Here is a 115,343-nt window from a genome sequence, read left to right on the forward strand (position 1 = left end):
CCGCGACGCCGGCATCGCCGTGCTGCCGTGGAGCCCGCTGGCCCGCGGCCGGCTGACCCGCGCCTGGGACGAAACCAGCGAGCGTACCCAGACCGACGACTACGGCAAGACCTTGTACCAGGCGCGCACGGCTGACGCCGACCGCCAGGTAGTGGAAGCGGTAGCGCAGATCGCGGCCGAGCGCGGGGTACCCAAGGCGCAGGTGGCACTGGCGTGGGTGCGCCAGGCGCCGGGCGTCACCGCGCCATTGGTGGGAGCTTCCAAGCCGTCGCACCTGACCGACGCGGTGGCGGCATTGGAGCTGGATCTGACCGATGAGGAAGTACAACGCCTGCAGGCGCCCTACATTCCCCATGAGGTGGTCGGTTTCGAGTGAAACTGCGGCGTGCTGTCAGTGCAGGTCAGCTGGCAGCTCGCCGCCATTTTCAGCGATCTTGCGCAGCACTTCCTTGTGCAGCCAGATGTTCATGCTGGCCGAATCCTCGGTCGAACCGCTGTATTTCAGTTCCTTGGCCAGCTCCTGGCGCTTGGTCAGGCCGCTGTCGAGGCCGAGCAGCTTGAGCAGGTCGACAATCGAGGTGCGCCAGTTCAGTTTCTCGGGGTTATTGCTGGCCAGGCCGTCAAGCTTGGCGGCGACATCGACGCTGCTGACGGCCTGCGTAGCGCTGCTGGCTGGAGCCCCGGCGCTCGGCGCATCGGCGGTGGGCGTTGTCGGCGCGGGGGCTGGCTGGGCGGACGCATCGGTGTGGGGGCCGATGCCGAGTTTCTCCAGAATGGCTGAAAACAGGCTCATGGTTGTGCTCCGTTGAATGGCAGTGAGGACCAGGTCGGTCCTAAGGGATGACCCTGCCAGGGCCCGAGCGTTCAGGTTGTGTGCTGACTGATTGGCAACATCCTGGGGCCGCTTGCCACTTCCTTTACGCCGCCGCTGGCACATCCTGATAAGATGCTGGCCCTTAGCTGGCTATCGAAGTTGATCCAACGCATGTCTCTTTCCCTGTCCCTCCCGCAGATCCGCAGCAACGTGCTGGCCGGGCTGACCTCCTCGTTCGCCCTGGTGCCCGAATGCATCGCCTTCGCCCTGGTGGCCCAGCTCAACCCGCTGATGGGGCTGTACGGTGCCTTCATCATCTGCACCCTGACCGCTCTGTTCGGCGGCCGCCCGGCGATGATCTCCGGCGCTGCGGGCTCCATGGCGGTGGTCATCGTCGCCCTGGTGGTGCAGCACGGCGTGCAGTACCTGCTGGCGACCACGGTGCTGGGCGGGCTGATCATGCTGCTCTTCGGCCTGCTGCGCCTGGGCAAGCTGGTGCGCATGGTGCCGCACCCGGTGATGCTCGGCTTCGTCAACGGCCTGGCGATCATCATTGCCTGGTCGCAGCTGGAGCACTTCCACGACGCCCAGGGCGCCTGGCTGCGCGGCTCGGCCTTGTGGGTCATGCTCGGCCTGGTGCTGCTGACCATGCTGATCGTCTACGTCCTGCCGCGCCTGACCCGCGCGGTGCCGGCGGCGCTGGTAGCGATCGTCGGCGTCAGCCTGCTGGTGGCCTGGCTCGACCTGCCCACGCGCACCCTGGCCGACATGGCGGCCATCGCCGGCAACCTGCCGACCCTGCACCTGCCCCAGGTGCCGCTGACCCTGCAAACCCTGCAGATCATCCTGCCCTACGCCGCCTTGATGGCCATGGTCGGCCTGCTGGAAACCCTGTTGACCTTCAACCTCACCGACGAAATCACCGAGACCCGTGGCCAGCCCAACCGCGAGTGCATGGCGCTGGGTGCGGCGAATATCCTGTCGGGGTTGTTCGGCGGCATGGGCGGCTGCGCCATGATCGGCCAGACCGTGATCAATCTCAGCTCCGGCGGGCGCGGACGGCTGTCCGGGGTGGTCAGCGGGGTGATGATCCTGCTGTTCATTCTGTTCCTGTCGCCCATGATCGAGCGCATTCCGCTGGCGGCGCTGGCCGGGGTGATGTTCGTGGTCGCCCAGCAGACCTTTGCCTGGGGATCCTTGCGGGTGCTGGGCAAGGTGCCGCTGACCGACGCCCTGGTGATTGTCGCCGTGACCCTGGTCACCGTGTGCACCGACCTGGCCACGGCGGTGCTGTGTGGCATCGTCATCGCCGCGCTGGCCTTTGCCTGGCAGCATGCCCTGGACCTGCGTAGCGACAGCGCCACCGACCCTGACGGGGTCAAGACCTACAGCCCCCACGGCACACTGTTCTTCGCCTCGACCACGCGCTTTCAGGCGCTGTTCGATGCCCAGCAGGACCCCGCGCAGGTGGTGGTCGATTGCCGCGCCCTGCACGTGATGGACCATTCGGCGATTGCCGCGCTGGAGACCCTGAGCGAGCGCTATCAGAAGGCCGGCAAGCGTCTGGAGTTGGTCGGCCTGTCCGCGCGCAACCGGGCGTTGCTGGAGAAGGCCGCCACGCGGATTCCGTTCCAATAAAGTCTCCCAATAGACTCATTCCACAGGCTCATGGCCGTTCGTCGGGCCATGGGCACTGCCTGAGCGCCCCAACACACCAATATCAGGTAACGACCCATCCATTGGAGACGTACCATGATCAAGCACAAACTGACGGTATTGGCCCTGTCGGGCCTGCTGGCAGCGACCTCGCTGGCGAGCTTCGCCGGCACTGCCGCCCCTGACAGCATGCAACCTGGCACCAAGGGTGAAATGAGCAACGCCAACAGCGGCTCCACCGTGAACGGCACCAGTTCCAGCGCCACTGGTGGCGGCAACATGGGCACCGGCGCCGGCAGCACCACCAGCGGCAGCAGCATCAGCGGCTCCAGTGGCAGCGGTGCAGGCGGCAGCGGCACCGGTGGCGGCGCGGGTGGCAGCGGCGGCGCAGCGGGTGGTGGCGGTTCAGGTGGTGGTGGCAAATAAGCCATAGCCTGACTTATAAAAGCCCGGGGGCTTTGCCCCCTCCCACGATCAATGTGAGAGGGGGCAAAGTCCCCGAGTTTTTGCTTTGTGCGGCCTAATCCTCGAAAGCCCCCACCACTTCCCTGCCCCCCACAAAAAAACTGTCAGCCACAATGCGCAATGGCTGCAGGTCGACATCGCTTGCCCCATCCCTGACCAACCGCTGGAAGTGCCGATACACCGCCGCATACTCCCCTTCCGGAGCCACCGGCTGGGCCACGCCATCGACACTGAGCAGCGCCCCGCCTTGCTCCAGGCGCAGCACGTCGCCCTGGGCCTTGATCTCGATCTGCCAGAGTTCTTCCTGGCCATGGTCCCAGTCGAACTCGGCGCGCACGTTCAAGCCGTTGCTGTCGGTCATCTGCACATCGGCCGCAATCGGCGCCTGGCGGTTGGCAGGGAAACGCAGCGCGGCGGCCTCGACGAACAGGCTCTCGGGCAACAGGTAACTCAGGATCGACAGCGCATTGATGCCCGGGTCGAATACCCCGAGCCCCCCCGGCTGCCAGATCCACTGCTGTCCGGGGTGCCATTTGCGCACGTCTTCCTTCCAGTCGACCTTGACGCTGTCCAGTTCGCGCTCGGCCAGCCAGTCGCGGGCCGCTTCCACCCCGGGGGCGAAGCGCGAGTGCCAGGCGAACAGGCAACTGACGCCCTGCTCACGTGCCTGCTCGACCAGCGCCATGGCCTCGCCCAAAGTAGCGCAAGGCGGTTTCTCGACCAGCACATGCTTGCCTGCAATCAGCGCCTGGCTGACCTGGGCGTAACGGCCCTGCGGGGGCGTGCAGAACGCCACGGCATCCAGTGTCGGCCCCTGCTCGAGCATCTCGGCCAGCGAGCGGAAATTTTCCACCCCAGGGCAAGGCTCGCCCAAGGTGGCCACGGCCAGCAGCTCGAACGCCGAATTGGCACGGATCGCCGGCACATGTTGGTCTTGCGCGATCTTCCCGTAACCTACCAGTCCCAGACGAATCGGACGCATGCTGAACTCCTGTGCTTGTCATTTTTGTAGGGCTCTAGGATTTGCACAGGCTTTATAGCAGCAATCGGCCGATCAGTTGTGGGCGCTGTTCACTTGGCGAACAGCTGGCTCATGTCCTTGAAGGCCTTGAACTCCAGCGCGTTGCCGCAGGGGTCATAGAGAAACATGGTGGCCTGCTCGCCGACCTGGCCCTTGAAGCGGATATAGGGTTCGATGACAAAGCGCGTGCCCAGCCGTTGCAGGCGCTCGGCCAGCGCCTCCCACTGCTCCCAGTGCAGGATGATGCCGAAGTGCGGCACGGGTACGTCATGACCGTCCACCGCATTGGTGCCAGCGTGGGCCTGGGAGTCGGTCTGCGGATGCTCGTGAATCACCAACTGGTGCCCGTAGAAATCGAAATCCACCCAGTGCTCGCTGGAGCGGCCTTCGGGCAGGTTGAACACCTCGCCGTAGAAGCGCCGGGCAGCGGCCAAGTCGTGAACAGGGATAGCGAGGTGAAAGGGCGAAAGGCTCATAGGAGGTCCAGTGCGGGTTGGGTAAGGGTGGCGCAGATATTGAGCCAAGGTATCTTTTGCGTAAAACGGATATATTTTCGCCCGAGCAATAAAATTATTCATTGATTGGCGACCCCATGATCCGTGAAATGAAAACCCTGTTGAGCGTGGCCCAGCTGGGCACCTTTGTCGCTGCCGGCAACCGCGTCGGCTTGACCCAGTCGGCGGTCAGCGCGCAGATGCGCAGCCTGGAGCAAGCCGTGGGCACGCCACTGTTCGAACGCACCGGACGCACCGCCACCCTCAACGCGGCCGGCCAGCGCGCGGTGCGCATGGCGACCGAGATCCTGCAGATCTACGAGCGCCTGTGTACCCCCGAGCAACCGGACGGCTACCACGGCAGCCTGACCCTGGGCGCCATCGCCAGCGCCCAGACCGGCATGCTGCCTGCAGCCCTGGTGCACCTGCGCGAAACCGCGCCGCAGGTGCAGACCAAACTGGTGCCGGGAGTGTCTTTGAACCTGCTCAGTGCGGTGGACGCGGGCGAACTGGACCTGGCGATCATGATCCGCCCGCCGTTTGCCGTGCCCAAGGAGCTGCGCGTCGAGCTGCTGGCCCAGGAGCCCTTCGTGCTGATCTGCCCGCTCGACCTGCCCGGCGACGACCCCCTGCAACTGCTGCGCGACCAGCCGCTGGTGCGCTACGACCGCCACTCTTTCGGCGGCCGGCTGGTCAGCAACTTTTTGCGCGAACAGCGCATCGAAGCCCGCGCCGGGCTGGAGCTCGATGAACTGGATGCGATCGTGCGCATGGTAGCTGCGGGCCTGGGCGTTTCACTGATCCCCCGCGCCGGCTTGTGGTTGCAGCAGCCGGCGCGGGTGCGGGTGCTGGAACTGGGGCCACTGACCTTTCATCGCGAGCTGGTGCTGGTGCTGCGCCATGCCCAGCACCGGCAGCCCTTGATCCAGCTGTTCCGCCAGTGCCTGGGCGGCACCGGCGAGACCGCCGATCAGATCGGCGGCGACGCGCTGACCACCCGCAGGCACAGCCCCTCGTAGGGATCCAAGCTGATGGTGAAATGGCCGTCCTCGGTGAGGTCGCCCTCGACCCGCTCGTTGATGATATCGACCACCGGGCCCGGCGCGATGCCGGGCAGGTTGAGGGTCTCCACCAGCGCCTCGTTGCCGAAGTTCAGCGCGGTGATCTGCGTGCCTTTGCCGGCAGGAAGCTCGTGCACCATGATCAGCAGCGCCGGGTGTTCGACGTCGGGAATCAGGATCTGCCGGCTGGCGGCGATGTCGTAGGCGCGGCGCACGGCAAGGATCTTCTTCAGCTGGCTGGCGAAGGAGTCGCTGCGTTGCAGCTGGCTGACCAGGCTGCCGTATAGGCTCTTGGGCCTGGGCATGCCGCCGGCCGAGTGCTCGGCCTCGGGGTCGAGCTCGGCCAGGTCGTAGGCACCACGGTGAATCCAGCGGGTATCGCCGTCGCCCATCAGATGCGCGACCTGCTCGGCCGGCAGCGTCAGCGCCCCCACCAGGTCCCAGCCGGACAAGGCGAACACCCCCGGCTGCATGGCGTTGTACATCACCAGCAGCAAGTGGATGTGCTGGATTTGCTTGATGTCGGCCTCGGTGATCGCCTCCAGGTCGCGAATGCCCAGGGCCGCCGTGATGATGCTGGCGGTGGTGCAGGAGACGCCGTTGGTGACGAACTTGAGGTTGTACGGGGCGTGCTCGCCGGCCAGGCGCTCGTACATCTCCTCGCGGATGTGCTCGCGCAGGATGTTGCCGGGGAAGGTCTGGCCCTTGTACAGGTACTGGTCGTGGGCGTGCAGGGTCCAGAAGTGCACCAGCTCCAGGGTCAGCTCGTCATGGTTCTGCAGGGCATGAATCAACGAAGCCGGGTCGATGCCAAAGGTGTGCACCTGGCGCAGCATCATGCGCAGGAACTCGGTGCGCCCGGTGAGCAAGGCGTGCTGGTAGGCCGGCCGGGTGATGAAGTCGTAGGACAGGTCGGCGCCGCCATGGGACATCGAGGCGATGTCGTCGATGGTCAGGTTCAGTTCCTGGAAGCTGAAGCCGCCGGCCTTGCGGATCGCGCCGCCGAGCAGCTGATTGCCGACAACCGACAGCGGGTGGCTCTCCGACCACGCCGGGCCCTCGGCACGTCGTTCGACGCCGAGAAAGCCGTTGGCGTCCAGGCGCAGGATGCGCGCGCCCATGATGTCGATCGAATGCAGGGCGTCGCCGATGATCATCTGCTGGGCGTTGAAGGTCGGGTCGAGCCAGTTCAATGACGGCTGACCTTCCTTGAAGTAGTGCAGGTAGACCCAGCGGCGCAGCTTGCCGTCGACCCCTTCGATGACCGGGGTCACGCTCCAGTCGGTCTCCTTGACGCCGGGCTCGAAGAAGATCACCCGCTGCAGCTGGCCGACGATGTAGTGCTTGTCCTTGAGCTGGTCGACCACCTCGGGCGGCAGGTTGCGCGCGTCGCGGCCTTCAGCGACCTCAGGCAACAGCGGCCAGTCCTCTTCCTTGATCTCGACCATGTGGAACAGCCCGGGGTAATCCTCGTAGCCGAGCTCGGCCAGGCGGAAGTCCGCGCCCTTGCCGGTGTGCGACGGAATCGCGTCGTCGATCACCACGGCGTTGTGCGCCGCAGCGATGCGCGACAGGTTGAGCATCTCGGTTTCGCTGCCCAGGTCCGGGTCGATATCGAAGCTCATGCGGTCGAAGTTACCGTCCACGCTGGGCGTGCGTTCACGCCCGCGCAGCCCACCGGACAACTTGAGCGGGCCGTTGTGGATGCCCTGGATGCCCACTTCCGACAGCGCGTGCCACAGCGTCTCATCCCCCAGTGCCTGCAACACCGACTCGCCGGGGCGAGTGACGATGGAGGCCGGATAGGCAGTGAACCACACCGAGGCAATCGCCGAAGCGTCCCGTGGGCGCGACTGCGCATAGGGCCGCTGCCACAAGCGCGCCTGCCCGGCATAGAGCTTGGCGCGCTGCTTGGCAGCGTTGAGCATCGACTGGTCGACCAGCCATTGAATGTATTCCTTGTCCGGTTTCGCCATGATCGTCAAACACCCCTTGGCTTATAGTCTGAGGTTAAGAGTGCGACGAGCGGCGTTCGTTGCATCGAAACCGAACCCCTCCCCGGCCAGACGCTGTCAAACGTGGGAGCGGGCATAGCCCGCGATTTTTCAGCGGCGCCGCCAACTCTAGAGGACTTTCATGAAAATCGGCCTGATCTCCGACACCCACGGCCTCCTGCGGCCCGAGGCACTCGACGCCCTGCGCGGCTGTGACCATCTGGTGCATGCCGGCGACATTGGCAAGCCGCACATCCTCGAGGCCCTGCGCGAGCTGGCGCCGCTGACCGTGGTGCGCGGCAACAACGACCCGCAGGAGCACTGGCCGGGCGTTGCCGTCGAGCAGCACCTCAGGCTTGGCGAGATGGGTCTGTACGTCACCCATGAGCTGGCCGACGTGCCCGAAATCCTGCCACCGGGCACCGACGTCGTCATCACCGGCCATTCCCACAAACCGCTCGAACAACGGCGCCACGGCGTGCTCTTCGTCAACCCCGGCAGCGCCGGCCCGCGCCGCTTCAAGTTGCCGATCAGCGTGGCACTGCTGCACGTCGAGGGCCGCCAGCTGCGCGTGGAGTTCGTTCATCTGCTCTGAGCAAGCTTCATGGAACCCTGCCGCCCCCGTGCGGACCAATCTAGAGACCCCCGGCCTGCCCCCTGCCACTTTGCCTGAACGCCACCGGCTGCCAGGCATAGCCCAGAGCCCCGACCCGTCAGCGTCCGCAGAGACGCACGATGCAACCGTCCTGATGGAGATCCCGCTCGTGTCGAAAAAACCCGAAGACCCGTCCACACTGATTCCCAATATCGCCCTGTCGCGCCGTTCGATGCTGCAAGCCATCGGTGTCGGCGGCACTGCCGCTGCCCTGGGCGGCGGAATGGCCAGCGCCGCCCTGGCGGCCAGCGCGGCCGAGGCGCCTGTCGAGGTCGAACCCGGCGCGCAATCGGTGCGCCTGAAGATCAACGGCAAGCCCATGACCCTGCAGGTCGACCCGCGCACCACCCTGCTCGATGCCCTGCGCGAGCGGGTGCAGCTGACCGGCACCAAGAAAGGCTGCGACCATGGCCAGTGCGGCGCCTGCACCGTGCACGTCAATGGCCGACGGGTCAATTCCTGCCTGAGTTTCGCGTTGATGCACGAAGGCGACGAGATCACCACCATCGAGGGCCTTGGCAACCCGGCCAACCTGCACCCGATGCAGGCCGCCTTCGTCGAGCATGACGCCTACCAATGCGGCTATTGCACCTCCGGGCAGATCATGTCCGCCGTGGCCCTGGCCAAGGAACCTTGCGGCGGCAGCGACGCCGAGGTCAAGGAGGCCATGAGCGGCAATATCTGCCGCTGCGGTGCCTACTCGAACATCCTTGCCGCCATCCAGCAGACCCGCAAAGCCTGACGGCACGCCCTGGAGCCAGCTCATGCAGACCTTTACCTTCAACCGCGCCAGCAATGTCGAACAGGCCGCCCGTTTCGCCGCCGCCGCCAACACCGCCCAGCAGGGTGCCGACGTGCGCTTCATCGCCGGCGGCACCACCCTTACCGACCTGATGAAACTGGGGGTCGAAGCCCCGGCCCGCCTGGTGGACATCAATCACCTGCCGCTGGCCGACATTGGCCCTGCGGCCGACGGCGGCCTGAAAGTCGGCGCCCTGGTGCGCAACAGCGACATGGCCCACAACGCGCGCCTGGCGCAGGACTACCCAGTGCTGTCGCAGGCGCTGCTGTCCGGCGCCTCGGCGCAGTTGCGCAACATGGCCACCACGGGCGGCAACCTGCTGCAGCGCACCCGCTGCACCTACTTTCGCGACAATGTCAGTGCCTGCAACAAGCGCCAACCAGGTTCCGGCTGCGCGGCCCTGGAAGGTGTCCATCGCACCTTGGCGATTCTCGGCACCAGCGAGCACTGCATCGCCACCAATCCATCGGACATGAACGTCGCCCTCACCGCGCTGGACGCCACTGTGCACATCCATGGCAAGAACGGGGCGCGGGCAGTACCGATCACCCAGTTCTACCTGCTGCCGGGCGACACCCCGGACAAAGAGAACGTGCTGCAGCCCGGTGACCTGATCACCCACATCACCCTGCCGCCACCACTGCCCGGCAGTCGTTCGGCCTACCTCAAGCTGCGCGATCGCGCTTCCTATGAATTCGCCCTGGCTTCGGCCGCCGTGGTGTTGCAGATCGACAATGGCCAGATCCGAGCCGCACGTGTGGCGCTCGGAGGCGTCGGCACCAAGCCCTGGCGCTCGGTGGAGGCCGAACAGGTGCTGACCGGCGCGCCGGCCACCCCGGCCACCTGGAAAGCCGCGGCGCAAGCGGCGCTGCAACACGCCCAGCCGCATCCCGAGAACGCCTTCAAGGTCGAACTGGCCAAGCGTTGCCTGACCCACGCGTTGACCTCGGTCGCGCAACTCGCCTGATCACTGCCGGGAGCATCCACCATGGCGCAATCCACAGCAGCCCAGTCCAAGCCGACCCCCGACAATGTCATCGGTTTCGGTTACCCGCGCATCGACGGCCCGAAAAAGGTCAGCGGCGCGGCGCTCTACACCTCCGATCACAACTTTCCCAACCTGGCCTATGCGGTACCGGTCACTGCGACCATTGCCACAGGGCACATCACTGCGCTGGACGCCAGCCAGGCCGAGCGCATTCCCGGTGTGGTCGCCGTGTACCATGCGGGCAACTTCGACAAGCAGCTGTTCCGCAAGAGCGGCGGCGGCAAGACCGATGAAGGCCGCCCGCCCCTGAGCGATGATCGCATCACCTACTACGGCCAGTATGTCGCCGTGGTGGTGGCCAACACCTATGAACAGGCGCTGGCCGGCGCCGCTGCAGTGAAGGTCAGTTACGCCGCCGACAAGCCCAACGTCGACCTGCTGCTCAGCGCCGAGGAGCCGCAGAAAGTCGACACCGAGCGCGGAGACGTCGACAAGGCGTTCGCCGCCGCGCGGGTCAAGGTCGACCAGACCTACACCACCCCGCCCCACGCGCATAATCCGATCGAGCTGCACGCCACGGTGGCGCTGTGGAACGGCCGTGAGTTCACCCTCTACGAGACCTCGCAGGCGATCATGAACCATCGGCTGGTCAGCGCGCAGATGCTTGGCGTGGCCCCGGAGCAGGTGCGGGTCATCACCGAGTTTCTCGGTTCCGGCTTTGGCGGCAAGCTGTGGCCCTGGACCCACTCGCTGCTGGCCGCCGCCAGCGCCCGCGAGCTCAACCGCCCGGTCAAGCTGGTGGTCGACCGGCAGATGATGTTCCAGACCGTCGGCCACCGCACCAACACCCAGCAGCGTATCCGCCTGGGCAGCGACGCTGGCGGCAAGCTCAGCTGCGTGCAACAGGATTACCTGTTCCACAACGCGCGGCTGGACACCTACAAGGAAAACTGCGGCGAGGCCACGGGCTTTCTCTACAGCACACCGAACCTGCGCGCGGCCTGGTCCTTCGCCCGCCGCGACATTGCCCCGCCGACTTCAATGCGCGGGCCCGGTGCGGTGCCGGGGCTGTATGCGCTGGAATCGGCGATGAACGAACTGGCGGTCAGCCTGGACATGGACCCGCTGCAACTGCGCCTGGTCAATCAGCCGGATCACGACGAAAGCACCAACCAGCCGTTTTCTTCACGGCACCTGACCGAGTGCCTGAATGCCGGCGCTGCGCGCTTTGGCTGGGCGCGCCGCGACAAGCGTCCTGGCTCGATGCGCAACGAAGCCGGCGATATCGTCGGCTGGGGGATGGCCTGTTGTTCATGGCAGGCCAAGGCGCTGCCTGCCGAAGCCGCGGTGCAGCTGACCAATGACGGCCGTGCGCGCGTGTCCTCCGGGACCCAGGACATCGGCACCGGCACCTACACGGTGGTGGCGCAGATGGTTGCGCAGCTGACCGGCCTGCCGCTGGAGCGGATCGATGTGGTGCTTGGCGACAGCAACCTGCCGCCGGGGCCGATGTCCGGCGGCTCGATGGCCACCGGCTCCTTGGTGCCTGCGGTACAGCAAGCCACCCGGGCGGCCATGGATCAGGCCGTGCAGGCCGCCGCCCAGCATCACCCAGCGTTCGCCGGCAAGCAGGCCGATGACCTGCAATTCACGGCCATGCGCATCCACCTCAAAGACTCACCGGCCGACAGCGGCGTGGCGGTTGGCGACCTGCTGCAAGCGGCGCGGATCAATCACGTCAGCGGCCAGGGCAAGGCCGAGGGCAGCGCCGAGGCGGCGAAAAAGGTCTCGCTGCATTCCTACGGCGCGCATTTCGTCGAGGTGGTGTGGCAGCCGGAAATGGCCCGCCTGCGGGTCAACCGCGTGGTCACCGTGATCGATGCCGGCAAGGTCATCAACGCCCGCACCGGGCGCAACCAGATCGAGGGCGCGATCATCATGGGCGTCGGCATGGCGCTGTTCGAGGCCATCGAGTACGACAGCCGCAGCGGCGCGCCGGTCAACAGCAACCTGGCCGACTACATCGTCACCACCCACGCCGATGCACCCAGCGTGGACATCACCTTCCTCGATTATCCGGACATGGCGCTGAACCCGCTGGGTGCGCGGGGGATCGGCGAAATCGGCCTGGCCGGGGTAGCTGCGGCGATCACCGATGCGGTACGGCATGCCACAGGGGTGACGATTCGCAAGCTGCCGGTCAGGATCGAGGATTTGCTGGAGGCTTGAAGGAGCGGTATTGGACATCGCGCGGGGCGCGAGCAAGATCAAACCGGCCTGGCGGCCTCTCGGGGGCTCTGCCTCCTCCCACATGAGCCGCGCCTGGCTTGGCAACGACTGACCGTGCAAGATCGTGGGAGGGGGCGAAGACCCCGATCTTCTGATCTAGGCCAAACCGCCCTGGCGGCCTCTCGGGGGCTCTGCCCCGTCCCACATGAGCCGCGCCTGGCTTGGCAACGACTGACCGTGCGCGATTGTGGGAGGGGGCGAAGACCCCGATCTTTTGATCTAGGCCAAACCGCCTTGCGGCCTCTCGGGGGCTCTGCCCCCTCCCACATGAGCCGCGCCTGGCTTGGCAACGAGTGACCGTGCTAGATCGTGGGAGGGGGCGAAGACTCCGATCTTTTGATCTAGGCCAAACCGCCCTTGCGGCCTCTCGGGGGCTCTGCCCCTCCCACATGAGCCGCGCCTGGCTTGGCAACGACTGACTGTGCAAGATCGTGGGAGGGGGCGAAGACCCCGATCTGTTGATCTAGGCCAAACTGGACTGCCGCAAATCCAATGTGGGAGGGGGCGCAGACCCCGATCTTTTGATCTAGGCCAAACCGGCCTTGCGGCCTCTCGGGGGCTCTGCCCCCTCCCACATGAGGCGCGCCTGGCTTGGCAACGACTGACCGTGCAAGATCGTGGGAGGGGGCGCAGACCCCGAGAGGCCGCCAGGCCGGTCTTGAGATTCAATCACCCATCAATGCAATTAAAGTCCGAAGTCGAGGCCACGGTCTTGCCCTGCTGGTTCACCAGTTTCGCCGAGAAGTCTTCGCCCAGGCTGCTCTCCACCAGGCGGTAGTGATGCCCGGCCTTGAAGCCGCTGTACTTGATGTCGGCAGTGCAGGTTTCAGCGGCGTTCGGGCCGCCGTCGTCATAGGCGGTCACGGCCAGGTCATGGCCGCCCGGCTTGACTTCGAAATAGCGACCGTCCTCGACCTTCTTGCCATCCACCGCCTCGGCCAGCACCACGCTCTGAACATCGTCACGCAGGCCGATCCAGGCCTCGCTGGGGTCCGCCTTGGGCACGGGACCGGCACAGGCGGACAACAGGCAGACAGCGCCGAGCAGGGGCAGCAGCAGGAATGATCTGGATTGCATGGGGGCAGTACCTCATCAAGGGTGCAGTAACCGTCGGCACACGCCGTCCGGATTCGTCGAAAGAAACAGTCATCAGCCCGGCATGCAGTCCATCGGACCGGCATGGGCCAGGACCCTGCCCTGGCCGTCCTGCAAGGTCGCGCTGAGGCTGTTGCCCAGGTTGCTCTCGACCACGCGGTAGTGCTGGCCGGCCTTGAAGCCTTGATAGCTGATATCGGCCTGGCAGGTCTGGGTGTCGTCGTTGGTGCGCTCGTCGTAGACCATCACCTCAAGGTCATGCCGGCCCGGCTTGACCTCGAAGAAGCGCCCATCGTTGATGTTCTTGCCATCGACGCGCTCGGCCAGCACCACATCCTGATTGTCGTCGCGCAGGCCGATCCAGGCCTCGCTCGGATCAGCCTTGGGCATGGGCCCGGCGCAGGCCGACAGCAGACAGACACCCGCCAGCAGCGGGGCCAGAAGAAGGGTTGTGGATTTCATGACGCTCACCTCGAACAATTGAATGGCCTGCGCAGGGAGCCCTCCCCCGAGGCATGCAACAAGGTTGCGCCGCCACCTCCACGCGTACCAATGAAGCCACATGAAGGAAAGGTAACCTTCGCGCTAAAACTTCTTTCACCTGGCCGAAAGGCCCGTGTTAGGCGCGTTTGGCAAGACTGCCCAGCATCCGCAACTCCTGTCCGTACACCCCCTACTGGAGAACACTGCATGCTCGGGCTGGTAAAGACCGCATTGCTCAAGCCGTACACGTTCATCGTGCTGGCGATATTCATCTGCATCGTCGGCCCCATGGCGGCGGTGAAGACCCCCACCGACGTCTTTCCCAATATCGGCATACCCGTCGTCGCCGTGGTCTGGCAGTACGCCGGTCTGTCGCCCAACGACATGGCCGGGCGGGTGATCTACACCTACGAGCGCTCGCTGAGCACTACGGTCAACGACATCGAACACATCGAGTCGCAGTCGCTGCCGGGCATGGGCATCGTCAAGATCTTCTTCCAGCCGGGCGTCGACATCCGCACCGCCAACGCCCAGGTGACGGCGCTGTCGCAGACCGTGCTCAAGCAGATGCCACCGGGCATCACGCCGCCGCTGATCCTCAACTACAGCGCCTCGACGGTGCCGATCCTGCAGATGGCGTTCTCCAGCCCGACCCTGTCGGAAGCGAAGATCCGCGACCTGGTGACCAACAATATCCGCCTGCCACTGACCTCGGTGGCCGGCCTGTCGTTGCCCACGCCCATGGGCGGCAAGCAGCGCCAGATCACCCTGGACCTCGACCCGCAGGCGCTGGCCGCCAAGGGCCTGTCGGCCCAGGACGTCGGCAACGCGCTGGCCGCCCAGGACCAGATCATTCCGGTGGGCACCGCCAAGCTGGGCACCGACGAATACACCATCCTGCTCAACAACAGCCCCGAGGTGGTCGACCAGCTCAACAACCTGCCGATCAAGACGGTCAACGGCGCGGTGATCACCATCGGCCAGGTTGCCCACGTGCGCGACGGCTCGCCACCCCAGACCAACATCGTGCGAGTCGACGGCCGCCGCGCAGTGATGATGCCGGCGATGAAGAACGGCAACCTGTCGACCATCGACATCGTCAACAACGTGCGCAACCTGTTCCCGCGCATCGACGAAACCCTGCCGCCGAGCCTGAAGACCTCGTTCCTCGGCGACGCCTCGGTGTTCGTCAAGGAGTCGGTGGGCAGCGTCGCCCGTGAGGGCATCATCGCCGCGTTGCTGACCAGCGTGATGATCCTGCTGTTTCTCGGCAGCTGGCGCTCGACCCTCATCATCGCCGCATCGATCCCGTTGGCGGTGCTCAGCGCGATCACCCTGCTCTCGCTGACCGGCCAGACCCTCAACGTCATGACCCTCGGCGGCCTGGCGCTGGCCGTGGGGATCCTGGTCGACGACGCCACGGTGACCATCGAGAACATCAACTGGCACCTGGAGCAAGGCAAGCAGGTCAAGGAGGCGATCCTCGACGGCGCCAGGCAGATCGTCGGCCCGGCGTTCGTCTCCCTGCTGTGCATCTGCATCGTGTTCGTGCCGATGTTCATGCTCGACGGCATTGCCGGCTACCTGTTCCGGCCCATGGCCTTGGCGGTGATTTTCGCCATGGCCAGCTCGTTCCTGTTGTCGCGGACGCTGGTGCCGACCCTGGCAATGTTCCTGCTCAAGCCGCATGTGGTCGAAGGCGGCCCGGGCACTCACCCGGAAAACCCGCTGCTCAACCATCACCAGGGCGACCAGCACCGGCCCAAACATAACGCCGTGGCGCGCGGCCTGATCCGCTTTCAACGCGGTTTCGAAGGCAAGTTCGACGCAGTTCGCGACGTCTATCACGGCTTGCTGACCCTGGCCCTGGCGCACCGCAAACGCTTTCTGATCGGCTTTCTCGCCTGCGTCATCGCCTCGTTCGCGCTGGTGCCGAGCCTGGGCGAAGACTTCTTCCCGGACACCGATTCCGGCGCCATGTCGATCCACGTGCGCCTGCCGCTGGGCACGCGCATCGAGGAGAGCGCGGCAGCGTTCGACCGCATCGAGTCGCGCATTCGCGAGATCGTCCCGCCCAACGAGCTGGACACCGTGATCGACAACATCGGCATCCCCCTGAGCGGGATCGACATGGCCTACAGCGCCAGCGGTACCGTCGGCCCGGAGGACGGCGACATCCAGGTCGCGCTCAAGGCCGACCACGCGCCGACCGCCGACTACGTCAAGCGCCTGCGCGAAGTGCTGCCGCAGTCCTTCCCCGGCACCACCTTCGCCTTCCTGCCGGCCGACATCAGCACGCAGATCCTCAACTTCGGCGCGCCGGCGCCCCTCGACGTCAAGGTCTCCGGCCCCAACGATGCCGCCAACCGCGCCTATGTCGCCGAACTGATGCGCCGCCTGCAGCACGTCGCCGGCGTGGCCGACCTGCGCCTGCAACAGCCGCCGGGCTACCCGACCCTGCGCGTCGACGTCGACCGCGAACGCGCGGCCGGCCTGGGCATCACCGAACGCGACGTGACCAACAGCATGGTCGCTTCGCTGGCGGGGAGCTCGCAGGTAGCCCCGACCTTCTGGCTCAACCCGGCCAACGGCGTGAGCTACAACATCGTCGCCGCCACCCCGCAGTACCGTCTGGACAGCCTGCCGGAACTCGAAGCATTGCCCGTCACCGGCAGCGACGGCCAGTCCGAAGTACTCGGCGGTATCGCCACCTTCCATCGCGTGCAGACCCCCGCCGTGGTCAGCCACTACAACATCACCCCGACCCTGGACATCTATGCCGCCGTGCAAGGCCGCGACCTCGGCTCGGTGGCCAAGGACATCCAGAAAGCCATCGACGACACCGCCAGCCTGCGGCCCAAAGGCGCGCTGATCAGCCTGCACGGGCAGATCGACGCCCTGCACGAAGCCTTCAGCGGCCTGTCGTTCGGCCTGCTTGGCGCGGTGGTGTTGATCTACCTGCTGATCGTGGTCAACTTCCAGTCCTGGCTCGACCCGTTCGTGATCATCACCGCCCTGCCGGCGGCGCTGGCCGGGATCGTCTGGATGCTGTTCCTGTCCGGCACCTCGCTGTCGGTGCCGGCGCTTACCGGCGCGATCCTGTGCATGGGCGTGGCGACCGCCAACTCGATCCTGGTGGTGAGCTTCTGCCGCGAGCGCCTGGCCGAGCACGGCGACGCCCTGCGCTCGGCGCTGGAGGCCGGCTACACGCGCTTTCGCCCGGTGTGCATGACCGCCCTGGCGATGATCATCGGCATGCTGCCACTGGCCATCTCCCATGAACAGAACGCGCCGCTGGGCCGCGCGGTGATCGGCGGGTTGATCCTCGCCACCACCGCCACCCTGTTGTTCGTGCCCGTGGTCTTCAGCCTCGTGCACGGCCGCAAGCAAGCAAGCACCTCCGCTCACTCCCTGGAAGAAAACCATGTCCTCTGAAACCCTCCCCACCGGGCAACGCCCTGTGTCGCGCAAGCGCCTCATGCTGCTGGGCGTCAGCGGGCTCACCCTGGCCGCGGTACTGGTCGCCACCGGCCTAACGGTGCGCAGCCGCGAAGCCCACGCCGTGGCGCACTGGACCGAAGCCCAGGCCACGCCGATCGTCAGCGTGTTCCAGCCCAGCACCGATTCCAAAGCCGGCATCCTCACCCTGCCTGCGCACTTGCAGGCCTGGAGCGAGGCGGCGATCAACGCCCGGGTCAGCGGCTACCTCAAAGACTGGAAGACCGACATCGGCACCCACGTCGACGCCGGCCAGGTGCTGGCCGAGATCGACAGCCCCGACCTTGACCAGCAATTGGCCCAGGCCCATGCCCGGCTGGTGCAGCAGCAAGCCGACGCGCGCCTGGCCGAAACCAGCGCCACGCGCTGGCAGAACCTGCTCAACGGCCACTCGGTGTCGCGCCAGGAGGTCGACGAAAAGATGGCCAACGCCGCCGCCGCGCGCGCCACCGTCGAGGCCGCCCAGGCCGACTACGGCCGGCTGCTCGACCTGAGCCACTACAAGACCCTGCGCGCGCCGTTCGCCGGCACGGTGACGGCGCGCAACACCGACGTCGGCCAGTTGATCAAGGCCGACAGCGGCTCGGCCACCGAGCTGTTCACCGTTGCCGACACTCACCAGCTGCGCCTGTACGTGCCGGTGCCGCAGAACTACGCCAGCGTCATCCACCCCGGCATGAGCGTGCAGCTGACGGTGCCCGAACACCCGGGCAAACACTACGAGGGCAAGCTGGCGGGCAACTCCACCGCGATCGACGGCCGCTCCGGCACCCTGCTCGCCCAGTTCATCGTCGAGAACCCCAACGACACCCTGATGCCCGGCGACTATGCCGAAGCGACCCTGTCGATTCCGGCGGGTGCCCAGGGCGTGAGCATTCCTTCCAGCGCCTTGATCTTCCGCGCCCAGGGCACCCAGGTGGCGGTGATCGACGCCCAGAAGCACGTGCACCTGCGCGACATTCACATCGGCATGGACCTGGGCGCGACCCTGTTCATCGACCAGGGCCTCAAGGTCAGCGACCAGGTGATCGACAACCCGCCCGACGCGTTGCGCGAAGGCGACCCGGTGAAACTGGCCCAAGCAGGAGACGCGCATGCGCCTAAAGCCTGATCGCCCGGTATTGGCTCGCCTGGCCCTGCCCGCCACCTTGAGCCTGCTGTTGCTCGGCCTGCAAGGCTGCTCCCTGGCGCCTACCTACAAGACGCCGCCTATCGCCCTGCCCGACCACTTCAACCAGGGCGGCCCGTGGCAGGCCGCAGCGCCTGCGGACAAATTGCCGCAGAACTGGTGGACGCTCTACCACGACCCGCGCCTGAACGCGCTGCAACAGCGCCTGAGCAAGGCCAACCCGGACCTCGCCGCAGCGCTGGCGCACTACGACGCGGCGCAGGCCTATGCCAGCCAATTGCATGGCAACGAGCTGCCGCTGCTCACCGCCAGCGGCAACAGCGTGCGCCAGCGCCAGTCGGACAACCGCCCGCTGCGCGGCGACACCCAGCCGTCGGTGTACAACAGCAACACGGTGGGGCTGAACCTTGACTTCGACCTCGACCTGTGGGGCCGTCTGCGCAACCAGTCGGCCGCCGGCGACGCCCAGGCACAAGCGTCGGGCGACGACCTGGAAGTCGCCCGCCTGAGCCTGCAGAAGCAATTGACCGGGCTGTATCTGCAATTGAACGGCCTGGACGCTCAACAGCGCATCCTGAAAAACTCGCTGGACGCCTACACCCAGGCCCTGAACCTGACCCGCGACCGTTACCAGGGGCAGATCTCCAGCGAACTGGATCTGACCCGCGCACAAAGCCAACTGGCCCAGGCCCAGGCGCAGCTGGACGATGTCAGTGCCCAGCGCCACCTGACCGAGCACGCCATCGGCGAGCTGGTCGGCGAGCCGGCCTCGACCTTCCGCCTCGCCGTGCTCGACCAGCCGCTCGAAGTGCCCAGCGTGCCCGCCGAACTGCCGAGCACCCTACTGCAACGCCGCCCGGACATCGCCGCCGCCGAACGCAGGGTGTTCGCCGCCAACGCCAACATCGGCGTGGCGCGCGCGGCGTTCTACCCGGATTTCAGCCTCAGCGGCATGCTCGGGGGCCAGACCGAGGGCGCCGGCAACCTGCTGTCGGCCGGCAACCGGCTGTGGGCCATCGGCCCGCTGATCAACCTGCCGATCTTCACCGGCGGCCGCCTGGAAGGCGCAAGGCATCAGGCCCTGGCCGAATTCGACGAAGCCAGCGCGCATTACCGCGGCCAGGTGTTGAAAGCGGTGCGCGAGGTCGAGGACAACCTCTCGCAACTGCGTGACCTGGAACGCGAAGCGGCCGACCAACAGGCGGCCGTGGATGCCGCCACGCAAAGCCAGACCCTGGCGATGAACAGCTATCAGGCCGGGGCGGTGAATTATCTGGATGTGGTCACGGCGCAAACCGCCGCCTTGCAGGCCCAGCGCCTGCTGCAGGACGTGCAGACCCGCCGCCTGCAAGCCAGCGCCGGCTTGGTGGTGGCCTTGGGTGGGGGTTGGTCGCAGGGCTGAGTGCCGCAAGCCGCTTGGAGACCGCACGGCCGCTTCGATCTGTGCTGCATGTCAAAAGCTCGGCCGCTGCGCACCCACCCACAGGGGGCCTAGATATCGCTGTCCCAGATCACCGTCACGTCGCCGGTATATTGCGTACCGGCCTGGCCAGCCATCTGCGTGACGCCATTGCGGTCGACCTCGAAGTGCAGGCGTGCGCGGCCGTTGTCGACGTAGTGGTTGCTGGCGACCAGCAGCGGTGTGCCCTCGTCGAGCAGGTGCTCGTTGATGGCGCCGCCCGAACTGGTCAGCCCGGCAGGCAAGGTGACTCGGGTGGCCACTGGCACCTGGTTGCCGGCCGGGTTGGCAACTGCACACTGCCCGGCGATCGAATACTCGCAACGCAGCTGCATCTTGAAGTTGCCCGACGACCAGATCTCGAAATCCTGGTAGGCCGTAAGCTTGTCCGGGATCCGGCCACTGTTCAGCCAGCGCTGCCAGCCTCCGGCGGGGTTGAGCGACAGGCGCTCGGCACCGGGAGGGAAGCGGATATTGAGGATGTGGTTGACCTTCAATTCGAACCTGAAGGTCAGCGTGTCGTCATTGACTTGCAACCGGTTTCCGAAGTCGATATCGCCCCCTGGGCCGACTGTATAGGTGGCACTGCCTCTGTAAGTACCATTGGACATCGCCAGAGGGTTGGGGGTGACCAATTCATAAGCGATGTTCAAGTCAGTAAAGCGAATGTTCGGGATGTTGTGCCGTGGTACTTTCCCGCAGGCCGTACCCGTGCTGTTGCGCCAGAAAAACGTGTAATGACGCGCACTGTTATGACCGACTGCTGCATGACCATGGCTACATCCAGGCGCAGGATTGACCCAGTCCGAACCGACCCACAGTTCCATGTGGGCTCGCATGAAATCTGGGTTTCCAGTGATCGTTTGGACTGTAGGGTTGAGGTTATAGGTCGCACCAAAATGAGTGATCGTGAATCCCAGCTGTGCGACCGCACCATCATCTGCAATTACATCAACCGTCCTCGGCTCATTCGAGATCCTGATCATGGCGCCGTCTGCGATGGGTGCACCGATGCCCAACGTGCCCCATTCGGTGTTGATAGGTACGATAAGGCTGAAAAGATCGTTTAGACAGAACTGAGGATAAATCGCGCAATATCCGGTCGATGGCGTCCTGTTAACGAAGCGATTTGCGCTTGGGTTCGTTGCGTCCGGGGTAAATTCAGCCCGAATATCCATCTCCGCCGCACTCACCGTCGACCCCACGCAGCACAACGCCGCTGCCAGGCTTGCAGACTTCAGAATGCTCATGACTTGACCACCATCGCCCGCTTCTTCCCGCCTTCCACCAGATCGAACGTGACTGCCCTGCCGGCCTTGTCGAACACGAACGCCTTGCCCGGCCGCAGGATGTGCTTGCGCGTGGGTTCGCAATCGCTCGCGGCGCTGGCGGCGCAGTTCTTGAACTCGTCAAGCTCGATAGTGGCGTTACCCGCATTGAGCACACGATAGTCCTTGGGCCCATCGGCAATCTGCGTATCGAAGCGCACCTCCTTGGGCTGCACGAAGAACACCGCGCCATAGCCGGTCATCACGTTCACGCCGGCCGACATCGACTGGGCGTAGGCGGCGCGGTCCTCTTCGGAGACGGCGAACTGGTCTTCCCGCTCCGGCACCACCGGGGTGAACCGCACGCGGTAGTAACGCTCGCGGTCGCGGTTGCCGATGTACAGCAGGCGCGTGGCCTGCATGCCCTGGCTGGGGACGATCAGCCGCGCCGGGCTGGCGATCAGCCCCTGGCGCACGGCCGCGCCGGCGCCGTTGTTGTCCAGCGGGCTTTCGGTGGGCGTGCCGTCCTCGGCGAAGGTGATCTCATGAATGTTGACTCGCACGAATGCTGTGCTCTCGCCGGTGTTGTGCACGCGCTTGAGGTAGCTGCTCTTGTTGCCTTCCAGGTAGTCGTAGAAGGTGCCGATATTGATGCTCGGGCCGGCGTGGGCGCTGGCGGCGCAGGCGCCGAGGAGCAAGCCGAGAAGTAATCTGTTCATGTGCGTTCTCTGAAAAATCCAATTGGGCTCAGCTGCGAGCCAGTTGTCCCGTCGTGGCGCCGTCGACGCAGCGCAGGTCGCCGGCCATGAGCAAGTCGCCTTCGGTCTCGAGACTGTTGAGGTCAAGAGCGAACTGGCACAGCACCTGGTCGTTGCGCAGCACCTCCAGGGTGGGTGTGCTGGCGCTGAGTTCCATGGAGAAGAACCCGTCCACCTCGGTCACCCCGCGGCTGGCGTGGTTGATGACGTGGTGGCCCTTGAGGGGCAGGCCTTGCTCATCCAGCAGACGACCGAGCACGGTCACGGTCTTCATCACCCGCACCTGCTGGTAAGCCACCCCGCCCTTGTTGAGGTGGTAGCGCGCCCGCGCCGGCTGGATGCTCGCCGCCGGTGCATGGGTGCCCTGGAAGTCGAACTGCACACTGGCATCGCGGTAGGCGCTGATCGGCAGGACGTTGCGTCCGGGGCGCAGTACGCCGCCCATACCGCTGAAATCGTCGGCGCGCAGCTCGAGGCCGTCGATGTCCGACTCGACGTCGATGATCAGCCCGGCTTCCTTGCCGACGTGCTGGCCGGTGAACGCCAGGGCGCCGGCGCCCACCACCAGGTGATTGTTCAGGTTGAGGTTGCCGGTCAACGCATTGTTGTAGGAGGAGCGCTGCACCATCAGCTCGCCGTTGCCCAGCGGCGCCTCGAAACGCGCCGACCCGGTCATGCCGACGCCGTAGGTGTCGGCCTGCAAGCCCGCGCTGAGCGACTTGACCGGGCCGGCCTCGACATCCTGGTGGTAGCCAAGGCTGGCATTGCGGTCGTTGCTGCCGTCACGCGAGGTCCGCGAGCCGACACTGGCGGTGAACCGTTGGCGCGGCTCGCCCAGCGCCATATTCAAGCTCAGGTCGACCCCGCGATTGCGCTCAAGGCCGCTGCTGACCGTCGCCGGGCGATCGAACACGGACAGACGCCAGCTCGAGTCCTTGCCCAGCAGCCAGGCGCTGCGCATGTAGCCCAGGTCCATGCCCATGCCCTGCACCTGGCCTTCGCTGTGGGACAGCCGCGCGCTCAGGCTGTCGTTGCCACCGAGGCGGTGGTAGACGCCCAGCGCGCTCTGGCTGACATTGCCGTTGTAGGGGTTGCGCTGGCGCACGCGCAGGCCACCGGGCAGGGTCTCCCAGGTGTGGCGGTTGTCCAGCCAGCTGCGGTTGTGACTCAGGTACAGGTTGCCCGAGCCATAGTCGTGGCGCGCCTGCAGGTCCATGCCCATGCCGCGGCCCTGGGCCTGGTAGAGGGTGCCATAGACGTTCGAACGCTCGCCCACGCCCAGGTCCAGCGAGCCGCCGAGCTGGTTCTGCTCGCGCACCTGGCGCGCCGAGAGACCGACGACCGCCCGCGGGTGCAGCAGGTAGTTGACCGCGCCACCCAGCGTGCTGCCGCCGTCGGCCTGGTTGTCCCAGTTGCTCAACAGCTTGCTCTCACGGCCGGCGAAGACGTTGTAGCGCCAGCGCTGGTCCGGGTTGCGCCAATTGCTGGGTTTGTATACAAGCGCTTGGGTGCGCGAGGTTTCGCTGCCGTCTTCCATCAGGCGCACGTCGATATCGTAGATGCCGCCCGGCAGTGGCCGTGTGTCGAGGGCCTGCAGACCCGGCTCGACCTGCTGGCTGTTGATCAGCGAGCCGTTGCGATAGATCTCCACGGTCGCCGCGCGGTTGGCCGTCACGTAGATGGGGTACACCGCCGATTTGGCACCGTCCTTGGTCAGGCTGTCGGAACTGCCCAGCATCAGCCCCAGCGCGGTGTCGGGGCTGTCACCAAAGAGTCGCGGCTGGCGGCTCAAGCCGAGCGAACCCGGAGTGAAATAACCCAGGCGCAGGAAATGCTCCTGCCATTCGCGCTGGGTGTGCAGCTCGTGCACCGAATGCCGCAGCCGATCGTCATCACCGCCCAGCTGGCTCAACTCGCCTTGGAACGTCTGGGTCCAGTTGCCGAGGCTGGCAATTGCCTCCAGGCCCCAGCGGCCGGCAAGGTCCTGCTGCTGGCCGCCGGACAGGTTAAGTTGATTCTGCAGCATCAACCCGGTACTGCCGTTTTCCGGCAGCGCGTGGTAGGTACTGGCGACGCGGCCGCGCTCTATGGTGCTGGTAAGCAGCGCGAGCTCGGAATTGGCCAGGCTGTAATGCGCGGCCACCAGCTCCCCGCACTGCTCCTGGCAGGGCCCAAGCCCTACACCGGCCTGCAGCAGGGCTTTCCAGGTATCGCGCTCCTGCTCGGTGTAGGCGCTTTGGTAGGTGTCGGTGAAATCGAGCAGGGTCACCCGCTCATCGCGCGACAGCACCACCATGGCTTCACCCAGTACCTGACCATCGAGCATGACGCGCACGGCCAGGGGTACGTCGAAGAAGTGTTCCTGGAACTCCCTGGGCAAGCCTTCGGCCTGCAGCAACAGGCTGACCGGCGCACGGGCGTGCGCCGTTTCCACGCTCATGGCCAGCACCAGGCTGATCGCGACGGGCAACGGGGCATACTTGAACATGATCATCACCGGATAGAATTGAATAGCAGACAACAGCGCACTTCGGCGCAACATTGCGTTGACCGAAGTGCGTTGATACTTAGGCAACTGCTGGGGCCGCAGTACGAATGGGTGACTCAAGCAACGCAGCGGCAATCCCGAACGCCGTTATGGAGTTCCAGCATCGAATGAGACAGTAACATTACCGCTGTAAGTACCCGCCGTGTAGGCGCCGGTCTTCCCGGCGGCAATGACCAGCTGGAACTCCCGTGCAGTTGCCGATGTTGGAACGACAACGTTCTGGGCGACGGTCGTCAATGTGATACCGTTGAAGCTCACGGCGAGCGGGATGCTGTTGGACCCGGACATCAATGTGGGGGTATTGGTGTAGAGGAGTTGTGCGCTGACCGGAGCGGCGCTGTTGATGACGGAGAACGCCTTGCGCACGGGGGTCAAGGTGTCAGAGGCGATGTTGTAGCTGAGCACCTGAGGATCGTTGATCCAGTCACCTTCCCGAGGCACGACCGCGAAGGTCTGCGTCGGCACGGTGGCGGTCAGTTTGATAGTGTGCTCTTGCGGGGTTGCCATGACAGGCAAACTGACAACAGCGGTAGTGATGGCGACAGCGCCGAGGTATTTTTTCAACAAGCCATTCATCGATGCATTCTCTGGTGTAAGTCGGACAACTGATGCATTCGTTCCCCGCCAGGGCGAGTCAAGAACACCCGCAAAATGATGCCCGATGCGACGGATCCGAAATACCTAGAAAATGCCTAAAAACAAACTTGTCGAGAGCTTAATCATATGACTATTACCGCTTTGCAACCCGTGCCAGCCCAAGGGATTCTTGATACATCTTGCAAAGTTACTGCTGTTGAGAATTAAGACACGGCCTATTTGAGGGTAAAGTCGCGCTGACTTGCTGTCATGGCGGAAATAGCGCAAATGATGTCTTGCGAACACATTAAAAACTGGGGGCCGTGCCGCCTCCCGCACTTTTGACCTGGGCCAATTGTGGAAGGGGTCTGAGCCGCTACGCCCCTCACCGACCGGGTTCCAGCATCGGCTCCTCATACTCTGGCGAACCATCCGGGTCGGGGGGGGCTGGCGCGGGCCTACTGGGAGGCTCGATGTCGGGGAAGATCGGCGGAATCTCGAAAAGTGGCAGGGGGTCAGCTGTCAGCCCCATGCCACGCCATAACTGCCCATATCGGATGGCCGCAAAGCGTTGCTCCTCCAGATTTTTGCGTAGTTGTTCCTCGACTTGCCAATGTGCGCGGTTCTCCATGACCCCCCACAGGGCATTAACCTGTGCGCCCATCATGGAAGAGTCCGGGTTTGGCAAGCCCGCAAGCTCTAAGCGCAATCTCTCTGCGGCCTTGCGCAGCATCAAGTATTCCATTGCCGTACTGCCTACAGCTTTGGACTGGCCCTTGTCCCAGGCTTTTATCAGCTTCGGCCGGTCAGCAAGCTTCCTTTCCAAGAGGGTTCGCGCCTCTGCGCACTCCTTGGTACGCTGCTCACGAAGCTCCAGGCGATAATCGAGGTTATGGCCAAGAATGCCTGCCCGGTCGAGTTGGGTGGCGGCAAAGGCCGCGAGGGGTCGCTCCCTGTGCTTGTCTTCCTGCAATCGGCTCTCGAGCCTGTCGACCAGGACCTTCATCGTTTCGATTTGTTCGAGCCACGCATCCTTTCGGCCGGGCAACTGGCGGGGGTTCACATGCTCGAATTCGCGCAACATGTACTGCAGGGTCGTCATCTGCTTGGTTGCCTCGGCGCTACTGTCGGTCATTACCCGATCAGGCGCCTTGTAATCATAACTTCGATCCGGCAACGGCGCCGACCGCACTTGCCAGCGGCCACCGGCCTCGTGCAACGAATACAGTTGCTCCGCGCTGCGATCATCGAGAGCGCCCAGGTATTGATAAGTGATACCGACGTTGAACGTGGGCGGCTGGCCTAATCGCCGATAGACACCCACCCGGTGCGGATCATCGTTATCGTGAGCTTTCCAGCGGTTATGCGCAGCGTCTATCGGAAGCGGCTGCGGTTGGCTGACCTTGAGATTGCCTCGCTCGTCGCTGATCACCCAGTCGAGGTTAGGTTGGCCGGGCTGCGGACTTACCGTTGGGCGCAAGGTCGGCACGGGTGTAGCGGCGGTCTTCTGTTTCTCCATGGCCAATCTGGCTTCCTCGATCTGCTGGGCATTGAGCACGATGCGTATGACCTGCCAACTGCCGTCGCGCCATACCAGGCGCACTTTCTGGTTGCCGTAGAAGTTGGCCGGGTCACTGCCAAGATGACGATAGGTTCGCCGCCCGATGCTGCGGTAGTTGCCTGGCATCCGCGGGTCCAGTGCCACGGTCTCACCCCATTGATTTTCGTCGCTGTCGGCGCTGAACAGCAGCAGTTTTGCAGGCTGGGGCTGGCCGTCGGCGTCGATTGACCACTCGACACTGGCGTTACGCTCGGAAAGGCTCGGCAAGGTGTCCCTGGGCAGATAACGATTGGCACCGGGGTTGCCAGTGGACCGGTCCCGTAGCTGCGCGGGAAGTTCCTTGGCCAAACTTTCCGGAGTCCCTATGAGATCGAAATCCGTTTCGTCGAAAGCGGCCTGCACCAGAGGACTCAAGAGCAGCGCCTTGCTTAGCAATGCACTATTCACGGCATTCTTCATGAGTTCACGGACCTTTTGCTCGAATATTCGCCTGCGCAGCGAGATAGACGCCGCGTTCATCTCCGCAAAGGAGAAAATGCTGAAGTGCTCCGCCACGTCATGGGTGAACTCAAGCGTGTTCAAGTCGGCGTTCTGTTGCAGGAAATCGGCCATACCAGACATCCGCTCGCCTGCAGTCGGCGGCTTGACCGGCTTCATCCGATTCACCACCCGATCGACGACAAACTCGCCCATCACCAGAAAGAAGGTCTCGGTAAGGAGGGTCATCAACCAGCGTTTGAGAAGGTCTTTGCGCTGCGTGTCGGTCTCGACCATTCCAGATCGCAGCACGGTCGATAGCGTCGATGTGGTCACAGCCGCCAGCCAGGCCGCCCTGGCGAACGCGGTGGCGCCCTGAAGCGGTAGCGCGCCCAGAATGGTCAATCCCGTGGCGATGAAGTTGCCAACAAACTCGGCCTTGTGCGTCCAATACGCATATTGCTGATCGAAACCGGTCATGGAACGCGCATCGGCACCGTTCTGCAGATCGCGCTGCAACAGGTTCACCTGCAGTTGTGCAAACTGCTGCACCGACAACTTTTCCAGGCTTTTGAGCCGCAGCGGGCCCGGCACCCGGGTTCCGTCCGCTACGTGCAGCGCTTCGATGCGCGTAATGAATTCAGGTGAATAGGTCAGCGTACCGTGCTCGTTGCGTTGCATCCGGGCGTAGTCCAGCTCCGCCTTGCCGATGCGTCGGGCGATTGCATTGAATACGTCGGAGTTGATGCTCGCAGTACTGCGCAGTATTTGCGTCACTGTTTCGATGCGGGTAACCGTGGTCGCAAATCCGCCCACCGTGCTGGCGCGGGCCGCGTCGTATGCGTCATGGACCTGACCGGTGTTCATGAACACCACGATGTCGATACGTTCGGCAAGGTCCACGTAGCGAAAGGCGTTAAGCAAAGTATGTTCGAGTTTGCCGGGGGTATTGTTGCGGCCTGAAAAGGACGCCACCGGCTCGGCATACACTGGCGTGATGTAAGCCAGCTTGGCGTCGAGACGCTCCCGAGGAGAATAGTCCTGACGACCGACCGCCCGCTCGAGCCGACGGTAGACTGCCGTCTCCACGCGCGCAGCCATTTTCGACTCATGCGCCGCCATATGTGCCACCAGCGCCTTGTCGTAATCTTCGGCAATGGTCGCCGTGTTGAGCGATTTGAAATATTCCTGCTGAAGCGGGTCCTTGGCGGAAATCCAGTAAGAGTTGTCGCCTATGGCTTTCTTTAGGTTGCCAAGCAGCAACTCCCTCGCTGAAATGCGGGTCTCGCCTTGCATACCAAACAGGAAGCGTCGATAGAACCGCCGCTCAGCCGGCAAATCGGTCGCCGCATTCGGCGAGAAAAAAGTGTGTACAGCGACATAGGGCTGGGTGACGGGCGACGTGAAATACAGTAATGGATTGTCTTCGTAGCTTTGAAATTCGATTTCCAACTCTTCGTCGCCACTGAACCCAGGCGGACGCAAAAAATGACTGTTCTTGATCACGGCTCCAGCGTCTTCGGCGAAGGCCTCGATGCTGGCCAGCTCCGGCGGCAGTTCCCCGCTTTCTTCGGCGCGCTCTTTCAGGATCTTCTCGATCCGCGCAGTAAAATAACTATCGACCCTGGCAGCCACGGTCAGGGAGGTGATGGTCGCCTGCGGCGGCTGAAGCAGCGTGCGCAGCTCATCACCCACCTGTGGTTGGCTGTCTACCGGGACGATCTGCAGTGCGCCCTGCCCATCGCGGCGTACCCTGATCCGCGCAGGAGCGGTGGCACGGTCTTGCTCCACACTGCGGCGCTTGATCGAATGCACCATCGAGGCAGAGTGGGTGGAGCTGTCAGGATCGGGAGAATGGTCGAACAGTTCATGCAGCAGGCGCGCCACTGCCGGTGCATCGGCCAATATCTGCGGGTCGCCGCTTTCGCTCTGTAGATAATTTTCCACTGCTTGCAACAGGGTGATGGGCGCTCCCGGCACCAGCGGCGTATAAGGCTCGTCCGCCGCCTGTTGCGCCGCCTCCTGCTGACGTCGTTGCGCCGCCCACCCATGCAGTCCGATCCCCACGCTGGCGGTGACCAGCGCACCGGCGATCCCCAAAGCCGTGCCCCGATAACGTCTGAGTAGACCGCGTGGGGCTTGGTTGTCTGCGCGCGGTTCACTGCCTGGCACGCTGGCGTACTGGTCACCCCACTCGCTGCGAAAACTTTTAGCGGCATAGAGCAGCGGCGCCAGCGCCGCGAAATACATGACGTTGCCGCCCATGGCAATCTGCTCTGAGCGCCACCGGCCAGAGGGTATCGCCAGACCGCCAAGATCATGCTGTTGCGCGGCGACCGATGTCTGCAGGTCCAGACCCTCGGTTTGCGAAGCCGCCGCACCAGGCAAGCCGCCGAGCAGTGGGCTCTGCTGGGGCAGCATCGCTCCTATGGCATCGGCAAGGCGGTTGACCACCCAGCGTTCGGCCTGAGTACCGAGCCTTTTCAGTCCCGGGTTCGGACTGTCCTGCAGGGCCTGGGCGAAATGGTCCAGGCGTGCGACTGGCCCGTGGCTGACCTGCGCGTCGTTGAACGCGTCCATGACCAAAGGCAGCAGCGGTATGGCGTCCAAGGCCGCATGGGTCTGCGGCGACAGATCGAAAACAATCTTGACCAGGCGGATGGCCGACTCCAATAGGCCCGGCGCTTCGCTTGCGGCGGTGGCGTTCCACCAGCGCCCGGCAATCGCCACGCCGCGCTGCGCGGCCTTGAACAGCCATTGGTGCTGACGAAAGTCCGGCTGTTGCTGACCGGTCAGCGCTTCGAGGTGCTCCTGGAAGTACTCACTCACATGCCCAGCGGCGTCAGAGTAGCTGCCCTGCGTATCCGCCTGGCGCAGCGCCAGGTAGGCGCCCAAGACTGCGGCGCCTTGGTAATCGCCAAGATAGCTGGCCAGGTATTTGCCAGCGCTCGCCATCGTTTCGTGGCTGGGCAGGGACAGCTGCTCAACCAGCATGGCGCCCAGTTCCATGAACAGTGCACGGGCAATCTGCGCATAGCTGGCATCTTCGTCGAGACGATCCTGCAACATCGTCAGCCGGGCCAGCAACGGGCCCCATGCCAAGGCTTCGCGCAGCCCACGGATGACCTGCGGCCCGGCGTTGCTGCTGGCGAGCAGATGGGCGACATCATCGCGCTCCAGGACCCCATTGGCCCAGCGCGATTGCGCCTGGTGCGAACTGCCAGCGGGCACCGGCTGATGATGCTCGAACACCTCGAACGGCAAGGTCAGGCTGCTGACGGCCAGGTGGCCGAACAAGGACTCGAGCAAGCGGCGAAAGCGCGCTTGCTGGAGCAGCTCCACGCCCCAGGCCAACTGCTCGAGGGGCTTGGCCGGGAACGGTTCACTGTCGGCATACAACGTGTAGCCGTCGACCAGCCTGTCCAGGTAGCCGAATACGCTGGTCAGCCATTCTGGTGCCCAATGCGCCGCGTCCGGGCCTAGATGCGGGATCTGTACCAACCAACGTAGCACGGCCATGCTGCGGCCCCCCGCCTGCTGGTGGGCGTCATCTTCTGCAGGCTCGGCGGCGTCGAACAGATGCTCGACGGCCGGACGCAGCACGGCGTCCAGTTGCGGCAACAGAAGGCTGCCCAGGCGGCTGGCTGCGATGAGCTCGAGCAATCTGAAGGCCTTGGTGTAACGGTCTCCCTCGCCTGCCAGAATGGGCCGGAAAGCTCCGACAATCGTGCCCAGTTCGGCGACTGTATCGACAAACCAATGCAGCTCGGCGGGGAACATGGCACGCATGAAGCCGGAGTTCGCCACCACGGCGACATAGTGTTGCGCCGGCGCACCCTCGCGAGCAGTGGACTTGAGCACGTCCACGTCATAGCAGAACAACCGCAGATAGCGCACGCCCTCGACCAGTTGCGAGGCGGCGCCGGCGGTCAGTACAGCGAGAGAAGGCGCCTGTAGCGCGAGCATCAACTGATCGAGGCGATCATCGAGTCTGGCCAGGGTGAATGCCCCGGTCTGGTAATCGTCGAGCAGCTCCAGGCCGGGCAGCACCACCCTGACCAGTTCCTGCAGCTCGGCCAAGGTCGATTCGTTTTCGTCGCCGCTGGGCAGCGAGGCGAAATGCTCGAGCCCCGCCTTGACTCGCTTGAACCCTGCCACCTGATGATCGCGGCGCTGGTGGCGGTCCTCTTCGAGAATCTGCAGCAGGGTACCGACGCCAGGTAACACGGCGGCGTTGACTACCTTGCCGAACAGCGCAGCCAGCAGCCTGTACAACAACTGTTTGGCGACGCGGCGCAGCACAGAGTACTGCGCTGGCTGCCCCTTGCCGATGCCTGCGGGGTACATCGCAGCAGCGGCGGTAACGAACTGCACCTGCAGCCAGGTCAACCAGCCTTGGGCAGGCGCCGTGCTGCCGGCGCCGGTACTGGTGATGACGGCCGAAGGCGCGGATTGCAACGCAGCAGCGTCAGACTGAGCACGCCGCTTGTTACGAGCACCCCGCCAATAGTAGTCACGCATGGTTGCTACCTGTGCGCACCGTGCAGATGAAGGATCGACATTAGCCGCATCGCAAGCTGGCGTTAAGGTTTGATTTATTGCAACTGACGGGGATCTGTAAAATCGGTTTCGCGTGGGTCGAGCTCGAGCACCGAGCTCATCGACCTGCAATCAGGTTGGGTGGGCTGGTCGGGTTGCAGGCCGGTCTGATGGGGTCTGTACAGCAAGAGACCGGGCGCTGCGCATCCTTGTCCTCAGCTCCCGTCGCCACCGTGCGCCTCTTCGAAGAAGTAATCCTTCCAGCTGGCCGCCTTGTTCTTCAGGACACCCAGCTCCTGCAGCTTCTGGGCATAGATGAAGGTACGCTGCGGCACCACGGTGAAGTCGATCTCCGGGTCCTTGACGATCTTCTCGACGAAGTCCTCGCCGAGTTTCGATTGCTCGACGCGGATGTAGGTCTTGGCCGCCGCCACCTTGTCGGCCTTGATGATCTGCGCCGCCTCGGCCAGGGCGTCATAGAACGCCTTGTAGGTCTTGGGGTTGTCGTCGTGGAATTTCTGCGTGGTGTAGAGCACGTTGAAGGTCGCCGGGCCGCCGAGAATGTCGTAGGAGCTGAGCACCTTGTGCACCTTGGGGTTGTCCAGTTCCTGGTACTGGAACGGCGGGCTGGAGAAATGCGCGCTGATCTCGGAGCCGCCGGCGATCAAGGCGGCGGTGGCGTCAGGGTGCGGCAGGCTTACCGAATAGTCGTCGAAGCGCTTGAACTGGTCGTTGCCGTAGACCTTGGCGGTCTCGATCTGCAGGGTCCGCGACTGGAAGCCGACGCCGGCCGCCGGCACGGCGATGCGGTCCTGGGGGGTGAAGTCCTTGAGGGTCTTGACCGCCGGGTTGTTGCTCAGCAGGTAGTTGGGCATCGAGCCCAGCGAGGCGATGGCCTTGACGTTCTGCCGGCCCTTGGTACGGTCCCACAGGGTCAGCATCGGCGGCACGCCGGCCGAAACCACGTCGAGGGCGCCGGCCAGCAGCGCTTCGTTCATGGCGGTGGCCCCGGAGATGCTGTTCCAGTCCACGGTGATGTCCAGGCCTTCGGCCTTGCCGTGCTTTTCGATCAGGTGCTGGTCGCGCACCACGTCGAGGATCAGGTAGCCGATGCCGAATTGCTGGGCGATGCTGATCTTGCCTTCAGCCTGGGCATTGCTGCCGAGCACGGCGGCGACCAGGCCGGCGATGAGGGTGAGTTTGTGTACCGAAGCCATGGAAAGTCTCGTGTCAGGGTTCATGGAAAGATCAGCGCAACATGCCCCAGCGCTTGATGGTCAGGCGCTCGAAGGTGGCGAACAGCAGGTTTTCCACCAACAGGCCGATGATGATCACTGCGGCAAGGCCGGCGAACACCTTGTCGGTGTACAGCTCGTTGCGGTTCTGGAAGATGTACCAGCCCAGGCCGCCCTTGCCCGACGAGGCGCCGAATACCAGCTCAGCCGCGATCAGGGTGCGCCAGGCGAAGGCCCAGCCGATCTTCAGGCCGGCCAGGATCGACGGCAGCGCCGCCGGAATCAGGATGTACCAGACGAAGCGCAGGCCACGCAGGCCGTAGTTGCGTCCGGCCATGCGCAGCGTTTCCGAGACGCCGAGAAAGCCCGAGTAGGTGTTCAACGCCAGCGCCCAGAGCACCGAGTGCACCAGCACGAAGATCAGGCTGTTCTCGCCCAGCCCGAACCACAGCAGCGACAGCGGCAGCAAGGCGATGGCCGGCAGCGGATTGAACATGGCCGTCAGCGTGCCAAGCAGGTCGCGGCCCAGCTGGGTGGATACCGCAAGCGTGGTCAGGCCGAAGGCCAGGACGATGCCGATCAGGTAGCCCTTGATCAGCACGGTCAGCGAGATCCACACCTTGGCCGGCAACTCGCCGCTGGCGATGCCGTCGATGAAGGCGTGGGCGGTCTGCAGGAAGCTGGGCAGCAGCAGGTCGTTGTTCTGCAGGCGCGCGGCGACTTCCCAGAGCACGGCCAGCACGATCAGGATCACGCTCTTGCGCACCCAGGCCTGCTGCCAGATGCGCTGGGGCAGCGACAGCGTGCGCGCCAGCTCCGATTGGGTGAAGGGCTCCAGGGCCACTTCGTATTCCTGGCGAATGCTGTTCATGGTCAAATCCTGCCGAGGGCCTAGTAGGCGATACGAATATTGTTGAAATCCACCGGGGCATCCACCACTGGCGCCTCGCCCTCATCGAACAACAGGCGATGAATACGTTGGGCACTGGCCTGGAAATCGACGCCGCCCAGGCTCTGCAAGTCGTATTGATGGCTGTTGATTTCCGCGCGCACCCGGCCCGGGTGCGGCGACAGCAAGAGTATGCGGTTGCCGACCACCAGCGCCTCCTCGATGGAGTGGGTGACGAACAGCAAGGTGAAGCGCACCTCCTGCCACAGCTCCAGCAATTCTTCCTGCATCTTGCGCCGGGTCAGGGCGTCCAGGGCGGCGAACGGCTCGTCCATCAGCAGGATCTTCGGTTGCATGGCCAGTGCCCGGGCGATCGCCACGCGGGCTTTCATGCCGCCGGACAGGGTGTGGGGGTAGGCTTGGGCGAAAGCCGTGAGGCCGACCTTGTCCAGGTAGTAGCGAGCGCGCTCCAGCGCCTCGGGGCGCTTGAGGGTGCGCGAGGCCAGCAGCGGGAACATGACGTTCTCGATCACCGTCTTCCACGCCGGCAATTGGTCGAACTCCTGAAACACCACGATGCGGTCCGGACCGGGCTCGCTGATGCGCGTGCCGGCCAGGCGAATTTCGCCGGCGCTGGGCTTGATAAAGCCGGCCACGGCTTTGAGCAGGGTCGACTTGCCGCAGCCCGAGGGGCCGAGCAGGACGAAGCGGTCGCCTTGATCGACCTCGAAGCTGACCTCGTGGGTGGCGCGCACGACGCGCTCCGGGGTGCGGTATTCGAGGCTGACGTTTTGCACTTGCAGCAGGACGTCGGTGGATATCTGGCTAGCCGTGTGGCCTTGCGCAACAGCGTTCATCGAAGACTCCTGGATCAAAACGGCGCATCACCCTGGATGGTGGTGCGGTACAGCTTGCGACGCAGGTGGTCGGGGCAGCCGGCAGCCAGGTGGATCAGCGAGCGGTTGTCCCAGAAGACCATGTCGTGGGGCTGCCACCGATGGCGGTAGACGTTGTCCGGCAGCACGCTGTGGGCGTAGAGCTGGGCCAGCAGGTCGCGGCTTTCATCGTCCGGCAGGCCGACGATATGGGTGGTGAAACCCTCGCTGACGAACAGCGCCTTGCGGCCGTTCTCCGGGTGGGTACGCACCACCGGATGAGTCACGGTGACCACTTGCGCCAGTTGCTCGGCGGTCAGGGTCGGACGCCAGTTGGCGGCGTTCTTGCCCTCGCTGTAGCGGGCGGTGTAGGAATGCACGGCCTGCCGGCCTTCGACGGCGCTGCGCAGGTGCGCCGGCAGGGTGTCCCAGGCGCGGTGCATGTCGGCGAACAGGGTGTCGCCGCCTTCGCTGGGCAACTCCTGAGCGTGCAGCATCGAGCCCAGGCTTGGCAGCTCCTTATAGGACAGGTCCGAGTGCCAATACTTGCCGGCGTCGCCCAGGCCGAGCGGCTTGCCGTCCTCGACGATGTTGGACACGATGAGGATTTCCGGGTGCCCAGCCAGCAGGAACTGCTTGAGCACATGGATCTGCAGCACGCCAAAACGCCGGCTGAAGTCGATCTGCTGCTGCGGGGTAATGCGCTGGTCGCGAAACACCACCACATGGTGGTCCAGATGCGCGCGATGCACGCGGGCGAAGTCGGCGTCATTGAGCGGTCGAGTCAGGTCCAGGCCGATGATCTCGGCGCCAACATGGCCGGCGAGCGGACGGATATCGAATGACTGCGGTGCGGGCTGGGCAAGGGAAACGGCGGACATGTGAGCTCCGACTCTAGCTATGGAGTACGAGGTGGATGCCCGAAACTGTAACGATATAAAACGGGATTTTTAAATACCGTTGGGGAATATGGTTAGCACTGAAAGGGTTTTGCTCTCGCGATTCGGTGCAGGCTCCGGCCAGACGTCTCGCGGCTGCTAACTGCGCCCAACCGGTGCGGTGTCGTCATCGAACTTGATATCTCGCTCCAACCCATCGCGTTTTAGCCGCTGCAATTCCTGGGTGCGCAGGTTTTCCGCGAGATCTTCCTGGAGCTGCGCATAGGTTCGGCTTTCACCACCAGAGAAAACAATCACGCCGTCGGGCCCCTCCCAAATCCTCTCCATATCCTCGATGCGCGTGCGCATCTGTTGTTCGTTGTCCTTGAGCGTGCGCAGGCGGAAATCGATTCGCATGATCTCAAGGTTTTTGTTGGTCAGGTCCCAGGCTTTTATGAATGCATGCCGATTCGCTAAACGGTTATCAACGGCGGACCTGAGCATTGCGCAGTCTACGCGTCTTTGCTCACGCAGTTTGCGCCGAGACTTGAGTTCATCTTTCAGAAGCCCCGCCCCATTGAGCTGGCTGTCCGAGAAAGCCTGCAAACGCGCCTCCGTTGCCGCGTCTCCGTGCAGTCGGGACTCGAGCGGAGCGATACCATTGCGCAGATCGACAGCGGCCTTGTACCAATCGTCGGGCCGGTTAGCGCAGCGACGCGGGTTGGTGTTATCCAGCTTGTGCAGCAGAAACTGCAGATCAACCATTTGACGGCCGGCCTCGTCGCTGCTCGCGGCCATGGCGTGATTGTCCGCATCGGGGTCATAGCTGCGATCGGGCAGAGGTGCCGGCCTGGCCTTCCACTGCCCCTGGACCTGAACCAACGAATACAACTTGTCCTGGGTCCGGTCATCGAGCTTGCCGAGGTACTGGTAGGTTTCGCCGGAAATGAACATCGGCGCAACGCCCAGGCGCCGAAAGAAGCCCACTTCGTGCGGATCGTCATTGAGGTGATGCTTCCATCGGTCACCTGCCTCAAAGGTCGGCAATGGGTCCCACGGAGTCACCCGCAGGTTGCCGGAAACGTCTTCGATCTGCCAGTCGATCTTGCCTTCGGCGCCATCGTCAGCGGTCGCCGGCCGCAGAGTCGGCGCCCTTGTAGCCGCTGTTTGCTGCTGCGCTGCGCGCTTGGCCTCCTCGATCTGCTGGGCATTGAGTACGATCGGGGTCGCTTTCCAGCGACCGTTGTCGGACATGAGGCGAACCTTCTGATTGCCATAGAATTTGGCCGGGTCGCTGCCCAGGTGGCGATAGGTCGCGCGCCCGATACTGCGGTAATCACCCGGCATCTGTGGATCGAGGTCCCGCGTCATCCCCCACTGGTTTTCGGCGCTGTCATCAGCAAATTTCGGCAGCTTGGAAATCCCCGAGCGCCCCTCTTCATCCACTGACCAGTCCATGCTGGTGACGCGTCCGGCGGCGCTGCCCAAGGTGTCACGGGGCAGGAATCGGCCCCTCCCAGCGCCGGCGGTGGTATCGCGACGCTGCAGTGGCTGCTCGCTCGCGATACCCTGGGCAGTCCCTATCTGATCGAAGTCGACCCGGTTGAACGCCGCTTGCACGTACGGGCTTAAGAACAACGCCTTGCTCAACAGGCCAAGGTTCACCTTTGTTTTTATGCGTTCACGCAGTTTTTTCTCGAACGCTTGCCTGACGGCTGCAGAAGTTCTGTCTGTGAGTGAAAAATCGAAACTGGCAAAATATTTTTCGAGTTCGCTCCTGTGTAGGGTGTTATTGAACTCAGGGTGTTGCTTCAGGAAATCGTCGAGGCCAGATTTTCGCCAAGGCTCGCGGTTCGCTATTTTTCTAGCCAGTTTGTTACCGAAAGGGTCTACGAATCTTTCACCCATCGTCAGGAAAAAGACCTCACAGCATAGAGCGAAAATCCAGCGCCTGAGCAGCTCGATGCGCTCTTCGCTACTTTCGGCCATACCCCGGCGCATGATCAGGCTGACCGTGGCAGTGGTGGCCGCCGCCAAAAATGCCGCTCGTGCGAACCACGTGGCGCCTTTGACGGGCAAGCCGCCAAAAATGGTAAGCCCGGTGGCAATGATGTTGCCAACGAATTCGGCTTTGTGGGTCCAGAAGGCATATTCTTGATCGTACTGGGAGCTCGAACGAGCGTCTGCATCGCTTTTCAAGTTTCTTTGCAGCAGCTCGTGCTGAATGGTCGCGTAATCGGCGACCGTCATCTCGGTAAGGCTCTTGAGCTTGAGAGGGCCTTGATCGCGATAAAGATTATCGGCCTGCACGGCCTCGACTCGCGCAATGAACCCCGGGTCGTAAACCAGCTGTCCCTGGGGATCACGCAACATGCGCGCATGGTCAAGCTCGTCCTTGCTGATGTGCTTTGCGATACTCTTGAACACGTCGGTGCCGATACTGGCGGTACTGCGAATGACCTGCGACAGGGTTTCGATACGCGTGACCGATGTCGAGCGCCCCTCGCGGGTGCGAGCCTCCCCGGTTTCCCTGGCCTTGGCGCGTTTGGGGCGATAGGCGTCATGGACCTCACCGGTGTCCAGGAACAGGATGATGTCGATCCTCTCCTCGATGTCGACGTAGCGGACGACATTCAGCAGAGAATGCTCCAAAATGGCGGGGGTACCAAGGCTGCCCTTCAACCCGGTCACCGAATCTGCATACACCTGCGAAACGAATGCCTTTTTCTGGTCGAGACGTTGTTTTGGCACATAGTCCGACCGACCCACCGCGCGGTTCAGACGCTTGTAGACCTTGGCTTCAATGCGCTCGAGCATTTTTTCCTTATGTTTCTCCATGTGCGCGACCAACTCCCTGTCATAGTCTTCGGCCAGCGTCGCGTTGTTCAGTGCTTGCAGATAAGCGTCCTGCGCCGGGTCGATGGCGTGGATTCCATAGGTGTTATCGCCAATGAGCTTTTTCAGATTGCCCAACAATACTTCCATGGCCGAAACATGGGTGCGGCCGGTCATGCCCAGTCTGCGGCGATACCATGGCAGCGATGAAGGAAGATCGGTTTCCTTGTTCGGTGAAATCAACGTGTGCGCTCTGACGTAGGGCTGAGTGATCGGCGATGTGATATACAGAAGCGGGTTGTCTTCATAGGTCTTGAAGCGGATTTCGAGTTGTTCATCGGGATCGAACAGTGGGGGGCGCATCATGTAGCTCTCTTGCTTGATTGCGCTACCGGCGCCTGCGGCGAAGGCCTCGATGCTGACAAGCTCGGCCGGCAGCTCGCCACTGTTTTGGCCAATGTGCTCCAGGTCCTCATCGATGCTCTTGGTTTCATAGGCGCTGAGTGCTACAGCTCGCTTCAGCCTGGAGACCATTTCGTCCGGTGTCTGACTCAGAGGTTGCACAGATTCACCGGGCTGGGCCTGCCGGCCACGGGGGATTATGCGCACCCTGCCATCTTTGTCGCGACTCAGGCGAATACGCGCGACACCGCGCTGCTTGGCCTTGCGTTTAGGACGGCGGGTCGGCAGGTGTTTAATCGAAGCCACTCTGGAGTGGGGACGCGGCGAAGGGGCCTTGGAAGGGGTCAGTGGGTCTTCAGATACCTCGCGGATCCCCCTTGAGAGGACCTGAGCGCTTGCGGCGGCGTTATCGGGCGCCTCATCGAAGTCCTCAGCCTCATCTTCATACTCATCGTTGGCAGAATCATCCAGAAGCTCGTGCAACAGGCGCTCGACGGCCGCTGAGTCCTCGAGAATCAGCGGGTCGCCGCTTTGCTCCTTGAGGTAGTCCTCAACGGCCTGCAACAGGGTGATGGGTGCTTGCGGCGCCACCGGCAGGTACGGTTCTTCAAACGCCCGTTGCAGCTGTTCTTCCTGGCCGCGCCGCTGGGCCCACTGATACAGGCCGATACCCACGCAGGCCGAGAACAGCGCTGCGGCGATGCCCATCGCCGTGCCACGATAACGATTGAGGACACTGCTCGCCGGCGTTGCATCCCGTTGTCCGGTGCTGCCGACCCGTGCATAGCCGCTGCGTTCGTGCCGGTAACTGTAGCCACCGTAGAGCAAGGAGAGCACCGTCGCGAACCCGAAAACACCAGCCCCCATGGTGATCTGCTCGGAACGCCAAAAGGGCGAAGGGACGCTCAAGTGACCTAGGTCGACCTGCTGTTCGGCGACCGAAAGCTGCAGATCCTGCCCTTCGCTCGGCGCGGCCGCCGCCATCGGCAGATTGGGCAATAGCGAGGCATCCTGGGGCAGTAGGGCACCCATCGCGTCGGACAGCGTATTGACCAGCCAGCGTTCGGCCTTGGTGCCCATTTGCTTGATACCGGGATTGGAACTGTCCTGCAGGGCCTGGACGAATCCGTCGAGACGCGCCACCGGCCCGCTTGCGTCGGCCGAGTCGTTGAACGCCTCCATTATTTTCGGGAGTAATGGAATGGCATCGAGTGCCGCATGCGTCTGCGGCGACAGATCGAAGACAATCTTGATCAGGCGAATGGCCGACTCCAGCAAGCTGGCCCCCTCGCTGGCACTGCTGGCGTTCCACCAGCGCCCGGCGATGGCCACACCCCGCCGTGCAGCACTCGCCAACCAGGCATACTCGCCCAGGGCTGGCGCTGCCTCCCCGGCCAGGATGAGAAGGTTGTCCTCGACGTAACCGGCCAGTTGTCCTGCGGTGTCGGCATAGCTGCTTTGCGGATCCATGTTCAGCAGCGCCAGATAGGCGCCCAGCACCGCAGCCCCCTGGTGGTCACCGACAGAGGCAGCCAGGTACTGGCCGGCTTTGCCCAGAGCGCGGTTACTGGGCAGCCTGATCTGTTCGACCAGCAGCGCACCGAGTTCCATGAACAGGGCGTGGGCAATCTGCGCATAGCTGGCGTCTTCGTCGAGGCGCCCATGTAACCGGCTCAGGCGGGCCAACAGCGGGCCCCATGCCAAGGCCTCGCGCAAGCTGCGTGCGAGCTCAGGCCCGGCATCGCTGCTGGCCAGCATGCCCATGATGTCGTCACGCTCTAAAATGCCGCTGGCCCAGCGCGATTGCATCTGATGGGAACTGCCATCCGACGGCGGCTGCGCCTGTTCGAAGACTTCGAACGGCAGGGTCAGGCTGGTGATCGCCGCTTGGCCGAACAAGGTCTCGAGCAGGCGCCGAAAGCGCGCCTCTTGCAGCAGCTCGATGCCCCAGGCCAGTTGATCGAGAGGCTTGTCAGGAAACGGCTCACTTTGGGCATAAAGCGCAAAGCCGTCAGCGAGCTGATCCAGATAGCCCAACACGCGGGTAAGCCATTCGGGCGCCCATTGCACCTGTGCCAGGCCTTCGTGCAGATTCAGCGCCAACCAGCGCAGCACGGCGAGGCTCTGGCTGCCCGGGTCGAGTGGGTCGTGCGTCTCGTCGAACTCGGCGTCTGCATCTGCGTCTGCCAAAAGAAACTGCACGGCGGGGCGCACCACAGCGTCCAGTTGTGGCAACAGAAGGCCGCCCAGGCGGCTGGCCAGGATCAATTGCAGCAGCTGCCAGGCCTTGGCGTGCCGGTCGCCTGGGCCGGCCATGACTGGCCGAAAAGCACCGACAATGGCACCCAATTCGCCGATGGTGTCGACGAACCAGTGCAACTGCGCCGGCACCATGGCGCGCATCACTCCGGACTTGGCCGCCATGGCGACATACTGCTCCGGCATTACGCCTTCGCTGGCCGAGGCTTTCATCTCGCCCATGTCAAAGCAGAACAAGCGCAGGTAACGTACACCTTCTACCAGCTGCAGGGCGGCACCGTCGGTCAATGCAATGATATAGGGGGCCTTGAGGGCTTCGGTCAAATCACCGAGGCGGTCGTCGAACCGACCCAGGGTGAACGCGCCGCTGTTGTAGTCGTCCAGCAGGTGCAGGCCGGACAGTGCCACCCTGACCAGCGCCTGAAGTTCGCGTAGAGTCTGCTCGTTTTCGTTGCCACTGGGCAGGTCGGCGAAATGTTCAAGCGCCCTCTTCAAGCGGATGAAGCCGCGAGCCTGATCATCAGCATAGGCACGGCGGTCTTCTTCAAGGATCTGCAGCAGTGTACCGACACCTGGCAGGCCAGCATTGACCACCTTGCCGAACAGCCCCACGAGTAGTCGATACAACACCTGCTTGGCAACCCGGCGCAGAACCCTGTACGAAGGCTGCGTGCCCTTGCTGGTTGCGCCGCGATACAGCAAGGCCGTTGCTACTGCAAATTGCATTCGCATCCAAAGCAGCCAGCCTTGGGCCGGTTCGGCCCGGTCAGCGTCAGCGTTCTCAACGCCGCCGGCCTCGGTAGCAGCAACGCCGTTGCGCAGCGCCGGCTGGGTCTGTTCGCCACGCCTGGCTTTACGCGCACCCTTGTAGTAGTAATCGCTCATGCCTGCAACCTGTGGTTCAAGCTCGAAGAAGTCCACAGTAAAGGGGCTCTGCCGCTGCCGTTAAGGTTTGTTTTTTTGCAGGCTTGACCGTGCTGAAAATTCCCATTTAACTGCGGTGCAGCGGGCAAATTGAAACCGGTTTCAATCCGCTTCGAAAGTCGGTACATTTGCCCCCGCCACCCCCCTGCGACAGTTAGCCACGTGTCAACGGCCCTCAAGAGCCCGCGCACCGCACCTTTGCTCAAGCGCCGCTGTCTCAACGAGCACACAGCCGATCAGGAAGCCTTCATGTCCGACTCCGACCAAGACAACCCGCGCCGGGATTTCCTGCGCAAGACCCTGACCCTCATTCCCGTGGTCACGGTCGCCAGCAGCAGCCTGGGCCTGAGTGCCTTGACCGCGCCACTCGCCGCCCCCGCCCACGCCGCCCCGGCCACACCCGCCGCCAGCAATTACCAGCCCAGCTGGTTTACTGCCGAGGAATGGGCGTTCGTCCAGGCGGCCGTGGCGCGCCTGATTCCGGCAGACGATCTGGGCCCCGGTGCGCTCGAAGCCGGCGCGGCGGAGTACATCGACCGGCAGATGAACACCCCTTACGCCACCGGCGCGCAGTGGTACATGCAGGGTCCGTTCGTCACCGACGCCTCGCCCGAAATGGGCTATCAGCTGCAATTGTCGCCGCAGCAGCTCTACCGGCTGGGCATCGCTGCCGTGGACGCGCAGTGCAAGAATCAAGGCGGTAAAACCTTCGCCGAACAAGACAGCGCTACCCAGGACAGCATTCTCAAGGATCTCGAAGCTGGCAAGGGCGATCTGGACGGCGTTCCGGCCAAGGCATTCTTCAGCCTGCTGCTGCAGAACACCCGTGAAGGCTTCTTCTGCGACCCCATCCACGGCGGCAACAGAGGCATGGTCGGCTGGACCCAGATCGGCTTCCCCGGCGCCCGCGCCGACTTCATGGACTGGGTGGAGCGCAACGAGGCGTATCCCTTCCCGGCGGTATCGATTCGCGGCGAGAGAGCTTGAGCATGGCAACCGTAATGAAGAAGGTCGACGCGGTGATCATCGGCTTCGGCTGGACCGGCGCAATCATGGCCAAGGAGCTGACCGAGGCCGGCCTCGACGTGGTCGCACTGGAGCGCGGGCCGATGCAGGACACCTACCCGGACGGCAACTACCCGCAGGTCATCGACGAGCTGACCTACAGCGTGCGCAAGAAGCTCTTCGTCGATGTCTCCAAGGAGACCGTGACCATCCGCCACAGCGTCAACGACGTTGCCCTGCCCAACCGCCAACTGGGCGCCTTCCTGCCCGGCAAAGGGGTTGGCGGTGCAGGCCTGCACTGGTCCGGCGTGCACTTTCGGGTCGACCCGATCGAGTTGCGCATGCGCAGCCATTATGAAGAACGCTACGGCAAGCACTTCATCCCCAAGGACATGACCATCCAGGACTTCGGCGTCAGTTACGAGGAGCTGGAACCCTACTTCGACTTCGCTGAAAAAGTCTTCGGCACCTCCGGCCAGGCGTGGACGGTGAAGGGTCAACTGGTCGGCCAGGGCAAGGGCGGCAACCCCTACGCGCCGGACCGTTCCAACCCTTTCCCGCTGGTGTCGCAGAAGAACACCGTGTCGGCGCAGCTGTTCCAGAAGGCCGCCGCCTCGCTCGGCTACAAGCCGTACAACCTGCCTTCTGCGAACACCTCCGGGCCGTACACCAATCCGTACGGGGCACAGATGGGCCCGTGCAACTTCTGCGGCTTCTGCAGCGGATACGTCTGCTACATGTATTCCAAGGCCTCGCCGAACGTGAACATCCTGCCGGCGCTGCGCCAGGTACCGAACTTCGAGCTGCGCGCCAACAGCCACGTGCTGCGGGTCAACCTCAGCGCCGACCGCAAACTGGCCACCGGGGTTACCTACATCGACGCCCAGGGCCGCGAGGTCGAACAACCGGCGGACCTGGTGATTGTCGCCGCGTTCCAGTTCAACAACGTGCGCCTGATGCTGCTCTCCGGCATCGGCAAGCCCTATGACCCGATCAGCGGCGAAGGGGTGATCGGCAAGAACTTCGCCTACCAGAACATGGCCACCATCAAGGCCTTCTTCGACAAGGACACCCACACCAACAACTTCATCGGTGCTGGCGGCAACGGCGTGGCCATCGACGATTTCAACGCCGACAACTTCGACCACGGTCCTCACGGCTTCGTCGGCGGCTCGCCGATGTGGGTCAACCAGGCCGGCTCGCGGCCCATCGCCGGCGCCTCGACCCCGCCGGGCACCCCGGCCTGGGGTAGCGCCTGGAAGAAAGCCACCGCCGACTACTTCACCCACCAGGTATCGATGGACGCCCACGGCGCGCACCAGTCCTACCGCGGCAACTATCTGGACCTGGACCCGACCTACAAGGATGCCTGGGGCCAGCCGCTGCTGCGCATGACTTTCGACTGGCAGGAAAACGACATCAAGATGAACCAGTTCATGGCCGCCAAGCTGACCGAGGTGGCCAAGTCCATGAACCCCAAGGCCATCGCCCAGCTGGGCAAGAAGGTCGGCGAGCACTTCAACACCGCCAACTACCAGACCACCCACCTCAATGGCGGCGTGATCATGGGCACCGACCCGAGGACCAGCGCACTGAACCGCTACCTGCAGAGCTGGGACGTGCACAACGTGTTCGTTCCCGGTGCCTCGGCGTTCCCCCAGGGCCTGGGCTACAACCCCACCGGGTTGGTGGCGGCCTTGACCTACTGGTCGGCGCGGGCGATCCGCGAGCAGTACCTGAAAAACCCCGGCCCACTGGTGCAGGTTTAAGGAGCCCAGACGATGACTAAATTTTTGATCGCCGCGCTCAGCCTGTCTTTCAGCCTGCCCCTGCTGGCCGCCGAGAGCTGGGACCCATTGGTCAAGCAAGGCGAATACCTGGCCCGCGCTGGCGACTGCGTGGCCTGCCACACCGCCAAGGGCGGCCAGCCGTTCGCCGGTGGCCTGGGCATGCAGACGCCGATCGGCACGGTGTACTCCACCAACATCACCCCGGACAAGAGCGGCATCGGCGACTACAGCTTCGAAGACTTCGACAACGCCGTGCGCCATGGCATCGGCAAGGACGGCAGCAGCCTCTACCCGGCCATGCCCTACCCGTCCTATGCCACGGTCAGCGACCCCGACATGCAGGCGTTGTACGCCTATTTCATGCATGGCGTGCAGCCAGTCGCGCAACCGAACAAGGCCAGCGACATCCCCTGGCCGCTGAGCATGCGCTGGCCGCTGGCGGCCTGGCGGCTGATGTTCGCGCCCAAGGTGCTGGCCTTCCAGGCACCGGCGCAGCAGGACCCGGTGGTCAGCCGCGGCGCCTATCTGGTCGAAGGCCTCGGCCACTGTGGCGCCTGCCACACGCCGCGGGCGATCACCATGCAGGAAAAAGCCATGAACCCGGCCGACGGCGCCGCGTTCCTCTCCGGCAGCGCGCCACTGGAAGGCTGGATCGCCAAGAGCCTGCGCGGCGACCACCAGGATGGCCTCGGCAGCTGGAGCGAAGCGCAGCTGGTGCAGTTTCTCAAGACCGGGCGCAGTGACCGCAGCGCAGTGTTCGGCGGCATGAGCGACGTGGTCGAGCACAGCATGCAGTACATGAGCGACGCCGACCTCACCGCCATCGCCCGCTACCTCAAGACCCTGCCGGCCAGCCGCCAGGACGACGCTGCACAGACACCCGACCCGGCCGTGGCCCAGGCGTTGTACAAGGGCGACGACAGCAAGCCAGGGGCCTCGGTGTACATCGACAACTGCGCCGCCTGCCACCGCACCGACGGCCAGGGCTATACCCGGGTGTTCCCGGCGCTGGCCGGCAACCCGGTGCTGCAAGGCAAGGATGCGACTTCGCTGATCCACATCGTGCTCGACGGCGATAGCCTGCCGGCCACGCACACGGCGCCGTCGAGCTTCACCATGCCGGCCTTCGCCTGGCGCCTGTCCGATCAGCAGGTGGCCGATGTGGTGAGCTTCATCCGCAGCAGTTGGGGCAACCAGGGCGCCGCCGTGACCGCTGCCGAAGTGGCCAAATTGCGCAGCAGTGACAAGACCAGCACCTCGAGCGATGACCTCGGACAAGTGACCGAGCATCGCCGGTAGAGCTCGCCAGCTGCGCCGGCTCCTACGCCGCCCTGGGGTGCGCTCCATTTTGGCGTAGGAGCCGGCGAAGCTGGCGAGGGCCGCGCGGGCGGCCGGTGGTGGTCGTGATTGAATTTCAGGACAGACGTGGGAGGGGCAAAGCCCCGAGAGGCCGCCAGGCCGGTTTGATCTTCGGGCGCCCGGCGAAATGTCCAATATGGCCACCACCGGCCGCCCGCGCGGCCTATCGCGGGCTTCGCGCGCTCCCACATCTGTTTCGATTTATATGCATTCAGTGGCATCACCGCGACCGCCTTCGCTGTTCGACGACAGACCGCCATGCACCAAGGCGGTCCTGTAGGAGCCGACGAAGCTGGCGAGGACGGCAACGCATTTCCTGTCAAGCCATAAATCAAACCGGCCTGCGGCCTCTCGGGGGCTTTGCCCCCTCCCACACCATCTGCAGTCGCTCACACGGTTGGCGTAGCCGGCGAAGCTGGCGAGCGATACGACTGGGGCGGGGTGACGGGCACAAATCGGCTTAGCTGCGCCGCCCTGGGGTGCGCTCCATTTTGGCGTAGGAGCCGGCGAAGCTGGCGAGGGCCGCGACGCATTTCCCCGCCAAGCCACAAATCAAACCGGCCTGCGGCCTCTCGGGGGCTTTGCCCCCTCCCACACCATCTGCCGTCGCTCACACGGTCGGCGTAGCCGGCGAAGCTGGCGAGCGATACGACTGGGGCGGGGTGACGGGCACAAATCGGGTTAGCTGCGCCGCCCTGGGGTGCGCTCCATTTTGGCGTAGGAGCCGGCGAAGCTGGCGAGGGCCGCGACGCATTTCCCCGCCAAGCCACAAATCAAACCGGCCTGCGGCCTCTCGGGGGCTTTGCCCCCTCCCACACCATCTGCAGTCGCTCACACGGTCGGCGTAGCCGGCGAAGCTGGCGAGCGATACGACTGGGGCGGGGTGACGGGCACAAATCGGGTTAGCTGCGCCGCCCTGGGGTGCGCTCCATTTTGGCGTAGGAGCCGGCGAAGCTGGCGAGGGCCGCGACGCATTTCCCCGCCAAGCCACAAATCAAACCGGCCTGCGGCCTCTCGGGGGCTTTGCCCCCTCCCACACCATCTGCAGTCGCTCACACGGTCGGGCGTAGGAGCCGGCGAAGCTGGCGAGGGCCGCGACGCATTTCCCCGCCAAGCCACAAATCAAACCGGCCTGCGGCCTCTCGGGGGCTTTGCCCCCTCCCACACCATCTGCAGTCGCTCACACGGTCGGCGTAGGAGCCGGCGCAGCTGGCGAGGGCCGCGACGCATTTCCCCGCCAAGCCACAAATCAAACCGGCCTGCGGCCTCTCGGGGGCTTTGCCCCCTCCCACACCATCTGCTGTCGCTCACACGGTCGGCGTAGGAGCCGGCCCTGGGGTGCGCCACCTTTGTCAGAACAACCCCATCTGCCCGCCGATCAACCGCTCGAAATCGTCCTGCACGAACGGCAGGATGCCGTCCGCCACCGGCTGCAATTGCTTGCCGATGTAATGGTCGTAGTCGATCGGCGCACTGAGGTTCTCCAGCGGCTGCGGGCCGGCGATGGTGATCAGGTAGCTGATCCAGCCACCGCTCTGGTATTGCCGCGGCCGGCCTTGCTGGTCGTTGTAGTCATCGGCCAGGCGCGCAGCGCGCACATGCGGCGGGACGTTGCGTTCATAGTCGTCAAGCCGCCTGCGCAGGCGCTTGCGGTACACCAGCGCGGCATCCAGCTCGCCGGCCAGGGTGGCGCGCACGGTTTCGCGCACGTAGTCCTGGTACGGTTGGCGGCTGAAGATGCGCTGGTACAACTGCTGCTGGAAATCGCGGGCCAGCGGTGACCAGTCTGAGCGCACGCTCTCCAGCCCTTTGTAGACCATCTGCTCGCTGCCATCGGCGCGCTGCACCAGCCCGGCGTAGCGCTTCTTGCTGCCCTCCTCGGCGCCGCGGATGGTCGGCATGAGAAAGCGCTTGAAGTGCGTCTCGTACTGCAACTCCAGGGCGCTGGCCAGGCCGTATTGCTGCTGCAGGTGCTCGGCCCACCAGGCATTGATGTGCGCCACCAGCTCCAGGCCGATCACCTGCGCCTCGTTCTGGTCATGGGCGCGGCCAAGCCAGACGAAGGTCGAGTCGGTGTCGCCGTAGATCACCTGGTAGCCACGCACCTCGATCAACTGGCGGGTACGCGCCATGATCTCGTGGCCGCGCAGGGTGATGGACGAGGCCAGCCGCGGGTCGAAGAAACGGCAGCCGCTGGAGCCGAGCACGCCGTAAAAAGCGTTCATGATGATCTTCAGCGCCTGCGACAGAGGCTTGTTGCCGGTGCGCTTGGCGTGCTCGCGGCCTTCCCAGACCTGCTCGACGATCCCCGGCAGGCAGTGGCGCGTGCGCGAAAACCGCGCGCCGCGAAAACCGGCCACGGAGTGGGCGTCATCCGGCTCGCGCAGGCCTTCGACCAGGCCCACCGGGTCGATCAGGAAGCTGCGGATGATCGACGGGTACAGGCTCTTGTAGTCGAGCACCAGCACCGACTCGTACAGGCCCGGCTGCGAGTCCATGACGAAGCCGCCGGGGCTGGCTTCGGGCGGGCGCTCGCCGAGATTTGGCGCGACGAACCCCTGGCGGTGCATCAGCGGCATGTAGCGGTGGCTGAAGGCGGCGACCGAGCCGCCGCTACGATCAGCCGCCAGGCCGGTGACCGTCGCCCGCTCGAGGAGGAAGGTGAGCAGTTCGGTCTTCTCGAAGATCCGCGTCACAAGCTCGCAGTCCTTGAGGTTGTAGCGCGCCAGCGCCGGTTTGTCCTCTGCGAACATGCGGTTGATCGAGGCCATGCGCTGGTACGGGTCGTCGATGTCCTTGCCTTCGCCGAGCAGGGTCTGTGCGACGTTTTCCAGGCTGAACGAGGGAAAGCTCCAGGTCGCCGAGCGCAGCGCCTCGATACCGTCGATGATCAGCCGGCCGGCCGCGCCGGCAAAATAATGCTTGCCCTTGACTGCCGTCTCGCGCCATTCCATGGTCGCCCCGCCACGCCCCAGGCGCAGCGGCACGCCGAGGCGCTGGGCGTGCTCGTGCAGCACGCGCAGGTCGAACTGCACGACGTTCCAGCCGATGATCGCGTCGGGGTCGTGGCGCTCAAGCCACTGGTTGAGGCGCTCGAGCAACTGGGTGCGGTCGGTGCAGTATTCGAGGTCGAAATCGACCTTGGCGGCGGCGTTGTTCGGCGGCCCGAGCATGTACACCTGGCGCTGGCCACAGCCGTGCAGGCCGATGCAATAGAGCTCGCCGCGCTCGGTGGTCTCGATGTCCAGCGACGCCAGGCGCAGGTTCGGTCGGTAGTCAGGCGCAGGCTTGAGCTGAGCGTTGTCATCGCTGCCGGCGAACGACACCGGCGCGGTAATGAAGCGCTCCATCAGGTAGCGCTCGTGCGGACGAATATCGCCTTCGTAGACGTCGACCCCGCCTTGCTTGAGGCGCGGCAACAGGTTCAGCAACTGGCGCTGCTGCGGGCAATACAGGCCCAGCACCGGACGATGACGGAAGTCGCACAGCTGCAGCGCTTTCAACTCGACGCCGCGCTCGCCCTTGAGCACGGCCTCGGCGCGGTCGCGCTGGGCGGCGGGGATGAACGCCACCGAGGTCTGCCCCGGCACCCGCAGTAGCCTGGGGCCCTCATCGGTCGCCAGCCAGAACGACAATTCGGTGCCTGCGGCGCGATCCTCCCAGTGCCGGGTCAGGATGAAACCCTGTGCTAACGCCACACGCAATTCCTGGTGCAATGATGAGCGGCGATTCTACCGGTTGCGGCTCATCGCCTGCGCGTCATTTCCACACCGGCTCGACGATCTGCAGGCCGTGCTGGCCTTTATAGGCCGCACGCTCGGGTGGGCTCCAACCTTCCAGCAGGGCCGGCTGCAGCGCATAGATCTCGACGCCGAGCGGACGGCATACGCTCAGCGGATCCTCGGCGTCCGGGCCCCACATCGGCAGGGACAGGTCGCCGCCTGGGCAGGTCGACAGCGCACACAGCAGATCGATTTCGGCAAAAAACTCCAGGTAGTCGCCCTGCTGCGCCGGGCAGGCCTTCATGAAGTACATGTCGTCGTGGTTGAGGCCGGTACACTGGAAGATGTTCAGCACATCGTGCACGTCGAACTCGGTGAGGCCGTAGGGCAGCACGGCGCGAGTCAGGTTGGAGTGGCAGTGGTGGTGAAAGTCTTCGCCGGTGAGCATGCGGTTGACGTAGGGGTCGCAGCGGGTGCCGAGCAGGTCGTGCAGGCGCCCGCCGTGCTCGTCGATGCCGTAGCCCGCCAGGCTGTCGTCGGTGATGGTCACCAGCGGGCGCAGGAACGGCAGGTTCGACCACAGGCGGTCATGGGTGCTGACGTGTGCGCCCTGCAATTGGCGGGTGCGGGCTGCCCACAGGCGCTCGCGTGGATCGTCGGCGTTCCATACGTTGAAGTCGCCGACCTGCGGCCCGACCGGGGTGGTCACCCGGAACACGTGGCCGGCCGGGACCTTCCAGGCGCGACCGGTGCGGATCGGCACCTCGAACTGTTCGATAAGGGTACGGCCCTCCTTCTGCTCGCGGATACGCTCGTAGAAAGCAGTGTCGACCTGCAACGCCGAGCCTTTGCTGACCTGGTAGGCCGCAGGATAGTCCTTGTACATGGGAAGCCTCGTCACCCGGAAAAAGACCAATCTAGGCACGCCCGCCCAAGGTGACAAGAGCGCCTGTCGCAATCAGGCATGCGCACCGCGTTGCCGAGCCGGCCCGACGGGAACCTGCGTGCCCGGGCAAGGGTCGCAGTCTCTAGGCACGTTCAAGCCCCCCGACTCAGCCCCGGCCAGCTCCCTGGCCCAACGCCCAAAGGAATCACCGCATGCCCACGCTCTTCGCCCCCATGATCATCGGCAGCCTGACCCTGCCCAACCGTATCCTGATGGCCCCGCTGACTCGCGGCCGCGCGACCCGCGAGCACGTCCCCACCGACCTGATGATCGAGTACTACACCCAGCGCGCCAGCGCCGGCCTGATCATCACCGAAGCCACCGGCATCAGCCAGGAAGGCCTCGGCTGGCCCTATGCGCCGGGCATCTGGAACGACGAACAGGTGGCCGGCTGGAAGCGCATCACCGAGTCCGTGCATGCCGCCGGGGGGCGCATCGACCTGCAGCTGTGGCACATGGGCCGCATCGTGCACCCCAGCTTCATCGGTGGAGCGACCCCGGTGTCGTCGTCGGCCACCACCGCGCCGGGCGCTGCGCACACCTACGAGGGCAAGCAGAACTACGTGGAAGCACGCCCGCTGACCCTGGAAGAAATCCCCCGCCTGCTCAGCGACTACGAGCAAGCCGCCAGGAACGCCATGGCCGCAGGTTTCGACGGGGTGCAGATTCACGCCGCCAACGGCTACCTGATCGATCAGTTCCTGCGCGACAACAGCAACTTTCGCCAGGACCAGTACGGCGGCTCGGTGGAAAACCGTATCCGCCTGCTGACCGAGATCACCCAGCGCGTGGCCGACACCGTCGGGGCGCACAAGGTCGGCGTGCGCATGTCGCCCAATGGCGACTCCCAGGGCGTCAACGACAGCGACCCGGAAACCCTGTTCGCCGCTGCCGCTGCGGCCCTGGACAAGATCGGCATCGCCTACATCGAGCTGCGCGAACCGGGCTTTGACGGCACCTTCGGCAAGGCCGATCGCCCGCCGGTGCATCCGGTGGTGCGCAAGGCGTTCAAGGGCGCCCTGTTCCTCAACTCCGACTACACCCAGGAAAAAGCGCAGATCGCCCTGGACGGCAACGAGGCCGACGGCATCGCCTTCGGTCGGCCGTTCCTCGCCAACCCTGACCTGCCGCACCGCTTTGCCGAAGGCTTGCCATTGAACAAGGACGTCATGCAGACCTGGTACAGCCAAGGCCCTGAGGGCTACGTGGATTACCCGTTCGCCGACGAATGATCAGCGCCACGCGGCAACGATGACGCGCATCGCCTCGGCGATTACCGCTTCGTTGGCGGGCGCATCCTGCGCCGGCTGGGTGGTGTAGATCGCGACCAGCCAAGGCGCGCCATCGGGCGGCGTCACCACAGCGATGTCGCTCGCTGCCGCATAGTCACCAGTGCCGGTCTTGTCGGCGACCTTCCAGCCGACCGGCACGCCAGCGGCGATGCGCCTGGCGCCCGTGGTATTGCCCGCCAGCCACGCGAGCAGCTGCTCGCGCTGCGCCGCCCCAAGGCCGTCGCCCAAGGTCAGACTTTGCAACAGTCGCGCCATCGCCACGGGACTGCTGGTATCACGTGGGTCGCCGGGAATGGCGCTGTTGAGCTCGGTCTCGATGCGGTCCAGGCGAAACGTCGTGTCGCCCCGAGCACGGGCAAAACGAGTCAACCCAGCCGGCCCGTCAACCAGACGCAATAGCAGGTTGGCGGCGGTGTTGTCACTGTATTGAATAGTTGCGGCGCACAACTCGGCAACGGTCATGCCCGTGGCCAGGTGCTGCTCGGTGATGGGCGAATAGCGAACCATGTCCGCCTGGGTATAGAAAATACGCCGTCCGAGCAGATCCGCCTGCGACTCGCTGCGCGCAAGGATCGCGGCGCCGAGCACGGCCTTGAAAGTGCTGGCGAACGCGAAACGCTCGTCTGCGCGATAGCCCAGCGTGGCGCCGGTGGCGGTGTCGATGGCGTACACGCCGAGGCGTCCGTGCAGTTGCCGTTCAAGGGCCGCGAAGCGTTCTTCGACGCCAGACGACGCGGCCCCAGCGTCAGGCACTGCGAGCAACAAGGGCAGGACGGCAACGAAACCGAGCAGATAGCGGCGCAGCGAGTGCGAAGGCATGGGCAAGAATTCCAAGGGTCAGGTGGCCAACCTTACCCTATCATTCGGACCTGCCCCTCCAGGATAAAGATACAAGATGTGAAATGCCAAACGCCGCTACATCCAGCGCGCGACGATTCCTGCATACACGCCGTTGTCCTGGATCGCCTGAAAAGCCTGGCGCAAGCGCTCTACGGTTGCCGGTGCGGTGTTCATGCTGCACGCCAGGTAGAGGCCGTCCTTCAAGGCCAGCTCGTCCAGCGGCAAGGACGGCACCAGCACTGTGCTGGGATCGCTCGCCGCACGCGCCAGGTAGTGGGCATTGAGATCATTGGAGACCCAGAGGTCGACGTGGCCGAGTTTCAACTTCTCGTAGTTGGACTCGTACTTGTTGCTCGACTGCAGATTCTTGCCGACTTCGAAACCTTTGGAGATCAGGTACTGCTCGGCGACGTCGTCCTTGACCGTGCCGATCTGGTATTGGCGCGCTTCTTCCAGATTGTTCAGATGAATCGGGCGCGCCGCCACCGAGTACAACGACAGGCGGCTGGGGGCGATGCCGCCGACCCATTGGAACAGCGTTTCGCGTTCCGGCGTGCGGGCAATGGAATAGATGAGTATGTTTTCGCCGTGCAAAGCGATGTCATAGGCGCGAGCCCAAGGCATCGACTTGATGTTGCCGGCCAGCCCGGCTTCCTTGAGGATGGCCTCGACCACCTCGGTGCTCATTCCGGTCATCTGCCCCTGGCGAACCATGTTGTACGGGGGCAATTCCTCGGTAACGATCTGCAACGGCTCCTGCGCCAGGGCAATACCGGCCAGCAGGGCCAGCGACAACAGCAATATTCGCGGCATGGCGCAGTTTCCTGATCGATCGGCAAGCCAGCGTGATTTTATCTGCGGTATCGCCGCCGATCCTGCACGATACCCGGTTTGAGGCGCAATTCTTCCTTGATTTCCGCGACCAGGGCGGCCAAGGCTCGGCTGGAGGTAAGCTTGGCCATGACGATGCCCTTGACGGTCAGGTCGATCTCGGCGGTGCGTGGATTGATCAGTTGAACGGTCAACGTGCCTTCCGGCTCGATGATGCATTGGCATTTGGTCGGTAGAAAGGCAGTTTCCAGCGCATGGCGCAGTTCCAATTGTGAAAGCATAAATCCACCCTGGCGTGACGTCTGAACGCGGTGCTAGCACGCGCATTTTTATCAATCCCAGCGTAGACCATGGGGGAGGAAACGGCCTGTGGAATGGGGAATTTCATCGGTGATAGAGCTCTTCCCTGCCCTGCATGGCTCCTGATCTGCTTTTGACCTGGCTTTTGATCTGGCTTTTGACCTGGCCTTTGACCTGGCTTTTGATCTGGCTTTTGATCTTGATCTTGATCTTGATCTTGATCTTGATCTTGATCTTGATCTTGATCTTGATCTTGATCTACCGCGACTTCAGCAGGCCGAACGGAACAGCGCGGGAGTGGTGGCGCGAGGCAGGAGCCGAGCGAGCGCCGCGCGGCCAGGGACGGCCGCTCGGCGCGTACGCCACGGAGCGATGTGGAGTGAGGGAACCCGGAGCGCAGCGTAGGGCCAATGAACGGAGCGGAGGCCTTTTGGTTACTTTTGGGTGGTCCGGCATTCCGGCTTTCCAAAAGTGACTCGCCGTAAGGGCGAAAGGGGCCTTGAGGCGCGTTGGAGATGCTGGATAAGCTCCAATATCGCAGTAGCGACCCTGTGATTTTTAAGCTAATCCATTTGCTGGGGTGGTGCTAAATCACCTTTTCGCCCTTACGGCGACTCACTTTTGGAAAGGCCTGTACGGACCGGACACATCGTGGACACATGTGCGGAGACATGGTTGACGCATTATCAAGTGTAGTCGGGCTGGTCGATATCGATTGTCCGCAGCAGGTGATGACAGAAATACACGTCAAACATGCTCTCACCCCTCACGCTGGGGCGTATGGCCACATGCTTGCCCAGCAACCCTTTGGCGATGCTGAAGTAACGCTTCCTGAATCGGAATCGGCTGCTATAAACCTTCGCCAGGACGTCGTCTTGCCCGTACTCGAATTCCGCTAAAACCTTCGGATATGCCCAAGGGCTGGTTCGATACCGCTGCATGGGGACTTTGTTTTCCAACGCCTGATGCGGCCGCTGAAGGTTATAAACATCGCGCCAGCGATCAAATGCCGATTGCGCTTCCTTGAACGTCGAGAACAGGTGCCCATCCAATACTTCCACCTTGAACGAGCGGTGAAATCGCTCGATCTTGCCGTTGGTTTGAGGATGATATGGGCGACTGAAACTGATGCGAATTCCCAGTTGAATCAACCAGATACTTAATTCTGTTATCTCTCCGGGATTTCGCGGCGAGCCCTTGGCGCACCGTTATCGACGTTGATTCGAGCTGGCAGACCATAACGTTCGAACACCTCGATCATCTTCTCTTTCACGGTGGGTCCTCGCTCGTTGTCGCAAGCTTGAATGGCTAGGTTGAAACGAGAATGATCATCCAGCATGGTCAATGGATGGCACCGACCTTGTTGCGTTGCAAAGTGCCCTTTGAAGTCCATCTGCCAAAGATCATTCGGCGCATCGTGCTCGAAGCGCAGTTTGGCTTCGTGTTCCTTCGCAGCAGGCTCGATCAGTCCATGGCGATGCAGGACGCTGGTTACAGTGCTGGGGGCGATCTGTTTGTTCAGGACATTGCTGATGGTGCGTCCACCCCAGGCGGGATGTGCTTTGCGCAGAGCGATCACTTGAGCTTGCAGTTGGGTATCGGTCAGCTTCGGGCTGGTCGCGGGCTTGCGAGACCTCTCCTCAAGTCCTGCCTGGCCTAGCGCTTCGTAGCGCCCTAGCCATTTATAGGCCGTCTGCGGACTGATCCCAAATCGTCGACACAGCTCTCTTTTATTACTGCCGGGTAGCCGCGCCAAGGCTATGAACTCTTCTTTCAGACTCATGGCATCTCTCGTGTTCCAGGTCATGGTGGGATTCCGGCGAAGTGGCTCGCTGGAAGTGTCCACCATGTCCCCGCACACCCGTCAACCATGTGTCCGGTCCGTACAGGCCTTTCCAAAAGTGACTCGCCGTAAGGGCGAAAGGGGCCTTGAGGCGCGTTGGAGATGCTGGATAAGCTCCAATATCGCAGTAGCGACCCTGTGATTTTTAAGCTAATCCATTTGCTGGGGTGGTGCTAAATCACCTTTTCGCCCTTACGGCGACTCACTTTTGGAAAGGCCCAAAAGTAAGCAAAAGGCCTCCGCTCCGTTCATTGGCCCTACGTTACGCTACGCTCCACTCCGGGTTCCCTCCTTACGCATCGCTCCGTGGCGTACGCGCCGAGCGGCCGTCCCTGGCCGCGCGGCGCTCGCTCGGCTCCTGCCTCGCGCCACCACTCCCGCGCTGCTTCAGTCGGCCTGCTGAAGTCGCGGCAGATCAAGATCAAGATCAAGATCAAGATCAAAAGCCAAAGCCAAAGCCAAAGCCAAAGCCAAAGCCAAAGCCAAAGCCAAAGCCAAAGCCAAAGCCACATCTACAGCAAAGCAGATCTCAAGCAGATCTCAAGCAGATCACGGTCTATGTGGGACGGGGCGGAGGCCCCGGGTGAATGATGGCTCACGCCATCGCATCCGCCGCCAGCAACTGGCTCTTCACCGCAAACGACACCCGACACTCCACCCCCGGTCGCAAATTCACGAACACCACTTCGGCGCCAATCTGCCGCGCCAGCGACGTGATGATACGCATCCCCAGCGAGCGGCTCTGCTTCTGCTCGAAGCCTTGCGGCAGGCCCAACCCCTCGTCGGCGATGGTCAGCGTTGCGAGGCCGCCCTCCTCGTCCAGACGCACCTGGATCAAACCAGGGGCCTGATTCGGATAGGCGTACTTGAGCGAGTTGGTCACCAACTCGTTGACCATCAGCGCCAGCGGAATGGCCTTGTCCAGTGGCAACATGATCGATGCCAGGCTGACGTTGAAGGAAATGTTCGACCCCGCAGTGGCTTCCACGCCACGCACCACTTCCAGCAGATAGTCCGCGGTGTCCACGGCGTCGACCTGGTCGGCACGATAAAGTTTGTCGTGGACCGCGGCGATGCTCATGATCCGCCGTGAAGTGTCGACCAGTGCAGCGCGCGCCGTAGCGTCGTCGATCTGGCGGATCTGCAACTCGATCAGGTTGATGATCAGTTGCAGGTTGTTCTTGGTGCGGTGGTTGACTTCCTTGAGCAGCATCTCCTGCTGTTCAAGCAGCCGGGTCTTCTGCTTCAGCGACTTGCGCAGCTCCATTTGCGCCATCACCTGGTTGGCCAGGGTGCGCAGGGCCTGCTGCTGGTCGTCGGTCAACGTCCGTGGTTCACGACCGAGCACGCACAGGGTGCCGATGCCGTAGCCGTCCGGCGTCTGCAGCAGGCAGCCGGCATAGAAACGCAGGCCGTCGTCGGCGGTCACCAGCGGGTTGTGGCACATGCGCTGGTCTTCGCGCAGATCCGGGATCACCGTGAGACCGGGCTGCATCAGTACGTGTCGGCAGATCGACAGGTCCAATGGCGTTTCACGGATACCCAGGCCGACTTCAGCCTTGAACCATTGGCGGTGAGTCTCGATGAGGTTGATCACCGAGATCGGCGTGCCGCAGATTTTCGCCGCCAGTAGCACCAGATCGTCGAACGCCGCCTCGCGGGGAGTATCGACGATGTCGTAGCTGTACAGCGCGGCCAGGCGGTTGCCTGGATCGCCGTCAGAGAGCTGGGCTGTTGCTTGCATGTGTCACGATCCGCATCGAATTACTAGGTAAATGGGCTTGTCGCCATGTTGCATCCGGATCATCCGTCCGTCTCGATCAGGTTCTTGATTCTCACCGCCAGGCCCTCGATCGAAAACGGCTTGGTCATGATGTGCATGTTGGGCGCCAGGTCGCCGTTGCCGAGCACCGCTTTTTCCGCGTAGCCGGTAATGAACAGCACTTTCAGATCAGGCCGCCGCACCCGTGCCAGGTCGGCCATCTGTCGCCCGTTCATGTTGCCCGGCAGGCCGACGTCGGAAACCAGCAGGTCGATGCGCACATCGGATTCCAGGATCTGCAGCCCTGAAGGACCGTCCGCCGCCTCGATGGCGTGGTAGCCCAGTTCTTCGAGAATCTCGCGCACCAGCAGGCGCACGGTTGGCTCATCGTCGACCACCAGCACCGTTTCGCCGTCCACTGCCCGCGGCATTTCGGCCAGTCGCATGGGTTCGTCCTGCACCTGCTCGCCCAGGTAACGCGGCAGGTGCAGGCAGATGGTCGACCCCATGCCGACCTCCGAATAGATCTTCGCCTGGCCGCCGGACTGGCGAATGAAGCCATAGATCATCGACAGTCCAAGGCCGGTACCCATGCCGATCGGCTTGGTGGTGTAGAACGGCTCGAACGCGCGCTCGGCCACTTCCGGGCTCATGCCTGTCCCGGTGTCGGACACGCACAGCGACACATAGTTGCCGGGCGGCAGGTCGAAAGCTGCAGCAGCCCGTTCATCGAGCGCACGATTGGCGGTTTCAACCGTCAGCCGGCCGCCATCGGGCATCGCATCGCGGGCGTTGATACACAGGTTGAGCAAGGCATTTTCCAGCTGGTTGGCGTCAACATTGGCCGGCCACACCTGATTGTCGGTGATCATCTCGGTGTGTACGCCAGGGCCCATGGTGCGCACGATCAACTCTTGCATGCCGGCGACCAGCTGGTTGAGATCGGTCGGCTTGGGGTCGAGGGTCTGGCGCCTGGAAAACGCCAGCAGCCGGTGGGTCAGCGCCGCGGCGCGCCGCGAGGCACCGTGCGCCGCCGAGATATAGCGGTCGAGTTCGCCGAAGCGGCCCTGGCGAATGCGGCTCTGCATCATTTCCAGGCTGCCGGAGATGCCCGTCAGCAGGTTGTTGAAATCATGAGCGATGCCACCGGTGAGTTGCCCTACCGCTTCCATCTTCTGGGACTGGCGCAATTGCTCTTCGGAACGCAGCAGTTCCTCGGTGCGCTCCTGCACGGTGCGCTCGAGGGCCACATTAAGGGCGCGCAGATCGCTTTCAGCGCGCCGCCGCGCGATCGCGGCGCGGGTGCGCTCGGCGACATCGCGGACAAACCTTGATTCGGCCTCGGTCCACACATGCGCCTGCGCCTGCAACACGCACAAGGCCGCCACCGGCACGCCCGACTCGACCAGCGCCACGCTGAGCAGCGCCTGCACGCCGCTGGCCGTCCAGGCCGCGGTGCGCGGGTCGTCACGCACGTCACTGATCGCCAGCGCATGGCCCAGCGGCAAGCCTGCCAGCAGCGCCGGGTAATCGACAGCATCGGCGCTGCGCAGCTGAAATTGGCCTACAACCTGAGTGCTACCGCTCTGCTCCACCGCCACATAGCAGGCACCGCTGACGCCGAGGGTCTGGCCGATCAACCGGGTAGCTGCCGCCGCCACTTCTTCCGGCACCTGCAGGTCACGCAAGGTGTCGCCGAATTCCAGCAAGGCCTGGCGCCGCTTGCTGGCACCGTAGGCCTCGGTGACGTCGCGAAAGATGATGACGAAGCGCTCTTGGTCCAGCGGATGCACGCGCCCTTCGTACCAGCGCCCAAGGTTGCCGACCTGGTGATTGAACGCAGCGGCCTTCTGATTAGCCACTGCCTGGGCCGGCTCGGCGATCCAGAACTCTTCGATGCCCGGGAACAACTGGCGCACGCTCTTGCCCTTGACCTGGCCGGGGTCTATTCCGACCTTCAGCCCCCAGGCCGGGTTGACGTCCAGATAGCGCCAGTCCCGGGCAACGCCGTCGGGATCGCGAATCAGCTCGCCGAGGATGAAACCGTCGTCGAGCTTCTCGAACAGTCCGCGCCAATATTCCTCGCTCTCGCGCAACGCCAATTCGGCGTTGCGTTGGGCGCTGATGTCGTTGAACAGCACCGCCACCAGACCGGCCTCCTCGTCCACGGCGGTGCAATGCACTTCATACCAGCGGTTCATGGCCTCGGCGCGGTCTTCGAAGCGCAGGCTCTTGCCGGTTCGCGCCACCTCGCCGTACACGTCGAACCAGTGCTGCTCGTGCTCCGGAACCATCTCGCGTATCCAGCGGCCTTCAGCGCCGACCAGGCCGGTGTGGGTCTCGAACGCCCGGTTGGTCTCGATGAACTGGTAGTCGCAGGCGCGCCCCGCATCGTCGAACTTCATGCGGATGATGCAGAAGCCTTCATCGATGGTGTCGAGCAGGCGCTGGTATTGCCGGCGGCTGGAGAGCAGTGCGGAGCGCTCGAAGGGGCGCTGGCGCAACTGCTCTTCGGCGGCCGCCAGCCGCGTGGAGAGGCGCAGGATTTCCGCCTCGAGGCGTTCGGTGTTCTGTCTGGCCGAATTGTCAGTACCCAAGGTGCTCATGCAACGTCCCGTCTGCGCTGGTCGTGGAACACGTTCAGGCGTGTCATCTGGATCGGAACCTGCAATGTCGCGGGAGTTCGAGTCAATCGCCGCCGGGCGTGTCGACCTCGGCTAACCGCCTCGGGCCGCCCCCGCGGCGTCGGCGATTTCGTTCCACAGGTGCATGGCCGCATAGGCCCGCCAGGGCCGCCAGGCTTCGCTGTGCTTGAGCTGCTGGGCGTGCTTGAGCAACTCCGGCTGGCGCCGGGCGATGGCCTGCATCAGCACCAGGTCGGTGCCCGGCCAGGCGTCGGCGTCGCGCCAGGCGCGCATGGCGGTGTACTCCACGGTCCAGGGGCCGATGCCCGGCAGCGCCAGCAGTTGCCGGCGCAGAGTGGGCAGGTCGGGGGTCGCGGCGTCGATGTCGACGACGCCATCGGCCACCGCCTGGGCAAAGCCTTGCAGGGCGGCAACGCGCTTGCCCGGCATGCCGATCCGGTCCAGGTTGGCGCCGGCCAGCGCCTCGGGGGTGGGGAACAGCCACGGCGCATCGGCCAGCAGCGGGCCTTGCGCCGGAGTGCCGGCGCGTTGCACCAGACGGCCGACGATGGTGGTGGCGGCCTTGACGCTGACCTGTTGGCCGACAATGGTCCGTACCACCAGCTCGAAACCGGACCAGGCGCCCGGAACGCGCAGCCCGGGGGCCTGGGCGATCAACTGGCCCAGCCAGGGGTCGCTGGCGAAGCACTGCTGAATCAACGCCGGCTCGGTCGCCAGGTCGAACAGGCTGGCCAGCTTGCCGCTCACCGCATCGGCCTGGCGGCTGACTTCGCCGTGCAAGGTTGCGATCAGGCAATGCCGCGCAGGGTCCTGGCGCACGCTCAGCAAGCCTTCGCTGCCTTGCCAGCGCAGAGTGCGATGGTAGACGCCGTCCACCACGCTTTCGACGCCGGCGGTCGAGCGCCCGCCGAAAAAGCGCAGCATGCGTTGCCAGTCCAGAGGGGGTGGATAGAACAGCTCCAGTTCGGCGACGGCCTGACCGCTGATGATCTTCATGGCAGGCCTGCTGCGAATTCGAAGCTGCCCTGCACAGTGCCCTGCCCGCGCTCGACGCCCAGCAGCAGCGCCTTGGCCGCCAGCCCGCCGGCAAACCCGGTGAGCTCGCCGCTGGCGCCGATCACCCGATGACAAGGCGCGACGATGGAGATCGGGTTACGCCCATTGGCGGCGCCCACGGCGCGCACCGCCGTCGGGTGGCCGATCTGACGGGCGATCTGGGCGTAGGTGCGGGTCTCGCCGAACGGGATGGTCAACAGTGCCTGCCAGACCTTGCGCTGAAACTCGGTGCCGTTGAATGCCAGCGGCAGCGCGAAACGCTTGCGCTGCCCTGCGAAGTATTCAGCCAATTGCCGCTCGGCGGCCTCGATCGCCAGGCTTGCTGGCGAACCTCCCGGTGCTGGAGTCAAGACACCAAGGCGAACCCGGTTGGGCCGCTCGACTTGCCAGAGAATCGCCACCAGGCTACTGCCTTGGGCTACCAGGGTGAGCTGGCCGACTGGCGAGTCGATGATTTTGTATTCAGTGGTCACGCCACATCTCCCGTTCGGCCCGACAGCCTCAGGGCCCAAGCGTACGGGCGGGATGGGCGGGAGTTCAAGCCCGCAATAGGCCCCGCGGGCCGGTGTGGTCTTCCTGGCGCTGGCGAGATGTCCAATATGGCCACCACCGGCGGTGACTGGATCTCAAGACCGGCCTTGTGGCCTCTCGGGGTCTGCGACCCCTCCCACATTGGATCTGCGGCCGTGGGAGGGGGCACAGCCCCCGAGAGGCCGCCAGGCCGGTGTGATCTTCCTGGCGCCTGGCGAAATGGCCAATATGGCCACCACCGGCGGTGACTGGATCTCAAGACCGGCCTTGCGGCCTCTCGGGGTCTGCGACCACTCCCACATTGGATCTGCGGCCGTGGGAGGGGGCAGAGCCCCCGAGAGGCCGCAAGGCCGGTTTGATCTTCCTGGCGCCTGGCGAAATGGCCAATATGGCCACCACCGGCGGTGACTGGATCTCAAGACCGGCCTTGCGGCCTCTCGGGGTCTGCGACCCCTCCCACATTGGATCTGCGGCCGTGGGAGGGGGCAGAGCCCCCAGAGAGGCCGCCAGGCCGGTGTGATCTTCCTGGCGCCTGGCGAAATGGCCAATATGGCCATCACCGGCGGTGACTGGATCTCAAGACCGGCCTTGCGGCCTCTCGGGGTCTGCGACCCCTCCCACATTGGATCTGCGGCCGTGGGAGGGGGCAGAGCACCCGAGAGGCCGCAAGGCCGGTTTGATCTTCCTGGCGCCTGGCGAGATGTCCAATATGGCCACCACCGGCGGTGACTGGATCTCAAGACCGGCCTTGTGGCCTCTCGGGGTCTGCGACCCCTCCCACATTGGATCTGCGGCCGTGGGAGGGGGCAGAGCCCCCGAGAGGCCGCCAGGCCGGTTTGCTCGTCCACCCACCTCAAACCCTCGCCACCATCGAGATCACCACCGAGGTCGCTGCCGCGCGGGTTTCCACCCCCAGCTTGACGAAAATGTGCTCCAGATGCTTGTTCACCGTGCGCGGGCTAAGGCCGAGGATGTCGCTGACGTCCTTGTTGGTCTTGCCGCAGGTGACCCAGCGCAGCACCTCGACCTCGCGGCTGGTCAGGCGAAAATGTGCGCAGAGGCGTTCCTGGGCGACCGGGTCGTCCAGCGACAGGCTGGAGGTGCGGCGTTCGCGGGCAGCCTGGAGGATCTGCGCGGTGCGCAGGTGCGAGGCGACGCGGGCCAGCACTTCGCGACACTCGATGGGCTTGGTCACGTAGTCGATGGCGCCGGCCTCGAAACCCTGCACCACGTGCTCGGGGTCGGTCAGCGCGGTCATGAACAGCACCGGGATGTCGGCGCTGTCGGGCTGCGCCTTGATCTGCCGGCAGGTCTGGAAGCCGTCCAGCCCGGGCATCATCGCGTCCAGCAGGATCAGGTCCGGGCGCCGCCGGGCGATGCGCGCCAGGGCGCTGTGGCCGTCCATCGCCACCAGGACGCGGTAGCCGGCGTCGTCGAGGGCGTCGGCCAGCAGCGCGAGGTTGTCGGGGGTGTCGTCGACAATCAGGATGACGCCACGGTGGTGGTCAGGAACGGGCAGTCCCATCGAGGGCCTCCTTGATCAGCAGGGTCAATTCGTCGAGGCGAAAGCCCCGGGCGAGCGCGCGCAGCGGCGCCACCCGCACCGCGCAGTGCGGCTGGTGGGCCTCCATGCGGTCAAGCTTGGCCTGGATACCCTTCATGTAGCCTTCGGCGCAGAGCTCTTCGAGCTCGCGCAGGTCGGCTTCGAGCAAAGGCTGCCCGGCGCGCATGGGCTGCGCGGGTGCCAGCGGTGCGTGCAGCCACTGCAATTGCAGGTGCTGGCGGATGCGGTCGAGTAATTGCTGCATGTGGATCGGCTTGGCCAGGTAGTCGTCGTGGGCTGGGATGGCATCGTGGGCGCGGTCGTCGGCGAAGGCGTTGGCATTGGCCGAGACGACGATGATCGGCGCCGTGCACGAGGCGTTGCGGCGGATCAGCCGGCTGGTCTCCCAGCCATCCATGCCGGGCATCGACAGGTCCATGAGGATCAGGTCCGGGTGCTGCAACGAGACCTGGCGGATCGCCTCCTGGCCGTTGCTCGCCTCGTCGATGACGAACCCCAGCGGCTCAAGCATGCCGCGCAGCACCCGGCGGTGCTCGATGTGGTCGTCCACCACCAGCACCCGGCGCCGCGCGCCCTGGTACCCCACCAGCGAATGCTCCTCGCGGATGACCGCCTGGGGCACGCGCACCTCGCCGAGAAACAGGCGCACCTGAAAACGCGTGCCGCGCTGCGGCTCGCTGGTCACGGAGATTTCACCGCCCATCAAGGCGGTGAGCATGCGGGTGATGGTCAGGCCCAGGCCCATGCCTTTGTCCTGGCGGTCGATCTCGCCGCGCTCGAAAGGCTGGAAGATGCGCTCCAGCTGGTCTTCGGCAATGCCGATGCCGCTGTCGATGATCTCGAAGGTGGCGGTCTGGCGCCGATAGCTGACGCGCAGGCAGACCTCGCCGGTGTCGGTGAAATTCACCGCATTGCCGAGCAGGTTGATGAGGATCTGGCGCACGCGCTTTTCATCGCCGCGCACCACGTTGGGCAGCTCGCCAATCAATTGCAGGCGAAAGCCCAGGCCCTTGTCGCGGGCGGCGGGGGCGAACAAGCGCTCGAGGTCCTCGATGAAATCCACCAGGGCGATCTCCGACAGTTCCAGGCGCAGCTTGCCGGCTTCGATCTTGGCCACGTCGAGCAGACCGTCGATCAGCGACAGCAGGTGCGAACTGTTGCGCAGAATGGTCGCCAGCGCCTCCTGCTGGCGCGGCGCAGTGCTGGCGTCGCGCTGCAGGATCTGCGTGTAGCCGAGGATGCTGTTGAGCGGCGTGCGCAGCTCGTGGGACAGCCCGGTGACGTAGCGGCTCTTGGCGGCGTTGGCCGCCTCGGAGGCTTCCTTGGCCCGCTGCAGAGCCAGGTCGGTCTGCTCGTGGGCCTCGATCTCCTGCATCAGCAGCGCGGTCTGGCGTTCGGACTCTTCCTGGGCGACGTGGCGGCTTTCGCGGGTCAGCACCACCCACCAGGCCAGCACGGCGGCGAACACGCACAGCGCCAGGAACGCCTTGATGAAGGCCAGGGTCAGGGTCTGCTGGGTCTGCCAGGAGTGCTCGGCGAGGTTGTGCGTGACCTGGGTATACACCAGCGCCAGGGCGCCGGACAGCAGCACGATGAGCACCGCGAAGATGCCCAGGTAGTGCGCCAGGCGCGTATGCAGGTTGCGCGACAGGCCTTTGGGCAGCAGCTGCGCCATCCAGTCCTCGACCTGCATCAACAGCCGTGAGCGCGGCTTGCACTGATCGCCGCAGCGCACTTCCAGCGAGCAGCACAACGAGCAGATCGGCGAGGCATAGGCCGGGCACCAGGCCATGTCCGGACGCTCGAAGGGATTGCTGCACACCCCGCAGCGCAGCGTGCTGTGGGCGCCCTGGGGGTACAGCAGGTGGCTGTCGCTCTGGCGCGCCAGGTAATAGCGCCCGCCGGTGGCCCAGGCGATCAGCGGCGAGACCACCAGTGCAGTGATCAGGGCCAGCAGCGGCGGCGCGGCGTGGGCCAGGCTGCCCAGGTAGCCGAAGTGCGCCAGCAGCGCCACCAGCGACGCCACGCCCATGGCACCGACCCCCACCGGGTTGACGTCGTACAGGTGCGCGCGCTTGAACTCGATGTAGGGCGGCGACAGGCCCAGCGGCTTGTTGATCACCAGGTCCGCCACCAGCGCGCCGATCCAGGCGATGGCGATGTTGGCGTAGAGGCCGAGCACCTCGCCGATGGCGTCGAAGATGCCCATTTCCATCAGCAGCAGCGCGATGCCGACGTTGAACACCAGCCACACCACCCGGCCCGGGTGGCTGTGGGTCATGCGCGCGAAGAAGTTCGACCAGGCCAGGGAGCCGGCGTAGGCGTTGGTCAGGTTGATCTTGACCTGGGAGATCACCACCAGCAGCGCCATGGCCGCCAGGGCCCATTCAGGTGCGGCGAACACGTAGCTGTAGGCCACCAGGTACATCTGCGTCGGTTCCACCGCGCGCGCCACCGGCACCTCGTGCTGCAGCGCCAGAAACGCCAGGAAGGCCCCGGCCATCAGCTTCAAGGCGCCCGGCACTATCCAGCCCGGCCCCGCCAGCAGCAAGGCGGCCCACCAGCGCTTGCGGTTGTGTGCGGTGCGCTCGGGCAGGAAGCGGATGTAGTCGACCTGCTCGCCGATCTGCGTCACCAGTGACAGCACCACGCTCAGCGCTGCACCGAACAGCAGCAGGTCGAAGGTGCCCGCCTCACCGTGGCGCCCGGCGAACGAGGTGAAGTCGGCCAGGGTGCCGGGGCTTTTCCAGATCACGAACGCGTACGGCACCAGCAGCAGGCCCAGCCAGAACGGCTGCGACCACATCTGCAGCCGGCTGATCAAGGTGAAGCCGTAGGCCGCCAGCGGGATGACGATCACCGAGCAGAGCACGTAGCCCCAGGCCAGTGGGATGTGAAAGTACAGCTCCAAGGCCAGGGCCATGATCGCCGCTTCGAGGGCGAAGAACAGAAAGGTAAAGCTGGCATAGATCAGCGAAGTGATGGTCGAGCCGATGTAGCCGAACCCCGCGCCGCGGGTCAGCAGGTCCATGTCGACGCCATAGCGGGCGGCGTAGTAGCTGATCGGCAGGCCGGTGAGCAGGATGATCAGGGCCACGGCGAGCACCGCCCACAAGGTGTTGGTGAAGCCGTAGTCCATCACCAGGGTGCCGCCGATCGCCTCCAGCACAAGGAACGACACCGAGCTCAAGGCGGTGTTGACGATGCGGCCCTCGCTCCAGCGCCGAAAGGACGAGGGCGCATAGCGCAGGGCGTAGTCCTCCATGGTCTCGTCGGCGACCCAGCGGTTGTAGTCGCGGCGGATCTTGGCGATGCGTTGGGTGCCGGGTATGGCCAAGACGGTGCTCCGCAGACGGGGGGAATGGCACTGGGCACATGCAGGGCGCGTGCCCGATGCGAGCGCGATCATCGTCCATTTGCCAGGCGCCCGCGCTCTGTCAAATGACGTATGCCGCTACGTCATGGTGCGTATACCCGGAAAAGTTCCACCGCCGCATCCTTGCGCCACACCAGCACAGGAGCAGCACCATGGACAGCATGATAACGAGGGGTACCCGACGGCCATTCGCCCTGGCACGGGGCATGGCCCGAGGCGTGGCGACCTTGTCGCTGATCGCCGCCGCCGTGTTCAGCCAGGTCACCCTGGCCGCCGACGTCAACACCACGGGCCTGGCCGTCACCGACAGCACGGTCACGGTCGGCCAGTTGCACTCGGCCACCGGCACCATGGCGATTTCCGAAACCGGTTCGATCCAGGCCGAACGCCTGGCCATCGACCAGATCAATGCCTCGGGGGGCATTCTCGGTCGGCAGATCAAGGTGATTCAGGAAGACGGCGCCTCCGACTGGCCAACCTTCGCCGAGAAGGCCCGCAAGCTGCTGGTCAACGACAAGGTCGCCACGGTGTTCGGCTGCTGGACCTCGGCCTCGCGCAAGGCGGTGCTGCCGGTGTTCGAGAAAGAGAACGGGCTGCTCTACTACCCGACCTTCTATGAGGGTCTGGAGCAGTCCAAGAACGTCATCTACACCGGCCAGGAAGCCACCCAGCAGATCCTCGCCAGCCTGGACTGGATCGCCAAGGAGAAAGGCGCCAAGACCTTCTACCTGATCGGCTCGGACTACATCTGGCCGCGCACCTCCATGAAGATCGCCCGCAAGCACATCGAGAACGTGCTGCACGGCACCGTGGTCGGCGAAGACTACTACCCGCTGGGCAACACCCAGTTCGGTTCGCTGATCAACAAGGTCAAGCTGAAGAAACCCGACGTGGTCTTCGCCGCTGTGGTCGGTGGCTCCAACGTGGCCTTCTACAAGCAGCTCAAGGCCGCCGGCGTGACTGCCGACAAGCAGACCCTGCTGACCCTCTCGGTCACCGAGGATGAGCTGCTGGGTATCGGCGGCGAGAACATGGCCGGCTTCTATGCCTCCATGAAGTACTTCCAGTCGCTGGACAACCCGGCCAACAAGGCCTTCGTTGCCGCGTTCAAGGACAAGTACGGCGCCAACTCGGTGATCGGCGACGTGACCCAGGCAGCCTACCTCGGCCCCTGGCTGTGGAAGGCGGCGGTCGAGAAAGCCGGCAGCTTCGACGTCGACAAGGTGGTGGCCGCCTCCCCTGGCATCGAGATGAGCAACGCGCCGGAAGGCTACGTGAAGATCCACGAGAACCATCACCTGTGGAGCAAGGCACGCATCGGCCAGGTGCAGGCCGACGGGCAGTTCAAGGTGGTGCACGAGTCGGACCTGATCGAGCCGAATCCGTTTCCCAAGGGTTATCAGTAGTCGCATCGAAAACCGGCCTGGCGCCTGTGCGGGGCAACGTGCCCGAGCGGCCGCCAGGCCGGCTTGACTCACCCGCGCACTGCGCACCAAGCCCCCCCGGGATGCGGCCAACGGAGAATCTTATGGAATGGCTATCACAATTCGGCGCCATCGCCGCCATGCAGGGCTTCAACGGCCTGTCCGTGTTCTGCGTGCTGCTGCTGATGGCCCTGGGGCTGGCGATCATTTTCGGCCAGATGGGCGTGATCAACATGGCCCACGGTGAATTTCTCACCATCGGCGCCTACACCACCTACGTGATCTCGCACCTGACCACCCTGTATTTCCCGGCGATGCAGCCGTACTACTTTTTCTTCGCCATCGCCCTGTCGTTCCTGGTCGCTGGCGCCGTCGGCTGGCTGGTGGAGTGGGTGATGATCAGCCGCCTCTACCACCGCCCGCTCGACACCCTGCTGGCCACCTGGGGCCTGTCGTTGATGATGCAGCAGACCTTCCGGTCGGTGTTCGGCGCCCGCGAAGTCAGTGCCGAGCCGCCGGAGTGGCTGATGGGCTCGTTCAGCCTCAGCGACGCCATCGACATCCCGCGCAATGGCGTGTTCACCATGGTCCTTACAGTGTTCATGACCGCCCTGATCTTTTTGCTGCTGTACCGCTCGCGTTGGGGCCTGCAGGTGCGCGCCACCATGCAGAACCGGGTGATGAGCCGCGCCGTGGGCATCAACACGAAGAAAGTCGACCGCATGACCTTCGCCCTCGGCTGCGGCGTGGCCGGGGTCGCCGGCGCGGCATTCACCACCATCGGCTCGACCGGGCCCACGGCCGGATCGCTGTACATCGTCGACACCTTTCTGACCGTGGTCTTCGGCGGCGCCGCGAGCCTGTTCGGCACCATCGCCTCGGCCTTCGCCATTGCCCAGACCCAATCGATTTCCGAGTTCTTCATGACCGGCTCCATGGCCAAGGTGCTGACCTTGTCGGCCGTGGTGTTGATCCTGATGGTCCGCCCGCAAGGGTTGTTCGCCAGCAAGTTGCGTAAGTGAGGCCCTGCATGAATGCGCTCGACAAACTATTGGGTGGCCGCCAGGGCACCGTCGGCCTGCTGATTCTGGCGGCGCTGATCCTGCTGGTGTTCCCGCTGTGCCTGGACGCCTTTCGTCTGAACATGGTCGGCAAGTACCTGACCTACGCCTTCGTCGCGGTCGGCCTGGTGCTGTGCTGGGGCTACGGCGGCATTCTCAGCCTTGGCCAGGGCGTGTTCTTCGGCCTGGGCGGCTACTGCATGGCGATGTTCCTCAAGCTGGAAGCCTCGACGCCCGAAGCGACCAAGATCCAGTCCACCCCCGGCATCCCGGATTTCATGGACTGGAACCAGATCACCGAACTGCCGGCGCTGTGGGTGCCTTTTCACAGCTTCACCTTCACCGTCATCGCGGTGATCGTGGCCCCCGTGCTGCTGGCCCTGGTGATCGGCCTGGCGATGTTCAAGCGGCGGGTCGGCGATGTGTACTTCTCCATCGTCACCCAGGCGATCGCGCTGATCCTCACCGTGCTGATCGTCGGCCAGCAGGGCCTGACCGGCGGGGTCAACGGCATCACCGACCTCAAGACGGTGATGGGTTGGGACATCACCAGCGACAGCGCCAAGCTGACCCTGTACTTCATCAACGCCGCGCTGCTGCTGGGCTGCATCGTGCTGGGCAAGTTCATCCTCGCCTCCAAGCTCGGCCGCCTGTTGATGGCCATGCGCGACAAGGAAGAGCGGGTGCGCTTCTCCGGCTACGACGTGGCCAGCTTCAAGGTCTTCGTGTACTGCGTGGCGGCGGCCTTCTCGGCCATCGGCGGGGCCATGTTCGCTCTGCAGGTGGGCTTCATGTCGCCCTCCTTCGTGGGCATCGTGCCGTCCATCGAGATGGTCATCTTCGCCGCCGTGGGCGGGCGCATGTCGCTGCTCGGCGCCGTCTACGGCTCGTTGCTGGTGAACTACGGCAAGAGCTATTTCTCCGAGTCGTTTCCCGAACTGTGGCTGTACCTGATGGGCGGGCTGTTCATCGCCGTGGTCATGTACTTCCCCAACGGCCTGGCCGGGGTCTGGGACAGCCAGTGGCGACGCTTTCGCGCCCGCCGCCAGCGCCCGATGCCACTGCCACCGACGCCACTGCCACCAGTCGCCACGCCGGCTGCCACCGAGTCGCCCGCGCACAGCCTTCCCAGCCAGCCCCTGCCCACTCCGCCAGTCGAGGTGCAACCATGACCGCCGTCGGTTTCCAGATGAATAAACCGGTGCTGGCCATCGAAGGCCTGACCGTGTCGTTCGACGGCTTCAAGGCGGTCGACAACCTCAACCTGTACATCGACCGCAACGAGGTGCGCGTGGTCATCGGCCCCAACGGCGCCGGCAAGACCACGGTGCTCGACCTGATCTGCGGCAAGACCCGCGCCACCAGCGGCAGCATCCAGTTCGACGGCCGCGAACTGACCCGAATGCACGAGTACGACATCGTCCGCGCCGGGGTCGGGCGCAAGTTCCAGAACCCGTCCATCTACGAAAACCTGTCGGTGTTCGAGAACCTGGAGATGTCCTACCCGGCCGGGCGCAAGGTGCTCGGCGCGCTGTTCTTCAAGCGCACCAGCGAGGTGGTGACCCGAGTCGAGCAGGTGGCTGCCGACATTTTCCTCAGCGAGTTGCTGCAGCAACAGGCCGGCCTGCTTTCCCACGGCCAGAAGCAGTGGCTGGAGATCGGCATGCTGCTGATGCAGGACCCCGACCTGCTGATGCTCGACGAACCGGTGGCCGGCATGAGCGTCAGCGAGCGGGTGCAGACCGCCGAGCTGCTCAACCGCATCAGCCAGGGCCGCTCGGTACTGGTGATCGAGCACGACATGGAGTTCGTCAAGAGCATCGCCCACAAGGTCACGGTGCTGCACCAGGGCAAGGTGCTGGCCGAAGGCAGCATGGAGTCGGTGCAGAGCAACCCCAAGGTCATCGAAGTCTATCTGGGTCATTAATGAGGGGCCGTACATGTTCAACGTCAAACAGCTGTCCTGCGGCTACGCCCAGAGCCAGATCCTGCACGACCTCGACCTGGATGTGGCGAAGCAGGAAATCGTCGCCATCATGGGCCGCAACGGCATGGGCAAGACCACGCTGTTCAAGAGCCTGATGGGCATCCTGCCGCAGTGGCGCGGCCAGGTGCAGGTCGACGGGGTCGAGGTGTCGACCCTGGAGACCCACGCCCGGGTCGGCCAGGGCATGGCCTACGTGCCCCAGGGGCGGATGATCTTCCCGGCCATGAGCGTGCTGGAAAACATCCAGACCGGCCTGCCCGCCTCTGCCCGCGGCGTGGTCCCGCAGGACCTCTACGACCTGTTTCCGGTGCTCTACGACATGCGCGGGCGCAAGGGCGGCAACCTCTCGGGCGGCCAGCAGCAACAGCTGGCGATCGCCCGGGCGCTGGCCACCAACCCCAAGGTGCTGCTGCTCGACGAGCCCACCGAAGGCATCCAGCCCTCGATCATCAAGGACATCGCCCGCACCCTCAAGGACATCCGCACCCTGCGCCAGCTGACCATCGTGGTCTCCGAACAGGTGCTGTCGTTCACCCTGGACATCGCCGACCGCTTCCTGGTCATCGAAAAAGGTCGCTTCGTGGTCGAGGAGACCCGCGCCAACGTCGACGAAGCCACCATCAGCCGTTACCTGTCGGTGTGACAGGCCGTTCTACTACCGGTAAGGAGCAATGCCATGACTGAAACATTGATCAAAGTCGACCTGAACCAGCCCGTGACCGAGAACGAACAGGTGCACAACCGCTGGCACCCGGACATCCCCATGGCCTGCTGGGTCAAACCGGGCGACGACTTCATCCTCGAGACCTACGACTGGACCGCCGGCGCGATCAAGAACAATGACGATGCCAGCGACGTACGCGACGTCGACCTGTCCACCGTGCATTACCTGTCCGGGCCGGTGGGCGTGCACGGCGCCGAGCCTGGCGACCTGCTGGTGGTCGACCTGCTCGACATCGGCGCCAAGCCCGAGTCGCAATGGGGCTTCAACGGCTTCTTCTCGAAGCAGAACGGGGGCGGCTTTCTCACCGACCACTTCCCCCTGGCGCAGAAAGCCATCTGGGACTTCAAGGGCATGTTCACCAGTTCGCGGCACATTCCGGGCGTCGAATTCGCCGGGCTGATCCACCCGGGGCTGATCGGCTGCCTGCCCGACCCGGTCATGCTCGCGGCCTGGAACCGCCGCGAGCAGGAGCTGATCGACACCGACCCGCACCGCGTACCGCCCTTGGCCAACGCGCCGATGGCGCCGACCGCGCACATGGGCAAGCTCAAGGGCGACGCCCGCTACAAAGCCGCGCTGGAAGGCGCGCGCACCGTGCCGCCGCGCGAGCATGGCGGCAACTGCGACATCAAGGACCTGTCGCGCGGCTCGAAGATCTTCTTCCCGGTGTACGTCAACGGTGCCGGGCTGTCGGTGGGCGACCTGCACTTCAGCCAGGGCGACGGCGAGATCACCTTCTGCGGCGCCATCGAGATGGCCGGGTGGGTGCACATGAAGGTCGAGCTGATCAAGGGCGGCATGGCCAAGTACGGCATCAAGAACCCGGTGTTCAAGCCCAGCCCGATCGTGCCCAACTACAACAATTACCTGATCTTCGAAGGCATCTCGGTGGACGAACAGGGCCAGCAGCACTACCTGGACGTCAACGTCGCCTACCGCCAGGCCTGCCTGAACGCGATCAACTACCTGACCAAGTTCGGCTACTCGCCCGCCCAGGGCTACGCCCTGCTCGGCTCGGCGCCGGTGCAGGGGCACATCAGCGGCGTGGTCGACATCCCCAACGCCTGCGCCACCCTGTGGCTGCCGACCGACATCTTCAAGTTCGACATCAACCCCAACGCCGAGGGCCCGATCAAGCACCTGGACGGCAGCATCGACCTGCCGATCGCCCAGGATAAATGAACTGACGCGAGCCGCATGTCTGGTGTGGGACGGCTTGAGTGGGAGGGGGCAAAGCCCCCGAGCTTTTGACCAAAGGCCAAAGGCCAAGAGCTCGGGCGCTTCGCACCCTCCTACCCTGCCCCCACCCAGCCAACCTGTAGCCCCTTTCCCTTACCGAGGAAAACCCATGCCCCTCTACGAATACGACTGCCCCAGCTGCGGCGACTTCACCGCGCTGCGCAAGATGGACGCGCGCAACGAGCCCTGCGCCTGCCCGTTGTGCGCCCAGCCCTGCCCCCGGGTCATCCTCACCGCACCGGGCCTGGCCACCCTGGCCGGCAATACCCGCAAGGGTATGCAAATCAACGAGCGCGCCGCCCACGAGCCGAAAACCCTCGAGCAGTTTCGCGACAGCCGCCGCCACCCCAGCGGCTGCAGCTGCTGCGGCCCGAGCAAGCCGCTGGCGCCGACCCAGGCCAACCCCCATGCGCTCAAGGCCAAGCCCAGCGGGCGGCCGTGGATGATCAGCCACTGAGCCCACAGGCGTCTACACTGAGCTAGCCCTCATTCGCCAAGGCTGCGTCTTGAAGCATTTCGCCCTGATCGCCCCATTGATCTGCCTGCTGCTTGCCCTACCGGTGCAAGCTGCCAGCTATCAGGTGGTGACCGAGGAATGGGCGCCCTATAACTATCAGCAGGGTACGCAGCTCACCGGCATGACCACCGACGTGGTGCGCGCGATCATGGCGATCACCGGCGACGACTTTCCCATCACCCTGCTGCCGAGCATGCGCAGCAGCCACGTGCTGCAGACCCGGCCCAGGACCATCCTCTACTCCATGTTCCGCACCCCGGACCGCGAACAGCGCTACAAGTGGGTGGGGCCGATCACCGAAGAAACCATCACTCCCTGGCAGCTCGCCAACACCCTGCAGCCGATCGACTCCCGCGAGCAGCTGCTGCAGGCCCCGCAGATCACCACGCGCCAGGCCGGGCTGATCCCCGACACCCTCAAAACCCAGGGCTTCGGCAATTTGGACCGCAGCGCCGGCAACAACCTGCAGCTGTATAAAATGCTGCTGGCCGGGCGCACGCCGATCATCGTCGGCGACACCGCCGCCGGCGTGGCCTATTACAGCCGGCTGCTGAGCCTGGCGCCGGGCACCCTGCGCCAGATTCCGGTTGAGATCTATCGCGCGTCCTTGTACATCGCCTTCAGCCTGGATAGCGATGACCGGGTCGTGGCGGCCTGGACCCAGGCCTTGGAGCGCTTGCGTCACACCGGCGAGCTGGAGCGCATCCGCCTGCGGTACGAGCAGCCGCTGGACGGCAATTGAAAGCACATTTGGCCAAGATTCGCCGGGGCGGCGGTGCCAAGCTTGCCGCCTCACCCCGCGAGGTCTGCCATGCTCCCTACTCCCCGCCGCTTTGCTCAAGCTCCGGCGGCGCTGCTGCCGCTGGGCCTGTTGTGCATGCGCGTGGCCGTGTCGCTGCTGGTGTTGCACGTACACGGCCTGCCCAAACTGCTGCACTGGCACGAGCAGCTGGCGCTGATCGAGGACCCGTTCGGCCTCGGCGCGCGGCTGACCCTGGGCCTGGCCGTGTTCGCCGAGGTGCTCTGCCCGCTGCTGCTGATCCTTGGCCTGTGCGCCCGCCTGGCCTGCCTGCCGATTCTGGCGGTGCTGGGAGTGGCGCTGGTGTTCGTGCATCCCGAGTGGAGCGTCGAGCAAGGGCAGTTCGCCTACCTGCTGGGCATTCTGTTCGCCGGCCTGGCCTTGACCGGGCCGGGGCCCTGGGTGCTCGGTCGGCGACCCGCCAGGCACTGAACACCGACGCCGGCCTTGCCCTTGGTCTGGCCAAGGGGCATGATTTGCGCACCTCGGCCAACCTGGCTCTGGCTGACCGGAGCAACCCCCCATGGGCCTGGAACATCGCAACAACGTCACCGTGCTGGGGAACGGGCCCGCGACGCTGATCTTCTCCCACGGCTTTGGCTGCGACCAGTCCATGTGGCGCTACCTGTACCCGCACTTCACCGACACCTTTCGCGTGGTGCTGTACGACCACGTCGGCGCCGGGCAGTCGGACCTGAGCGCCTACGATCCGGAGAAATACAACTCACTGGCCGGCTACGCGCAAGACCTCGGCGAAATCATCGAGCAGTATGGCGAAGGCCCGGTGATCCTGGTCGGCCACTCGGTCAGCGCCATGATCGGCGCCCTCGCCGACCGCCTGCTGGCCGGGCGCATCGCCGGCCACGTGATGGTCGGCCCCTCCCCCTGCTACATCGACTCCCAGGACTACGTCGGCGGCTTCAAGCTGGCGGACATCCATTCGCTGCTCGACACCCTGGACAGCAACTACCTGGGCTGGTCCAGCAGCATGGCCCCGGTGATCATGGGCGCGCCCGGGCAGCCGGCGCTGGGCAAGGAGCTGACCAACAGCTTCTGCCGTACCGAACCCAGCATCGCCAAGCAGTTCGCGCGGGTCACCTTCCTCTCCGACAACCGCCAGGACATCCACGGGCTGGCCACGCCGACCCTGATCCTGCAATCGACCGACGACCTGATCGCCCCGGTCGCCGTCGGCGAATACCTGCACGCCGTGCTGCCAGCCAGCACCTACTGCCTTATCCCCAACGTCGGCCATTGCCCGCACATGAGCACGCCCAGCGCCTGCTCCGAGGCGATGGACCGCTTCCTCGCCCCGTGGGCCGCCGCGAGCAGCGTCGCCTATGCCTGAGCGCCTGCCCGACGCCGAGGCGCTGTTCGAGGACGCCGCCTGCGGCCTGGTGGTGACCAGCGAAGACGGCACCATCCTGCGCGCCAACCAGGTGTTCTGCACCTGGGTCGGGCGCAGCCAGGCGCAGCTCGACGGCGTGCGCTTCCAGAGCCTGCTGACCATGGGCGGGCGGATCTTCCACCAGACCCACTGGGCGCCGCTGATCCAGATGCAAGGTTCGGTGGCCGAGGTCAAGCTCGACCTGCTGCACCATGACGGCAGCCTGGTGACCATGCTGCTCAACGGCGTGCGCCGTGAGCATGCCAGCGGCGCCTATCATGAGCTGGCGCTGTTTGGCACCACCGACCGCGACCGCTACGAGCGCGAACTGCTCAGCGCCCGCCAGCGCGCCGAAGAACTGCTCCAGGAAAAAACCGCCGCCGAGGCCGCGTTGCAGCAGGCCAAGGTGGAGCTGAGCGTGGCCTACGAGAAATCCCAGCGCCGCGCGGTGTTCGCCGAGCAGATGGTGGCCATCGCCAGCCACGACCTGAAGAACCCGCTGACCGCCATCAACATGGCCGCCAACGTACTCGCCCGAGGCGAGCGCAGCGCCCGCGAGGCGCAGATGCTCGACCACATCAGCCGCAGCGCCGAACGTGCGCAGCGGATGATCGCCGACCTGCTCGACTTCGCCCTCGCCCGGGTCGGCCCGGGGCTCGTCGTCAGCCCGGCCGCGCTGGACCTGCACCAGCTGGTCGCGCAGAGCGTCAGCGAGCTGCGCGTGGCGTTCCCGGCCGCAACCCTGGAGCACCTCTCGTGCGGGGCGCAACCGGCCCAGGTCGACGCCGACCGCATCCACCAGCTGATCGGCAACCTGGTGGCCAATAGCGTTGCCTACGGCAGCGCGCTGCAGCCGATCACCATCACCTCCGGCGTCAGCCAGGACGCGGCGACCCTGTGGGTGCACAACCACGGCCCGGCCATCCCCGAAGCCCTGGCCGCCAGCCTGTTCGAACCCATGACCCGCGGCAGCTTGAAGGACGACAGCGTGCGCAGCGTCGGGCTGGGCCTGTTCATCGTCCGCGAAATCGCCAAGGCCCATGGCGGCGATGTCACGGTGAGTTCCAGCGAGGGGGCGGGTACCACCTTTTGCGTGACGCTGCCGCAGGTGCGGGGATAGCGCTGGGCGTTCAGTCACCTGCGCTGATACTGGCGGGCTCGAGCCTGGTAGACGCGGCGCTGGCCGCCGGTTTTCACGACCAAAGCCATATGACTCGCCACTTCACAGGCTGTTACGGCGTCTCCCCCCGACGCTGGCTGGAGCGAATCCAAGCCGAGCGTCAAGCTGCAGGATCGTACAAGCCGACATCACTGGCCATTGATTAGTGTGGCGGCTCCCTTCGGGCCCCGGTGAACTCTATGTGGTACCGCGCGGCGTCGAACACCGGACAGCCGCGCAAGGCCAAGCCAAGCTGCTGATGATCGAACCCCGTGGAATCCTGAATACCGGGCGCGAGGGTGGCGAACGCACGGCGCAGAACGACGTGTGGATCTGACAGAGGGAGTACGCAGCGGATGGGGGCGGTGGATTTCTACGCGTCAACCCGCTGGCGGCGCTGTTGGCCAGAAGCGTACATCCAGCCCATTTTCAAGCACAAGCTGTCCTCGGCCTGGCTAGGCCGCAGGTGGCTGAAACATTTCTGAATGGGCGATACTAAGGCTGCACCTGAATGCCGCGTCCCTGAACGCTTGGCCCTTTGGGGCAGAATCGAACCCCTCACCGTGTCTCGACAACCCTCGTCAATGGAATGGCCTGCATGGACTGGTACCGACAGATCGCCTGGAGCGAACAGATTGAAAGCGAGTTCGAGCGTCGGCTTGCCCGCTCGCGAGGGCAGCGTTCGGAGTACCTTCGCATCCAGGCGGTTACCTTGGCCGACCAGGACTTGTCGGACCTTGCGCCAGTGGCTATCAAGCTTGCCAAAAGGCAACTCGAATTGTCTGCGACCGGAATTTCAGCGGCACAGATGTGGGCCACCGTTGCCAAGGGATGCGTAACGCTGGGGCAGTTCGATGAGGCTATGGACGCCTATCGCCACGCTGTCCGTCTCGAAGGGCAAACACCGAATGTCCGCGGACACCATTACCTGGACTTCGCCTGGCACGTTGTCACGAACTCAGTGGTCGCGCTTTACCCAGAGGTGTTGGCTGCCATTGAGCAAAACCTGCAACAGCGGGACCTGATTTTTCCGGCCAACCAGTACCGCTATTTCGCGGCGTTGGCGTTGATCGCTGCTGATTCCGGGGATCGAGCCAAAGCGAGCACCTTGGCGAAAAATGCACTCGCTTCGATCGAAACCAGCCAGGGACCGTTTTGGCGGCTACCTCTTCTCGGACGGGTGAAAAGCCGGGCCGACCCGATTAGAACCCGGCTTGAGCAGCTCGCGCGGTGATGCAGTCATGAAAGCATCTCGCGGCTGATCCACTCGATCACGCTGCTGCGCGCCGGCTGCCAGCCCAGCAGCGTGCGCGCGTGTTCGCCACGTACCCGGCTGTTGGAGCCCAGGCCGTAGTTGGCCATTTCGTAGCCCCACTCCTGCTCGGCCTCTGCCAGTGGCCAGTCCTGGGCGGCGCCCAGGCCCATGGCGCTGGCCATGGCGGCGGTCATGTCGCGAAAGCTCGCCTCGCCGCTTTCGACGAAATAGAAGGTGCCGGCCGGGGTTTTCTCCAGCGCCAGCAGGTACAGCTGCACCACGTCCTCGATGTGCACGTTCGACCAGATGTTCTCGCCCGGCCCGACGTGACGCACCACCCCGCTCTTCTGCGCCTGTTTGTACAGGCGCGGCAGTTGCACGCTGTCGCGGTGCACGCCCAGGCTGTGGCCGTAGATCAGCGTGTTGCACAACACCGCCGAGCGGATGCCCTGGCTGGCGGCCGCCAGCACCAGGTTGTCGATGGCCACCCGCGCGGCCTTGTCGGCGGTGGGCTCGGGCAGTTGGCCCTCGTGGTAGATGATGTCGCTGGCCCGGCCGCCCGAGGCGTCGCCGACGATGCTCGAGCCGCTGGTGTGCAGCAGCACCTTGCCCGAACCGCGCAGGCCTTCGACCAGCGCCAGCACGGCGCCGCGGTGGTCGCTGCTGGCGGCGTTGATGACGGCATCGGCCTGGCGCGCCTGCTCCTGCAGCAACGCCGAATCCTCGAGGGTGCCGACCACCGGGGTGATCCCCAGCGCCTGCAGCTCGGCGGCGTGCGCTGAGTTGCGCACCAGGCCCGTAACACGGTGCCCGGCGCGTACCAGGCCGGTGGCGATGGAACCGCCGATGAAACCGGATGCGCCGGTGACGAAGATGTTCATGCTGTAACCCCTTGCCGATAGTGACGATGAGCTCAGTATCTACCTGGGCTTGCGCGGGAAAAATGCCGGTCCGGCCAATTCAATTTTGCCTTGGGGGAACGAATCGAGCCTGGCGTCCGCCTTTTTGCCCGTCACGCCCTCGCCGATCCTGGACTAGCCTGAGGCTCGAACCTTTATCCCTGTTCGAGGAGCCAACATGAAAATCGATTTGAGCGGCAAGCGCGCACTGGTCACTGCATCCACCGGCGGCATCGGCCTGGCCATTGCCAAGGGCCTGGCCGAAGCCGGGGCCGAGGTGGTCATCAACGGTCGCAGCCAGCAGTCGGTGGATGACACCTTGACGCGCCTGGCCGGCGAGTTGCCGGGGGCAGTGCTCTCGGGCATCGCGGCGGATCTGGGCAGCGCCCAGGGTAGCGACGCGCTGGTCGGCAGCGCCGGGGCTATCGACATCCTGGTCAACAACGCCGGCATCTACGGCCTGCAGGACTTTTTCGACACCGACGACGCGCTCTGGGACCAGTACTGGCACACCAATGTGATGTCCGGCGTGCGCCTGAGCCGGGCCCTGTTGCCGGCCATGGTGGAGAAAGGCTGGGGCCGGGTGGTGTTCATCTCTTCGGAGTCGGGGCGCAACATCCCTGCCGACATGATCCACTACGGTGTTTCCAAGACCGCCCAGCTGGCACTGTCCCGCGGCCTGGCCAAGCGCGTGGCGGGCAGCGGCGTCACGGTCAACAGCGTGTTGCCGGGCCCGACCCTGTCCGATGGCCTGGCCGCCATGCTGCAGGAAGAAGTGCAGCGCAGCGGCCAATCACTGGAGGCGGTGGCCGCCGATTTTGTCATGGCGCACCGCCCGACCTCGGTCATCCAGCGCGCTGCCAGCACCGAAGAAGTCGCCAACATGGTGGTCTACATCTGCTCGCTGCAGGCCAGCGCCACCACTGGCGCCGCAGTGCGAGTGGACGGCGGCGTGGTCGATGACATCGTCTGAGGCCAGGTGCGCAGGATTCAGGGGATGCTGATGTCCACCTCGCGCCCGGCCTCGCGGTAGCGTTCGGTCAGCACTTGCGCCAGGCAGCGCTTGGACTGGTCTTCGCCATGGATGAGGCGTATCTCCGTGGGCCACGCCTGCATCCGCGTGACGAAATGGACCAGGTCGGCCTGGTCGGCGTGGGCCGAGTAGCCGCTGACGCTGTCGACCCCGGCGCGGATCTCCAGGCGGCTGCCGTCCAGGTCGACATAGCCGCCCTCGGGCCCGTGGGTCTGGATGGCCCGGCCCGGGGTGCCCTGGCCCTGGTAGCCGACGAACACCACGTTGTGCCTGGGGTCGCCGAGCATGGCCTTGAGGTAGTTGACGATCCGCCCGCCCGAGCACATGCCATTGCCGGCGATGACGATGGCCGGCCGGGCGGTCTGGGTCAGGTGCTCGACGATGCGCAGGTGCTCGTCGTGGCCTTCCACGGTGATCAACTGCTTGAACGACAGCGGCTTGCGGCCGCCGGCGACACGCTGCACGGCGTCTTCGTCCCAGAAGCCCTGCAGCGCCTGATAGGTGTCGGTGAAGCGCCGCGCCAGCGGCGAGTCGAGGATGATCGGCAGGTGCGGCCAGTCGATTTCCGGGCTGTCCTGCCAGGCGGGGGCAGCGGCCGGCAGTGCGCTGTGCTCGTGCAGCAGCTCCTCAAGCTCGTAGAGCAGCTCCTGGGTGCGGCCGATGCTGAAGGACGGGATCAGCACCGTGCCCTGGTCCGCCAGGGCGCGCTCGATGGCCGCTTGCAGGCGCTCGCGGCGGTGCGCGCGATCTTCGTGCAGGCGGTCGCCATAGGTGCTTTCCAGAATCAGCAGGTCGGCGCGCTCGGGCGCTACCAGGTCAGGGAGGATGGGCGAGTGCGGCGCGCCCAGGTCGCCGCTGAACACCACTCGGGTGCTGCTGCCCGAGGCGGTCAGGTCCAGCTCGACATAGGCCGAGCCCAGCACATGGCCCGCCGGCTGCAGCCGTATCCTGCAGCCGGCCGGGTCGCCGTCGAGCAGGGTGAACCATTCCCCGTAGGGCACGGCAATGATGCGTTTCTCCAGCACTTGCAGGTAACGCTGCAACTGGCTCTGGTCACGGCTGATGGACAGCCGGAACGCATCCTCCAGCACGATGGGCAGCAGCCGCGCCGAGGGCTCGCTGCACAGGATCGGCCCCTCGAAGCCGGCCGCCAGCAGATTGGGAATGCGCCCGACGTGGTCGATGTGCACATGGGTGACGATCAGTGCCTTGATGCCTTCGATGGAGAAGTCCAGGCCAAGCGGGTCTTCCCCGCCCTGATCTTCGTCGCTGCCCTGGAACTGCCCGCAGTCGATCAGCAGGCTGCTGGCGTCGTCCATCCACAGCTGGTGGCAGGACCCGGTGACGCCCAGGCGGGCGCCGTGATGGATTATCTTGGGACTGTGCATCGGACTTCCTCGGCTATGCGGCAGGCGCCTGCGGCTCAAGGGACCGTCGCAATCGATGCGGGCCGCCGGCTGGCCTTATTGTCGTTGTGAAATTCTGGCAGCGCCGGATCGCTTTGTTTCAAATCATGGGCGAGGGATGCCGACCAGTGGCTTGTGCCCGCCCGCCTTCACGACACGCGAGCCATTTCAGCGACCACGCCGCGCAAGGTCTGCAGGTCGATGGGTTTGCGCAGAATCATGGCGTCGGCGATGGAGTCCAGGGCCAGGGTGTCGGAATAGCCGCTGATAAAGACGATCGGCAGATCGGGCTGGCGGGCCCGGGCCTTGCGTGCCAGTTCGGCGCCGTTGAGCCCGGGCATCAGGAAATCGAAGATCGCCACAGCCGGTTTCACGTCGTTGAGTACGCGCAGGGCGCTGAAGCCGTCCGCCGCCTCCAGCACCTGGTAGCCCTCCAGGCGCAGCGCGTCGACGAACACCGATCGCACACTGTCGTCGTCGTCCACCACCAGCACCTGGCGGTTGAGGCTGGCGGGCGATGCCGCGCCTTGAGCGTCAGGTGACGAGCTGAGGCAAACCCCGGCCTCGACCTGGGGCAGGAGGATCTGCACGACCGTGCCCAGCCCCGGCGTGCTGTCGATGCGCAGATCGCCGTTCGATTGCAGGCAGAAACCGTAGACCTGCGCCAAACCCAGGCCGGTGCCTTTGCCATGCTCCTTGGTGGTGAAGAAAGGTTCCGTGGCCCGGGCCAGCACCTCTTCGCTCATGCCGCTGCCGCTGTCGATGACGTCGATGGCCACCAGGGCCGGAAAGCGCCCGTGTGCGGCGACCTCACGGCAACGGATGAGCAGCGAGCCGCCCTCCGGCATCGCATCCTTGGCATTGAGCGCCAGGTTGAGAATCGCCAGCTCCAGCTGGTGGCCGTCGGACCTGACCCATAACGACGGGTCCGGGTACTCGATCGACAACTCGATGGTCAGGCCCATGGCGTTGCTGATCAGGTCGCGTACCGCCTGCATCACCGGGAGCAAGCCCAGGTCGTCCAGCGACAGCCGCTGGGTTCGGGAAAAAGCCAGCAGCTGGGCGGTCAGCTTGCTGCCCTTCTGAGCGGCGGTCATGGCCCGGTTCAGGTAAGTGCGCGGCTTGCCGTCCGACGGTACGGAGCGCTGCAGCAGCTCCAGATTGCCCGAGATGGCCATGAGCAGATTGTTGAAGTCGTGGGCGATGCCGCCGGTCAACTGGCCCACGGCCTCCAGGCGCTGGGTGCGGCTGATGACGGCCTCGACCGCCTTGCGTTGCCGGGTCTGCTCTTCGAGCTCGCTGACCCGCGCGGCCAGTTGCGCCTCGAGGTCGGCCCTGATGCGGCCCTCATCTTCGGCTCGCTTGCGCCGGGTGTCGTCCAGGCGCGACAGCGCCCGGCCGTTGCGGATGATCAACACCACCAGGGGCACAAAGGCACAGATGCTGATGATCGCCAGGGCCGCCGCCGGCCCCACCAGGCCCGAGTGAATGGCGTGGGACAGCCCCCAGCCGATCACCAGGATGGCGCAGGCGACCATTAGCTGGAGGCGCGTCACCCGCCCGGCCGGGTGTTCGCTGAAAAGAACGCCGGCGTACCCCTGCTGGCTGTTGCGCAGCAGGCTGGCCACCGACAGCAGGATCAGCGCGAGGGCCGTGTGCAAGGCCATGGAGTTGAACAGGAACATCCCGTACAGGTCTTCGACCCCGTAGCCGTACCCCAGCACGGCAATCGCCCCTATGGCCAGGGTCAGCGCCGCACAGAGGTCGGTCAGGCGCGGGCGCCCAAGCCGCCGCGCGGCCTGCGCAACCACCAGTAGCGCGAGGCAGGTCGCGGTGGCCACCGAAGTGCGGCCAATAACCGAGGCGCCGAAGAGCCGCTCGACCACCCACTCGCTGACCAGGTCATGGCCGAGCAGCAGTTGCGCCGCCAGCGCCAAAAGAGCGATGGCACCTGCCGCCCCAGCGCACCACCAGAACACCCGCGCCTGCCGGCTGGGGATCAGCTTGGTCACGGCAACCAGGGCGATGCCCAGGGCGGTCATCGGCGACATGCCCTGCAGCGTCGGGGCCAGGGTGATGAACAGCGGCCGATCGAGCACATACCCCAGCAGCACCACGACGCTCGCCGCCAGGGCGGCCAGGCACAGCAGCGCTGCAACGCGTTCGATCATTCTCAGGGTAGCGGCCGGCAACACGATGGGCGTGCGGGAATCCTCGACCCTCGTGGGCGATGAGGCTGCTTTGAGCTCAGGCATGGACATCTTCACCTTGGTTGGTCGGTCTGTTCCCTGACCACCCACCGGTGTACAGAAAGGGCGCTCAGTGTCGGAATCTACACTGCCGGCAGACCCGGGGGAAGATGGGACGCTCCGGCCGCCAACCGCGACACGTGCGGCACGCCAGCGCCTGGCCAGTCCATGCAAGCGGCGTGTGTGTGCGATAGTGGGCGCACCGCCTGGCGCCCGATGCGGCGCGCAGGCGGCCACGGTCACAGGAGACGCCTGATGTTCCACCTGATGTTCAGCACCCCTTGCTTTTATGTGATCCTGCGCTTCGTCTGGCCCATGCCCTGGCCCCTGCCCGCCCGGCTGGGCTGTGCGCTGCTGTTGCTGCTTGCCTCGCAGTACCACCTGTATGCCAGGTTCTCTTCGGGCAGCGTGTTTTCGCCGGAATTTCCGCGGGCGCTGCTGCTGTTCTTCAACTGGGCGTTCGGCGCCATCCTGCTGCTGGCGCTGCTGCAGCTGATCGTCGACCTGGGCGCCCTGCTGACCATGCTGGTGCGCCAGCAATGGCTGACATCCCCGCCAGCCTGCGCTACGGCCTGGCCGGCTTGGCGCTGGTACTGGCCGGCATCGGCGTGCAGCAGGCGGCGCGGGTGCCGCCGGTGAAGGACATCGAGGTGCGCATCCGCGACCTGCCCGAGCAGTTCGAGGGCTATACCCTGCTGCAGCTGACCGACATGCACATCAGCCGGCTGTTCGACGAGGCCTGGGCGCGGACGCTGGTGCAGCGCTCGAATGCGCTGGGGGTGGACCTGATTCTGATCACCGGCGACCTCATCGACGGCCCGCTCAGTGCCCGCGTCCGCGACGTGGCGCCGCTGCGCGAGCTGCACGCCGCCGATGGGGTGTATGTCATTCCAGGCAACCACGAATACTTCTTCGACAACGAACAGTGGATGCGCCACTTCGTGACGCTGGGCATGCGCCGCCTGGACAACAGCCACGCGCTGGTCGAGCGCGCCGGCGCCCAGCTGGTGATCGCCGGCGTCACCGACCTCAGCGCGCCACGCGCCGGCCTGCCCGGGCCGGACCTGCACAAGGCACTGGCCGGGGTGCCGGCCGGTGCGCCGATCATCCTGCTCGACCACCAGCCGCGCAACGCCCGCCAGGCCGCCGCCCAGGGCGTGGCCCTGCAGCTGTCGGGGCACACCCACGGCGGCATGATCCGCCCGCTCGCCCCGATCATCGCGCGCGCCAACGAGGGCTTCGTGGCCGGGTTCTACCGCGTCGGGGGCATGCAGCTCTACGTCAACAACGGCACGGCGCTCTGGCCCGGGTTCGCCCTGCGTCTGGGCGTGCCGTCGGAGCTGACGCGTATCACCCTCAGACGCGCGGTGGAGCCGGGTTGAGGTCGGCAAGCGCGGCCCGATGCGGCGCCGGCCGCCCGGCAAGGCGCACTTGAAGTAAGCTTGAACCTTGGACCTTGAACCTTGAGCATTGCACTCGGTGCGAGGAGATAGCAGATGAGAATAGGTGAACTGGCCAGGATCAGCGGCCTGGCGGCTTCTCGCATTCGTTTCTACGAGGCCAGCGGGCTGATCAAGTCGGTGGCGCGCAGCGCCAACGGCTATCGCGACTCGGTTGACCTTAAACCTTACTTCAACCTTAAGGTGGCCGTACGTTGATCGAGGATTGCCCCATGAAAGTCTCTGCCCCGCTGCTGCTGCCCAACGGCTCGACCCTCAAGAACCGTCTCGCCAAGGCGGCCATGGAAGAAAACATGGCCGACGCCGATCAGGCGCCCTCCGAACAGTTGCTGCGGCTTTACCAGGCCTGGGCAGACGGCGGTGCCGGCCTGCTGATCAGCGGCAACGTGATGGTCGACGGCCGCGCCATGACCGGCCCTGGCGGCGTGGTGCTGGAGGACGAGCTGCAAATCGCCAAGTTCCAGCGCTGGGCGCGCATCGGCCAGTCCGGCGGCGCGCAGTTCTGGCTGCAGATCAATCACCCTGGCCGGCAGATGCAGGCCAATCTGGGCCAGCAGACCTGGGCACCATCGGCTGTCCCACTGAGCCTGGGCAAGCTGTCCAAACGTTTCGCCACCCCCCAGGCAATGACGCCCGAGGTGATCGCCGAAGTCGTCCGGCGCTTTGCCCGCACGGCGGCGCTGGCCGAACAGGCAGGCTTCAGCGGGGTGCAGATTCACGCGGCCCATGGCTACCTGCTGAGCCAGTTTCTGTCGCCGTTGAGCAATCAGCGCACGGATCAATGGGGCGGCTCCCTGGAAAACCGCGCGCGCCTGTTGCTGGATATCGTCAAGGCGGTGAAGGCCAGGGTGTCCGCCGGGTTTGCCGTGGCAGTGAAGCTCAACTCTGCGGACTTCCAGCGCGGTGGCTTCACCGCCGCCGACGCCCGCAGCGTGGTCGAACTGCTCAACGGTACCGGCGTGGACCTGGTGGAGCTCTCCGGGGGCAGCTACGAAGCGCCAGCCATGCAAGGCGAGGCGCGCGATGGTCGAACCCTGGCGCGGGAAGCCTATTTCCTCGAATTTGCCCGCGATATCCAGACCGTGGCCCACATGCCGGTGATGGTCACCGGCGGGATACGCCGCCTGCCCGTGGCCGAGAGCGTCGTCGACAGCGGGGTGGCAGTGGTGGGCATGGGCACGGCCCTGGCCCTGGAGCCCGGGCTGCCGCGCGACTGGTTGCAAGGCACCGACAATGCCCCGCAGCTGCCGCCCATCACCTGGAAAAACAAGGTCCTGGCGTCCCTGGCCAACATGGCGGTGGTGAAGTTTCAACTGAACAGGCTCAGCCGGTCGAAAAAGCCCACCCCCGGCGTGTCGCCCCTGCGCGCCCTGATCGGGCAACAACTGGCCATGGCCTGCCGCACTCGTCGCTATCGGCGATGGGTGAGCCAGCCGTCCCGGCCTGCCGGCCTGGGCAGCGGCCAATGACCGCAGCTATCCGCAGGGGCCTACCAGCCCCGACTACACCTCGATCATCAGCGAGCGGCACTACCAGCGCCTGCAGGCGCTGATCGAGGATGCCCAGGCCCGGGGCGCCCGGGTGATCGCCGCAGGCCTGACCCCGGAGCGCGCGAGCGAGCGGCCGCAGACCCTGGCGCTCTATTGGTTCGGCAGCCAGGATGCCGACCGCGCGGCGCTGCTCGGCCGGACCACCTCGGGCAATGTCGGCATCAACAGCACCCTGCTGCACGTGGCCGTGGACGATCTGCCCTTCGGGGGCATCGGCGCCAGCGGCATGGGCGCCTATCACGGCATCGAGGGCTTTCGCTCCATGAGCCATGCCAAGGGCGTGTTCGTGCAGGGTCGCTGGAGCCTGCCGACGCTGCTGCGGGCGCCCTTCGGCAGGCTGGCGAACCTGGCGACCGCCTGGCTGCTCCGGCGCCGGCCTTAGCGGCGACCCGGGCCAGGCGGCTACGCCAGCCGCCTAGCGAGCCTGCGGCTGATAGCGCACCGCCAGCGTGTCGGCGCGCACCTGGGTGGCCTGCAACAGGCACATCGAGGCGTTGATGCGGTCGACGGTGCCGCCGGTCACGCCCTGCTCCAGGGCACAGTCGGCGTCGCGAAACTGCATCCACTGGCGCTGCACGTCACGCAGCGCCGTGCGCTGCTGCGGGGCGAGGGTCTTGATCGCCGCCTGATAGTTGGCGTTGAGCCGCGCGTCCTGGCTGCGGGTTTCGCGGGCAATGCAGTCCAGCATTCCGGCGGTGCTGCTGGTGGCGTTCATGCAGGCATCGTAGGCCTTGCTGTAGCCGGAGCCCGACACGGGGCTGGCGATGGCGGGGACGCCGAGGGCGGCGCAGAGCAGGGTCGATGCGGTGACGAGAGACAGCAGGCGTGCGGGGTTCATGGCGTACCTTCCAGGGCCGAGTTCACCGCGCAGGGTAACAGCCGGCCCTACCCTGCGGAGCAGGCAAAAACCTGAAACCGGCCTCCCCGCTCAAGCCCAACCGGCCCTCCCGGCGGGCCTCGCTCTGCTACGGACCCCGCTGCGGCGGCAACATCCGCTCGAGCATGCCGTCGCGCCGCACGGCAACGTGCCAGACCGTGGCCAACACGTGCAGCACCACCAACCCGTACACCGCGAACTGGCCGGCCACATGGATACTGTCGGCCAGCTTGCCGAGGGCGTCGTTGCGGGCAAAGCCCGGCAAGGCAATCAGGTTGAACCAGGCCACGTCCTGGCCGTTGCCGCCCATCAGGTAGCCGGTCACCGGCATCACCAGCAACACGGCATAGAGGAGGCCGTGGCTGAGCCGGGCCAGCAGCGAGGTGACCCGGCCCATGCCCGGCGGATAGGCCGGCGCCGGGTGCCGCCAGCGCCAGGTCAGGCGCAGCAGCACCAGCAGCAGCACGCTGATGCCCAGGGACTCATGGCCCATGTACCAGAGCACCCGTATCGGCCCTGGGGGAAAGTTTTCCGCGACCCAGACGCAGGGCAGCAACAGGCACAGCGCCGCAGCAGTCAGCCAGTGCAGGGCCTGGGCCATGCCGGTGTAGCGTTCCATGGCACACCTTGAGGTGGTGGTGAAGTCAGCAGCATACACAAGCTGGCCGATAGACAGCTTGTCGGATAAACGAAACTGCCAGCATTGCCCACCGGTCAACCTTGCATAGCGACCATCAGTCTCCCATCTCGATGGTCGCCCCGCCGTGCCAACCGTTGCATCACACCGTTTCCGACTGCGAGGGTCACCCATGATTGGTGTCGTCATACCTGCTCATAATGAAGAGCAATGCCTGGAAAAGTGCTTGCAGAGTGTGCTGGCAGCCGCAGCGCATCCGCTGCTGGCGGCCGAACGCGTAGACATCGTGGTGGTACTGGACAGCTGCAGCGACGGCTCGCGCGCCATCGCCGAGCGCTACGCGGTGACGGTGATCGAGGTGCAGGCCCGCAGTGTCGGGGTGGCCCGCGCCGCCGGGGCGCATGCCCTGATCGATGCAGGCGCGCGCTGGCTGGCTTGCACCGACGCCGACACCACGGTGCCGACCGACTGGCTGGCGGCGCAGCTGGCCCATGGCGCCGACGCGGTGTGCGGCGTGGTCGAAGTGGACGACTGGAGCCCGCACCACCAGCAAGTACGCGCCCGCTACGAAGCCTGCTACACCGACTGTGATGGCCACAGCCATATCCACGGCGCCAACCTCGGCGTGACCAGCGTCGCCTACCTGCAGGCCGGTGGCTTCCCGGCCCTGGCGTGCCACGAAGACGTGCACCTGGTGCGCGCCCTCGAAGCCTTGGGCGCGCGGATCGCCTGGAGCCGTTCAGTACGGGTGCGCACCAGCGCGCGCACTGACTTTCGCGCCCAGGGCGGGTTCGGCAGCTACCTGCTGGGCCTGGCGGGCACGGCATGAAGGTGGTCACCCTGGTGCATGGCCGGCGCAACGCGCTGGCCAACCTGGTGCGCGGTCTGGAAGCCTCCAGCCTGGTGCCCGAACAGCTGTGCATCGTGCACATGAACGAACCGGCCGGCGACTGGGCCAGCGAAGTCTTCCCCATTCGCGAACTGCGCGTGGAGGATGCCGACGGCTTGCCCCTGGCCAAGGCGCGCAATGCGGTGCGGACCCTGGACCCCAGCGCCGACTGGGTGTTTCTCGACGTCGACTGCATCCCCACCCACGACCTGCTGGCCCAGTATCAGCAAGGCCTTGAAACCCACCCGCGAGCGCTGCACATGGGCCAGGTACGCTACCTGCCGCAGGGCGCCAATCATGCCCAGTGGCATGAAGCGACCCTGTACCGCGACGGCGTCGAGCACCCGCTGGCGCGCTATCGCAGCGGCCCGGGCCAGCCTTTGCCCCACCACCTGTTCTGGTCGCTGAATTTTGCCTGCACGGCGGCCACCTTCGCCCGCATTGGCGGCTTCGACGAGGGTTACCGTGGGTATGGCGGTGAAGACACCGATTTCGCCTTTCGTGCCCGCGAGCACGGGGTAGCCTTGATCGACAGCGCGGCCATGGCCTTCCACCAATACCACCCCACCTATGACCCGCCGCTCAACCACTTTGCCGACATCGTCGAAAATGCCCGGCGTTTTCGCCAGCGTTGGGGCGTGTGGCCCATGGAGGGCTGGTTGGGTGCGTTCCGTGACCTCGGCCTGCTGCACTGGGACGAAGCGCAGTTGCAGATCATTCAGCCGCCCACCTCCGAGCAGGTGGCCAAGGCCCTCAATCCACGCCGCCTGGGCTTCTGAAGCTCGACACCAGGGTCGCTTCGATCGCCCGGGCGGCGCGCTCGGCCGCTGCCGCATCGGCCCAGCCGCGCCAACGATCCGGCTCCAGCCGCCGTGCCGCTTCCAGCAGCGCAGGCCATTGCGGCGCTGCCGGCCAGCCTTCCTCTAGCCCCACGGCCACACCCAATTGCTGCAAACGTCGGGCCTGGCAGCATTGCTCGTCGAACGGGCGCGCCTCAGCCACCGCGATGTAGCGACAACCGAGCGAAGCCGCTTCGCTGACCAGGCTGTCGCTGGCGCTGCCGATCACCACCTCGGCCGCGCGCATCTCCTCCAGCGGGTCGGCCAGTGGCCCAAGCCATTGCAGATTGGCGGCCGCCGCACCTGGGGCCAGGCTGCCGGCCACTCGCAACTGCCACTGCGGGCAGTGGCGGGCCACCGCTTCGAGCAGCTCGGCGGTCAACCCGGTGCCGCCGTGCCCGGTGATGACCAGCACCCTGCCCGGCTGCGGCGCGGCGGCCGAGGCGCCGGCAAAGCGCGACAGCCAACCGCTGTAATGGGTCTTGTCGCGCAGCCACTGCGGCGTGCGCGCGGCCTCCATCTCGACCGGATACGGCGCCAGCAATGCGCTGGCGCTGGCGTAGGCCAGCTCATGAGCCGCGTCGTCGCGTTGGCCGTGCTGGCGCATGTACACCACGGGCACCGCGCACAGGCGTGCGAGCAGCGCCACCTCCACTGAAACATCCACCACCAGCAGGCAGGGCCAATGTTGGTCGCACCACTGCGCCAACATCGCCATGCGCTGGCGCAGGCCGTCCACCGCCAGCGGGGCGTAATGCAACACCGAGAACTGTTCGACCCGCATGCTGGCAGCGGTATCGCCCGGCAGCGTCAGGCCCTGCACGCCGGCAGGCAGATCGCTGGGCAACTGCGAGCCGATCAGCGTCACCGGCACCCGCAGCGCCTGGGCGATGCGCAGGGCACGGGCGCCGTGGCCCGCGCCGTGGTGATGAACGTAATAGCCGACCTGAGGCTCAGGCATGCTGGGCCGCCACCTCGCCGAGCAGCGCCTCGTAGCGCTCCAGCATCAGGTGGTGGCTCCAGTGCGCCTCGGCCCAGGCCCGGCAGGCCTGGCGCGACTTGCTGCGGGCCAGCGGAATGGCCGCCGCCAGGGCGGCGACGTCATTGGCCGGCACCAGGCAGCCCACCTCGGCGCCGATCAGGTCGCCCATGGCGCCGCGATCGAAGGCCACCACCGGCGTGCCGCAGGCCAGCGCCTCGGCCACCACCAGGCCGAAAGGTTCCTCCCAGCACGGCGTCACCAGCACCACCGCGGCATTGGCCAGCTCGGCGGCCAGCGCCGGGCGCTGCAAGTGGCCCAGGTATTCGACCCCCGGGCCCAGGCGCGGCTGAATCTGCGTCTTGAAATAAGCCTCGTCCACCGCCTGCCCCGCCAGGCGCAGAGGGATGCCGGCCAGGCGTGCGGCGTCGATGGCCAGGTGCGCGCCCTTGTCCGGCACCAACCGGCCAAACCACAGCGCGTGCTCACCGACCGCCTGCGCCGGCTGCCAGCGCTGCAGGTCGATGCCGTTGGGAATCACCGCGCAGCGCTTGACCACCTCGCTCCAGCCCCGCGCATTGGCCTGCGACAAGGTGCTGAAGCGCCCGCGCTGGCGCTCGCCACGCAAGGCGTTGCTCATCTCAAAGAAGGGTGGCGTGTGCAGCACGGTCAGCATCGGCGTGCGGATCAGCGACGCCATGGTCACCGGCACATAGTGCAGGCTGTTGTTGAAGATCACGTCGAAACCGTAGTCGTCGATGCCCTGCATGAGTTTGAGGTAGGCATGGTGCTCGGCCACATAAGCGCTGCTCAGGCTCGCGTGGCGGCACTGGTCTTCGTCCGGCACGGCCACCGCCTGCAACTCGGGGCTGCTGCCGCCCTTGGCAAACAGCGTCACGGCGTGGCCGCGGGCGCGCAGGCCGAGGGTGACATCATGGGTAAACGCCTCCAGCCCGCCGGCAAACGGCTGGCACACCGGATACTTGATGTGGGTCAGCACGCCAATGCGCAGCGGCCGGGTACCGCCTGCGCGCGGGTCCCATGGAGTCAACTCTTCGTAACTGCGCCACATGCCTGGTCCCTCCGTAGATGTCTATTGGGGCGGTGCTGTGGGGAATGGTTCCGTGCAGGTGCGTCAACGGCGTTGCGGCGAACTTTGCGCCTGTGCCGTCCGTCGAAGCAGTGACTAGGCAAAGAGGTAGGACCCATGGCCACAATCCAGCACGCGGTAGTCATCGACGCCGAACCGGGCGCCGTCTGGCACCTGTTGCGCCAGTTCGGCGTCATCGACACCTGGCATCCGCAGATCAGCCAGTGCGTGATCGAAGGCGGCAAAGTCTCCGGCGACGGCGGTTCAGTCAGGACCTTGAAGTTGGTCAACGGCAAGGTCATCCATGAACGCCTGCTGAGCATCGACAGTGAGCAGATGACCCTGACCTACGGCCTCAGCGGCGCCGAGCTCCCGCTGCAAGCGTTCAGCGCCACCGTCGGCGTACGCCCGGTGGATGACGGCCGGCGCAGCGAGTTTCAATGGCAGGCCAGCTTCGAAGGCGTCGACGCGGCAGCGGCGGCCGAGTATGAAACGCTGATCGACCAATACATTCTCAACGGCATGGATGGCCTGGCCGAGCACCTCGGCTCGGCTGTGACAGAGGCGACCCCCGCATGAAAAAACGCCTGTTCCTCCACGCGGCCACCGCGCTGCTGGCCCTGGCCGCCAGCGCCAGCACCCTCGCCGCCTCGTTGTCGGTCAGCTCCGGTTCGTTGGCCGACAACCAGCCCATAGCGCTGACCTTCATCGGCAGCGACGCCAGTTGCGGCAACGGCCAGAACATCGCGCCGCAGGTCAGCTGGGCCAACGTGCCGGCCGGGACGCGTTCGGTGGCGGTGCTGCTGTTCGACCCGGACGGCGCCAAGGGCCTGGGTGTGACCCACTGGGTGGCCTACAATATCGACCCGGCGCGCGGGCAACTGCGCCAGGGCGAAGCGGCGACCGGTGTCGAAGGCGTCACGGTGGGCAACAACAGCAGCGGCGCTGCGGCCTACAAGGGCCTCTGCCCACCGGCAGGCGACCATCCGCACCACTACGTATTGACTGTCATCGCCACCGACCTGCCCCCCGGCACCCTGCCTGCCGGCCTTGGCCGCGACGAGCTGCTGGCCAGGCTCAAGGGCCACGGCCTGGCGGGCCAGAGCGTGGTCGGCACGTACGGGCATTGAGCGAAGCGTCGCCAGACCCCGGGCGAGTCGACGGCCTTGGAAACTTCCTGAACCCAGGAGCATGACGGATGGACCCAATCCAGATTCGCACGCTGCGCAGCAGCGATGCCCAAGCCCTGCTCGAATTCGAAATCGACAACCGGGAGTGGTTCGAATCGCACATCGAGCCACGCCCCGCCAAGTTCTACTCATCGCAGGGCGTGGCCGAACACATCGATGAATATCTGACGGGCTTTGCCCGAGGCACTTGGCATCCCCTGGTCATCCTCGACTCGCGCGCAAAAATCATCGGCCGCGCCAATCTGAATAACATCGGCACCGAGCGCCACAGCGCCGAAGTCGGCTACCGAGTGGCGCGTAGCGCCTGCGGCCAGGGCCTGGCGACCCAAGCGTTGCGCCGGTTGGTCGAAGAAGCGCGCGAGCGCTGGAGGCTGGCCCGCCTGGTGGCCTACGTCTATCCCGAGAATACGGGGTCGCGGGTGGTGCTGGAGCGCTGTGGGTTTGTGCTGGAACAGGCAGGGGCGGCCGAGGAGCGTTATGCCTTGGTGATTTAAGGATTCTCCGATCAACTTGCCGCGCGTCAGTGGCGAGTCGACAACTCACCCGGCAAACAGCATTTTCCCGCCCCCGGACAAATCGCCGGAGAAATGTAATATCGCTCAATTTAAAATTAGCATTACTCAAAAACAATTAATTCGCGGTCCTATACACCGCACAGCGCCCCAAAGTATTCCCACACGCAGGGCTTCGACACCAGAGCTGGTCGACCCTCTACGTCTTATAAAATTGCCACATATCATTTAAAACAATTAATATTCTGGAATAAATCAGCAACTTAAGTTTAAGACCCACTACACCCTCGAAAAGATGAATTTCCAAAGGCATCAAAATATTTACATTCTGATCCGCCGAAGCCTGCGAAAACACCGCCGCGGATAGATGGCTAGTAATCTTTAATATATCAGAATAAAGAAAACCAACATTTTTTTCATGGGACTTTATAGCTGCGCCTTTTTCAAAAATCTTTAGGGTACAGTCGTCTAAATATATTTCATATACACCTTGACCCAATTCGGGGTCTCTACTGAAAGATATATAGCCTCCATAACCAGACACGTTGAGGCTTTTCAAATGCTTGTTTACTGAATTTGGATGGCTCACTACTTTAGCCCCTCAAAAAATCTTTAAGTCCATCTTTGATAGCAGGAAAACCAAACGAGAATTTCTCGCCCACTTTCCCGCTCCCTGATGCTGCGTCTTCTTCAGACGCGTAATAACTATTAAGGGTGACTGTCCTCGCTCCTAGGGACCGAGTGTATTCTAAGAGCTTTTTAAGCAGCCCCACGCTTTCAGAGGCTCCGCTCGGATCATAGACTATAAGCCCTTTCGATGTACCTACAGCATAGAGAGAATTTAAATGGAGTGCCTTCCGCCCAGCAGCAACCATCTTAATTTCTGGGAGACCACCTCCGCGCACAACTTCCGCCCCGACCGCTGTCAGTTCATTACCCACATAACGCGTCTAATCCGGATAATAAGGATCAGCCTTCATCTCGGCCTTAATAGTGGTGATGCTAGCCGGCTTGGGAGCTTCCGCTGCCGCCTTTGCACAACTTCGGTGCCTCTTTCGTCATTCTACTTTTTCAGCAATGAACTCACGTGCCTTAGCCAAGATGCTCCGTCGCTCCAGTCCGCAGGGTAAAAATAGCAACAGGCAAGTCCGTCAAAAATAAAAGATCTTAACTGCTCCTCATCTAAACCAAAACTTACCAACCATTTAGCTGGGCAAGAACACGCTCTTTACCAACATTATCCTCATGGCTAGAGAAGGCAAAAATCGCTTCATCTGCGCTACCGAACTCCAAATCGAAATCCTGATTCAAGTAGGCACTAAACATATTTTCTATTACTGGAAATTCATTATTCATAAGTGCGGGTATCCTGTAATTATCTTATAACCTGCCGGCATCGTAGGATCTCTGGCTATTACCGCACCGACCTCTGATGCTGCAACGGTGCTCGATGCCCCTCTGAGCAATGTCGACCCTACAGGTGCAGAAGATTTTTACTCAATAGGCAAGTATCTATTGGTATAGCTGTCAAGATAACTTTGTATCATGACCTGATGTGCCCCGTTGCAACCTTACCCACAACATTCCAAATAATTCGTTTTAGCGGGCCATCTACGCCGTTTTTTTTATAATTAACTGCTCAACCACCTCTACAGCAGTCTGCTTGTTCCCATTATCAAACAGTTGCCCGCCAGCAATATCCCTGATCATTGAGCCAGCCTTATTATAAAAACCATAATAATTGGCAGCATTTGCAATAGCCGTATCAACTTCTCTGAATGAAACCGAACTGCCAAACTGTGATTTTATAGCAGTGACGTCGTCTGCACTTAAGCCGACCTTGAAACCACCAAGACCTGTTCCACTTGGAAGGTTTGACGCTGCACTTAGCCACCAGTAGCTAGATCATCTACCTTTCCGGCATCGCCAACAGTTGCTTTTGCACCAACTAGTCAGACGATATTTAGTGAAGCTTACGCCATGATATCTACAGACACATTTCCTGAACGAGCAAACTCGATAAAAATAGCACAAACAATTTCCACATCATGTGTGACCGCTCTAGAAGTATACATTTCCCCCAAAATGCTGACGAGTTCGTTTTTTGAGTTGAGATTAGTCATAGTTCTGACGACATGCTCACCATCTTTATCATACTCGCTAAGCATCAGTAAAAAATTTTCACTTTCAAAATAAAGCGCCAATTCATAGGGGCGACCTTCAGATTCAGGCTCGCACCGCATCTTGATAACGCCGGAGCCTTTACCAATGGAAGTCAATACCCCTCGAACATCCAATTCTTCGGGATCCATGATAGCTTTTAACTGATGGCGATATCCATCAGCGTCAACAATATAGCCGCCAAAAACCATACTCATGGCACCTCCTTAATCGACCGCATTCCCGGCACCCAATTATATTTTTTTGGTAATCCAGTTACGTTGTCTATCGCTTGAATAGTCAAAGAACTCAATCCGGATTTTTCCGCAGCGGCCGCTATATAACCTTTGCAGAATCCACATACATCTTTACCTGCAACGCTCATAGCCATATCAGCACCTAGAGTCTTGCCAGCATTATATGCCTGCTGTATGACGCCAATTTCTGCATGAGCGTCAGCCATATTTCCATTCGGCAAAAATTTTCCTGTTGCTTCAGTTTTGGCCGTTACTCGATCAGCTATCAGAGTCGGCTCATCTGGATTTGCCTGAGCTACTGGACGAGCTGTTTGGTTTACATCAGTAAATGCCGCATCTCCAATTTTTCCCTTTGCGGTGACTGCCGGAGAAATACCTTTTGCACCAACACCAACAGCCCCCGCAAGCGGGGAATTTTTCCCGATTTCCAGCGGTGCAAGGTGGAAATCCTCAATTTCCTGCTGAGTGGGAGGTTCATTCGATTCTTGCCGGAGCGCAAGGTCTTCTCGCTCAACAGTATCAACCGACGCGAATTTCGTTGTCTACACGCGCAACGCCAGACAGGACGCGGCCTGCGAGCCGGTTGACCTGGCTGATTCGCGCTCGCTGAACAAAACCACCCCGACGGGGGTTTTGAGCCCCCTGATCTCTCAGGCCACGACTAAAGCGAGCAGCGAAGGACGGGAGGTTTTGCAGTAAGCAGATAAAACAACACCGGCGTAGGGACGGTGTCAAATCGAGGCTGGGATCTACAGATAAATAAGCACCCCGGGTTTCCAGAGATCCTTATTAACTATTTCGATTTAATGTATCCAGAAGCTTTTCAAATGTTTTAGGGACAAGATCTTTCTCCTCTGGAGAAAGCAAAATATTCATGACCTGCTCATCACAAGCACAGTCATATATATCAATACCTATCCAGCCTTCAGACCAAAATTCTACGGTCGCCAGCTTATTAAAGCCTTCCAGCTCTATCCGCTCAAGGTTACCAAAATCCCCGCTGGCGAATGTTGAATACTCTACGGAGTAGACTTTCAATAGAGGCCTAAATTCTTTATTAAACTGAAAAGCATCCATAACCCCTCTCACTTACTATCTAGCACAGTAATATTTTTTACCTCAGGGAGATGTTCTCCACCCTGTTTACTAAGCAAATACTGCTGGGACTTACTTGCGTCCGGACCAATCATTTTATACCAGCCTTCCTTACCACCCTGCAATAATCCACTACTTGGAACATCAAACTCGACATAGACGGAGCCTTTAGACGCAGCCCCCTTAAAATCTGCGGCACCGTTAGTTGAGATAAAGGTTTGCCCGCCGCCTCCCTGAACAATTTTGTTACTACTTTGCATCTGTGCCAGCTCATCAGGAGACATCCATCTCCCGGCACGAGTCATGCTTACATCATTAATAGTCTGGGTTTCGCCAAGCTTCAATGCGGTATTAGCAGTTCCTTTTGCACCCGCAATAGCCGCTTCCGCCGCCGCCAGCTGCGCCAGATTACCCCCAGCTTTAGGCTTAAGTACACCATCACCTACAACATAAACGTCACCGTCAGCCGCCAGCACCTCGTAGCTGCCATTCCTGGTGTTGAGTACCATCCGCCAGCCTTCAGGCAGATCGACAGGCACCGATACATTGGCGCCCACCTCTGCCACCTCGGTGTACCCAGCGGGTAAGGGGGCTGGCTTCACCGGCGTAATGACCGGTAGGTCACCGTTGTAGACGCTGCTCTGCGCTACCTTCGCAAGCTTTGCCTCGACATCGCTGGCCTTCACGCCCTCTGCAATTTTGCTTGAGCCTGTGTAGGTACTTCACAGCGCGCAGTTAAACCATATCGATGATTGGATTCAAAATTCGACTCGGAGAGTCCGTTCATGCAATTGAATCCCCAGCCTAGGATTCATCAGAAAGCTTTTACTCTTCATCCCAAAAATTTCCGGGAGGCGCATCTCCCCACCCCGTAAGACAGCGCACCAGCCGTAACTTCTATAAAACATCCCAAGATCAAAGACTTTGTAAACGCCTTCATTAATTTTATGCAATGTAATCAAACCATTAGCAAAATGCGTATATCGACCACCCGCCCCTGCAACGGCTCTTAACTCCAACTCTCTACGATCCCACTCTTATACCACCCCCGATGACTCAGGAACAGTATCCGAAAACGAAATCTCAAATTCTTTTGAAACCTTGCAAAAGCAGGGTATCCAATCCTGCGTGAGTAATTCATCCGTGATCATGTTTCCAGGGAAGTCGATGTTTAATTTCATTTCAGTGCACTTCGAGGAACAACAACCTCACCTGAAAAATTTCTTTGAAAGGTACTGACGAGACTAAAATATTGGGTCCCATGCGGATCGCGAATAGCTACAACGGAGATTCTATTTATAGTTGTTACCCCATCCACCACAACAGAATGGGAAAAGTCAGTACCTTTCGTGTTATCAACAATGCGGAAAACCACCGGATTTCCATCACCGGTATACCTAGCCAAATCAGCAAAATTTCTGCTCCCAAAGGCACTTGCAGGAACACCTTCGAAGTCATCAGGCTTGCATTATCTCGAGCGTAAATCCCACCCTCAGAAGGCGCAATCCTTTTGGATAAGAGATCCGATATCAACCTCCCTGCCCAACGTATCCAAAACCATACCGCAAGAGTTGTGTCCGCAAGTAGTCACGGGCTCTTGGTTCACGACCAGACGATCACCATTTCTCGGAATCTAATCATCAAGCAATCATTTTTGGGAGGTGCGCCAGCAAGCTCCCCAGCAGTTGTCGTTGCTTTTGCGCCAACTAACCAACCATGTTTTCCTGGAAACTAATACCAAACTCATCACGAATCACATACAAGCTTTCGTACTGAAAAGAAAGAACAAATTTAAAAGCCGTCTCTATCGATAGCTTCGTAAGGAAAGACTTAATATCCTCAGAACTCTCCAGCAAATATTTTATAAGACAATTAAACGCTCCACTCATACCTGCTTTCCAATCAACATTGACCCCTTCAGCAGCAACATCCTCAGGAATCCTAAAGTATCGAAATACAAAATAAACACCTGAATATTTAAAGTTACCTGTTAGATAACCAATTTCAATTGCGTGCTCAGCCCCCATCACTGAGAGCACTGAAGCAATTTCTTCAAAAGACATTCCAACTTCAATTTCAAGATTCATTGAAATCGTCACTTCGCAGCCCCTATCACCCTAAATTCGCCGCCCTTCATCAAATAAAGCTTTTTCAAGCCTTCGACAGGATTCGAGCGCAGTGCGTTTCTATCTGCTCAGAGGTCAATGGAGAGTCAGCCAAATTCACAACAATATTGCTAGCCTGAGTCTCAACTTTACCTGTTATTGTTTTCAGCACTGAAATTGCGCTATTGTTGATTAGCGAGAAAACATCAGCTAGTTCACCATTAATCCGCAAATCAGGGATCACGAATCACCTTCACTTATATATTTTAATTCCTTACTCATCAAACATTTTATGTGCTCTATCAGTCTGAGCCTGCGCAGTTAATTCCCAGCACGCAGTTAAGCTCTTTGAATTAGCATGCTAGGCCAGCTAAAGGAAAGGAGGTTTACACTAAATAGATAAAACAACACCAGCACGAAGCCGGTGTTAGATCAATCGAAATCTCTACACGTTAAGTACATCTGCTAAAAGCCAAGCGCAGGGCCGCACCTATATCAGAAGGGCTACTACCTCTGGGGATAGTGACATAGTTACTCTCACTTATACCCTTACCACTCCACGCTTCTAGCTTTTCGTGATGGCTGGGGCGAATAGCGATCTGATTATTCTTACTTTCGATACTGCATTTTTTCATATCTTTAAATAAAGCACGCTTGGTCTTGTAGCCATAGCGCTCCAAAGTTTTGCCAACCCATTGATCATATCGTTGATTAGTCAGGTTGTAGTCATAGAGATCCATATCAAAAGTAGCTTCAGGATGAATCCAAACACCCTTTCGCGGCTCGGGAAGCACAAATCGGCTATGAGCCAAGGCGTCAAGCAAAGCAAGGCCTAGCTCTTTATCCGCAGCGTCTGGGCTGAAAAAATGCTCCACACCTTGCGGATCTGCTTGGCTACTTCGATAGCCAGAAAAAGTTTTTACGGAAATGAAATTTTTATTCATTTTCGCATCTGCCCAAGCTGTTTTTACGACATCATTCATCTTAATTTACCTTGGTAATTTTCACCGTAACGCCTTTGCTCTGACCATACTCAATAGCTCTATTAATTTGTTCCCACTGAGCACTCGTCGTAGCGTTTGGAACTGCCACTTGCAATTCACGACTAGTAATTTGACTAGAGGATACTGTTACGTTTTTCAAATCGTACTCAGTAAATCCTGCGGCGGTATCAATATTTCCTTTGAGTGATGCATATACCTGGCTCGGATTGGCCATTTTAGCCGCAGTAGTCGTATCAAGTGTTTTTGCACTAGTCGCGACACCGGTCGTTCTATCAAGAAAGTTTGGCCGTTACTCGATCAGCTATCAGAGTTGGCTCATCTGGATTTTCCTGAGCTACTGGACGAGCTGTTTGGTTTACATCAGTAAATGCCGCATCTCCAATTTTTCCCTTTGCGGTGACTGCCGGAGAAATACCTTTTGCACCAACTATCTAAGTCAGAATGACTCTATAATTTTTTTCGCTAACCAAGCCTCACTTATGTCTATAGATATGTAGCATCCTTCGAATGAGCCGCTTGTCAAAACAAGTATATTCCCGGCATATTCAATAATAACCAGATTTGAATAAGGGCCTTGCTCACGCATTATTTCTTCTGCTTTTAGCTTTTTCAAGACAACACCAACATATTCCTCAAAGCTTTCTTCTTCATACTCATTAAAATAAAAAAATGACCAAGCTCGGAACTAGACTCAGAAAAACGATTCATGCTCACATCTCCAATCCATTATTCACGCTTGTTCTAGATGACTGGAATTTTTCGATAATTTTGCGCCATAAATCATCCCTAGAAAGAGCTTGTAACGAGTATTTATTAGATCTCCGACCACGTTCTATTGGGATCGCTCTTATTCAAATAATCTGCCAAATCTCTGTTAGACATTAACTCTCGGGCTGTAGACCTTAAATAATTCCTCATGGCAAACGCCTGTTTAGCCTGATCTTCCAGCGACAATCCTGCATCAATTCGACTGGGGATTTCTGCCTCTTTGGATAAGTACCAAGCCCTAGCCTTTCTATCAGTTAGAGTCTTAGGTTGAGCAACATTGTCCCACCACTTTGTATAGGCAGCAGAATCATCGATTGCTTTTGCACCAAAGGTAAGCGACTCAACTAGCTTACCCGCCCCCAAAATCACATATCAACGCCTAATCTGTCAGCGACCTCCCTCAGTCGCAGAGAAATCTCAATGATCTCATCTTTACTTAGGCCGCAATATGTCGACAGAGACTCACCTGGAATATTTTGAATTAGAGCCAATCCGCACGACACAAAATACCTAAGCTCTCTTGGTGTGATTTTCAAATCAATATAATCTTGCTCATTAACTGGCTCATTCATTTTTTAGGGACCTGAGATTTAATATAGTTGTCCCAACCGACACCACCCTGGTCAGGTCTGAACGCGGTAGCCTCACCTCTCTGCCCTCGAATTACAATAGTCTTAGTTGAGCTATCGAGATAGTACATCGTTCCATCAACGGATTGGCGACGATCGACCGCAGGGTTAGAAACGATGCTCTCAACAAAATCCTGAAACTGGTTTTTTGTGCTGATACCAAGATCAGCAAACTCCTGCCGCTCAACCATATGTTTTTGGAAAGCATGTCCACTTGCGACCTCTTCAGCTAAGAGCTGAGAGTTGAGTCTGCCTTGATTGATAGCACTCTCAGCCCCGGAGCTACCTTTTGCACCATTAAATCAAGCCAAACTCTCGCAACCTTACCTCACTCACAAAATCTAACCCCCCAATCTCGACCTTAGATCCATCTGAGTAATGGGAGTGGCCACATACATTACACTGAAAAGCCAACAATCCGTTCTGCTTTCCTATAAAAATGCGCATACCAGGAGATTCACACCTAGGGCATTGCTCATCAATCTCGATAGTAACCAACTCCTCTATCGTATCACGTAAGAGCCGCGCAATAGCCTCTACGTCGTTGGCCTTATAGCCTAAAATTACTTTTCTAACATGAGCTATGTCGCCAAGTCTAAAAGTCGAAAACTCAACGGGCATCAATTTCTCTTTTACGTTCGAAAGCTGATCGAAACTATAGGCCGAGAACGGCTCGACAGAGAAATATTCATAATTGCGCCTTATCCACATAAGAATTACCTCGAGCATATCCCTCAGCGATGACTTATCACTCAACAGCGTCATAGTCGATTGCAGCTCATGCCAAACTTTTGGAGAGAGAGATCGCATCAATTACCCGCCTTAACTGGAAAGGTTGTGATCAGGTTACCGGCTTTGTCGGTGAACACTTTTATTACAGAGGTGGGGATGCCTCCATCCTTCAGGCTAGTAGTGCCAATCACTCGCCCCACGTCAACTGTTCTAACAAACTGACCATCTGGTAGTGCCATAACTGGAGACTTAACAATATCACTGCTCTGCAAAATCCCTTTCAACTCATCTGGAGCAATCGTAAATACTGAACGCGAGTTGGAAATTTCTCTGTCGAAATGGCCATCAAGAACATGGTCGAACCCCGCAGAGACTGGATTGCCATTGTCCCGCAGAGGGGTGGTTTCTGTACGACCGTTAGCAACGTTTATACGAGACTGTACACGACCAGGAATACCTTCAGTGGCATTCACAATGTCTTTTGCACCCGCAATAGCCGCTTCCGCTGCCGCCAGCTGCGCCAGATTACCCCCAGCCTTAGGTTTCAGTACACCATCACTTACAACATAAACGTCACCGTCAGCCGCCAGCACCTCGTAGCTGCCATTCTTGGTGTTGAGTACCATCCGCCAGCCTTCAGGCAGATCGACAGGCACCGATACATTGGCGCCCCCCCCTGCCACCTCGGTGTACCCAGCGGGTAAGGGTGCTGGCTTCACCGGCGTAATGACCGGTAGGTCCCCGTTGTAGACGCTGCTCTGCGCTACCTTCGCAAGCTTCGCCTCGACATCGCTGGCCTTCACGCCCTCCGCAATTTTGCTAACAGAGCTGCTGGAGACATCCACGCCGATCTTCGAGAGCGATAGGGCTTCGGCCGCTGCGCCTTCACCGCTGGTGGCAATCATGCTGATGACCAACCCCAGGGTAGACCCCATCTGCTCCCCAAGCTGTTGAGCATTGGCATCATCGCCCACGGTGAGCGCTGTGGTCATCTGATCGATCTGGGTACCCAGCAAGGCCGCCGTATTGGCGCCGAAGATCTTGATCCCTTCAGTCGAGGTGACGAATGCGCCCATCGCCTTCATGCTGCCCACTGGGTCGCTCATGAAGTTGACTGCGCCGTCCATCGCGCCTACCCCGGCGCTAGCCAAGCTGGTGGTAAATCCTGGAAGTGCCCCAACTCCAGTCAGGACATCCTGGCGGGCCGAAATAACCGACCATTTTGAATGGCACCCGTGATGCGACTGGTTAAATCTTGATCAATAGTGCCTCGTGCCTGTCGGGCTGAGGCCTGGCAGGCCGAGCCTGAGGTGCGCCAGTGGGACCGAGCCGACCGCTGGCCTGGGCCAGGTACACCACGGGCACCAGTACGGTCTGGCCGTCGACCACCTCACTCTGCATCCAGACGATGTCGTGGGTCAGGTCAGCGACATGCTCGGCGCTCAACGTCGTACCGACGGTAAGGTTCAACTGCTTTAAGACTAGTAGTTCAACTAAAAGCTACTATTCCGGCTAAGCCGTACTCAGCAACCTTGCTGCGATATTAACATTTCCTTTGATATGATGAATAAAATCATTCGTTTAACCATCGCGTCAGTATCATCTAGCTTTGTTATTTGATGGCTTGAGTTAATTATCTGAATTCCGTCAATTAACCAAAGCTTCTGGACCACCAATTTGCTGCGCTCCACCGACGTAGGACCCACCTTGGGACCCAACCGGCTTCCCAAGGCTGAACTCACCCGTCGCATGTTTTGCCCTGTGCCGCCAGCACCTCGTAACTGTCAGTTTTCGTGTGCAATAGCATCCGCTGGCCTTCAGGCATCGACAGGTACCAAGCTAGGAGTTCCATCCGTTGCTTTGCACCTACAAGCAATCTAGCCAGTCACCGGACTTAACATGATGTCTCTTTTTTAGGAAGTCTTCGTACCGAGCTTTATGTTTTTCAACATCACCCTCAATGTCTACAAAAATAAAACCACGCCCTCTCTCCTCTATAGATAAAGCTGTTGGTTTAATCTTCATAGGCCAAAGCTTTATCAAGCTCCCTGAAACCTTAGACTTATGAAATATAAAGCTCTTTCCTCCTGCTAATGGAAGAATTTCAGCCATCACATAAAATATTATTTCGGGTTTAGATATCTCAACTTTCTCACCCTCTTCATAATTTTCTGAATAACTCTCTGGTATGAGAAAAAGCTTGTAATCAATAATAACCAGCCAGCCATCTAACTCAACAATATCACCGATATTCATTGTCACTTCCCAATCACGATGGCATTAACGCCTGTAGAAATTGCGCCATCTAACAACCCCTGCTGAACACCTCTCGGCCCGACATACGGGTCGCGTGCCATATAGTAACTTACGCCATCAACAGACTTAACACCATCAACAATAATAAAATGTTTTCCCTGGCCGGCGGGAACCTGAACGATAACGCTTGCTCCTTCTTGCAGCGCTTTGTTTAACTGCTCAGGTAGCATTGTAGTGTTTACAGTATGTGCAACCCCCGCATTAGATATCACATCTGATAATTCCAGAGTGTTGACACCAGTCGGCCTGACCCCGTTTACAAAGCTTCCAATTGCATTGTCAAGGCTAATGGCCGTACCCGTTTTGTCAGTAATTGTCATTGCTGCGCAGGCTGGTCCGCATAAAGGGGCGTCACCTTGCAAAACAACAGAGCCCTTGGTTTATACAGGATCGTTCTAGGCGCAACCGAAATACCGCCTGCGCCATCAACAGAAGCACCTGCTGTCGCTTTTGCACCGATGAACTTTAGAGAGAATCTCTGGATTCTCCCTATTACTTACACCACGTAACCCGCCTCATCAGTCGCGCGAGCGGGTGACCCCGCTCGAGCATGAAGATGGCCTGCCGGCCTTGCCGGACCTGATCCAGGCTCGCGACGTCGAGGCCGCCGCCATTTGGCTCGAGGACACCTTCAAGTGTTCCTTGCGGCCAGCAAACGCCGAGTGCTTACCATCCCGACATACGAGGCGCCGTGAGAACGTAGACATCATGGACAGCCTTTTCCGCACCACGAATTCGGCCGCTACACGATTGTTCACTTCGGCCATTTTCCGATCGACAGGGGGGCTCAACTCCGTCCCAAATACAATCCAACCGAGCCTCAAATCCAGGAGCACGCCAAATGCCTCCTTCGATGCGAGCAATCACTAAACCGCGCTGTGCCGCGCGTTCACAAATAGCAACTGCTGCATCGGCTGAGATTTTCATCGTAACGCTTCCACTAAGGTTGAAGAAGTCATCGGACGAGTCGTAGCGCTGCTGAAGATCAATGATCATTTTCACTCTCACTGAATTCGACTATCAGGAATCCACCCCGGGTCATTTTTGCCGCTTATCTGTACGACTTCGCCAATTCGGTCATTAACTACATCATACCCGTTCTTTGAGCAATACAGGGAAGTGTTGCCGGTATATCATCTACTACCTTGCCAGCCGCACCAGCCTCTTTTGCGCCAACTAATTAGTAATAACCGCTTCTACCCCTCCGCCCCGAATCATGACCCGCCCCCAATCGCCAAATAGAGTATAAGCACCATCAACTTTAACAAAACTGTCTATATTTCCATAGTCCAGACCACCTGTACTATCTACAAACCCTGTGAGTCTTTTGTCAACCCATTCGATAGAGTCCATATTAAAAAACCGCAACAAAACATTGCGATAGCAATACTGCTCTCCATTTTTCGGCTTTTCATATTGCGGGTGATTCTTAGTAAGAATAGCATCCAGTTCAAAAACAAGTGATCCTGCCGACTCATCAATCGACAAAACGTAGCTATCTTCGAAATAAAAATTTGAGAGGGATAGAATTTCATAATAGTTCATATCGATTCTCACAGATCGAAGTCAATTGAGGTGTGATTGTCTGGGCTTTTCCTAGTTACAGGATTACCAAAGGCGTCAGTTCTTTGGCCTGTAGCATCTTTAAACTCAACATGTGGATCAGAACTTCCTGGCGCGCGCGAGCTGCCTTGTTTGATTGTCACACGAGGAATGCCACTCTCGTCAACGTATTTGAGGGGGCCACCATCGGTCTGAGAGGGCTTCCAGCCTTGAGCCTCCGCGTACTCCTTTAACTCACTTGCTTTTGGCGTGCGACCGGAGGCAAAAATGTTATCAATGCCTTTTGCGCCTGATATTTCCGCCGTTTCTCTACCGACTAAACTAGCTGCTCTCTTAGCTCCAAATACCTCTAGCAGAGCCTTAGCTATGTTTCCCCCGATCCCCCCGCCAGCAAATGCTAGCGCCAAATCAAGCTCCGGCGCAACGGGTACTACTCCTCCGCCCAGAGCCGTCGACAACCGTTGATACTGGTCGGAATCTTTGGATGTAGCGATATTACCGATCTCGCCCTGATGCTGCCACGCAGCGTCCGCACCGAACTGCTTGACCCAATCAATAGACAGCGACGGCGTTCCGTCCGAGGTGTAGGCGGAGTACCCAGCGCTGGTATTGAATAGGGTACCGTCTGCGGCCTGGGCGTCCGACGACGTAAATGCGTACACCGGATCGCCGTGTGCAATTATCGGCGTACCATCCTCCCAGGTGAGAGCGATCTTTTCGTTCTTGATCCCCGTGATGACATCGTTGGCCTTTTGCAAGTCATCCAGAAGGTTGGCTTTTTCAGGGTTGGTATCGTTGACGTTGCCCAGGATGCTTTTTAACTCAGCTGCGTCCGCGTCATCGACCGACGCACCTGCTTCATAAGCCAGCAAGGTTTCCCACGGCAGGCTGGACCGGCTTGGGCCGCTCTGATCGAGCTTGCTTGCGCTGTCCTGCAGCATCTTCTGTTCAATAACGTGTAGCTGCCGGTTGTAGGACTGCGCATTCCCAGTGATCTCCGAGGCCACCGCCAGGTTACCGCCGTCCGCAGCTGCCGTGATCAAACCCACCAGCTTGGACGCGGCATTGACCAAACGCTGATGCTCGCTGTCACTACCACCCTTCAAAAAGTCGCTTTTATCCAGATAATCGACAAGCGCTTCATTGGCGCCCGCCGCGATTGCCCCAGTCTTGAAATCGCCGCCCATGGCTTCCGATAAAACGCCACCCACGATTGCGTGAATGGCAATCTTGCCGAGGCTGCCGTCATCGAGATTCAGTTTTTGCCCCAGGTCGCCTGCTGCGTTGAAAGCGGAGGCTTCCAGCACGGTAAAAACGCTTCCGAGCATGGCGTCCTTGAAGGAGCCTGTGCCTGTCGCCGTTGACAACGCCCCGTTGACCGCCCCGCTGGCCAGCTGTATGGCGGAAAACCTGGCGAGCGATGCCGGGTCTGCAAAGCTTGGGACAAGCCCTGCGCCCGTGACCTTTCCGGTGACCGAGTCCACGCTGCCACCGAACCAGGATGAACTGGCGTAGTTGATGAACCCGGCCGTAAGCCCAGAGATAGCGGCCCCTTCGAGGCTGGCCTTGTTCAGCGTGTCTTTTACAGTAGCGACCGGATCGCCTCTATTGCTGATAGCGCTGTTAGCAGCGCTCACTTCAAGGCTGACCACCGCAGCATTGGCGAAACCCGCCAGGAAGGTGCCACCACTGGCACCTACAAGGCTTGCACCTGCTCCACCGGTAAATGCCGCGATTACGATAGCCAGTGCCAACTGCGCCCCGGTACCTAAGCCCGAGTTGGAATACTTGTACGAGTCATGGATCTCCTGAACACGCTGCCAGTTCACATCCCCCCGCGCCTCGGCATCCTTCAGCCAGCTCAAGCTCGGATCAACCTGGACCATGGTGTCTACCACTTGGCTGACCGTTTCCTGATTGACCTGCTTGACATCGATGTTCAAGCCGTTCACTGCGCTGATCACCGTTTTGCCTTTGGCGATCATTTGTGTCTGTTGCAGCGTTTCATCCGTACTGCCCTTCCCCGACATCGAGTTCCAGGCCAGGCTTGTGTTGCTTTTGCTATGCGTTTCCTGGTGAAGATCCTTCACCCCTTCGAAATCAACCAGTCCACCACTGCTGATGGTCAGATTGTTCCCGCTGTCCAGTTTCGCTGCCTGATAGTGCTGGTCGCCTCCGCTGACCAGCACGGTATCGCTGCCTGAAGTGATCTGGCTGCCCACATTGGTGTCTTGGGTCACTTCATCATGCTTAGTCTGCTTGGCCCCAAACGAGCCTTTCTTGTTCTTGTCGTACAGCGAGTAGTCCGTGTTCTGTGCCGCCAGCACGTCCAATTTGCCGCCTGCAACAAGGTAAGCGTCGCCGCCCGCCTCTACCTTACTCGAGACCAAGGCAAGGTCCTGCCCTGCGCTGAGGCCCACGTTGCCGACCGCAGCAATAGAGCTCTGCACCTGGCTGACGTGGTCCTCTTCAGTGGTGAGTTTCTTGCTCCGGGACAGGGAATGGGTTTCATCCGCCGCCGAGCTCACGGTCAGGTTTTCCGTGGCCGACAGCGCTACGTCGCGCTGGGCGCTGATCTGGCTGGCGATGATGTTGATGTCGCGTCCGCTCTGCGCGCTCAAGTCACGACCGCTGCTGACCGTGCCGGTCAGTTGCGTCACATCGCTCTGGTTGTGCCGGGCGTCGTAATAGAGGCTGTTGCTCAACTGCGCCGAGCTCAGGTCGATGTCGCGTCCGGCAGTCAGGGTCAGGTCACGCCCGCTTTGCAGCACGCTGCCGGTGTTGGCGATGTCACGGCCGGCCGAGACGGTCAGGTCGTTGGCGGCTTCGATGCGTGCAGCGCTGTCTGCGGTGTCCTTGTGCAGGGTGCCGGCCAGGGTACTGTCGAGGGCGGTCAGGCTGCGGTTGTTGATGACGTCGCCCGTGGCGGTGCTGACGCTGACGTCGCGCCCGGCAATGATGCCGCCGGCCTGGTTGGTGACACTGTCGCCCGCCAGTACGGACAGGCGATTGCCCGCAGAGATCAGGCCGCTGTTGGTCAGATCGGTACCGGCGCTGGCGGTGAGGTTGTTGCTGGCACTGAGGGTGCCGGTATTGGTCAGGCTTTGTCCGGCGGCGAGGTTGACGTCGCTGCCGGCGATCAGTGCGCCAGTGGGGCCGAGCCGACCGCTGGCCTGGGCCAGGTACACCACGGGCACCAGTACGGTCTGGCCATCGACCACCTCACTCTGCATCCAGACGATGTCGTGGGTCAGGGCGGCGACCTGTTCGGCGCTCAGCGCCGTACCGACGGTAAGGTTCAGTTGCTGCTGGGCGGCGATGCCGTTGTCCATCAGGTATTTGAACTGCGCAGCGTCGCTGGTCTCACCGTCAATATAGTGCTGGCCGGTGCGTGCAGTGATGGCTTGGTTGATCAGGGTCTGTTCGTACAGGCCGTCGCCGAGGCGTTTTTCACTGGCGTCCGGGTTGTAGCCCAGCGCGGACAGCATGTAGTCCGAGCTCATGAACTGCTTGAGGTTGGTCAGCACCGGATTGGTTTCGACCAGGTACTTCTGTGGCTGACTCTGGCTGCTGCTGTCCGGCAGGCCTTGCACGCGGGCGAGGGTCTGACCGACGACGGAGGTTTGCACGAAATTGCCCGCCGCATTGCCTGCGGCAGATGGCGCGATCGCTCCCAACCGAGTGTCCGAGGCAGTGGTTTGCCCGGCACTTCCCGCCAGCAAGGTACGCGCCTGCGCAACAGGCACGTTCTGCAAGAGCGTGGCGCCGGTCAGTTGGCCGCTGCTGAGAGTCCAGTTCTGTGCGACGCTGCCAGAGGCGCTGCCTGAGACGCCCTGCCCGCTCAAGCGAAACAGGCCATTCTGGCCCGTCGGCAGGCTGAAGCCGGGCAGCGTCAATGGGTCGACCTGCTGCTGAGCGAGATCGGGAGGCAATTGTGAGTTAAGCCGCACAACGACCGTTTTGCCGCTGCCAGAGGCGTGAGTGTCGGTACTGATATTGGTACCGGTGTTGTAAGCCAGGCCTTCGTGGATAACGCTGTTCTGCAGGTTTTCGCTGGCACTGATGCTGACGCTGCCGGCGGCCTGTATGACGGCATTGCGGATGGTGCCGGTACTGGCGGCGCCGGTATTGTCCTTGACGACTTCGACGTCGCTGACGGGGGTGTATTGGCTCAGTTCGGTCGGGACTTGCAGCAAGTTGTTGGGGTCGTACTGAGAAGTAACGCTGTTCTCGAATTTGTAGCCAAGGCCGGTCAGCACGATGTTGTAATCGCCCTGTGTAACAACCGAACCGCCCGTATCAGAGTTGACGAGGGATACCACTTCATGAATTGCCCCGTCGCGGCCACCGTCCTTGTATCGAACGGACTTTGCCAAGGCTTTATGAATCCCGCCGTCAAGGTCGAGGTAATAGGTATAAGGAAAGTCCGGGTTGTTCCGTTGGTTGTACGGCACGACCACGCCGGCCATCAGCCCGCCGGCGTAGTCATGGTCCAGATCCCGCAACAGCCATGTACGGGTCCGCTCTACAGTGCCACTCGTGGAGCCGACGTTCTGCACCGTGTCAGCCTGAATGTTAATCGAGCCACCAGCGGCGATGGTGCTTTTACTGTTTAGGAAGGAGCCGCCCTTGAACGTGAAATCGGTTCCGGCCGAGAGCTGCGACGAGGCGCTGGTATCGTTGTCGGTGCTTTGAAAGTCCTCCACGGCAGCGAAAGTGATGGTGTAGTTGTCACCTTTGCAGTCGTTGCAGATATCGGCGATATAACCCGACAGCAACTGCATATCCCCGCCCGTCTGCCCACCTTGGGTACGGTTCTCGAATACATCGGCGTTCAGCGCAAACGTACCGCCGCTCTGCATCGAGCCAGAGATGTTGTAGACCGCCGCACTGCGCGCCGCGCCGGCATAACCACCGATGGCTACGGCACCCAGGGCATACAGATTGCCGCCTTGATTGGTGAAGCTGCCCACGTTCAGCTGGGTGTCGGCGCCGCTGAACAGCAGGCCCTGGTTGTTGGTCAGGGTCGAAGCGCTCAGGGTGAAATTGCGCCCGGCACCCAAGGTGCCCGAGTTGCTCACGCTCCCTGCATTGACGAACAAGTCGCTGCTCGACGTCAGGCGGCCGGCGTTGCTCAGCTGCCCGGCGATGTTGATGTCGGTGCGTGCGCCTCCGGCGACGCTGGCGGCCGAACCGAGGGCCAGCTGATTGGCGGTGAGCCCAAGCGGACCAAGGCTGGTCACACGACCGTTGCCGGAGTACGTGCCGGTCAGATTCAAATTGGCTGTGCCGTCGCTGGCGATCAGCCCGTTGTTGACCCAGTTGGTGCCGGTGCCGATAAAGGTGCTCGCCGTGAGCAGCTGGCCGCTGTCCGTCTGCGTGAACTGATTGACGTTGACGTTGAGGCTGCCGGCCTGGATCACGCTGCTGTTGGTCCAGCTGTCGGCGTTCAATGTCAGCGCACCGCGCGTCACCAGGCTGCCGCCTGCGTTCATGACATTGGCGGTGGACAGGCCGAAAGTGCCGGTCCCCACGTGCAGCACGCTGCCGCCCGCATTGAGCAGGTTGCCAGCGCTCAGGGCCAGGTTGCTATTGGCGGTTTCGAGGGTGCCATTGCGGTTGTCAAAGAGCCCGGCGATCTGCAGCTGCGTCGTGTCAGTGCTGCCAAGCGCGCGCAATTTGCCCGTCTGGTTATCGACACTCGCCGCGCTGATGCTCAAGCTGCTGGTACTTTCGACGAGGCCGTTTTCATTGTTTAGCGCGCCGCCGAGGCTCAGGTCGATCTGCTGCCCACCAATCTGGCCATCGGCGCTGCCGCTGTTATCGAAGTCATGAGCGGAGACGCTGACCTTGCCTGCGGCATACAACCCACCGTTCTGATTGTTGAAATCCCCGGTGTGAATCACCGCGTCGCCCGTCGTCGCCGCGATACGGCCGCCGTCGTTGTCCAGGGCGGTGCTGCTGAGGTCGAGGCTCCTGGCCTGAAGGTTGCCTTTGCGGTTGTTGTTGCTCAGGTCATAGCCATTTTTCAGCACGCCAGTGAGATGAGCGCTGAAGGCCGATTGCAGACTGGCCAAAGTGCCGCCGCGGCTGTCGAGGTTGGCGGCATTGATGGTCAACGCCCCGGTTTGAGCCAGGACAGTGCCGCTCTGGTTGTCGATATCGCCATTGGCAGCGACCGTCAGCGCGCCCTGGCTTTGCAGCGTGCCATGGCTGTTGTCCAGGCTTGCCGCTTGTAGTTGCACGCCGGCGTTCTGGCTGTAGATCAGACCATCGCCACCGTTCTGCACCAGGCCCGTGGCGTTAATGGCCAGCAAGCCATTGGCTGCGACGGTCCCGCCCTGGCTGTTGTCGAGGCCGCCAGTGAGCAAAGTCAAGAGGTTCTGGCTGGCGAGCTGTCCATTGTGGTTGTTGATCTGGGTCGCACCCTGGATCAACAGCGCCGCGCCGGTAGCCAGCTTGCCGCTGCTGTTGGTCAGAACGCCCAACAGGTTGAGGGTGCCCGCGCCGTTGGCGGCGACGCTGCCGCCGGTGTTGTCGAGGGTGGCGCCGGTGAAATTGAACGCTTGTTGCGCTGTGAGGGTGCCGGCGACGTTGCTCAGGTCCAGGGCGTGCAAGGTCAGGTTGGCGCCGCTGTCGATCAGGCCGCCTTGGCCGTTGTTCAGCAGGTTGGCGACGGTGAGGGTTTGGCCCGTGCCGCTGGACAGAATGCCGGCGCTGTTGTCGAGGTCGTTGGCAGTAACCGTCAGCGCACCTTGACTCACCAGTGCGCCATTGCTGCCGTTGAGCAGGTCCCCGTCAACGCTGACGGTGACGTTGCCGTAACGGCTGGAGACGGTGCCGCTGCCATGGTTGTCCAGGCTGCTGGCGCTGATGGTCACGCCTTGCCAGCCGGACACCAGCCCGGCGGGGTTGACCAGGCGGGTGACCGCGAGGGTCAGCAGGTTGTCACTGACCAGTTGCCCGGCGCTGTTGTCGATGTCGCGCGCCACCAGGTTCAGGCGCTGGGTGCTGGAGAGCACACCGTGCTGGTTGTCGAGGTCGCGCAGGTGGTTGAGGGTCAGTTGGCCTTGGGTGGAGATCAGGCCGTTGCTATTGTTCAAGTCACCGGTGGCGGCGCCGAAGTCCAAAGCGATGCCGCTGCCCAGCAAGTTGCCGCCGTTGCTGTTGTCGAGGCTGATGGCATTGATGGCTAGGTTGCCACTGGCGTTGATTAGCCCCTGGCTGTTGTTGATAAGGGCACCACCCACGCTCAGACCGAGGTCGCCCCGGCTGTTCAGGGTGCCGCCCGTGTTGGCGAAGCTGCCTGCCTGAACCTGCAATGCCGCAGCAGCGATAGTGCCGTTGAGGTTGCTGATGGCCTGGTTGACCCACACGGTCAGGGCCTGATTGGAGAGCAATTTGCCGTTGTCGTTGGTCAGGCTCGCGGCACTGAAGGTGAACCCCTGGGCGCTGGAGATTTCGCCCGAGGCGTTGTTGACGCCGCCAAGGTGGTTCAGGACCAGCACCGGGGCGTTGATCAAACCATTCGGGTTATCGAGCTGGCCGTGATCGAGGTCCAGGCTCAGGGCAGTGTTGCTGAAGAGCTTGCCCCCGGCCTGGTCGAGACCGGTCACCGTGGCCACCAGGGCGTTCTGGCTAGCGATCTGGCCAATGTTGTTGTTTACCTGGCCTGCGCTCAGGTCGAGCGCGTCGCTGCTGCTGATGTTGCCGTTCTGGCTATTGTCGAGCGTACCGGTGCTCAAGCTCATCGGCCCGCGGGCACTGAGGCGGCCGGCATGGCTGTTGTCCAGGCTCAGGCTGTGCAGATCCAGGTCGGCGTCGGTGACCAACTGACCGCCCTGGTTATCCACGGCGCCCGTGGTGGCGACCCGCAACGGACCAGCGCTGGACAGGCTGCCTTGGCGGTTGGCCAGGCTCGCGGCATTGAGGCCCAAGGTGCCTTCGCTGCTGAGCAAGCCCTGGCTGTTTTGCAGGTCGCCGGTCAAAGAGACTTGCAGGTCGCGCAAGCTCGACAGCGTACCCCCGCTGTTGTCCAGGCTCTGGCCTGTGAGCTCCAGGCTGGCTTTGCCGGTGAGCTGACCGGCATTGCGGTTCAGCGCCTGATCGACGTTCAATTGCAAGCCCTGGCTGGCAATCACCAGTCCGCCGTCGCTGTTATCCAGCGTGTGACTGTGCATGTGCAGATCGGTATTGCTGGAGAGCTCACCGCCGCGGTTGTCGACGCTGTCGACAGTAACGGCAAGACCGTTGACGGCACCTATCAGCCCGTTCTGGCGGTTGTCCAGCGAGGTACCTTGCCAATGCATGCCGCCACTGGCGATCAGCTGACCGTTGTGGTTGATGAGGCTGGCCACTGTGGCCTGGATGTCGCTTTTGGCGGATATCGAGCCATTGCTGTTGTCCAGGGTGGCAGCGTCCAGCTGCAAGCCCCCATTGCTCACCAGCGTGCCACCCTGGTTGGTGAAAGCTCGAGCAATGCCGAGGTCGGTGGCGCCCAGGCTGTTCAAGCTCCCGGAAGTATTGTCCAGGTTGTCGCTACGGCTGCTCAGCGTGGCACCGGAGAGCAGGCCGCTGCTGTTGTTCAGGGATTGGGCCACCTGCAGGGTCAGGTCGCTGTCGCTGATGACCTTGCCGCCGCTGTTGTCCATGCTTTGCGCGGCCAGGGCGAAGGCCTGGCTGCTGGAGATTTCGCCGTTGTGGTTGAGCACCACCCCCAAATTGTCGAGGCGCAGGGCACCCGGGGCATTGATCAGGCCGCTG

Annotated in this window: 87 protein-coding genes and 6 pseudogenes (2 of these 93 only partly in view); 40 read left to right on the plus strand and 53 right to left on the minus strand. The window is 62.6% G+C overall.

The window, feature by feature from the left end; translation table 11 throughout:
• On the plus strand, window positions 1–376 hold the end of the coding sequence (locus SFA35_RS16235) for an aldo/keto reductase (protein WP_320571564.1). The gene continues 608 nt to the left of window position 1, outside the view; the window shows 376 of its 984 coding nt (coding positions 609–984); the start codon falls outside the window, past its left edge; the stop codon is at window positions 374–376.
• A 15-nt stretch (window positions 377–391) separates the two neighbouring features.
• On the opposite strand, the gene SFA35_RS16240 is transcribed toward SFA35_RS16235, so the two are convergent.
• Window positions 392–793: a DUF3597 domain-containing protein gene (locus tag SFA35_RS16240; protein WP_320571565.1), complete on the minus strand. Its 402-nt coding sequence runs from the start codon at window positions 791–793 to the stop codon at window positions 392–394.
• Window positions 794–985: 192 nt separating this feature from the next.
• On the opposite strand from SFA35_RS16240, the gene SFA35_RS16245 reads away from it, so the two are divergent.
• Both SFA35_RS16245 and SFA35_RS16250 read left to right on the plus strand, forming a co-directional pair.
• A complete protein-coding gene (locus SFA35_RS16245; RefSeq protein ID WP_414058408.1) occupies window positions 986–2,452 on the plus strand; it encodes a SulP family inorganic anion transporter in 1,467 nt (488 codons plus the stop codon).
• A 114-nt stretch (window positions 2,453–2,566) separates the two neighbouring features.
• Window positions 2,567–2,896 carry a hypothetical protein gene (locus SFA35_RS16250; RefSeq protein ID WP_320571566.1) on the plus strand — a complete coding sequence of 110 codons (330 nt, stop codon included), beginning with the start codon at window positions 2,567–2,569 and terminating at the stop codon, window positions 2,894–2,896.
• Between the two features lie 94 nt (window positions 2,897–2,990).
• Here SFA35_RS16250 and SFA35_RS16255 read toward each other — a convergent pair whose 3' ends face one another.
• Together SFA35_RS16255 and SFA35_RS16260 are read right to left on the minus strand one after the other, a co-directional pair.
• Window positions 2,991–3,917: a Gfo/Idh/MocA family oxidoreductase gene (locus SFA35_RS16255; RefSeq protein ID WP_320571567.1), complete on the minus strand. Its 927-nt coding sequence runs from the start codon at window positions 3,915–3,917 to the stop codon at window positions 2,991–2,993.
• 89 nt (window positions 3,918–4,006) lie between these two features.
• Complete coding sequence (locus tag SFA35_RS16260; RefSeq protein WP_320571568.1) at window positions 4,007–4,432, minus strand: VOC family protein; 426 nt, start codon at window positions 4,430–4,432, stop codon at window positions 4,007–4,009.
• Window positions 4,433–4,548: 116 nt separating this feature from the next.
• Between SFA35_RS16260 and SFA35_RS16265 the strand changes: the two genes are divergently transcribed.
• A complete protein-coding gene (locus SFA35_RS16265; protein WP_320571569.1) occupies window positions 4,549–5,469 on the plus strand; it encodes a LysR family transcriptional regulator in 921 nt (306 codons plus the stop codon).
• Here the strand turns inward: SFA35_RS16265 and treS are convergent.
• The gene (gene treS / locus SFA35_RS16270; protein WP_320571570.1) at window positions 5,421–7,487 is read right to left on the minus strand and encodes a maltose alpha-D-glucosyltransferase; all 2,067 of its coding nucleotides are present in this window, start codon (window positions 7,485–7,487) and stop codon (window positions 5,421–5,423) included. The genes SFA35_RS16265 and treS overlap by 49 nt on opposite strands.
• Before the next feature lie 160 nt (window positions 7,488–7,647).
• Between treS and SFA35_RS16275 the strand changes: the two genes are divergently transcribed.
• The 4 genes from SFA35_RS16275 (at window position 7,648) to SFA35_RS16290 (ending at window position 12,179) form a co-directional block, all read left to right on the plus strand.
• Window positions 7,648–8,100 carry a metallophosphoesterase family protein gene (locus SFA35_RS16275; protein ID WP_320571571.1) on the plus strand — a complete coding sequence of 151 codons (453 nt, stop codon included), beginning with the start codon at window positions 7,648–7,650 and terminating at the stop codon, window positions 8,098–8,100.
• Window positions 8,101–8,254: 154 nt separating this feature from the next.
• Complete coding sequence (locus SFA35_RS16280) at window positions 8,255–8,902, plus strand: (2Fe-2S)-binding protein (protein ID WP_414058409.1); 648 nt, start codon at window positions 8,255–8,257, stop codon at window positions 8,900–8,902.
• A 22-nt stretch (window positions 8,903–8,924) separates the two neighbouring features.
• Window positions 8,925–9,929, plus strand: coding sequence for a xanthine dehydrogenase family protein subunit M (locus SFA35_RS16285; RefSeq protein WP_320571572.1), 1,005 nt, complete (start codon window positions 8,925–8,927; stop codon window positions 9,927–9,929).
• A 21-nt stretch (window positions 9,930–9,950) separates the two neighbouring features.
• Window positions 9,951–12,179, plus strand: a complete 2,229-nt coding sequence (locus SFA35_RS16290; protein WP_320571573.1) for a xanthine dehydrogenase family protein molybdopterin-binding subunit — start codon at window positions 9,951–9,953, stop codon at window positions 12,177–12,179.
• Window positions 12,180–12,908: 729 nt separating this feature from the next.
• Here SFA35_RS16290 and SFA35_RS16295 read toward each other — a convergent pair.
• Both SFA35_RS16295 and SFA35_RS16300 read right to left on the minus strand, forming a co-directional pair.
• A complete protein-coding gene (locus tag SFA35_RS16295) occupies window positions 12,909–13,316 on the minus strand; it encodes a hypothetical protein (protein WP_320571574.1) in 408 nt (135 codons plus the stop codon).
• Window positions 13,317–13,388: 72 nt separating this feature from the next.
• Complete coding sequence (locus tag SFA35_RS16300; protein WP_320571575.1) at window positions 13,389–13,796, minus strand: hypothetical protein; 408 nt, start codon at window positions 13,794–13,796, stop codon at window positions 13,389–13,391.
• A 228-nt stretch (window positions 13,797–14,024) separates the two neighbouring features.
• On the opposite strand from SFA35_RS16300, the gene SFA35_RS16305 reads away from it, so the two are divergent.
• The 3 genes from SFA35_RS16305 to SFA35_RS16315 are packed head-to-tail and all read left to right on the plus strand — an operon-like array spanning window position 14,025 to window position 19,846.
• Complete coding sequence (locus tag SFA35_RS16305) at window positions 14,025–17,252, plus strand: efflux RND transporter permease subunit (RefSeq protein WP_320571576.1); 3,228 nt, start codon at window positions 14,025–14,027, stop codon at window positions 17,250–17,252.
• A complete protein-coding gene (locus SFA35_RS16310) occupies window positions 17,242–18,426 on the plus strand; it encodes an efflux RND transporter periplasmic adaptor subunit (RefSeq protein WP_320571577.1) in 1,185 nt (394 codons plus the stop codon). The genes SFA35_RS16305 and SFA35_RS16310 overlap by 11 nt, the downstream gene beginning before the upstream one ends.
• Window positions 18,410–19,846: an efflux transporter outer membrane subunit gene (locus tag SFA35_RS16315; RefSeq protein WP_320571578.1), complete on the plus strand. Its 1,437-nt coding sequence runs from the start codon at window positions 18,410–18,412 to the stop codon at window positions 19,844–19,846. The genes SFA35_RS16310 and SFA35_RS16315 overlap by 17 nt, the downstream gene beginning before the upstream one ends.
• A gap of 89 nt (window positions 19,847–19,935) precedes the next feature.
• Here the strand turns inward: SFA35_RS16315 and SFA35_RS16320 are convergent, their stop codons facing one another.
• From SFA35_RS16320 to SFA35_RS16365, 10 genes are all read right to left on the minus strand, one after another.
• On the minus strand, window positions 19,936–21,153 hold the full coding sequence (locus SFA35_RS16320) for a hypothetical protein (protein WP_320571579.1): 1,218 nt from the start codon (window positions 21,151–21,153) through the stop codon (window positions 19,936–19,938).
• The gene (locus SFA35_RS16325; RefSeq protein WP_320571580.1) at window positions 21,150–21,890 is read right to left on the minus strand and encodes a molecular chaperone; all 741 of its coding nucleotides are present in this window, start codon (window positions 21,888–21,890) and stop codon (window positions 21,150–21,152) included. Before SFA35_RS16325 ends, SFA35_RS16320 begins: the two co-directional genes overlap by 4 nt.
• 28 nt (window positions 21,891–21,918) lie before the next feature.
• Complete coding sequence (locus tag SFA35_RS16330; RefSeq protein ID WP_320571581.1) at window positions 21,919–24,417, minus strand: CS1-pili formation C-terminal domain-containing protein; 2,499 nt, start codon at window positions 24,415–24,417, stop codon at window positions 21,919–21,921.
• A 147-nt stretch (window positions 24,418–24,564) separates the two neighbouring features.
• On the minus strand, window positions 24,565–25,053 hold the full coding sequence (locus tag SFA35_RS16335; protein WP_320571582.1) for a CS1 type fimbrial major subunit: 489 nt from the start codon (window positions 25,051–25,053) through the stop codon (window positions 24,565–24,567).
• A 385-nt stretch (window positions 25,054–25,438) separates the two neighbouring features.
• The gene (locus tag SFA35_RS16340) at window positions 25,439–31,612 is read right to left on the minus strand and encodes a hypothetical protein (protein WP_320571583.1); all 6,174 of its coding nucleotides are present in this window, start codon (window positions 31,610–31,612) and stop codon (window positions 25,439–25,441) included.
• Window positions 31,613–31,845: 233 nt separating this feature from the next.
• The gene (locus tag SFA35_RS16345) at window positions 31,846–32,847 is read right to left on the minus strand and encodes an ABC transporter substrate-binding protein (RefSeq protein ID WP_320571584.1); all 1,002 of its coding nucleotides are present in this window, start codon (window positions 32,845–32,847) and stop codon (window positions 31,846–31,848) included.
• A 31-nt stretch (window positions 32,848–32,878) separates the two neighbouring features.
• Entirely contained in the window at window positions 32,879–33,736 is an 858-nt protein-coding gene (locus SFA35_RS16350; protein WP_320571585.1) for an ABC transporter permease, read from the minus strand.
• Window positions 33,737–33,756: 20 nt separating this feature from the next.
• The gene (locus SFA35_RS16355; protein ID WP_320571586.1) at window positions 33,757–34,611 is read right to left on the minus strand and encodes an ABC transporter ATP-binding protein; all 855 of its coding nucleotides are present in this window, start codon (window positions 34,609–34,611) and stop codon (window positions 33,757–33,759) included.
• A 14-nt stretch (window positions 34,612–34,625) separates the two neighbouring features.
• A complete protein-coding gene (locus SFA35_RS16360; protein WP_320571587.1) occupies window positions 34,626–35,510 on the minus strand; it encodes a TauD/TfdA family dioxygenase in 885 nt (294 codons plus the stop codon).
• A 156-nt stretch (window positions 35,511–35,666) separates the two neighbouring features.
• Complete coding sequence (locus SFA35_RS16365) at window positions 35,667–41,888, minus strand: hypothetical protein (protein WP_320571588.1); 6,222 nt, start codon at window positions 41,886–41,888, stop codon at window positions 35,667–35,669.
• Window positions 41,889–42,176: 288 nt separating this feature from the next.
• On the opposite strand from SFA35_RS16365, the gene SFA35_RS16370 reads away from it, so the two are divergent.
• Genes SFA35_RS16370 through SFA35_RS16380 form a run of 3 tightly spaced genes read left to right on the plus strand, consistent with a single transcriptional unit; the run spans window position 42,177 to window position 46,021 of the window.
• Window positions 42,177–42,914 carry a gluconate 2-dehydrogenase subunit 3 family protein gene (locus tag SFA35_RS16370; protein ID WP_320571589.1) on the plus strand — a complete coding sequence of 246 codons (738 nt, stop codon included), beginning with the start codon at window positions 42,177–42,179 and terminating at the stop codon, window positions 42,912–42,914.
• Window positions 42,915–42,916: 2 nt separating this feature from the next.
• A complete protein-coding gene (locus SFA35_RS16375; protein WP_320571590.1) occupies window positions 42,917–44,701 on the plus strand; it encodes a GMC family oxidoreductase in 1,785 nt (594 codons plus the stop codon).
• Window positions 44,702–44,713: 12 nt separating this feature from the next.
• Window positions 44,714–46,021, plus strand: coding sequence for a cytochrome c (locus SFA35_RS16380; protein ID WP_320571591.1), 1,308 nt, complete (start codon window positions 44,714–44,716; stop codon window positions 46,019–46,021).
• Window positions 46,022–47,433: 1,412 nt separating this feature from the next.
• Here the strand turns inward: SFA35_RS16380 and SFA35_RS16385 are convergent.
• Window positions 47,434–49,779 (minus strand): DNA polymerase II, encoded by a 2,346-nt coding sequence (locus SFA35_RS16385; protein ID WP_320571592.1) that lies wholly within the window; start codon window positions 49,777–49,779, stop codon window positions 47,434–47,436.
• Between the two features lie 61 nt (window positions 49,780–49,840).
• A complete protein-coding gene (locus SFA35_RS16390) occupies window positions 49,841–50,689 on the minus strand; it encodes an urea carboxylase-associated family protein (protein ID WP_320571593.1) in 849 nt (282 codons plus the stop codon).
• Window positions 50,690–50,901: 212 nt separating this feature from the next.
• On the opposite strand from SFA35_RS16390, the gene SFA35_RS16395 reads away from it, so the two are divergent.
• On the plus strand, window positions 50,902–51,981 hold the full coding sequence (locus SFA35_RS16395; RefSeq protein ID WP_320571594.1) for an alkene reductase: 1,080 nt from the start codon (window positions 50,902–50,904) through the stop codon (window positions 51,979–51,981).
• Here SFA35_RS16395 and bla read toward each other — a convergent pair whose 3' ends face one another.
• The 10 genes and pseudogenes from bla to SFA35_RS16445 all read right to left on the minus strand — a co-directional run bounded on the left by bla (window position 51,982) and on the right by SFA35_RS16445 (window position 66,750).
• On the minus strand, window positions 51,982–52,860 hold the full coding sequence (bla, locus tag SFA35_RS16400) for a class A beta-lactamase (RefSeq protein WP_320571595.1): 879 nt from the start codon (window positions 52,858–52,860) through the stop codon (window positions 51,982–51,984).
• Between the two features lie 96 nt (window positions 52,861–52,956).
• Entirely contained in the window at window positions 52,957–53,694 is a 738-nt protein-coding gene (locus SFA35_RS16405) for a substrate-binding periplasmic protein (RefSeq protein WP_320571596.1), read from the minus strand.
• Window positions 53,695–53,732: 38 nt separating this feature from the next.
• Window positions 53,733–53,993: a DUF1652 domain-containing protein gene (locus tag SFA35_RS16410; protein WP_320571597.1), complete on the minus strand. Its 261-nt coding sequence runs from the start codon at window positions 53,991–53,993 to the stop codon at window positions 53,733–53,735.
• A 705-nt stretch (window positions 53,994–54,698) separates the two neighbouring features.
• Window positions 54,699–55,819 (minus strand): annotated as a pseudogene (locus tag SFA35_RS16415) (IS481 family transposase).
• Window positions 55,820–56,450: 631 nt separating this feature from the next.
• Window positions 56,451–57,599: a sensor histidine kinase gene (locus tag SFA35_RS16420; RefSeq protein ID WP_320571598.1), complete on the minus strand. Its 1,149-nt coding sequence runs from the start codon at window positions 57,597–57,599 to the stop codon at window positions 56,451–56,453.
• Between the two features lie 59 nt (window positions 57,600–57,658).
• Window positions 57,659–60,223 (minus strand): ATP-binding protein, encoded by a 2,565-nt coding sequence (locus SFA35_RS16425; protein ID WP_320571599.1) that lies wholly within the window; start codon window positions 60,221–60,223, stop codon window positions 57,659–57,661.
• A 111-nt stretch (window positions 60,224–60,334) separates the two neighbouring features.
• Window positions 60,335–61,258: a DNA-3-methyladenine glycosylase family protein gene (locus SFA35_RS16430; protein ID WP_320571600.1), complete on the minus strand. Its 924-nt coding sequence runs from the start codon at window positions 61,256–61,258 to the stop codon at window positions 60,335–60,337.
• Complete coding sequence (locus SFA35_RS16435; RefSeq protein ID WP_320571601.1) at window positions 61,255–61,791, minus strand: methylated-DNA--[protein]-cysteine S-methyltransferase; 537 nt, start codon at window positions 61,789–61,791, stop codon at window positions 61,255–61,257. The genes SFA35_RS16430 and SFA35_RS16435 overlap by 4 nt, the downstream gene beginning before the upstream one ends.
• 911 nt (window positions 61,792–62,702) lie before the next feature.
• Complete coding sequence (locus tag SFA35_RS16440) at window positions 62,703–63,374, minus strand: response regulator transcription factor (RefSeq protein WP_320571602.1); 672 nt, start codon at window positions 63,372–63,374, stop codon at window positions 62,703–62,705.
• Window positions 63,355–66,750 (minus strand): ATP-binding protein, encoded by a 3,396-nt coding sequence (locus SFA35_RS16445; RefSeq protein ID WP_320571603.1) that lies wholly within the window; start codon window positions 66,748–66,750, stop codon window positions 63,355–63,357. Before SFA35_RS16445 ends, SFA35_RS16440 begins: the two co-directional genes overlap by 20 nt.
• A 245-nt stretch (window positions 66,751–66,995) precedes the next feature.
• Between SFA35_RS16445 and urtA the strand changes: the two genes are divergently transcribed.
• From urtA to SFA35_RS16515, 14 genes and pseudogenes are all read left to right on the plus strand, one after another.
• Complete coding sequence (gene urtA / locus SFA35_RS16450) at window positions 66,996–68,195, plus strand: urea ABC transporter substrate-binding protein (protein ID WP_414058549.1); 1,200 nt, start codon at window positions 66,996–66,998, stop codon at window positions 68,193–68,195.
• A 122-nt stretch (window positions 68,196–68,317) separates the two neighbouring features.
• Entirely contained in the window at window positions 68,318–69,235 is a 918-nt protein-coding gene (gene urtB, locus SFA35_RS16455) for an urea ABC transporter permease subunit UrtB (protein WP_320571605.1), read from the plus strand.
• An 8-nt stretch (window positions 69,236–69,243) separates the two neighbouring features.
• Window positions 69,244–70,446, plus strand: a complete 1,203-nt coding sequence (gene urtC / locus SFA35_RS16460; protein ID WP_320571606.1) for an urea ABC transporter permease subunit UrtC — start codon at window positions 69,244–69,246, stop codon at window positions 70,444–70,446.
• On the plus strand, window positions 70,443–71,201 hold the full coding sequence (urtD, locus tag SFA35_RS16465) for an urea ABC transporter ATP-binding protein UrtD (protein ID WP_320571607.1): 759 nt from the start codon (window positions 70,443–70,445) through the stop codon (window positions 71,199–71,201). The genes urtC and urtD overlap by 4 nt, the downstream gene beginning before the upstream one ends.
• Before the next feature lie 13 nt (window positions 71,202–71,214).
• Window positions 71,215–71,904, plus strand: a complete 690-nt coding sequence (gene urtE / locus SFA35_RS16470; RefSeq protein ID WP_320571608.1) for an urea ABC transporter ATP-binding subunit UrtE — start codon at window positions 71,215–71,217, stop codon at window positions 71,902–71,904.
• Window positions 71,905–71,937: 33 nt separating this feature from the next.
• Entirely contained in the window at window positions 71,938–73,167 is a 1,230-nt protein-coding gene (gene fmdA, locus SFA35_RS16475; protein WP_320571609.1) for a formamidase, read from the plus strand.
• Between the two features lie 166 nt (window positions 73,168–73,333).
• Window positions 73,334–73,681, plus strand: coding sequence for a zinc ribbon domain-containing protein (locus SFA35_RS16480; RefSeq protein ID WP_320571610.1), 348 nt, complete (start codon window positions 73,334–73,336; stop codon window positions 73,679–73,681).
• Between the two features lie 49 nt (window positions 73,682–73,730).
• On the plus strand, window positions 73,731–74,483 hold the full coding sequence (locus SFA35_RS16485) for an ABC transporter substrate-binding protein (RefSeq protein WP_320571611.1): 753 nt from the start codon (window positions 73,731–73,733) through the stop codon (window positions 74,481–74,483).
• A 69-nt stretch (window positions 74,484–74,552) separates the two neighbouring features.
• Window positions 74,553–74,972: a DoxX family protein gene (locus SFA35_RS16490; protein ID WP_320571612.1), complete on the plus strand. Its 420-nt coding sequence runs from the start codon at window positions 74,553–74,555 to the stop codon at window positions 74,970–74,972.
• A 91-nt stretch (window positions 74,973–75,063) separates the two neighbouring features.
• The gene (locus SFA35_RS16495) at window positions 75,064–75,888 is read left to right on the plus strand and encodes an alpha/beta hydrolase (RefSeq protein ID WP_320571613.1); all 825 of its coding nucleotides are present in this window, start codon (window positions 75,064–75,066) and stop codon (window positions 75,886–75,888) included.
• Complete coding sequence (locus SFA35_RS16500) at window positions 75,881–77,047, plus strand: PAS domain-containing sensor histidine kinase (RefSeq protein ID WP_320571614.1); 1,167 nt, start codon at window positions 75,881–75,883, stop codon at window positions 77,045–77,047. Before SFA35_RS16495 ends, SFA35_RS16500 begins: the two co-directional genes overlap by 8 nt.
• A gap of 23 nt (window positions 77,048–77,070) precedes the next feature.
• Window positions 77,071–77,253 (plus strand): annotated as a pseudogene (locus SFA35_RS16505) (helix-turn-helix domain-containing protein); the annotation flags it as partial.
• A 20-nt stretch (window positions 77,254–77,273) separates the two neighbouring features.
• Window positions 77,274–77,423: pseudogene (locus SFA35_RS16510) on the plus strand (cupin domain-containing protein); the annotation flags it as partial.
• Window positions 77,424–77,684: 261 nt separating this feature from the next.
• Window positions 77,685–78,320: a hypothetical protein gene (locus SFA35_RS16515; RefSeq protein WP_320571615.1), complete on the plus strand. Its 636-nt coding sequence runs from the start codon at window positions 77,685–77,687 to the stop codon at window positions 78,318–78,320.
• A gap of 5 nt (window positions 78,321–78,325) precedes the next feature.
• On the opposite strand, the gene SFA35_RS16520 is transcribed toward SFA35_RS16515, so the two are convergent.
• Window positions 78,326–79,222, minus strand: a complete 897-nt coding sequence (locus tag SFA35_RS16520) for an NAD-dependent epimerase/dehydratase family protein (protein WP_320571616.1) — start codon at window positions 79,220–79,222, stop codon at window positions 78,326–78,328.
• A 196-nt stretch (window positions 79,223–79,418) separates the two neighbouring features.
• On the opposite strand from SFA35_RS16520, the gene SFA35_RS16525 reads away from it, so the two are divergent.
• Window positions 79,419–80,213 carry an SDR family oxidoreductase gene (locus tag SFA35_RS16525; RefSeq protein ID WP_320571617.1) on the plus strand — a complete coding sequence of 265 codons (795 nt, stop codon included), beginning with the start codon at window positions 79,419–79,421 and terminating at the stop codon, window positions 80,211–80,213.
• Between the two features lie 17 nt (window positions 80,214–80,230).
• On the opposite strand, the gene SFA35_RS16530 is transcribed toward SFA35_RS16525, so the two are convergent.
• Both SFA35_RS16530 and SFA35_RS16535 read right to left on the minus strand, forming a co-directional pair.
• Window positions 80,231–81,661 carry an MBL fold metallo-hydrolase gene (locus SFA35_RS16530; protein ID WP_320571618.1) on the minus strand — a complete coding sequence of 477 codons (1,431 nt, stop codon included), beginning with the start codon at window positions 81,659–81,661 and terminating at the stop codon, window positions 80,231–80,233.
• Window positions 81,662–81,828: 167 nt separating this feature from the next.
• Entirely contained in the window at window positions 81,829–83,934 is a 2,106-nt protein-coding gene (locus SFA35_RS16535; RefSeq protein ID WP_320571619.1) for a response regulator, read from the minus strand.
• A gap of 249 nt (window positions 83,935–84,183) precedes the next feature.
• Between SFA35_RS16535 and SFA35_RS26775 the strand changes: the two genes are divergently transcribed.
• The 5 genes and pseudogenes from SFA35_RS26775 (at window position 84,184) to SFA35_RS16555 (ending at window position 87,320) form a co-directional block, all read left to right on the plus strand.
• Complete coding sequence (locus tag SFA35_RS26775) at window positions 84,184–84,567, plus strand: hypothetical protein (protein ID WP_414058410.1); 384 nt, start codon at window positions 84,184–84,186, stop codon at window positions 84,565–84,567.
• Window positions 84,468–85,310: a metallophosphoesterase gene (locus SFA35_RS16540; RefSeq protein ID WP_414058411.1), complete on the plus strand. Its 843-nt coding sequence runs from the start codon at window positions 84,468–84,470 to the stop codon at window positions 85,308–85,310. The genes SFA35_RS26775 and SFA35_RS16540 overlap by 100 nt, the downstream gene beginning before the upstream one ends.
• Before the next feature lie 114 nt (window positions 85,311–85,424).
• Window positions 85,425–85,538 (plus strand): annotated as a pseudogene (locus SFA35_RS16545) (MerR family DNA-binding transcriptional regulator); the annotation flags it as partial.
• 62 nt (window positions 85,539–85,600) lie between these two features.
• On the plus strand, window positions 85,601–86,857 hold the full coding sequence (locus tag SFA35_RS16550) for an NADH:flavin oxidoreductase/NADH oxidase family protein (protein ID WP_320571620.1): 1,257 nt from the start codon (window positions 85,601–85,603) through the stop codon (window positions 86,855–86,857).
• Between the two features lie 112 nt (window positions 86,858–86,969).
• On the plus strand, window positions 86,970–87,320 hold the full coding sequence (locus SFA35_RS16555) for an aldehyde dehydrogenase family protein (RefSeq protein WP_320571621.1): 351 nt from the start codon (window positions 86,970–86,972) through the stop codon (window positions 87,318–87,320).
• A gap of 33 nt (window positions 87,321–87,353) precedes the next feature.
• Here the strand turns inward: SFA35_RS16555 and SFA35_RS16560 are convergent, their stop codons facing one another.
• The gene (locus SFA35_RS16560; RefSeq protein ID WP_320571622.1) at window positions 87,354–87,776 is read right to left on the minus strand and encodes a lysozyme inhibitor LprI family protein; all 423 of its coding nucleotides are present in this window, start codon (window positions 87,774–87,776) and stop codon (window positions 87,354–87,356) included.
• A 127-nt stretch (window positions 87,777–87,903) separates the two neighbouring features.
• Window positions 87,904–88,434, minus strand: coding sequence for a cytochrome b (locus SFA35_RS16565; RefSeq protein ID WP_320571623.1), 531 nt, complete (start codon window positions 88,432–88,434; stop codon window positions 87,904–87,906).
• 190 nt (window positions 88,435–88,624) lie between these two features.
• Here SFA35_RS16565 and SFA35_RS16570 point away from each other — a divergent pair, with 190 nt between their 5' ends.
• Window positions 88,625–89,281 carry a glycosyltransferase gene (locus SFA35_RS16570; protein WP_320571624.1) on the plus strand — a complete coding sequence of 219 codons (657 nt, stop codon included), beginning with the start codon at window positions 88,625–88,627 and terminating at the stop codon, window positions 89,279–89,281.
• The gene (locus tag SFA35_RS16575) at window positions 89,278–90,120 is read left to right on the plus strand and encodes a glycosyltransferase family 2 protein (RefSeq protein WP_320571625.1); all 843 of its coding nucleotides are present in this window, start codon (window positions 89,278–89,280) and stop codon (window positions 90,118–90,120) included. The genes SFA35_RS16570 and SFA35_RS16575 overlap by 4 nt, the downstream gene beginning before the upstream one ends.
• Here SFA35_RS16575 and SFA35_RS16580 read toward each other — a convergent pair.
• Together SFA35_RS16580 and SFA35_RS16585 are read right to left on the minus strand one after the other, a co-directional pair.
• Window positions 90,095–91,141 (minus strand): hypothetical protein, encoded by a 1,047-nt coding sequence (locus tag SFA35_RS16580; protein ID WP_320571626.1) that lies wholly within the window; start codon window positions 91,139–91,141, stop codon window positions 90,095–90,097. The genes SFA35_RS16575 and SFA35_RS16580 overlap by 26 nt on opposite strands.
• A complete protein-coding gene (locus SFA35_RS16585; protein WP_320571627.1) occupies window positions 91,134–92,231 on the minus strand; it encodes a glycosyltransferase family 4 protein in 1,098 nt (365 codons plus the stop codon). The genes SFA35_RS16580 and SFA35_RS16585 overlap by 8 nt, the downstream gene beginning before the upstream one ends.
• 135 nt (window positions 92,232–92,366) lie before the next feature.
• Here SFA35_RS16585 and SFA35_RS16590 point away from each other — a divergent pair, with 135 nt between their 5' ends.
• From SFA35_RS16590 to SFA35_RS16600, 3 genes are all read left to right on the plus strand, one after another.
• Window positions 92,367–92,828 (plus strand): SRPBCC family protein, encoded by a 462-nt coding sequence (locus tag SFA35_RS16590; RefSeq protein WP_320571628.1) that lies wholly within the window; start codon window positions 92,367–92,369, stop codon window positions 92,826–92,828.
• Window positions 92,825–93,379 carry a YbhB/YbcL family Raf kinase inhibitor-like protein gene (locus tag SFA35_RS16595; protein WP_320571629.1) on the plus strand — a complete coding sequence of 185 codons (555 nt, stop codon included), beginning with the start codon at window positions 92,825–92,827 and terminating at the stop codon, window positions 93,377–93,379. Before SFA35_RS16590 ends, SFA35_RS16595 begins: the two co-directional genes overlap by 4 nt.
• Before the next feature lie 68 nt (window positions 93,380–93,447).
• Entirely contained in the window at window positions 93,448–93,933 is a 486-nt protein-coding gene (locus tag SFA35_RS16600) for a GNAT family N-acetyltransferase (RefSeq protein WP_320571630.1), read from the plus strand.
• A gap of 217 nt (window positions 93,934–94,150) precedes the next feature.
• Here the strand turns inward: SFA35_RS16600 and SFA35_RS16605 are convergent, their stop codons facing one another.
• From SFA35_RS16605 to SFA35_RS16680, 18 genes and pseudogenes are all read right to left on the minus strand, one after another.
• A complete protein-coding gene (locus SFA35_RS16605) occupies window positions 94,151–94,540 on the minus strand; it encodes a hypothetical protein (RefSeq protein WP_320571631.1) in 390 nt (129 codons plus the stop codon).
• A 605-nt stretch (window positions 94,541–95,145) separates the two neighbouring features.
• Window positions 95,146–95,307, minus strand: coding sequence for a contact-dependent growth inhibition system immunity protein (locus SFA35_RS16610; protein WP_320571632.1), 162 nt, complete (start codon window positions 95,305–95,307; stop codon window positions 95,146–95,148).
• Between the two features lie 617 nt (window positions 95,308–95,924).
• On the minus strand, window positions 95,925–96,329 hold the full coding sequence (locus SFA35_RS16615) for a DUF6911 family protein (RefSeq protein ID WP_320571633.1): 405 nt from the start codon (window positions 96,327–96,329) through the stop codon (window positions 95,925–95,927).
• On the minus strand, window positions 96,326–96,574 hold the full coding sequence (locus SFA35_RS16620) for a hypothetical protein (RefSeq protein ID WP_320571634.1): 249 nt from the start codon (window positions 96,572–96,574) through the stop codon (window positions 96,326–96,328). Before SFA35_RS16620 ends, SFA35_RS16615 begins: the two co-directional genes overlap by 4 nt.
• Window positions 96,575–97,157: 583 nt before the next feature.
• Window positions 97,158–97,445 carry a hypothetical protein gene (locus tag SFA35_RS16625; protein WP_320571635.1) on the minus strand — a complete coding sequence of 96 codons (288 nt, stop codon included), beginning with the start codon at window positions 97,443–97,445 and terminating at the stop codon, window positions 97,158–97,160.
• 8 nt (window positions 97,446–97,453) lie between these two features.
• Complete coding sequence (locus SFA35_RS16630) at window positions 97,454–98,020, minus strand: hypothetical protein (protein ID WP_320571636.1); 567 nt, start codon at window positions 98,018–98,020, stop codon at window positions 97,454–97,456.
• Between the two features lie 1,149 nt (window positions 98,021–99,169).
• On the minus strand, window positions 99,170–99,550 hold the full coding sequence (locus SFA35_RS16635) for a hypothetical protein (RefSeq protein WP_320571637.1): 381 nt from the start codon (window positions 99,548–99,550) through the stop codon (window positions 99,170–99,172).
• A gap of 64 nt (window positions 99,551–99,614) precedes the next feature.
• The gene (locus SFA35_RS26780) at window positions 99,615–99,812 is read right to left on the minus strand and encodes a hypothetical protein (protein ID WP_414058413.1); all 198 of its coding nucleotides are present in this window, start codon (window positions 99,810–99,812) and stop codon (window positions 99,615–99,617) included.
• Window positions 99,813–100,020: 208 nt separating this feature from the next.
• Window positions 100,021–100,551, minus strand: a complete 531-nt coding sequence (locus tag SFA35_RS16640) for a contact-dependent growth inhibition system immunity protein (protein ID WP_320571638.1) — start codon at window positions 100,549–100,551, stop codon at window positions 100,021–100,023.
• A 1-nt stretch (window position 100,552) separates the two neighbouring features.
• Window positions 100,553–100,792, minus strand: a pseudogene (locus SFA35_RS16645) (hypothetical protein); the annotation flags it as partial.
• 1,986 nt (window positions 100,793–102,778) lie between these two features.
• Window positions 102,779–103,828, minus strand: a complete 1,050-nt coding sequence (locus SFA35_RS16650) for a hypothetical protein (RefSeq protein WP_320571640.1) — start codon at window positions 103,826–103,828, stop codon at window positions 102,779–102,781.
• 184 nt (window positions 103,829–104,012) lie between these two features.
• Window positions 104,013–104,177 (minus strand): annotated as a pseudogene (locus SFA35_RS16655) (S-layer family protein); the annotation flags it as partial.
• Between the two features lie 390 nt (window positions 104,178–104,567).
• Window positions 104,568–104,957, minus strand: a complete 390-nt coding sequence (locus SFA35_RS16660) for a hypothetical protein (RefSeq protein ID WP_320571642.1) — start codon at window positions 104,955–104,957, stop codon at window positions 104,568–104,570.
• A 2-nt stretch (window positions 104,958–104,959) separates the two neighbouring features.
• The gene (locus tag SFA35_RS16665) at window positions 104,960–105,337 is read right to left on the minus strand and encodes a hypothetical protein (protein ID WP_320571643.1); all 378 of its coding nucleotides are present in this window, start codon (window positions 105,335–105,337) and stop codon (window positions 104,960–104,962) included.
• 346 nt (window positions 105,338–105,683) lie between these two features.
• Window positions 105,684–106,013: a colicin immunity protein gene (locus SFA35_RS16670; protein ID WP_320571644.1), complete on the minus strand. Its 330-nt coding sequence runs from the start codon at window positions 106,011–106,013 to the stop codon at window positions 105,684–105,686.
• An 8-nt stretch (window positions 106,014–106,021) separates the two neighbouring features.
• Window positions 106,022–106,132: a colicin E5-related ribonuclease gene (locus SFA35_RS26785; protein ID WP_414058550.1), complete on the minus strand. Its 111-nt coding sequence runs from the start codon at window positions 106,130–106,132 to the stop codon at window positions 106,022–106,024.
• A 61-nt stretch (window positions 106,133–106,193) separates the two neighbouring features.
• Window positions 106,194–106,562, minus strand: coding sequence for a hypothetical protein (locus SFA35_RS16675; protein ID WP_320571645.1), 369 nt, complete (start codon window positions 106,560–106,562; stop codon window positions 106,194–106,196).
• Window positions 106,563–106,570: 8 nt separating this feature from the next.
• Window positions 106,571–115,343, minus strand: partial view of a filamentous hemagglutinin N-terminal domain-containing protein gene (locus SFA35_RS16680; RefSeq protein WP_320571646.1) — the 3' portion only. The gene runs 2,183 nt beyond the window's last position; 8,773 of the gene's 10,956 nt are visible here — the last part of the coding sequence; its start codon lies off the right edge, out of view — the gene reads right to left on this strand; it ends in the stop codon at window positions 106,571–106,573.

It is taken from the genome of Pseudomonas sp. HR96, assembly GCF_034059295.1.
Classification (GTDB): Bacteria; Pseudomonadota; Gammaproteobacteria; order Pseudomonadales; family Pseudomonadaceae; genus Aquipseudomonas.

Excerpts from the sequence above, each read along its gene's own strand:
- SFA35_RS16615 (WP_320571633.1), bottom strand. The coding sequence starts at position 96,329 with ATGAGTATGGTTTTTGGCGGCTATATTGTTGACGCTGATGGATATCGC.
- SFA35_RS16335 (WP_320571582.1), bottom strand. The coding sequence starts at position 25,053 with ATGAATGGCTTGTTGAAAAAATACCTCGGCGCTGTCGCCATCACTACC.
- SFA35_RS16305 (WP_320571576.1), top strand. The coding sequence starts at position 14,025 with ATGCTCGGGCTGGTAAAGACCGCATTGCTCAAGCCGTACACGTTCATC.
- SFA35_RS16240 (WP_320571565.1), bottom strand. The coding sequence starts at position 793 with ATGAGCCTGTTTTCAGCCATTCTGGAGAAACTCGGCATCGGCCCCCAC.
- SFA35_RS16360 (WP_320571587.1), bottom strand. The coding sequence starts at position 35,510 with ATGTCCGCCGTTTCCCTTGCCCAGCCCGCACCGCAGTCATTCGATATC.
- SFA35_RS16540 (WP_414058411.1), top strand. The coding sequence starts at position 84,468 with ATGGCTGACATCCCCGCCAGCCTGCGCTACGGCCTGGCCGGCTTGGCG.
- SFA35_RS16650 (WP_320571640.1), bottom strand. The coding sequence starts at position 103,828 with ATGGACGGCGCAGTCAACTTCATGAGCGACCCAGTGGGCAGCATGAAG.
- bla (WP_320571595.1), bottom strand. The coding sequence starts at position 52,860 with ATGCCTTCGCACTCGCTGCGCCGCTATCTGCTCGGTTTCGTTGCCGTC.
- SFA35_RS16440 (WP_320571602.1), bottom strand. The coding sequence starts at position 63,374 with ATGGGACTGCCCGTTCCTGACCACCACCGTGGCGTCATCCTGATTGTC.
- SFA35_RS16355 (WP_320571586.1), bottom strand. The coding sequence starts at position 34,611 with ATGAACGCTGTTGCGCAAGGCCACACGGCTAGCCAGATATCCACCGAC.
- SFA35_RS16660 (WP_320571642.1), bottom strand. The coding sequence starts at position 104,957 with ATGAATATCGGTGATATTGTTGAGTTAGATGGCTGGCTGGTTATTATT.
- SFA35_RS16520 (WP_320571616.1), bottom strand. The coding sequence starts at position 79,222 with ATGAACATCTTCGTCACCGGCGCATCCGGTTTCATCGGCGGTTCCATC.
- SFA35_RS16590 (WP_320571628.1), top strand. The coding sequence starts at position 92,367 with ATGGCCACAATCCAGCACGCGGTAGTCATCGACGCCGAACCGGGCGCC.
- SFA35_RS16420 (WP_320571598.1), bottom strand. The coding sequence starts at position 57,599 with ATGCAAGCAACAGCCCAGCTCTCTGACGGCGATCCAGGCAACCGCCTG.
- SFA35_RS16330 (WP_320571581.1), bottom strand. The coding sequence starts at position 24,417 with ATGTTCAAGTATGCCCCGTTGCCCGTCGCGATCAGCCTGGTGCTGGCC.
- fmdA (WP_320571609.1), top strand. The coding sequence starts at position 71,938 with ATGACTGAAACATTGATCAAAGTCGACCTGAACCAGCCCGTGACCGAG.
- SFA35_RS16375 (WP_320571590.1), top strand. The coding sequence starts at position 42,917 with ATGGCAACCGTAATGAAGAAGGTCGACGCGGTGATCATCGGCTTCGGC.
- SFA35_RS16275 (WP_320571571.1), top strand. The coding sequence starts at position 7,648 with ATGAAAATCGGCCTGATCTCCGACACCCACGGCCTCCTGCGGCCCGAG.
- SFA35_RS16565 (WP_320571623.1), bottom strand. The coding sequence starts at position 88,434 with ATGGAACGCTACACCGGCATGGCCCAGGCCCTGCACTGGCTGACTGCT.
- SFA35_RS16325 (WP_320571580.1), bottom strand. The coding sequence starts at position 21,890 with ATGAACAGATTACTTCTCGGCTTGCTCCTCGGCGCCTGCGCCGCCAGC.
- SFA35_RS16625 (WP_320571635.1), bottom strand. The coding sequence starts at position 97,445 with ATGGATGCTTTTCAGTTTAATAAAGAATTTAGGCCTCTATTGAAAGTC.
- SFA35_RS16530 (WP_320571618.1), bottom strand. The coding sequence starts at position 81,661 with ATGCACAGTCCCAAGATAATCCATCACGGCGCCCGCCTGGGCGTCACC.
- urtA (WP_414058549.1), top strand. The coding sequence starts at position 66,996 with ATGGCCCGAGGCGTGGCGACCTTGTCGCTGATCGCCGCCGCCGTGTTC.
- SFA35_RS16535 (WP_320571619.1), bottom strand. The coding sequence starts at position 83,934 with ATGCCTGAGCTCAAAGCAGCCTCATCGCCCACGAGGGTCGAGGATTCC.
- SFA35_RS16495 (WP_320571613.1), top strand. The coding sequence starts at position 75,064 with ATGGGCCTGGAACATCGCAACAACGTCACCGTGCTGGGGAACGGGCCC.
- SFA35_RS16280 (WP_414058409.1), top strand. The coding sequence starts at position 8,255 with ATGGAGATCCCGCTCGTGTCGAAAAAACCCGAAGACCCGTCCACACTG.
- SFA35_RS16255 (WP_320571567.1), bottom strand. The coding sequence starts at position 3,917 with ATGCGTCCGATTCGTCTGGGACTGGTAGGTTACGGGAAGATCGCGCAA.
- SFA35_RS16675 (WP_320571645.1), bottom strand. The coding sequence starts at position 106,562 with ATGAACTATTATGAAATTCTATCCCTCTCAAATTTTTATTTCGAAGAT.
- SFA35_RS16560 (WP_320571622.1), bottom strand. The coding sequence starts at position 87,776 with ATGAACCCCGCACGCCTGCTGTCTCTCGTCACCGCATCGACCCTGCTC.
- SFA35_RS26775 (WP_414058410.1), top strand. The coding sequence starts at position 84,184 with ATGTTCCACCTGATGTTCAGCACCCCTTGCTTTTATGTGATCCTGCGC.
- SFA35_RS16600 (WP_320571630.1), top strand. The coding sequence starts at position 93,448 with ATGGACCCAATCCAGATTCGCACGCTGCGCAGCAGCGATGCCCAAGCC.
- SFA35_RS16430 (WP_320571600.1), bottom strand. The coding sequence starts at position 61,258 with ATGAAGATCATCAGCGGTCAGGCCGTCGCCGAACTGGAGCTGTTCTAT.
- SFA35_RS16640 (WP_320571638.1), bottom strand. The coding sequence starts at position 100,551 with ATGAATGATGTCGTAAAAACAGCTTGGGCAGATGCGAAAATGAATAAA.
- SFA35_RS16515 (WP_320571615.1), top strand. The coding sequence starts at position 77,685 with ATGGACTGGTACCGACAGATCGCCTGGAGCGAACAGATTGAAAGCGAG.
- SFA35_RS16490 (WP_320571612.1), top strand. The coding sequence starts at position 74,553 with ATGCTCCCTACTCCCCGCCGCTTTGCTCAAGCTCCGGCGGCGCTGCTG.
- SFA35_RS16620 (WP_320571634.1), bottom strand. The coding sequence starts at position 96,574 with ATGGCTGACGCTCATGCAGAAATTGGCGTCATACAGCAGGCATATAAT.
- SFA35_RS16610 (WP_320571632.1), bottom strand. The coding sequence starts at position 95,307 with ATGAATAATGAATTTCCAGTAATAGAAAATATGTTTAGTGCCTACTTG.
- SFA35_RS16525 (WP_320571617.1), top strand. The coding sequence starts at position 79,419 with ATGAAAATCGATTTGAGCGGCAAGCGCGCACTGGTCACTGCATCCACC.
- SFA35_RS16295 (WP_320571574.1), bottom strand. The coding sequence starts at position 13,316 with ATGCAATCCAGATCATTCCTGCTGCTGCCCCTGCTCGGCGCTGTCTGC.
- SFA35_RS16245 (WP_414058408.1), top strand. The coding sequence starts at position 986 with ATGTCTCTTTCCCTGTCCCTCCCGCAGATCCGCAGCAACGTGCTGGCC.
- SFA35_RS16480 (WP_320571610.1), top strand. The coding sequence starts at position 73,334 with ATGCCCCTCTACGAATACGACTGCCCCAGCTGCGGCGACTTCACCGCG.
- SFA35_RS16285 (WP_320571572.1), top strand. The coding sequence starts at position 8,925 with ATGCAGACCTTTACCTTCAACCGCGCCAGCAATGTCGAACAGGCCGCC.
- SFA35_RS16595 (WP_320571629.1), top strand. The coding sequence starts at position 92,825 with ATGAAAAAACGCCTGTTCCTCCACGCGGCCACCGCGCTGCTGGCCCTG.
- SFA35_RS16500 (WP_320571614.1), top strand. The coding sequence starts at position 75,881 with ATGCCTGAGCGCCTGCCCGACGCCGAGGCGCTGTTCGAGGACGCCGCC.
- SFA35_RS16635 (WP_320571637.1), bottom strand. The coding sequence starts at position 99,550 with ATGAATCTTGAAATTGAAGTTGGAATGTCTTTTGAAGAAATTGCTTCA.
- urtE (WP_320571608.1), top strand. The coding sequence starts at position 71,215 with ATGTTCAACGTCAAACAGCTGTCCTGCGGCTACGCCCAGAGCCAGATC.
- SFA35_RS16260 (WP_320571568.1), bottom strand. The coding sequence starts at position 4,432 with ATGAGCCTTTCGCCCTTTCACCTCGCTATCCCTGTTCACGACTTGGCC.
- SFA35_RS16585 (WP_320571627.1), bottom strand. The coding sequence starts at position 92,231 with ATGTGGCGCAGTTACGAAGAGTTGACTCCATGGGACCCGCGCGCAGGC.
- SFA35_RS16395 (WP_320571594.1), top strand. The coding sequence starts at position 50,902 with ATGCCCACGCTCTTCGCCCCCATGATCATCGGCAGCCTGACCCTGCCC.
- SFA35_RS16665 (WP_320571643.1), bottom strand. The coding sequence starts at position 105,337 with ATGACAATTACTGACAAAACGGGTACGGCCATTAGCCTTGACAATGCA.
- SFA35_RS16345 (WP_320571584.1), bottom strand. The coding sequence starts at position 32,847 with ATGGCTTCGGTACACAAACTCACCCTCATCGCCGGCCTGGTCGCCGCC.
- SFA35_RS16670 (WP_320571644.1), bottom strand. The coding sequence starts at position 106,013 with ATGATCATTGATCTTCAGCAGCGCTACGACTCGTCCGATGACTTCTTC.
- SFA35_RS16250 (WP_320571566.1), top strand. The coding sequence starts at position 2,567 with ATGATCAAGCACAAACTGACGGTATTGGCCCTGTCGGGCCTGCTGGCA.
- SFA35_RS16550 (WP_320571620.1), top strand. The coding sequence starts at position 85,601 with ATGAAAGTCTCTGCCCCGCTGCTGCTGCCCAACGGCTCGACCCTCAAG.
- urtC (WP_320571606.1), top strand. The coding sequence starts at position 69,244 with ATGAATGCGCTCGACAAACTATTGGGTGGCCGCCAGGGCACCGTCGGC.
- SFA35_RS16340 (WP_320571583.1), bottom strand. The coding sequence starts at position 31,612 with ATGCGTGACTACTATTGGCGGGGTGCTCGTAACAAGCGGCGTGCTCAG.
- SFA35_RS16320 (WP_320571579.1), bottom strand. The coding sequence starts at position 21,153 with ATGAGCATTCTGAAGTCTGCAAGCCTGGCAGCGGCGTTGTGCTGCGTG.
- SFA35_RS16300 (WP_320571575.1), bottom strand. The coding sequence starts at position 13,796 with ATGAAATCCACAACCCTTCTTCTGGCCCCGCTGCTGGCGGGTGTCTGT.
- treS (WP_320571570.1), bottom strand. The coding sequence starts at position 7,487 with ATGGCGAAACCGGACAAGGAATACATTCAATGGCTGGTCGACCAGTCG.
- urtB (WP_320571605.1), top strand. The coding sequence starts at position 68,318 with ATGGAATGGCTATCACAATTCGGCGCCATCGCCGCCATGCAGGGCTTC.
- SFA35_RS16310 (WP_320571577.1), top strand. The coding sequence starts at position 17,242 with ATGTCCTCTGAAACCCTCCCCACCGGGCAACGCCCTGTGTCGCGCAAG.
- SFA35_RS16265 (WP_320571569.1), top strand. The coding sequence starts at position 4,549 with ATGATCCGTGAAATGAAAACCCTGTTGAGCGTGGCCCAGCTGGGCACC.
- SFA35_RS16380 (WP_320571591.1), top strand. The coding sequence starts at position 44,714 with ATGACTAAATTTTTGATCGCCGCGCTCAGCCTGTCTTTCAGCCTGCCC.
- SFA35_RS16290 (WP_320571573.1), top strand. The coding sequence starts at position 9,951 with ATGGCGCAATCCACAGCAGCCCAGTCCAAGCCGACCCCCGACAATGTC.
- SFA35_RS16580 (WP_320571626.1), bottom strand. The coding sequence starts at position 91,141 with ATGCCTGAGCCTCAGGTCGGCTATTACGTTCATCACCACGGCGCGGGC.
- SFA35_RS16425 (WP_320571599.1), bottom strand. The coding sequence starts at position 60,223 with ATGAGCACCTTGGGTACTGACAATTCGGCCAGACAGAACACCGAACGC.
- SFA35_RS16570 (WP_320571624.1), top strand. The coding sequence starts at position 88,625 with ATGATTGGTGTCGTCATACCTGCTCATAATGAAGAGCAATGCCTGGAA.
- SFA35_RS16350 (WP_320571585.1), bottom strand. The coding sequence starts at position 33,736 with ATGAACAGCATTCGCCAGGAATACGAAGTGGCCCTGGAGCCCTTCACC.
- SFA35_RS16365 (WP_320571588.1), bottom strand. The coding sequence starts at position 41,888 with ATGAGCGATTACTACTACAAGGGTGCGCGTAAAGCCAGGCGTGGCGAA.
- SFA35_RS16405 (WP_320571596.1), bottom strand. The coding sequence starts at position 53,694 with ATGCCGCGAATATTGCTGTTGTCGCTGGCCCTGCTGGCCGGTATTGCC.
- urtD (WP_320571607.1), top strand. The coding sequence starts at position 70,443 with ATGACCGCCGTCGGTTTCCAGATGAATAAACCGGTGCTGGCCATCGAA.
- SFA35_RS16315 (WP_320571578.1), top strand. The coding sequence starts at position 18,410 with ATGCGCCTAAAGCCTGATCGCCCGGTATTGGCTCGCCTGGCCCTGCCC.
- SFA35_RS16410 (WP_320571597.1), bottom strand. The coding sequence starts at position 53,993 with ATGCTTTCACAATTGGAACTGCGCCATGCGCTGGAAACTGCCTTTCTA.
- SFA35_RS16390 (WP_320571593.1), bottom strand. The coding sequence starts at position 50,689 with ATGTACAAGGACTATCCTGCGGCCTACCAGGTCAGCAAAGGCTCGGCG.
- SFA35_RS16575 (WP_320571625.1), top strand. The coding sequence starts at position 89,278 with ATGAAGGTGGTCACCCTGGTGCATGGCCGGCGCAACGCGCTGGCCAAC.
- SFA35_RS16370 (WP_320571589.1), top strand. The coding sequence starts at position 42,177 with ATGTCCGACTCCGACCAAGACAACCCGCGCCGGGATTTCCTGCGCAAG.